112 protein-coding genes, 2 tRNA genes, 1 other RNA gene and 1 pseudogene (2 of these 116 only partly in view) are annotated in these 113684 nt (G+C 68.1%); 68 read left to right on the top strand and 48 right to left on the bottom strand.

Annotated features, from left to right (window positions below; translation table 11 throughout):
• On the top strand, positions 1-595 hold the final stretch of the coding sequence (locus KL788_RS04745; protein WP_293168984.1) for an L-lactate permease. 962 nt of this gene lie to the left of the window's left edge; only the last 595 of its 1557 coding nucleotides appear in the window; its start codon lies off the left edge, out of view; it ends in the stop codon at positions 593-595.
• A gap of 71 nt (positions 596-666) precedes the next feature.
• On the opposite strand, the gene KL788_RS04740 is transcribed toward KL788_RS04745, so the two are convergent.
• Complete coding sequence (locus KL788_RS04740; RefSeq protein WP_293168982.1) at positions 667-1596, bottom strand: hypothetical protein; 930 nt, start codon at positions 1594-1596, stop codon at positions 667-669.
• 454 nt (positions 1597-2050) lie between these two features.
• Here KL788_RS04740 and KL788_RS04735 point away from each other — a divergent pair, with 454 nt between their 5' ends.
• Both KL788_RS04735 and KL788_RS04730 read left to right on the top strand, forming a co-directional pair.
• On the top strand, positions 2051-2797 hold the full coding sequence (locus KL788_RS04735) for a DUF5677 domain-containing protein (RefSeq protein ID WP_293168980.1): 747 nt from the start codon (positions 2051-2053) through the stop codon (positions 2795-2797).
• Positions 2798-3011: 214 nt separating this feature from the next.
• Positions 3012-4184, top strand: a complete 1173-nt coding sequence (locus tag KL788_RS04730; protein ID WP_293168978.1) for a hypothetical protein — start codon at positions 3012-3014, stop codon at positions 4182-4184.
• 228 nt (positions 4185-4412) lie between these two features.
• On the opposite strand, the gene KL788_RS04725 is transcribed toward KL788_RS04730, so the two are convergent.
• From KL788_RS04725 to KL788_RS04715, 3 genes are all read right to left on the bottom strand, one after another.
• The gene (locus KL788_RS04725; RefSeq protein ID WP_293168976.1) at positions 4413-5786 is read right to left on the bottom strand and encodes a hypothetical protein; all 1374 of its coding nucleotides are present in this window, start codon (positions 5784-5786) and stop codon (positions 4413-4415) included.
• 413 nt (positions 5787-6199) lie between these two features.
• Positions 6200-6281, bottom strand: a tRNA-Leu gene (locus KL788_RS04720).
• Between the two features lie 27 nt (positions 6282-6308).
• Complete coding sequence (locus KL788_RS04715) at positions 6309-7460, bottom strand: PucR family transcriptional regulator (RefSeq protein WP_293168974.1); 1152 nt, start codon at positions 7458-7460, stop codon at positions 6309-6311.
• 114 nt (positions 7461-7574) lie between these two features.
• Here KL788_RS04715 and gabT point away from each other — a divergent pair, with 114 nt between their 5' ends.
• Together gabT and KL788_RS04705 are read left to right on the top strand one after the other, a co-directional pair.
• Positions 7575-8927, top strand: coding sequence for a 4-aminobutyrate--2-oxoglutarate transaminase (gene gabT, locus KL788_RS04710; RefSeq protein ID WP_293168973.1), 1353 nt, complete (start codon positions 7575-7577; stop codon positions 8925-8927).
• 23 nt (positions 8928-8950) lie between these two features.
• Positions 8951-10411 carry an NAD-dependent succinate-semialdehyde dehydrogenase gene (locus KL788_RS04705; RefSeq protein WP_293168971.1) on the top strand — a complete coding sequence of 487 codons (1461 nt, stop codon included), beginning with the start codon at positions 8951-8953 and terminating at the stop codon, positions 10409-10411.
• Positions 10412-10537: 126 nt separating this feature from the next.
• Here KL788_RS04705 and KL788_RS04700 read toward each other — a convergent pair whose 3' ends face one another.
• The gene (locus tag KL788_RS04700) at positions 10538-11431 is read right to left on the bottom strand and encodes an alpha/beta fold hydrolase (protein ID WP_293168969.1); all 894 of its coding nucleotides are present in this window, start codon (positions 11429-11431) and stop codon (positions 10538-10540) included.
• Between the two features lie 97 nt (positions 11432-11528).
• Here KL788_RS04700 and KL788_RS04695 point away from each other — a divergent pair, with 97 nt between their 5' ends.
• Positions 11529-12461, top strand: coding sequence for a TIGR03619 family F420-dependent LLM class oxidoreductase (locus KL788_RS04695; protein ID WP_293168967.1), 933 nt, complete (start codon positions 11529-11531; stop codon positions 12459-12461).
• Between the two features lie 254 nt (positions 12462-12715).
• Positions 12716-13417, top strand: a complete 702-nt coding sequence (locus tag KL788_RS04690; protein ID WP_293168965.1) for a DUF4240 domain-containing protein — start codon at positions 12716-12718, stop codon at positions 13415-13417.
• Between the two features lie 4 nt (positions 13418-13421).
• On the opposite strand, the gene KL788_RS04685 is transcribed toward KL788_RS04690, so the two are convergent.
• Positions 13422-14201 carry a ZIP family metal transporter gene (locus KL788_RS04685; protein ID WP_293168963.1) on the bottom strand — a complete coding sequence of 260 codons (780 nt, stop codon included), beginning with the start codon at positions 14199-14201 and terminating at the stop codon, positions 13422-13424.
• A 146-nt stretch (positions 14202-14347) separates the two neighbouring features.
• On the opposite strand from KL788_RS04685, the gene KL788_RS04680 reads away from it, so the two are divergent.
• The 3 genes from KL788_RS04680 to KL788_RS04670 are packed head-to-tail and all read left to right on the top strand — an operon-like array spanning position 14348 to position 17444.
• On the top strand, positions 14348-15649 hold the full coding sequence (locus KL788_RS04680; RefSeq protein WP_293168961.1) for a CpaF family protein: 1302 nt from the start codon (positions 14348-14350) through the stop codon (positions 15647-15649).
• Positions 15646-16509, top strand: a complete 864-nt coding sequence (locus tag KL788_RS04675) for a type II secretion system F family protein (protein ID WP_293168959.1) — start codon at positions 15646-15648, stop codon at positions 16507-16509. Before KL788_RS04680 ends, KL788_RS04675 begins: the two co-directional genes overlap by 4 nt.
• Entirely contained in the window at positions 16506-17444 is a 939-nt protein-coding gene (locus KL788_RS04670) for a type II secretion system F family protein (RefSeq protein WP_293173162.1), read from the top strand. Before KL788_RS04675 ends, KL788_RS04670 begins: the two co-directional genes overlap by 4 nt.
• A 229-nt stretch (positions 17445-17673) precedes the next feature.
• On the opposite strand, the gene KL788_RS04665 is transcribed toward KL788_RS04670, so the two are convergent.
• Positions 17674-17883 (bottom strand): hypothetical protein, encoded by a 210-nt coding sequence (locus KL788_RS04665; protein ID WP_293168957.1) that lies wholly within the window; start codon positions 17881-17883, stop codon positions 17674-17676.
• A 141-nt stretch (positions 17884-18024) separates the two neighbouring features.
• Between KL788_RS04665 and KL788_RS04660 the strand changes: the two genes are divergently transcribed.
• From KL788_RS04660 to KL788_RS04645, 4 genes are read left to right on the top strand one after another with little or no spacing between them, the layout of a single operon-like run.
• Positions 18025-18945: a CPBP family intramembrane glutamic endopeptidase gene (locus KL788_RS04660; RefSeq protein WP_293168955.1), complete on the top strand. Its 921-nt coding sequence runs from the start codon at positions 18025-18027 to the stop codon at positions 18943-18945.
• A 58-nt stretch (positions 18946-19003) separates the two neighbouring features.
• Entirely contained in the window at positions 19004-19399 is a 396-nt protein-coding gene (locus KL788_RS04655; RefSeq protein WP_293168954.1) for a transcriptional repressor, read from the top strand.
• A gap of 11 nt (positions 19400-19410) precedes the next feature.
• The gene (locus KL788_RS04650; protein WP_293168952.1) at positions 19411-19647 is read left to right on the top strand and encodes a YgaP-like transmembrane domain; all 237 of its coding nucleotides are present in this window, start codon (positions 19411-19413) and stop codon (positions 19645-19647) included.
• Between the two features lie 51 nt (positions 19648-19698).
• A complete protein-coding gene (locus tag KL788_RS04645) occupies positions 19699-20241 on the top strand; it encodes a hypothetical protein (protein ID WP_293168950.1) in 543 nt (180 codons plus the stop codon).
• A gap of 141 nt (positions 20242-20382) precedes the next feature.
• On the opposite strand, the gene KL788_RS04640 is transcribed toward KL788_RS04645, so the two are convergent.
• A complete protein-coding gene (locus tag KL788_RS04640) occupies positions 20383-21999 on the bottom strand; it encodes a GTPase family protein (RefSeq protein ID WP_293168948.1) in 1617 nt (538 codons plus the stop codon).
• Positions 22000-22027: 28 nt separating this feature from the next.
• Positions 22028-23785: a dynamin family protein gene (locus tag KL788_RS04635; RefSeq protein WP_293168946.1), complete on the bottom strand. Its 1758-nt coding sequence runs from the start codon at positions 23783-23785 to the stop codon at positions 22028-22030.
• Between the two features lie 214 nt (positions 23786-23999).
• Between KL788_RS04635 and KL788_RS04630 the strand changes: the two genes are divergently transcribed.
• From KL788_RS04630 to KL788_RS04615, 4 genes are read left to right on the top strand one after another with little or no spacing between them, the layout of a single operon-like run.
• Positions 24000-24173 carry a hypothetical protein gene (locus KL788_RS04630; protein WP_293168944.1) on the top strand — a complete coding sequence of 58 codons (174 nt, stop codon included), beginning with the start codon at positions 24000-24002 and terminating at the stop codon, positions 24171-24173.
• Between the two features lie 13 nt (positions 24174-24186).
• Entirely contained in the window at positions 24187-24615 is a 429-nt protein-coding gene (locus KL788_RS04625) for a TadE/TadG family type IV pilus assembly protein (RefSeq protein WP_293168942.1), read from the top strand.
• Positions 24590-25066: a hypothetical protein gene (locus tag KL788_RS04620; RefSeq protein WP_293168940.1), complete on the top strand. Its 477-nt coding sequence runs from the start codon at positions 24590-24592 to the stop codon at positions 25064-25066. Before KL788_RS04625 ends, KL788_RS04620 begins: the two co-directional genes overlap by 26 nt.
• Before the next feature lie 32 nt (positions 25067-25098).
• Positions 25099-25542, top strand: a complete 444-nt coding sequence (locus KL788_RS04615; RefSeq protein ID WP_293168933.1) for a pilus assembly protein TadG-related protein — start codon at positions 25099-25101, stop codon at positions 25540-25542.
• Between the two features lie 15 nt (positions 25543-25557).
• On the opposite strand, the gene KL788_RS04610 is transcribed toward KL788_RS04615, so the two are convergent.
• The gene (locus KL788_RS04610; RefSeq protein ID WP_293168931.1) at positions 25558-26646 is read right to left on the bottom strand and encodes a hypothetical protein; all 1089 of its coding nucleotides are present in this window, start codon (positions 26644-26646) and stop codon (positions 25558-25560) included.
• A 56-nt stretch (positions 26647-26702) separates the two neighbouring features.
• Here KL788_RS04610 and KL788_RS04605 point away from each other — a divergent pair, with 56 nt between their 5' ends.
• The 3 genes from KL788_RS04605 (at position 26703) to KL788_RS04595 (ending at position 29474) form a co-directional block, all read left to right on the top strand.
• Positions 26703-27284: a 3'-5' exonuclease gene (locus KL788_RS04605; RefSeq protein WP_293168929.1), complete on the top strand. Its 582-nt coding sequence runs from the start codon at positions 26703-26705 to the stop codon at positions 27282-27284.
• A gap of 37 nt (positions 27285-27321) precedes the next feature.
• Positions 27322-28659, top strand: a complete 1338-nt coding sequence (locus KL788_RS04600) for a hypothetical protein (protein ID WP_293168927.1) — start codon at positions 27322-27324, stop codon at positions 28657-28659.
• 95 nt (positions 28660-28754) lie between these two features.
• Entirely contained in the window at positions 28755-29474 is a 720-nt protein-coding gene (locus KL788_RS04595) for an SDR family NAD(P)-dependent oxidoreductase (RefSeq protein ID WP_293168925.1), read from the top strand.
• A gap of 7 nt (positions 29475-29481) precedes the next feature.
• Here KL788_RS04595 and KL788_RS04590 read toward each other — a convergent pair whose 3' ends face one another.
• Positions 29482-30702: an MFS transporter gene (locus tag KL788_RS04590; RefSeq protein ID WP_367120440.1), complete on the bottom strand. Its 1221-nt coding sequence runs from the start codon at positions 30700-30702 to the stop codon at positions 29482-29484.
• Positions 30703-30753: 51 nt separating this feature from the next.
• Here KL788_RS04590 and prfB point away from each other — a divergent pair, with 51 nt between their 5' ends.
• The 6 genes and pseudogenes from prfB to KL788_RS04560 all read left to right on the top strand — a co-directional run bounded on the left by prfB (position 30754) and on the right by KL788_RS04560 (position 36135).
• Positions 30754-31863: a peptide chain release factor 2 gene (gene prfB / locus KL788_RS04585; protein ID WP_293168922.1), complete on the top strand. Its 1110-nt coding sequence runs from the start codon at positions 30754-30756 to the stop codon at positions 31861-31863.
• A 25-nt stretch (positions 31864-31888) separates the two neighbouring features.
• Positions 31889-32257 (top strand): VOC family protein, encoded by a 369-nt coding sequence (locus KL788_RS04580; protein WP_293168921.1) that lies wholly within the window; start codon positions 31889-31891, stop codon positions 32255-32257.
• Between the two features lie 75 nt (positions 32258-32332).
• Positions 32333-33022: pseudogene (ftsE, locus tag KL788_RS04575) on the top strand (cell division ATP-binding protein FtsE); the annotation flags it as partial.
• Positions 33023-33102: 80 nt separating this feature from the next.
• The gene (gene ftsX, locus KL788_RS04570) at positions 33103-34017 is read left to right on the top strand and encodes a permease-like cell division protein FtsX (RefSeq protein ID WP_293168920.1); all 915 of its coding nucleotides are present in this window, start codon (positions 33103-33105) and stop codon (positions 34015-34017) included.
• Between the two features lie 102 nt (positions 34018-34119).
• Positions 34120-34596 carry an SsrA-binding protein SmpB gene (gene smpB / locus KL788_RS04565; RefSeq protein ID WP_293168918.1) on the top strand — a complete coding sequence of 159 codons (477 nt, stop codon included), beginning with the start codon at positions 34120-34122 and terminating at the stop codon, positions 34594-34596.
• Between the two features lie 75 nt (positions 34597-34671).
• Positions 34672-36135: an MFS transporter gene (locus KL788_RS04560; protein ID WP_367120415.1), complete on the top strand. Its 1464-nt coding sequence runs from the start codon at positions 34672-34674 to the stop codon at positions 36133-36135.
• A 43-nt stretch (positions 36136-36178) separates the two neighbouring features.
• On the opposite strand, the gene KL788_RS04555 is transcribed toward KL788_RS04560, so the two are convergent.
• A complete protein-coding gene (locus KL788_RS04555; RefSeq protein WP_293168916.1) occupies positions 36179-36850 on the bottom strand; it encodes an SIMPL domain-containing protein in 672 nt (223 codons plus the stop codon).
• A gap of 190 nt (positions 36851-37040) precedes the next feature.
• Between KL788_RS04555 and ssrA the strand changes: the two genes are divergently transcribed.
• The 6 genes from ssrA to KL788_RS04525 all read left to right on the top strand — a co-directional run bounded on the left by ssrA (position 37041) and on the right by KL788_RS04525 (position 40533).
• Positions 37041-37410: a transfer-messenger RNA gene (gene ssrA / locus KL788_RS04550) on the top strand.
• A 78-nt stretch (positions 37411-37488) separates the two neighbouring features.
• Complete coding sequence (locus KL788_RS04545; RefSeq protein ID WP_293168914.1) at positions 37489-37863, top strand: YccF domain-containing protein; 375 nt, start codon at positions 37489-37491, stop codon at positions 37861-37863.
• A 28-nt stretch (positions 37864-37891) separates the two neighbouring features.
• Positions 37892-38794 (top strand): EamA family transporter, encoded by a 903-nt coding sequence (locus KL788_RS04540; RefSeq protein WP_293168912.1) that lies wholly within the window; start codon positions 37892-37894, stop codon positions 38792-38794.
• A gap of 64 nt (positions 38795-38858) precedes the next feature.
• Positions 38859-39302 carry a hypothetical protein gene (locus KL788_RS04535; protein ID WP_293168910.1) on the top strand — a complete coding sequence of 148 codons (444 nt, stop codon included), beginning with the start codon at positions 38859-38861 and terminating at the stop codon, positions 39300-39302.
• On the top strand, positions 39296-39520 hold the full coding sequence (locus KL788_RS04530; protein ID WP_293168908.1) for a helix-turn-helix transcriptional regulator: 225 nt from the start codon (positions 39296-39298) through the stop codon (positions 39518-39520). Before KL788_RS04535 ends, KL788_RS04530 begins: the two co-directional genes overlap by 7 nt.
• Before the next feature lie 11 nt (positions 39521-39531).
• Positions 39532-40533, top strand: a complete 1002-nt coding sequence (locus KL788_RS04525; protein ID WP_293168906.1) for an NAD(P)-dependent alcohol dehydrogenase — start codon at positions 39532-39534, stop codon at positions 40531-40533.
• 21 nt (positions 40534-40554) lie between these two features.
• Here the strand turns inward: KL788_RS04525 and KL788_RS04520 are convergent, their stop codons facing one another.
• From KL788_RS04520 to aroA, 5 genes are all read right to left on the bottom strand, one after another.
• Positions 40555-41013: a septum formation family protein gene (locus KL788_RS04520; RefSeq protein WP_293168904.1), complete on the bottom strand. Its 459-nt coding sequence runs from the start codon at positions 41011-41013 to the stop codon at positions 40555-40557.
• A gap of 26 nt (positions 41014-41039) precedes the next feature.
• On the bottom strand, positions 41040-41558 hold the full coding sequence (locus KL788_RS04515) for a septum formation family protein (protein ID WP_293168902.1): 519 nt from the start codon (positions 41556-41558) through the stop codon (positions 41040-41042).
• A gap of 69 nt (positions 41559-41627) precedes the next feature.
• Complete coding sequence (locus KL788_RS04510; protein ID WP_293168900.1) at positions 41628-42452, bottom strand: inositol monophosphatase family protein; 825 nt, start codon at positions 42450-42452, stop codon at positions 41628-41630.
• Positions 42449-43516, bottom strand: a complete 1068-nt coding sequence (gene rsgA / locus KL788_RS04505) for a ribosome small subunit-dependent GTPase A (protein ID WP_293168898.1) — start codon at positions 43514-43516, stop codon at positions 42449-42451. The genes KL788_RS04510 and rsgA overlap by 4 nt, the downstream gene beginning before the upstream one ends.
• Positions 43513-44916 (bottom strand): 3-phosphoshikimate 1-carboxyvinyltransferase, encoded by a 1404-nt coding sequence (gene aroA / locus KL788_RS04500; RefSeq protein ID WP_293168896.1) that lies wholly within the window; start codon positions 44914-44916, stop codon positions 43513-43515. Before aroA ends, rsgA begins: the two co-directional genes overlap by 4 nt.
• Positions 44917-45081: 165 nt before the next feature.
• Here aroA and KL788_RS04495 point away from each other — a divergent pair, with 165 nt between their 5' ends.
• Positions 45082-45723: a sigma-70 family RNA polymerase sigma factor gene (locus tag KL788_RS04495; RefSeq protein WP_293168895.1), complete on the top strand. Its 642-nt coding sequence runs from the start codon at positions 45082-45084 to the stop codon at positions 45721-45723.
• A complete protein-coding gene (locus KL788_RS04490; protein ID WP_293168893.1) occupies positions 45720-45962 on the top strand; it encodes a zf-HC2 domain-containing protein in 243 nt (80 codons plus the stop codon). The genes KL788_RS04495 and KL788_RS04490 overlap by 4 nt, the downstream gene beginning before the upstream one ends.
• On the opposite strand, the gene KL788_RS04485 is transcribed toward KL788_RS04490, so the two are convergent.
• On the bottom strand, positions 45957-46160 hold the full coding sequence (locus tag KL788_RS04485) for a hypothetical protein (protein ID WP_293168891.1): 204 nt from the start codon (positions 46158-46160) through the stop codon (positions 45957-45959). The genes KL788_RS04490 and KL788_RS04485 overlap by 6 nt on opposite strands.
• A 15-nt stretch (positions 46161-46175) precedes the next feature.
• Positions 46176-49955 (bottom strand): multifunctional oxoglutarate decarboxylase/oxoglutarate dehydrogenase thiamine pyrophosphate-binding subunit/dihydrolipoyllysine-residue succinyltransferase subunit, encoded by a 3780-nt coding sequence (locus KL788_RS04480; protein WP_293168889.1) that lies wholly within the window; start codon positions 49953-49955, stop codon positions 46176-46178.
• A gap of 132 nt (positions 49956-50087) precedes the next feature.
• Between KL788_RS04480 and KL788_RS04475 the strand changes: the two genes are divergently transcribed.
• The 4 genes from KL788_RS04475 (at position 50088) to KL788_RS04460 (ending at position 55166) form a co-directional block, all read left to right on the top strand.
• Positions 50088-51527, top strand: a complete 1440-nt coding sequence (locus KL788_RS04475) for a GuaB1 family IMP dehydrogenase-related protein (RefSeq protein ID WP_293168887.1) — start codon at positions 50088-50090, stop codon at positions 51525-51527.
• 153 nt (positions 51528-51680) lie between these two features.
• Complete coding sequence (locus KL788_RS04470; protein ID WP_293168885.1) at positions 51681-53021, top strand: hemolysin family protein; 1341 nt, start codon at positions 51681-51683, stop codon at positions 53019-53021.
• A complete protein-coding gene (locus KL788_RS04465) occupies positions 53018-54067 on the top strand; it encodes a hemolysin family protein (RefSeq protein ID WP_293168883.1) in 1050 nt (349 codons plus the stop codon). Before KL788_RS04470 ends, KL788_RS04465 begins: the two co-directional genes overlap by 4 nt.
• 136 nt (positions 54068-54203) lie before the next feature.
• A complete protein-coding gene (locus KL788_RS04460) occupies positions 54204-55166 on the top strand; it encodes a hypothetical protein (RefSeq protein ID WP_293168881.1) in 963 nt (320 codons plus the stop codon).
• Here KL788_RS04460 and KL788_RS04455 read toward each other — a convergent pair.
• The gene (locus KL788_RS04455; RefSeq protein ID WP_293168879.1) at positions 55151-55420 is read right to left on the bottom strand and encodes a Txe/YoeB family addiction module toxin; all 270 of its coding nucleotides are present in this window, start codon (positions 55418-55420) and stop codon (positions 55151-55153) included. The two genes, KL788_RS04460 and KL788_RS04455, sit on opposite strands and share 16 nt — an antisense overlap.
• 12 nt (positions 55421-55432) lie before the next feature.
• A complete protein-coding gene (locus KL788_RS04450; protein WP_293168877.1) occupies positions 55433-55684 on the bottom strand; it encodes a type II toxin-antitoxin system Phd/YefM family antitoxin in 252 nt (83 codons plus the stop codon).
• Positions 55685-55866: 182 nt separating this feature from the next.
• Between KL788_RS04450 and KL788_RS04445 the strand changes: the two genes are divergently transcribed.
• Complete coding sequence (locus KL788_RS04445) at positions 55867-56277, top strand: hypothetical protein (RefSeq protein WP_293168876.1); 411 nt, start codon at positions 55867-55869, stop codon at positions 56275-56277.
• Positions 56278-56293: 16 nt separating this feature from the next.
• Here KL788_RS04445 and KL788_RS04440 read toward each other — a convergent pair whose 3' ends face one another.
• Positions 56294-57433, bottom strand: a complete 1140-nt coding sequence (locus KL788_RS04440; protein ID WP_293168874.1) for an NADH:flavin oxidoreductase/NADH oxidase — start codon at positions 57431-57433, stop codon at positions 56294-56296.
• Positions 57434-57495: 62 nt separating this feature from the next.
• On the opposite strand from KL788_RS04440, the gene KL788_RS04435 reads away from it, so the two are divergent.
• The 7 genes from KL788_RS04435 (at position 57496) to KL788_RS04410 (ending at position 63925) form a co-directional block, all read left to right on the top strand.
• Positions 57496-58347, top strand: coding sequence for an ADP-dependent NAD(P)H-hydrate dehydratase (locus KL788_RS04435; RefSeq protein WP_293168872.1), 852 nt, complete (start codon positions 57496-57498; stop codon positions 58345-58347).
• Complete coding sequence (locus tag KL788_RS04430) at positions 58344-59603, top strand: hypothetical protein (RefSeq protein ID WP_293168870.1); 1260 nt, start codon at positions 58344-58346, stop codon at positions 59601-59603. The genes KL788_RS04435 and KL788_RS04430 overlap by 4 nt, the downstream gene beginning before the upstream one ends.
• Complete coding sequence (locus KL788_RS04425; RefSeq protein ID WP_293168868.1) at positions 59600-59917, top strand: thiamine-binding protein; 318 nt, start codon at positions 59600-59602, stop codon at positions 59915-59917. Before KL788_RS04430 ends, KL788_RS04425 begins: the two co-directional genes overlap by 4 nt.
• Positions 59918-59989: 72 nt before the next feature.
• Entirely contained in the window at positions 59990-61303 is a 1314-nt protein-coding gene (locus tag KL788_RS04420) for an HNH endonuclease signature motif containing protein (RefSeq protein ID WP_293168866.1), read from the top strand.
• 217 nt (positions 61304-61520) lie between these two features.
• The gene (locus KL788_RS04415; RefSeq protein WP_293168864.1) at positions 61521-61988 is read left to right on the top strand and encodes a hypothetical protein; all 468 of its coding nucleotides are present in this window, start codon (positions 61521-61523) and stop codon (positions 61986-61988) included.
• On the top strand, positions 61967-62491 hold the full coding sequence (locus KL788_RS14095) for an RNA polymerase sigma factor (RefSeq protein ID WP_367120413.1): 525 nt from the start codon (positions 61967-61969) through the stop codon (positions 62489-62491). The genes KL788_RS04415 and KL788_RS14095 overlap by 22 nt, the downstream gene beginning before the upstream one ends.
• 231 nt (positions 62492-62722) lie before the next feature.
• Positions 62723-63925, top strand: a complete 1203-nt coding sequence (locus tag KL788_RS04410; protein ID WP_293173156.1) for an MFS transporter — start codon at positions 62723-62725, stop codon at positions 63923-63925.
• Between the two features lie 58 nt (positions 63926-63983).
• Here the strand turns inward: KL788_RS04410 and KL788_RS04405 are convergent, their stop codons facing one another.
• Positions 63984-66434, bottom strand: coding sequence for a cell wall-binding repeat-containing protein (locus KL788_RS04405; RefSeq protein WP_293168862.1), 2451 nt, complete (start codon positions 66432-66434; stop codon positions 63984-63986).
• 289 nt (positions 66435-66723) lie between these two features.
• On the opposite strand from KL788_RS04405, the gene KL788_RS04400 reads away from it, so the two are divergent.
• Positions 66724-67347: a hypothetical protein gene (locus KL788_RS04400; protein WP_293168860.1), complete on the top strand. Its 624-nt coding sequence runs from the start codon at positions 66724-66726 to the stop codon at positions 67345-67347.
• 50 nt (positions 67348-67397) lie between these two features.
• Here the strand turns inward: KL788_RS04400 and KL788_RS04395 are convergent, their stop codons facing one another.
• The 7 genes from KL788_RS04395 to KL788_RS04365 form a co-directional block, all read right to left on the bottom strand.
• Complete coding sequence (locus tag KL788_RS04395) at positions 67398-68066, bottom strand: response regulator (RefSeq protein WP_293168858.1); 669 nt, start codon at positions 68064-68066, stop codon at positions 67398-67400.
• A 45-nt stretch (positions 68067-68111) separates the two neighbouring features.
• Complete coding sequence (locus KL788_RS04390; protein ID WP_293168856.1) at positions 68112-69368, bottom strand: hypothetical protein; 1257 nt, start codon at positions 69366-69368, stop codon at positions 68112-68114.
• Positions 69365-70522 carry a sensor histidine kinase gene (locus KL788_RS04385; protein WP_293168855.1) on the bottom strand — a complete coding sequence of 386 codons (1158 nt, stop codon included), beginning with the start codon at positions 70520-70522 and terminating at the stop codon, positions 69365-69367. The genes KL788_RS04390 and KL788_RS04385 overlap by 4 nt, the downstream gene beginning before the upstream one ends.
• 75 nt (positions 70523-70597) lie before the next feature.
• Positions 70598-71482, bottom strand: a complete 885-nt coding sequence (locus KL788_RS04380) for a hypothetical protein (protein WP_293168853.1) — start codon at positions 71480-71482, stop codon at positions 70598-70600.
• Positions 71483-71494: 12 nt separating this feature from the next.
• The gene (gene metX, locus KL788_RS04375; RefSeq protein ID WP_293168851.1) at positions 71495-72694 is read right to left on the bottom strand and encodes a homoserine O-acetyltransferase MetX; all 1200 of its coding nucleotides are present in this window, start codon (positions 72692-72694) and stop codon (positions 71495-71497) included.
• 122 nt (positions 72695-72816) lie between these two features.
• Positions 72817-74133 (bottom strand): bifunctional o-acetylhomoserine/o-acetylserine sulfhydrylase, encoded by a 1317-nt coding sequence (locus KL788_RS04370; protein WP_293168849.1) that lies wholly within the window; start codon positions 74131-74133, stop codon positions 72817-72819.
• A 115-nt stretch (positions 74134-74248) separates the two neighbouring features.
• Positions 74249-75376, bottom strand: coding sequence for an acyltransferase family protein (locus KL788_RS04365; RefSeq protein ID WP_293168847.1), 1128 nt, complete (start codon positions 75374-75376; stop codon positions 74249-74251).
• Positions 75377-75421: 45 nt separating this feature from the next.
• Here KL788_RS04365 and KL788_RS04360 point away from each other — a divergent pair, with 45 nt between their 5' ends.
• Positions 75422-76216: an SDR family oxidoreductase gene (locus KL788_RS04360; protein ID WP_293168845.1), complete on the top strand. Its 795-nt coding sequence runs from the start codon at positions 75422-75424 to the stop codon at positions 76214-76216.
• Here the strand turns inward: KL788_RS04360 and KL788_RS04355 are convergent.
• A complete protein-coding gene (locus KL788_RS04355) occupies positions 76213-77697 on the bottom strand; it encodes an MFS transporter (protein WP_293168843.1) in 1485 nt (494 codons plus the stop codon). The two genes, KL788_RS04360 and KL788_RS04355, sit on opposite strands and share 4 nt — an antisense overlap.
• A gap of 51 nt (positions 77698-77748) precedes the next feature.
• Between KL788_RS04355 and KL788_RS04350 the strand changes: the two genes are divergently transcribed.
• On the top strand, positions 77749-78432 hold the full coding sequence (locus KL788_RS04350) for a uracil-DNA glycosylase (protein WP_293168841.1): 684 nt from the start codon (positions 77749-77751) through the stop codon (positions 78430-78432).
• A gap of 36 nt (positions 78433-78468) precedes the next feature.
• Positions 78469-79056 carry a GNAT family N-acetyltransferase gene (locus KL788_RS04345; protein ID WP_293168839.1) on the top strand — a complete coding sequence of 196 codons (588 nt, stop codon included), beginning with the start codon at positions 78469-78471 and terminating at the stop codon, positions 79054-79056.
• Positions 79057-79068: 12 nt separating this feature from the next.
• On the opposite strand, the gene KL788_RS04340 is transcribed toward KL788_RS04345, so the two are convergent.
• A complete protein-coding gene (locus KL788_RS04340; RefSeq protein WP_293168837.1) occupies positions 79069-79683 on the bottom strand; it encodes a hypothetical protein in 615 nt (204 codons plus the stop codon).
• Positions 79684-79852: 169 nt separating this feature from the next.
• On the opposite strand from KL788_RS04340, the gene KL788_RS04335 reads away from it, so the two are divergent.
• A complete protein-coding gene (locus KL788_RS04335) occupies positions 79853-81316 on the top strand; it encodes an amidase (protein ID WP_293168835.1) in 1464 nt (487 codons plus the stop codon).
• A gap of 4 nt (positions 81317-81320) precedes the next feature.
• Here KL788_RS04335 and KL788_RS04330 read toward each other — a convergent pair whose 3' ends face one another.
• The 10 genes from KL788_RS04330 to KL788_RS04285 all read right to left on the bottom strand — a co-directional run bounded on the left by KL788_RS04330 (position 81321) and on the right by KL788_RS04285 (position 90794).
• Entirely contained in the window at positions 81321-81911 is a 591-nt protein-coding gene (locus KL788_RS04330) for a hypothetical protein (protein WP_293168834.1), read from the bottom strand.
• A 35-nt stretch (positions 81912-81946) separates the two neighbouring features.
• On the bottom strand, positions 81947-82375 hold the full coding sequence (locus KL788_RS04325; protein WP_293168833.1) for a hypothetical protein: 429 nt from the start codon (positions 82373-82375) through the stop codon (positions 81947-81949).
• Complete coding sequence (locus KL788_RS04320; RefSeq protein WP_293168831.1) at positions 82372-83829, bottom strand: dihydrolipoyl dehydrogenase family protein; 1458 nt, start codon at positions 83827-83829, stop codon at positions 82372-82374. The genes KL788_RS04325 and KL788_RS04320 overlap by 4 nt, the downstream gene beginning before the upstream one ends.
• A 4-nt stretch (positions 83830-83833) precedes the next feature.
• A complete protein-coding gene (locus KL788_RS04315) occupies positions 83834-84631 on the bottom strand; it encodes a crotonase/enoyl-CoA hydratase family protein (protein WP_293168829.1) in 798 nt (265 codons plus the stop codon).
• 49 nt (positions 84632-84680) lie between these two features.
• On the bottom strand, positions 84681-85526 hold the full coding sequence (locus KL788_RS04310) for an arginase family protein (RefSeq protein ID WP_293168827.1): 846 nt from the start codon (positions 85524-85526) through the stop codon (positions 84681-84683).
• Complete coding sequence (locus tag KL788_RS04305) at positions 85523-86584, bottom strand: heparan-alpha-glucosaminide N-acetyltransferase domain-containing protein (RefSeq protein ID WP_293168825.1); 1062 nt, start codon at positions 86582-86584, stop codon at positions 85523-85525. The genes KL788_RS04310 and KL788_RS04305 overlap by 4 nt, the downstream gene beginning before the upstream one ends.
• Before the next feature lie 9 nt (positions 86585-86593).
• Positions 86594-87328 (bottom strand): PspA/IM30 family protein, encoded by a 735-nt coding sequence (locus KL788_RS04300; protein WP_293168823.1) that lies wholly within the window; start codon positions 87326-87328, stop codon positions 86594-86596.
• Positions 87329-87388: 60 nt separating this feature from the next.
• A complete protein-coding gene (locus KL788_RS04295; protein ID WP_293168821.1) occupies positions 87389-89464 on the bottom strand; it encodes a TPM domain-containing protein in 2076 nt (691 codons plus the stop codon).
• An 81-nt stretch (positions 89465-89545) separates the two neighbouring features.
• Positions 89546-90280: a hypothetical protein gene (locus KL788_RS04290; RefSeq protein WP_293168819.1), complete on the bottom strand. Its 735-nt coding sequence runs from the start codon at positions 90278-90280 to the stop codon at positions 89546-89548.
• On the bottom strand, positions 90264-90794 hold the full coding sequence (locus KL788_RS04285) for a sigma-70 family RNA polymerase sigma factor (protein WP_293168817.1): 531 nt from the start codon (positions 90792-90794) through the stop codon (positions 90264-90266). The genes KL788_RS04290 and KL788_RS04285 overlap by 17 nt, the downstream gene beginning before the upstream one ends.
• Before the next feature lie 186 nt (positions 90795-90980).
• On the opposite strand from KL788_RS04285, the gene KL788_RS04280 reads away from it, so the two are divergent.
• The gene (locus KL788_RS04280) at positions 90981-91535 is read left to right on the top strand and encodes a hypothetical protein (protein ID WP_293168815.1); all 555 of its coding nucleotides are present in this window, start codon (positions 90981-90983) and stop codon (positions 91533-91535) included.
• A 13-nt stretch (positions 91536-91548) separates the two neighbouring features.
• Here the strand turns inward: KL788_RS04280 and KL788_RS04275 are convergent, their stop codons facing one another.
• Positions 91549-93423: a phosphoenolpyruvate carboxykinase (GTP) gene (locus tag KL788_RS04275; RefSeq protein WP_293168813.1), complete on the bottom strand. Its 1875-nt coding sequence runs from the start codon at positions 93421-93423 to the stop codon at positions 91549-91551.
• A gap of 148 nt (positions 93424-93571) precedes the next feature.
• On the opposite strand from KL788_RS04275, the gene KL788_RS04270 reads away from it, so the two are divergent.
• On the top strand, positions 93572-95017 hold the full coding sequence (locus KL788_RS04270) for a helix-turn-helix domain-containing protein (protein WP_293168811.1): 1446 nt from the start codon (positions 93572-93574) through the stop codon (positions 95015-95017).
• Between the two features lie 27 nt (positions 95018-95044).
• Here KL788_RS04270 and KL788_RS04265 read toward each other — a convergent pair whose 3' ends face one another.
• Positions 95045-96235, bottom strand: a complete 1191-nt coding sequence (locus KL788_RS04265) for a RimK family alpha-L-glutamate ligase (protein ID WP_293173152.1) — start codon at positions 96233-96235, stop codon at positions 95045-95047.
• 24 nt (positions 96236-96259) lie between these two features.
• On the opposite strand from KL788_RS04265, the gene KL788_RS04260 reads away from it, so the two are divergent.
• Entirely contained in the window at positions 96260-96736 is a 477-nt protein-coding gene (locus KL788_RS04260) for an ATP-dependent zinc protease family protein (protein WP_293168810.1), read from the top strand.
• Between the two features lie 129 nt (positions 96737-96865).
• Here KL788_RS04260 and KL788_RS04255 read toward each other — a convergent pair.
• Positions 96866-96938 (bottom strand) — tRNA-Arg (locus tag KL788_RS04255).
• An 82-nt stretch (positions 96939-97020) separates the two neighbouring features.
• On the opposite strand from KL788_RS04255, the gene KL788_RS04250 reads away from it, so the two are divergent.
• The 3 genes from KL788_RS04250 to KL788_RS04240 are packed head-to-tail and all read left to right on the top strand — an operon-like array spanning position 97021 to position 100353.
• Positions 97021-97842 (top strand): transglutaminase-like domain-containing protein, encoded by an 822-nt coding sequence (locus KL788_RS04250; RefSeq protein WP_293168808.1) that lies wholly within the window; start codon positions 97021-97023, stop codon positions 97840-97842.
• A gap of 43 nt (positions 97843-97885) precedes the next feature.
• Positions 97886-99544: an arginine--tRNA ligase gene (gene argS / locus KL788_RS04245; RefSeq protein WP_293168806.1), complete on the top strand. Its 1659-nt coding sequence runs from the start codon at positions 97886-97888 to the stop codon at positions 99542-99544.
• Positions 99545-99546: 2 nt separating this feature from the next.
• On the top strand, positions 99547-100353 hold the full coding sequence (locus KL788_RS04240) for an LmeA family phospholipid-binding protein (RefSeq protein WP_293168804.1): 807 nt from the start codon (positions 99547-99549) through the stop codon (positions 100351-100353).
• A gap of 22 nt (positions 100354-100375) precedes the next feature.
• Here KL788_RS04240 and KL788_RS04235 read toward each other — a convergent pair whose 3' ends face one another.
• On the bottom strand, positions 100376-101758 hold the full coding sequence (locus tag KL788_RS04235; protein ID WP_293168802.1) for an MBL fold metallo-hydrolase: 1383 nt from the start codon (positions 101756-101758) through the stop codon (positions 100376-100378).
• Positions 101759-101931: 173 nt separating this feature from the next.
• Between KL788_RS04235 and lysA the strand changes: the two genes are divergently transcribed.
• From lysA to KL788_RS04185, 10 genes are all read left to right on the top strand, one after another.
• On the top strand, positions 101932-103359 hold the full coding sequence (lysA, locus tag KL788_RS04230) for a diaminopimelate decarboxylase (protein WP_293168800.1): 1428 nt from the start codon (positions 101932-101934) through the stop codon (positions 103357-103359).
• On the top strand, positions 103356-104687 hold the full coding sequence (locus tag KL788_RS04225; protein ID WP_293168798.1) for a homoserine dehydrogenase: 1332 nt from the start codon (positions 103356-103358) through the stop codon (positions 104685-104687). The genes lysA and KL788_RS04225 overlap by 4 nt, the downstream gene beginning before the upstream one ends.
• Positions 104688-105770, top strand: a complete 1083-nt coding sequence (gene thrC, locus KL788_RS04220) for a threonine synthase (RefSeq protein WP_293168796.1) — start codon at positions 104688-104690, stop codon at positions 105768-105770.
• Complete coding sequence (gene thrB, locus KL788_RS04215; RefSeq protein ID WP_293168794.1) at positions 105767-106735, top strand: homoserine kinase; 969 nt, start codon at positions 105767-105769, stop codon at positions 106733-106735. Before thrC ends, thrB begins: the two co-directional genes overlap by 4 nt.
• 171 nt (positions 106736-106906) lie before the next feature.
• The gene (rho, locus tag KL788_RS04210) at positions 106907-108916 is read left to right on the top strand and encodes a transcription termination factor Rho (protein ID WP_293168792.1); all 2010 of its coding nucleotides are present in this window, start codon (positions 106907-106909) and stop codon (positions 108914-108916) included.
• A 45-nt stretch (positions 108917-108961) separates the two neighbouring features.
• Positions 108962-110044, top strand: a complete 1083-nt coding sequence (gene prfA, locus KL788_RS04205; protein ID WP_293168790.1) for a peptide chain release factor 1 — start codon at positions 108962-108964, stop codon at positions 110042-110044.
• A 16-nt stretch (positions 110045-110060) separates the two neighbouring features.
• Positions 110061-110924 (top strand): peptide chain release factor N(5)-glutamine methyltransferase, encoded by an 864-nt coding sequence (prmC, locus tag KL788_RS04200; protein WP_293168788.1) that lies wholly within the window; start codon positions 110061-110063, stop codon positions 110922-110924.
• A 47-nt stretch (positions 110925-110971) separates the two neighbouring features.
• Positions 110972-111442 (top strand): helix-turn-helix domain-containing protein, encoded by a 471-nt coding sequence (locus tag KL788_RS04195; protein ID WP_293168786.1) that lies wholly within the window; start codon positions 110972-110974, stop codon positions 111440-111442.
• Between the two features lie 182 nt (positions 111443-111624).
• Positions 111625-111837 carry a hypothetical protein gene (locus KL788_RS04190; RefSeq protein WP_293168784.1) on the top strand — a complete coding sequence of 71 codons (213 nt, stop codon included), beginning with the start codon at positions 111625-111627 and terminating at the stop codon, positions 111835-111837.
• Positions 111834-112121 carry a hypothetical protein gene (locus tag KL788_RS04185; protein ID WP_293168782.1) on the top strand — a complete coding sequence of 96 codons (288 nt, stop codon included), beginning with the start codon at positions 111834-111836 and terminating at the stop codon, positions 112119-112121. Before KL788_RS04190 ends, KL788_RS04185 begins: the two co-directional genes overlap by 4 nt.
• A 17-nt stretch (positions 112122-112138) precedes the next feature.
• Here KL788_RS04185 and KL788_RS04180 read toward each other — a convergent pair whose 3' ends face one another.
• Together KL788_RS04180 and KL788_RS04175 are read right to left on the bottom strand one after the other, a co-directional pair.
• Positions 112139-113302: a N(5)-(carboxyethyl)ornithine synthase gene (locus KL788_RS04180; protein ID WP_293168780.1), complete on the bottom strand. Its 1164-nt coding sequence runs from the start codon at positions 113300-113302 to the stop codon at positions 112139-112141.
• Between the two features lie 42 nt (positions 113303-113344).
• On the bottom strand, positions 113345-113684 hold the 3' portion of the coding sequence (locus tag KL788_RS04175) for an HAD family hydrolase (protein ID WP_293168778.1). Its footprint extends 284 nt past the window's final position; only the last 340 of its 624 coding nucleotides appear in the window; its start codon lies beyond the right edge, outside the window; the stop codon is at positions 113345-113347.

Genomic DNA, 113684 nt, shown 5'->3' with positions numbered 1-113684 from the left:
ACTGCTGCAGGGCATCGTGCTGGCGTGGGAACTGCCCGCGGGCTTCTCGGGCTCAGTGCAGCCCTTCTACCACCCGACGATGCTGCTCACGGTGGCGTTCGTCGTGGGCGCGATCATCCAGCGCGCGTCATGGCGGCGAGTGCGCGTAGCCTTCGTCACGGCGACGCTGCAGCTCGGGCCCGTCATCGTCGCGCTCATCGCGATGATCACGATCGCCCGCACGATGTCGTCGTCGGGAATGACCGCCGAGCTCGCGCTCTCCGCCGCCTCGATCGGGCTCGCGTGGCCCCTGCTCACGGTGCTCGTCGGAGCCTTCGGCACGTTCATCACCGGGTCGGCCACAGCCTCGAACCTGCTGTTCACCGACCTGCAGGCCTCAACGGCGCGTGCTCTGGCGCTGCCCGAACTACCGCTTCTCGGCGCACAGACCTTCGGCGCTGCGGTCGGCAACATCATCGCCCCGCACAACATCGTCGCCGCGGTCGCGACCGTGAGCCTCACGGGTCAAGAGGGGCGTGTGCTGCGCAGCACCGTGCCCACGGCACTCGTCGTCATCGTGCTCGGCGGCGTGCTCGCGCTGCTGCTTGTGCTCTAGCTGACGACGAATCTTTGGTCCGAGCGCCAGATAGAACGGGAGCGCTTCCTCGCCCAAGTCGCGAGCGTTCCTCAATCGATTCGAGTGCTTTGCAGACGTCTGGCGTCAGCGAGAAAGTGGAGCCACCGGGACTTCCTCAGATCCTCATCTTGTCGGAAGTAATCGGAGAAGGTCTGAGCAGTGCCGATCAACTCAAGGCCCGGTATCGGCAGGGAGGCGACTATGCCCTTCAGGAAACTCCTAACGGGTCTCGGCTTATGGGTGGAAACGAAGTCAGCAACTGCGTCCCACAGGTGGTCTTGAACGTGGGAGCGCTCATCTCGCGGCAGGCCCTCGATGAAGAGCCGAAACTCGTAGATTCCTTGGCTCTTTCGTAGCTGAAGGATTTCTCTCCAACTAAATGAACCAAAGTCAACCATTCCCATCGATCCGAGTACTTCGCTCGGCCCAAACGGGCTTCGCTGTTCAACCTCAGCGCGTTGCAACACTTCCACGTGCGTAGGGCCTATTAGCCCCACCGGATTCGTCAACCAGCGATCGAGGTGGGCGGGCATCTGCAGCGTCGCGGAGATCTCGACTGCGAGTTTCATCCAGTCCTTCGCAGTGGTGCCTCGGCCAGCCGGTCCAAGGCCAGTGCTGAACTGAGGGTCCGACTCCGCCCGCTTTCGAATCTCGTCGAAGGCGATGTCGCCAAATCCCCCCAACGGAGCCTCGAACATTTCCTTCTCGGTGTTCGATCCATAATCCTCCGGCAGGAGGAGCAGACTTCTGAAGTCGGGGTCGTCCATGAGATCGTGGCTCTCCTTGTCCCCGCCGAACGCACTCTGAACGAAGAACCGGTACCAGTCACCGTTCGGGGGGCCAAGACCAACCGTATGTAGGAAGATCCTCTCGCCGAGAATCGCCGCTCGTTTGAGGGATGGAACCGGATCAGTTCTGTCGAGTTGCTTCATGGCCGCGATGCCCGCGGGAGACACAACAGGCGTGATGGTTGCACTCATTGACGAATCATCCCAGACCTGATTCAGCCTCGAGTCGCGGCACACAAGACTTCTCTCGCAACATGAACTCGAGCGTGGAAACGGGCATCAGGGGCATCAGGAGATTTCAGGCCGACGCGAGCCGAGGACTTCGAGCCCGGGACCCTTCGACGTCTGCGCATGCTATCTGGCCACTTCGGTCGACGTTGTCGCGAGTACGCGAAGTCTGATACGGACCTTGTCTGGGCTCATCATGAGGAACCTCGAGGAGGGCTCCAGAGCGGAAGGAGGGATCTGAACTCTCCCCAGCGCCGCTCAGCAGTGGCGGAAAAGGCTTAGAACCCTGCATTTGTGCAGGTTGTCGATGGCAGATGATCGTGCGGGAACGCACAGAGTTGTGGGTGCGTTGTGGTGTTTTTGTGAGAGCGCTCGCAACCTCGTGCTCTGTCTCGCCTACTTCGTGCATCCTGAGGGTGTGCCGAAAGAGGATCTGCCGCCGGCAAAGCTATTGCTCGGTTTCGTTGTGCGCTATGTGCAGCACGGGAAGCGCGACTCCTTCACTGTGCCAGAGCGCCTTCATCAAGACTTCGTGGTCGTCTACTCCATGACACAGCGAGTGCGCCGGTATGCGAAGGCCTATGTGCGTCTGGGGCACCACGACATGGCCACAGCTGGGCACCCGATGGTTCGCGCGGCCCTCGAGCATGCCGTGACGGCGCAGTGGGTGTTCTACACGACCGGTGGGCTGAATAGGTACATGGTCGAAGTCGGCCGCGACCGAGTCGCGCTCGCTCGAGAGGTGGCCGGACTCTCCGAGGACGACGAACTGATGCTCAGGCTCATCGCCGAGGTGCCCGAGGGGAAGGGCCTCCAGAAGTGGACGCAGATCCGGCAGGCGCTCGACCGGAACGACGACTTCCTCGGTCACGCGTACCGCATGCTCTCTCAGAGCGTTCATGTGACCCACGGCGCGATTTCGGACGTCGTTGAGCTCAACGACGATGGGCGCCTATTTCTGCGTGACTGGCCAGAGGACAAGCTGCGACACCAAGTGCTCTACGTGTTGGCGGCGAGCTGCCTGCTCTCCTGGTGGCTCGAGGCCGTCTGTCACGTTGACTCTCGCCTGATGCAGCGCCTACGCGAGAATGGCGCTGAACTGAAGCTGCCCTGGAGTCTTGCGGAGCGGATTGCAGAAGAAGATCGACGCACAGACGTGGACTAGGCCATCCCGCGAACCGCGAGTTGGCCAACGTTGGCGAGTGCAGCCGGCATCGATGGCCGTCGATGCGTGAAGCGCGATCCGTCGCATGCTCGCAACCGTGGACCTAGCCTCAATCGGGATGGCTGTCGCCGCGCCTTTAGGAGCGCCGATTGCGATGAACTAGAGCCTCCGTGATACTGAGGGTCTGTCACGCACAATAAGGGAGATCGACCCCATGGCTTCTGCCGCCAAAGGCTGGTACTCGACCACGGACCCGAAGTGGCTTAGATGGTGGGACGGCAAGGCGTGGAGCGATGCCTACTGGCCGACCAGGCCGGCCAAAGACGACTACCTGCCAACTGCTGAGCGCGTCGACATCTCCTCTGCCTGGGCGAGCGTCGACATTGTGGGCGAGAACTATCGAGAGGCTGCGATTGCGCGTGCGATCGGTGGCCAACCTCCGCGCGACGTCGAAGTTACACGCAACGTCACGGCCGAGCTCGTGCCCGAACCTGACAACCCCCACTCGCGAAACGGCAAGGCAATCTCGGTGCGCATCAACGGCGACGTCGTCGGCTACCTGCCTGATGAGTCGGCTGCAGACTACTGGGACGTAATCTGCCGCTTCATCGGGTCGTGGCAGGTGCCAACGGTTCGCGCCGACGTGTGGGCCGTCGCCCGGTGGGTGGCGTCTCGCTCGCGCGACGAGCTGAAGGCATCCATCCGGCTAGCGCTGCCCGCGCCGGACCAGATCTTGCCTGAGAACGAGATCCCCTCCGCACCACATCGCGTGCTTCCGATCGGTCGCGCCGTGCAGGTCACAGGCGAAGAGCAGCACCTCGAGCGGATCACGCCGTACTGCCGCGATGGCGAAGCCTCGCAGGTCGTCGTGACCCTTCACCCGCTGACAGTCGCGAAAGCGAAGTCTGAGGTCAAAGTCGTTGAGGTCCATTTAGACGGCGAGCGGATCGGCCAGCTGACGCCGGCGACGTCGGTGCCGATCCTCAAGCTCATCGAGGAAGTAGAGCGCGAAGGCCTGGTGACTGTTGCCTGGGCGCGCGTGAAGGGCTCACGGTTCGCTGCCGAGGTCTCTGTTTTCCTGCAGAAGCCAGAGGACATCCCGAGCAGCTGGCCATCCCCGTCCGACGTGCTGCCGAAGGTTGGTCAGTTCTACCGGCCGCCGGCCGCGTGGCGAGACGAGGCACCGCTGCCCGAGCCTCCCGCGGGAATGGGGCTCCCGTGGTGGGGATGGACGCTTGTGATCGTTGGCGCACTCCTTCTCGCGCAGATCCCCGCCGTCGGTCCGGTCCTGCTTTTCCTCGCGGTAGGTGCTGGCGTTTGGTGGCATATCGCCTGGAGGCGGAAGCCCTCCCCGAAGGCGAAGAGAGGCGTCACTTTGTCGACCTAGCCTCGATCGGCGATAGTTGGTCCTCGACTTCACGCCGAATCCACGTTGCAAATGGCGGCCGTCGATGGAATTCGCCATCGGCGCCAGCCCGTGCGAGCGATGCAGAATGCCAACTCGACAAGTCCTTGGCAAGGAAAAAGCCCCCGGCCAACAGCCGGGGGCAATCAAGAACTAAAGGTCGGGGGTGCTCATGAGCGGTCCTTTCCCGTTCGGACAACAACAGCATAGTTAGTCTTGCTCAGTAGGGGCAATAGTGTCAGGTTCCGTTCTGCTTGCGGCGAAATCGCGCACTCCTGTGAGTAGAGGCCAGGTGAAGAGGAACTCGGGCCGTAGCTCGCTGTCTCGAATCATTTGCTCGGTCAGCTCATGAGCTTCCTCAACTCGGTCAAGCAGGGCAAGCTTTGCCAACCTGAACTCACGGCTTCGAGCCCTCGTATCCAGTGACTCGATCTCGGGACGGACCTCAGAGAATCTCCCAATTCTCTTCATCGCGATCCAGTAGTTGACCTTGACAACAAAGGCAGTCATCTCATTGAGTCGTTCCAAGGGGGCGCTAGACACGATGTCAATAACAAGTTGATGGCGCCCTTGCTGGAGCAAGAAGTAGATGCGGTTGGCAAGCAACGAGCCGAAGTTGTTCCTCTCCTCGTCCGTTTGTGCAAGCTTGAAAGCGACGGCCCAACACAAGGAGTAGGCCACGAGGTAGAGCGCATCTGCAGCACGTCGAAGGTACTGAGCGTCGACGTCGAGGCTTGATCCGAGCTCCGCGCTATGTCCGTATGCCTGAAGGCGCTCGATGTACGGCTGCGACGCCATGCCTGCGTTGTGGACAATGCAGTGTCTCCGCTGAACCGGCTCTTGTGCTTCAAGGGTGTCGACAGAGGCGATCTTGGCGATCTTGAACCGCTTCACGAAGTAGTCGCACCAGTCAGTGAGGGAACCACGCAGCACGTCATCGATAACTCGATCCACGAGCGAATCGCGGACATCATCGAGTGACTCGTGCTCGATCAGTTCCGCCCACGAGAACGTCTTTCCCTCGTCATTCAATGCGGCCGGTTGCCGCTCGAAGCTGGCTCTCGCGAGCGACTTGACGACCATCTCCAACTCGCCCACCAATGTCACAAGGAGCGGAGGGTGGAGGAACCGACTTCCGGGCGGAGTTTCCAGCGCCTCGATCACTGCTTCGATGTACGTAGAGAGCAAACCTTCAGGCAGGGAGTCCCCAACTTCAGTCAATGCTGATGTGAACGCGTCGAAGCGCTCATCTTCGCTGAGCTCTTCGTCCTCATCGTCTTCGAAAGGCTCGGACTTGAATACCTCAAGCAATTGATGAATTACTGAATCGTGATCAAGAGATCCAGCCGGCGCGGAACCAATCTTCTGGCGGATGCGGTCTCGAGCACGCGCAGCGGCGCTGTCTACCTCAGCCGTTCGTTCATCGATGTAGGTCGCAAGGCGAAGTATTTCCGCTTGGCGGAGCGAGAAAGTGTTGAGTAGCCCTTGGACTCGAAGGTAGAAGAGGTCGGCGGGCGAGAGGTCAGGTTCGGATGTCTGCTCGGCCGACGTGGGGTCTTCACTTTGTGCCGAATCATGGGCCATGCTCACAACTGTATTGCCAAGTAAACGGTGCAACACGAACGAACGTGATTGAAGTCCCGGCCGTTGGCTTCTAATCCCTGTTGAGGAACGTCTTGGAAGTAGCGGCAACCGACTTGGGCGCAGAGTAGTGCGCGCTCGACGAGTGGATGATTGGCAATCCAAGTAGGTAGCGCAAGACACGTTGCATGCCTTCGAAGTCGGCGGCGAGCGCGGCTTTAGGGCTGTCATGCGGACGAAGCGACTAGAGGGTCGTTGACTGATCGGCCGCCGAGGATCACCGATGGCAGCTTCACTCGGGGAGTGGCGACTGCCTCGTAATGATTGAAGTGAAAGAACCAGCGGCCGAACCCCTACAGGGCCCGCGACGAGACCACCTACTTCCCATCATCGAGGCCACTCCCCAAAGTAACCAGTGCGGAAGGAGGGACTTGAACCCTCACGCCCGAAGGCACAGGAACCTAAATCCTGCGTGTCTGCCAATTTCACCACTCCCGCTGGTGTCGCCAGTCTAGAACCGCACCGCTACAGTCGCCCGACGGCCTGCAACGCGGCCCACACCTCGGCGCGTGCGGGGAACGCGTCGAGGTCGCGGTCGAGCAGCTCGGCGGCGCGCCGTAGGCGCGCGCGAACCGTATGACGGTGGATGCCCAACCGCAGAGCTGCTGCCTCAGCAACCGCATCGCACCGCAGCCACGTGCCGAGCGTCTCGACGAGCTCGTCGCCGGTCGCGGCGTCGTGCTCGAGCAGCGGCTGCACGAGCGCGGCCGGGTCGCTGGGGTCGGGCTGCTCGGCGACCAGTAAGGGGGATGGCTCGCTCGCGACGAGTGCCTCGCGCACGGCTGACTGCAGGGCCGCGAGGCGCGCGGCGGTGTCGGCGGCTGACGCTGCGTGGGCATCCCGATCGGCGATGCCCGCGAGACCGGCGAGCGCGACGACGCTCGTGATGACGGCGCGCTCGGCATCGTCGTGCACGGACCCCGGCCCGACTGCGAGCACGCCCGTGAGGGCGGTCGCGGCGCCGACGGTCTGCAGGCTCCAGCCGTCGACGGTGCGCGCGGCGCGGCGGCCTGCCCGCAACATGCCGTAGGCCTCATCAAGCACGGCGGCGGGCGGCTCGTCACCCAGCACGCTGGTCGGCCCGCCACTGCCCACCTCAGACCGCACGATGCCCGCGGCAGCGCCGATGCGCCGCCCGAGTTCCGCGACGACTGCGCCGAGGCCCCCGGGCTTGAGCGCGGCGACGGCGATGGCGCGCTGCGTCTCGAGCGTCCAGCGCACGCGGGCATACCGTTCTTCGGCGTCGAGGTCTGCGACCGCGCGGGCCACGGCGATGAACGGCGTGCGGTAAGGCACTTCGAGCAGGGCGATGCCGTGCGCGGCGCAAGCCTCGGCGAGAGCATCCGGTGTGCCGTCTCGGATCACCTCGGTGCCGAAGCCGACGGCCGGCACCCCCGCCACGGCGAGACGCGCAACCCACGGCGCGATGTCGTCGTCACTCGCCCACTGCGTGCCGGTCGTCAACAGTGCATCGCCGGGGGAGAGGAACGGCGCGGGGTCGACGAGGTCGCTCGAATGCACCCAGCCCCAGGGTCGAGCGCGCGCGGCACCGTCACCCCAGACGAGCCGCAACTGCAGCTCGGGGCGAGCGAGAACGGCGTCGAGCGTGACGGGCATCCGACTTCCTTGAATTCACGAGTCAACGAGAGATATACAAAGTGTACAGCGCACCGTGCCGCAATATACGTCTCGTACACATCGAGAAGACACCAGCGCCCCTACCCTGACTGCATGAGCATGACGATCGACACTCCGACGACCCTCGGCGGCCCGAGCCTGCCGCAAGAGCGCCGACTCGTGACGAGCATCCCGGGCCCGAAGAGCGAGGCCCTCATGGCCCGCAAGCAGGCGGCCGTTTCAGCGGGTGTCGGCACGATGATGCCGGTCTACGCCGCAGCGGCCGGCGGCGGCGTCATCGTCGACGTCGACGGCAACTCGCTCATCGACCTCGGCTCGGGCATCGCTGTGACCAACGTCGGCAACGCCGACCCGCACGTCACCGCGGCTGTCATCGAGCAGGTGCAGCGCTTCACGCACACGTGCTTCACGATCACCCCCTACGACGGCTACGTCGAGGTGGCCGAGGCGCTCAACCGTCTCACCCCGGGCGACCACGCCAAGCGCACCGCACTCTTCAACTCGGGCGCCGAGGCGGTCGAGAATGCCATCAAGATCGCGCGCTACTACACCGGCAAGTCAGCCGTCGTCGCCTTCGACCACGGCTACCACGGCCGCACCAACCTCACGATGGCGCTCACCGCGAAGGCCATGCCCTACAAGGCCGGCTTCGGGCCGTTCGCGCCCGACGTCTACCGCGCGCCCATGTCGTACCCCTACCGCGACGGCCTCAGCGGCGCCGAAACGGCGGCCCGTGCCATCCACACGATGGAGAAGCAGATCGGCGCCGACCGCCTCGCCGCCATCATCATCGAGCCCATTCAGGGCGAGGGCGGTTTCGTCGTGCCCGCGCCGGGCTTCCTTCCCGCCCTGCAGAAGTGGGCGAACGAGAACAACGTGGTCTTCATCGCCGACGAGGTGCAGACCGGCTTCGCCCGCACGGGCCAGATGTTCGCGAGCGAGCACGAGGGCATCGTGCCCGACCTCATCACCCTCGCGAAGGGCATCGCGGGCGGCCTTCCGCTCGCGGCCGTCACCGGCAAAGCCGAGATCATGGATGCTCCCCACGCGGGCGGCCTCGGCGGCACCTACGGCGGCAACCCCATCGCGACCGCCGCGGCCCTCGGTGCTCTGAAGGCCTACGACGAGCACGACCTGCTCGGGCGGGCGCTCGAGCTCGAGGCGATCATCCTCGACGAACTCACCTCGCTGCAGGCGCGCGACGGCCGCATCGGCGACATCCGCGGACGCGGCGCCATGATGGCGATCGAGCTCGTCGACGAGAACGGGGCTCCGGATGCTGGGCTCACGAACCGCGTCGCCAAGCACTGCCACGTGAACGGCGTCGTGGTGCTTACGTGCGGCACCGACGGCAACGTCATCAGGCTGTTGCCGCCGCTGTCGATCAGTGACGAGCTGCTACGGGAGGGCATCCGCGTTATCGGCGAAGCCCTCGAAGCCAACTAGAGAACTCAGAGAGAGACGCCACCATGATCACCGAAGCCGAACTGCTCGCCAAGGTTCCCCGCGGCCTCTACATCGACGGCCAGTGGATCGACGCCGAAGGCGGCGCGACGATGACTGTCACCGACCCGTCGAACGGGAACGTTCTCGCCGAGATCGCGAGCGCCTCGGTCGCCGACGGCAAAAAGGCCATGGATGCCGCCGCCAACGCGCAGGCGAGCTGGGCCGCCACGGCCCCCCGCGTACGCGGCGAGCTGCTGCGCAAGGCGTGGGAGCTCGTCATCGAGCGAGCCGACGAGTTTGCCTTGCTCATGACGCTCGAGATGGGCAAGCCGCTCGCCGAATCGCGCGGTGAGGTCACCTACGGCGCCGAGTTCTTGCGCTGGTTCAGCGAAGAAGCCGTGCGCATCACGGGGCGCTTCGGCGAGAACCCCGAGGGCACGGGCCACATCGTGGTCTCGCACGCCCCGGTCGGGCCGTCGTTCTTGATCACGCCCTGGAACTTCCCGCTCGCGATGGCGACCCGCAAGATCGCGCCCGCGATCGCCGCTGGGTGCACGTCGATCATCAAGCCCGCCGCGCTCACGCCGCTCACGACGATGTACTTCGTCAAGACGCTCGAAGACGCAGGCCTGCCTGCTGGTGTCGTGAACGTCGTGACCACGGCGAAGTCGGGCGCTCTCTCGGCCGAGATCATCGCCGACCCGCGACTGCGCAAGCTCAGCTTCACGGGCTCGACCGAGGTCGGCCGCGTGCTCATGAAGCAGGCCGCCGACGGCATTCTGCGCACGTCGATGGAGCTCGGCGGCAACGCCCCCTTCGTCGTCTTCGCCGACGCTGACCTCGACAAGGCCATCGACGGTGTGATGCTCGCCAAGTTCCGCAACATCGGGCAGGCGTGCACCGCTGCGAACCGCATTCTCGTGCAGCGCGACGTCGTCGACGAGTTCAGTCGTCGCGTCACCGAGCGCGTCGCCGCGATGAAGATGGGCCGCGGAACCGAAGAGGGCGTGCAGATCGGCCCGCTCGTCGACGACAACGCGGTCAAGGGCTCGCACGAGCTCGTCGAAGATGCCGTGTCGAAGGGCGCGACGGTCACGACGGGCGGCGCGATTCCCGACGGCGCGGGCCACTTTTACCCGGCGACCGTGCTCACCGGGGTCACCGCGGGCACGCGTCTGCTGACGGAAGAGATCTTCGGTCCGGTGCTCGCGATCGTGCCCTTCGACACCGAAGACGAGGCCGTCGAGCTCGCCAACGCGACCGAGTACGGGCTCATCTCGTACGTCTACACCTCCGACTTGCACCGCGGCATGCGCATGATCGACCGCCTCGAAACGGGAATGATGGGCCTCAACGCGGGCGTCATCTCCAACGCCGCGGCGCCGTTCGGCGGCGTGAAGCAGTCGGGCATCGGCCGCGAAGGCTCGCTCGAGGGCATCGACGAGTACCTCACCACGAAGTACACCTTCGTGCCGAAGGCGTAGTCCTCTCACACTTCCGCTGCCGGGCGCTGTGGTGGCCGCTCGGCAGCGGATCTCTTCTCAGGTCGCGCACACCGTTCACCGTCGAGCGCCGCGACGCTGCACACGCGATCGGTATGTGGCTTTCGCCTACCTCACGTCACACGCAGCAAGGAACTCCTTCACCACGTTCGCGGTCTCCGCAGGGCGCTCGGCGAAGAGAAGGTGGTCGGCGCCCTCCCGTTGCATGACCTGCGCGTGCGGTACCGACTCGGCGAACAGGGCAACTTGCCGACGCTGCCAGGGCACGTATCGCTCACGCGCGAATCGTTCCACCTCGTCTTTCGTCGCGACGTCGACAGAGTCCGGAAGGTTCGAGGGCGGGTCGATCGCATACATCGCCAGAGCTGGCATCGTCACAGCAGTCCAGTCGACGGCGAAGCTGAACAATGCGTCCACGATCTCGTGCGCGACGGTGGCCGGCGTGACCGGCTGCACTCCGCGTTCGGTCGTGGTGAAGCTCTCGCGCAGATCCTTCTCGATCCCGCCACTCCACACGCCGAAAACGGATCGATACCACTCGACCAGGTCGTCGATCGAGCGTCGCGCGGTGGGCGGCGGAATGAGCGCGGGCGTCGGATCATCCTCAAGAAGTCCGAGAAGCTCGCGGCGGTCATACGCAGCATCGAGGAACACCATCGACCCCGCCCTGTCTGGCGCGGTGTGGGCAAGGTACGCAAGCTCTGAACCGGCAGCACTGTGACCCACGACATGAGCCCGCTCGAGAGAGAGCGCGTCGAGGAGGCCGAGGAGGTCACCAGCAAGGTCGGCGATCGTCGTTCCCGGGTTGGGCATGTGCGACCGTCCGTATCCACGACGAGTGACGGCGATGACTCGATGCGCCGTAGAGAGGTGCGCGAAGAAGTCACCCCACACTGCGGCCGTGTTGCCCACGCCGGCGACGAGAATCGCGGGGCTTCCGGACGTCGTCGAATCGACAACGTGCAGACGGTTGCCACCGACTTCAACGAATTTTTCCTCCACGGAAGGCTCCTTCCTCGCACGGGGAGAATACCGTCGCTAGAGTTCGAGGAGGGTCGTTCGTGAGCGAACGACTGTCGAGTGTGCGAGGAGGCATCGCGTGAGCATCCGCTGGGTCATGGTTCTCACCGAGAACGACGCGATCGTCGACCCGCGTGATCTCGGCGGGCTCGTCGAGTTGGCGGTCACGGCCGAGCGCTGCGGAGTCGACGCCGTGATGCTGAGCGACCACATCGCCCTCGGGCCTTCGGCCGGAGCGCACGGCGTGATGGAGAACCTGCGCGACTACGCCGCGCCCGGCAATCAAGACCCGGCGACCGCGTGGCCGAGCTCGATCGTGCTCATGTCGGCCATCGCGCAGGCGACGACGACGCTGCGAGTTGTCGCCGGGGCCATTGTCTTCCCACTCAGGCATCCTTTGCAGCTCGCGAAAGACCTCGGCACGCTCGACCTACTCTCGCAGGGCCGACTGGTCGTGCTGCCGACGGTGAGCTGGCATGAAGACGAGTACGCGGCGCTCGGGGTGCCCTTCCGGCGCCGCGGCGCGATTCTCGACGAGCAGCTCGACGTCGTCACGCGTGCCTGGCGAGAGTCGCCCGTGCGTCACGAGGGCGAGTTCTACCAGTTCGACGACGTGTGGCTCGAGCCGGGCCCGTTCCGGCCCGGTGGCCCGCCTCTCTGGTTCGGTGGCCAAGGCATGCATCCGCCGCTCGTGCGGCGCATCGTGCAGTACGGCTCTGGCCTCAACCCTTTTGGCACGCTCACGGCCGACGACCTGGCGGTGCTCGAGGCGGCCATGACCGAGGCCGGGCGCTCGATGAGCGAGCTCGAGCTTGTAGGGGGCATCCGGGGCCGCTTCGACGGGCCGGATGCTGTCGCCGACATCGACGAGGCCCTCGCCGCCCTGCCCCGACAGCTGGAGCAGGGCTACACGAGCATCTGCGTCAAACCGGCGATGTTCTGCCGCACGGTCGACGAGGTGCCCGAGCTGATCGCTCGGCTGATCGCGCGGGGCGACGAGCTCACCGCTTGACAAAGGCTGCCGCCAATCGGACCCTCGTTGAATTTCCGATCGGCGATGAGCGGTGAGCCCAAGCCGAGGCCTGGTACAACTCGCCTGCGGCTAGGCGTTTCTCCGCCTCGCACCAAAAGGCATCACGGCATGTAGACCTGACCATCCCGGAAATCCTTGTGGAGAACACTCGGCGTGTTTCCCTCGCCTCAACCAGCGCGCGCCGCGCTGGCCGCGAGGCGGCGGAATTGTTCGTCGTTGTACGCTCGGACTTCATGAGGAAGCATCGCGCTGCAGCCCTAACGCCGGCTCTCTTCTTGGCGTGTGCAGTGCTCATGTTGGCTGGGTGTATGCCGTTCGTGCCCATTTTCACCGACGACGTGGAAGCGGATCTCGGGCCGGGCCCCCCAGGCAACCTGCTTTTGCCCGGCGAAGCCATCATCTGCTCGACTCCGGCACCAGACGCGACGCCAGACTCAGCCGTTGCGATCGTCGAGGCGAACGCGATGCCCAGTGATGAGTTCTGGCAGTACATCGAGGTGCTTGACGGTACAAACTCGCCTGCCGGATTCACGCGGCTTGAGACGGAGCTCGCGAAGGCCGACCTCGACACCATCATCGCATTCGACGCGCGATTGACGCTTGCCCTTCACGCACTCGACTCGGATTGTCGCGCTGAGTGGTACCGACTCAACGAGCCCGCACAATTCGGATTCGTGAGCGACGACGTCTTCCTCTATGCACGAGCTGACACGATCTCGGCGGGGAAGGCGACGTGGGAGGAAGCCGTAAACACCCAAACACTGCCATGGGGCGGAGCAGACCCCCTTGCCGGAACAGGTGAGTTCTTGCTCTACGTGGGTGTCGGAGCAGCAGAGCGGCAGGGGATCACGTTCGACGAGTACTTCGCGCAGCTCTTGGAGCGAGTGCCGCTGAGCTATGAGACGGGCAGTAACCCTCTTGGCTGGGGCGGCTAGCCGCTCAGCCCAGCTGGTAGAGCGCGAACGCGAGCGCGAACCCGAGGGCGGCCCACAGCCCGGTGAACGATCGGTCGGCCGCGAACGCCTCGGGAATCATCGTGTTGGCCACCATCGCCAGAATGCCGCCCGCCGCGATCGTCGTGACGACCGCCACGACCTCGGGCCCGGCCTGGGCGAGCAGCGCGAAGCCGAGCATTGCGGCGAGCCCCGAGACGAGGGCGATGCCGCCCCACACTCCGAAGACGTAACGCGCGCTGCGCCCTTCGTGCTTCATGCCCGCCGCGCTCGAGAGCCCTTCTGGAATGTTCGACACGGCGACCGCGACTAGAATCGGGATGCTCACCGCTCCGCCCTGCGCGATCGACAACCCCAGCACGAGGCTTTCGGGCACCCCGTCGAGCAGCGCACCGATCGCGACAGCCAACCCGGCCCCTGTGCTCGCGGTCGCGGTCGCCGGTGCCGCATGCACGCCCGGCTCGCTCTGCACGGCGATAGATCTCTTGCGGGCCCGGGCGCCTCGTTGCGCGAGCGCGAGGTCGGCGAGCACGTAGACCACGGCGCCCGCGAGGAAGCCGCCCAGAGTCGGCAGCAGCCCACCCACCGCGTGCGCCTCGCCGACGAGTTCGAACGCGAGAGTCGAGATGAGCGCGCCTGCGCCGAACGCCATGACGCCGGCGACGGCTCCGGTCGGAACCCGCACGAACCAGCCGATCGCGGCGCCGATGACGAGAAAGCTCGCGGCACCGAGCCCCACGGCTCCGGCGGCGAGGGCGTCAAGCATGCGGGCCTCCAGGTCGTAGGGTGCTGCCCGAGAGGCAGTCGCCGCCCAGCCTAGAGCGGTGTGGGTTGCACTGCGGGCGCATCCGTCGCCCACTGCTTGTGGAGAGTCGCGCAAGCCCAGAGCTTGCGCTCAGCAGAATGGCGCGCATGCCGAGTGCCGTCAGCGTGATCACCGACCGCGTGCGCGAGCGGGTGCGCGCCGAGCGGCTCGACCTCAGCGCCGACCCGACCGCGGCCGAGCGTCTCGTGCGCGACGAGCTGCGGTCCTACGCCGAGCGCTCGCTCGCCGGCAGCCTGCCGAGCCTCGGCGACGAGCAGGCCGCGCTTGGCCGCGTGCTCGCCGACCTCACCGGCTACGGTCCGTTGCAGCCCTACTTCGACGATGCGGAGGTCGAGGAAATTTGGATCAACGCTCCCGACGCCATCTTCATTGCCCGGGCGGGCGTGACCGAGCGGGTGGATGCTCGCCTCACCGACGACCAGGTGCGCACGCTCGTCGAGCGCATGCTGCAGAGTACGGGCCGCCGCGTCGACTTGAGCAGCCCTTTCGTCGACGCGAGTCTGCCGGATGGTTCGCGGCTGCACGTGGTCATTCCCGATGTGACGCGGCGGCACTGGGCCGTCAACGTGCGCAAGTTCTCGCAGCGCATCGGCAGCCTCGAGCGTCTGGTCGAGCTCGGGTCGATGCCGACCCTCGCCGCGGAGTTTCTGCGCATGAGCGTGCTCGCCGGCTGCAACATACTCGTGAGCGGCGCGACGCACTCTGGCAAGACGACCCTGCTCGGCGCGATGCTCGCGAGCGCGCGCCCCGCCGACCGCATCGTCACGGTGGAAGAGACCTTCGAGCTCGATCTCTCGGCAGGCGACGTCGTCGCGATGCAGTGCCGCACGCCCAACCTCGAGGGCACGGGCGAGATCACTCTGCGGCGTCTGATCAAAGAGGCCCTGCGCATGCGCCCCGACCGCCTCGTGGTCGGCGAGGTGCGCGAAGCCGAGTCGCTCGACCTGCTGATCGCGCTCAACTCGGGGCTGCCGGGCATGTGCTCGATCCACGCGAACAGCGCGCGCGATGCCCTGGTCAAGCTCTCAACATTGCCCCTGCTGGCGGGCCGCAACATCGACTCGGGGTTTGTCGTGCCGACGGTCGCGAGCGCGATCGACCTCGTCGTTCACTGCGAGCTCGTGAAGGGCGGCCAGCGCCGGGTCGCCGAGATCGTCGCGCCGACCGGCGCAGTCACCGACGGCGTGATCGAGGCCGACACGCTGTTCAGGATGCTCGAGGGCGGTCTCACCCCGACCGGAGTCTTGCCGGCGCGCGCCGAGCGGTTCACCGGCGCCGGCTTTGACCCGGCGATGCTGCTGCGCCCCGAAACGCCCAGTGAGTCGGCGGCACCTCCTCGCGTGCCCCCAACAACCTCGGCTTCCGCTCACGAAGGTGCGCGCGCATGACCCTCGTCGCCGCCCTGCTGCTCGCCGCTGGTGTGCTGCTCGTCGCCTCGCCCTGGCTGTGGCCGCGTCGGGAGCGGCCCGCCCACACCCGCCGCGACCCCCTGGCCCCGCTCGCCGAGCTGCTCGCGCGAGCGGGAGTCAGCAGTGTCTCGCCCGTGGTGCTCGTCGCGATCATCCTCATGGCGGGTCTCGCTGGAGGAGCAGTGACGCTCATCCTCGTCCCCGTCGTGGCGCTCGCCCCGATCACGGCGGTCGTCGCGGCGGCGGTTCCGGTGCTGATCCTGCGCAGTCGCGCCGCCACGCGTCGCCGAGCCCTTCGCGCGGTCTGGCCCGACGTCGTCGACCACCTGCTCTCGGGCGTGCGCGCCGGGCTGAGCCTGCCGCAGGCGGTCGCTGCGCTCGCCGATTCCGCGCCCGAGGCGGTGCGGGGGCCGTTCCGCGAGTTCCGCCGCGACTACCTGCGCTCTGCGCAGTTCACCGAGAGCCTCGACGCGCTCAAGGCGAGCCTCGCCGACCCGGTCGCCGATCGCATCGTCGAGACGGTGCGCATGGCGCGCGAGGTCGGCGGCACCGAGCTGCCGAGCGTGCTGCGGTCGCTCTCGCACTATCTGCGGGCCGACGCGGCGGTGCGGTCAGAGGTCGACGCCCGTCAGTCGTGGGTTCGCACCGCGGCTCGACTCGGCGTCGTGGCCCCGTGGATCGTGCTGCTACTTCTGAGCACCCGCCCCGAAGCCGCGGCCGCCTACAACACCCCTGGTGGCGCCGCGCTCGTGGCGGGCGGACTCGCCGCGACCCTCGTCGCCTACCGCCTCATGATCGCGCTCGGGCGGTTGCCCGAAGAGGGCCGGTGGTTTCGATGACGCCCCTGCTCGCGGCCGGAACGCTCGCCGGCCTCACGCTCGGCGTCGGGCTCTGGCTGCTCGTCTCGACCATGCCCCGGCTCGGCCGCCCGCGCCTCGTCAACCGCCTCGCCCCCTACCTTGTCGACGTCTCGGCCGAGGCGCGCGCGATGACCGAAGCGCGGCGCATCGACCCGCTGCCGGTGCTCGGTGCCCTCGTGGCCCCCGCCGTCGAGTGGGCGCAGCGCGTGCTCGACACGGTCGTCGGCGGTGAAGAGGTCGTTCGTGTGCGACTGCGCCAGTCGGGTTCGGCGCTCACCGTCGCCGGCCATCGCACGCGGCAGCTGTTCGCCGCCCTGATCGGATCCGCGCTCGGAATCGTTGCCGCGATCGCCGCAGCTCGCAACGACGCCCCCTTCGTTCCAGTCGCGGTCGTCGCCATCGCTGCGGGTGCCGTGGGCGGCATCGCGGCGGCGGATGCCCTGCTCGCCCACTCCGCCCGCCGGCGCGCGGCGCGCATCGCCGAAGAGTTTCCGACGGTGGTCGAGTTTCTCGCCCTGAGCGTCGCGGCGGGGGAGAGCGTCCTGGATGCCCTGCGGCGCGTCGCCCGCACCGGTTCAGGCGAGCTGGCCGGAGAGATCGAGCGCGTCGTGCGTCGAGCCGCCGCCGGTCATCCTTTCGCGGCGGCACTCGCCGAGCTACGCGATGGCCTCGAGATTGCGGCCGTCGGCCGACTTGTTGATCAGATTCTCGCCGCCCTCGACCGCGGAACCCCGCTCGCGGAGGTGCTGCGCGCCCACGCCCTCGACGCGCGCGACGAGTCGAAGCGGCGGCTGCTCGAGGCTGCCGGTACGCGCGAGGTCGCGATGCTCGTGCCGCTGGTGTTCCTCATCCTGCCGGTGACGGTGCTCTTCGCCATCTGGCCAGGCCTGATGGTGCTACAGCTCGGCTTCTAGCGCCCATCGTCGCGATCAGGGTGGGGCGGGCGGAGTGTTCGTCTCGCCGTGCGCTGTCGACTCGTCGGCACCTTCGTTCGTTTCATCCTCGGTGTCTCGATCGTCGCTCAAGGGCAAGAAGTCTCCGGGCGTCTTCGGTTCTGGTGTGTCTTTCATCCCTCTACTGTGCCGAGAGCTCGAGCAGACCACGAGGCCTTGCGAAGTGGCGCCTGTTGCCCTAACGCGCCGATCAGTGAGGCCCGGGCGGCAGCTTCGCGACGCCGTGCCGGGCAGGCTTTTCGGGCTCGGCCGCTGTCGCATCCGTGACTGACGGGTGGTCGGCGCCATTGCTGTCGTCCCCCGGGTACGACTGCTCGGTCGTGCGCTCGTCGTCGGGCTCACGCTCGTCGCGCGGCGGCAGATGATCGGTCGGCTGCTTGCGTTCTGGTGTGTCGTTCATGACTTCACTCTCCTCTTGCATCACCCGATGCGCGAGGGGTTGCAGGCTCGGGCCCTTAGACCTATAGGCCCGGGAGCATCGCCGTGCGACTATGGCGCCACGCCGGAGGTGATCGCGGTCACCCGGCGTCGGGAGCAGGCCATGACCGTCGATTCGGCGAACGAGCTTCGAGTGGGGCGCACGGCGATCGCCCTCGCGTGGGCGGTGCTGCTGCTCGTCTCGCTACTGCCGCGGGTGTTTTTGCACGAGATACTCGGGTTCGAGGTTCCGTCGGCCACCTTCTCGATCGTCTCGGCGGCACTGCTCGCGCTCGCCCTCGCGGTCTCGGTCGTATGGCGGCCGTTGCGGCCGCTCGTGCCGTTCGTCATCCTGTTACTGGTGCTCGTCGCCGCCGAGTGGCTGGCCTTCACCGTCGTCGACCAGATGCCGGCCTACCGCGAGTGGCTCACCGACCCGTCGTTCGCCGTGTACATGCCCGCCGAGCAGTCGCTGCGCCTCATGGTGACGGCCATCATGATCGGGGCGCTGCTCGTGCTGCGCGGTCGGCCGTCCCGCTTCTTCCTCGTGCCGGGCGAGCTCGCAGCGCCGATGCGCCGCATCCGCTGGCTCGGGGTGAACGAGGGCACGCGATGGAGCCGCTTCGGCCCTCTCGCCGCCGTGGCGATCAGCGGCGGCACTCTCGTCTTCCTGCTGATCGCCGGTGCGCCCCCGGTCGATCTCGTGGTGCAGGCGGCGCCCTTCCTGCCGATCGTGCTGCTCTGCGCGGCGCTCAACGCGTTCAACGAAGAGGTCACCTACAAGGCCTCGTTCCTCTCGGTGCTCGAAGGCCCCGTCGGGCGCGGTCACGCCCTGTTCATGGTGGCCGCCTACTTCGGCATCGGCCACTACTACGGCGTGCCCTACGGTCTGGTCGGGGTAGTCATGGCGTTCGCCCTCGGATGGCTGCTCGGTCGCTCGATGCTCGAGACGCGCGGACTCTTCTGGGCGTGGTTCGTCCACTTCTGGCAAGACGTGCTGATCTTCGCGTTCCTCGCGATCGGCTCGATTCGGCCTGGAGGATGACGTGAAGAACTGGTGTTAATGATTAACTTAGATTAATAATTAACACTATAGTGATGGCATGCCCACCACCATCCAGACCGACACGGTTCTCACCGCGCTGCACCGGCTCGGGCACGCGACCAACCTCGAGTTGCATGAGGCGACCGCCGACCAGTTGCCGCAGCTCGGGCTGACCTCGCTGCACCGCATCACGGCCCGCATGGTCGAACGCGGAGAAATCCGCCTTGCGCCTTCAGACGGCCGCCAGGTCGTTCTCGATGCTCGCCCCGACGCGCACGACCACTTCGTGTGCACCGTGTGCGGCGGCATTCTCGACATCACCCTGCCCGACTCGACGATCGCCATGATCCAAGGGCAGTTGGGGCGCAACCTCGTGCGCGACGGCATCGTCGTGCGCGGCCGCTGCGAACGCTGCGGCCCACTCGGCGCGGGCAACTCCGCGCCATCGCAGTAAAGGAGACGCTCATGGCGTTCGCTCGTTTCATGTCTGGTCCACTCGGCCGCGGTCTGCGCATCGTCGCGGGCACGGCCCTCATCGTGCTGGGCATCGTGCTCGCCCTCGCAGGCGACACCGGGTCGCTCATCGGCGGCATCGCTCTCGTGGTGGTCGGCGGCGTGTTCTTCTACGCCGGCGCCGCCAACGTCTGCTTCATCGCCCCGCTGATCCGGGCACCGTTCCACGGGCGCGACGCGCGCGCCTAATCGACACAGACCGGGCGGGGTATCAGACGCCTCGCCCGGTAGCTTCTGTTTATGGCCGACTCCGCTCCTGCTATTCGTCGTGATCCGACGTGGCTAGCCACGGGAGTGCTGTGGACTCTCGGCGCCAGCATGGTCATGTGGCTCATGGCCATGGTCGCGGTGCCCCCAGGGCCGGCGTTTCTGATCCCGCTCGTGTTCGCCGGAACCGTCTTCGCCGCCATCGCTGGCGTGTGGTTCTCTCCGCAGCCCATCACGGCGCGCACGGCGACTCTGCCCGCAATCATGGGAGTGTTCGCCGGGCTCGCGCCCGTCGCCCTGGTCCTCTTCTTCCGGCTGTCAGTGGAGATGTGCACGGTCGTCAACGTCTTCGGTCTTCCGTGGTCGGAACCATGGCGCGACGTGGCGCATATCGGGTCTGGCATCGTCTGGTTCTTCTCGTGCCTGCTTATCGTTCTGGGGTTCGCACTCGATCGTGGCCTCCGTAGACCTGCGATTGCCATGATGGCGTGGAGCGCGATGGCGATCGTGCCTGCCTTCCTCCTGTTTTTCATCACCGTGTACGGTGACCCGGCGCCTGGTTGCGTCGTCACCTGATCACGGACACGACGTCTGCCGCACGAGCGCTCAATCGCAGCCACATGGCGCGGGGACCCGGCGGATCCGCTAGTTTCGCCCAGGTCATCGCTCTGTCAAAGCGGGCCGCCGGCTCGCGCAGGGAACCGTGGATCCTGCGTCTCAGCGCCGCGCTACCGCAAGCGCGGCGGTCACTGCCCGTGCGCGGTCGAGCTCGGCTGCGACGGGCGCGACGACATCGCGCTGCACGACCTCGTCGACGGATGCGAGCAACCGCCTGCGCGTGCGACGCCGGCGCGCGCCAGCGTTCAGGGCGCTGAGCGCGGCCGAAATGAGCCCGAGCAGCACCCCGACGAGCACGGCCGCGATGATCAGCAGCGTGGGGATCGCCCAGCCCTCGAGCGGCCCATCCTCAACGCGCGGAATGAGCAGAGCGGGCATCCCGAACGTCGGCAGCAGGGAGGCGCCGACGAGCCAGAGCGCACCGCCCACGCCGATCACGATCGCGAACCACTGCACGATGCCGACGATCACCCACCACCACGAGCCCTTCGCCGGCAGGGGAGTGCGCGCGATCGCCAGATCGAGGTCGGCGGGCAGCCGGTTGAGGGCGCCCTCGGCGGCGGTGCGCACCGCGGCCTTCCACGGGCCGGCAAGCCCCGAGGCGGCAATGTCGGCGAACGAGCGCACGGCGAGCGACAGCGTGGCCTGCGCCCCGGCACTCAGCAGCGGCATGCTCGTGCGGTGCACGTCGGGGTCGCTGTTCTTGTCAGAGCCGCGGCGCCGAGGCCCGAGCCCCAGGCGCGTCAGAGGGTCGGCCCGCAGTCGCCCGATCCACGAGACGAGCGGCCACCCGGTGACCTGTCCGGCACGCTTGCGGTACGAGCTGGCGACAGCGGTCGCAACGACGTCGACCCCGGCGGCGGTCCCCACCTCGTCACGAACGCGCACCGATGCACGAGCATCAAGGCGAGGCGCCGAGCCCGGGTCGTCGATGCGCGCGGCGAGGGTCTGCACGTCGGCGGTGAGGCGGGCATCCCGAGCCTTGCGCGCCGCAGCCAGATCGCCGATCGCCGCCCGCAGCGCGTCGATACCCTCGAGCGTGCGCGCACTCACGGAGAGCACGCGGGCGCGGGGCAGTCCGTCGCGCGACACGATCGACTGCAGCGATGCGACGACGGATGCTCGGTCAGAAGCCGCGAGCAGATCCACTTGGTTGAGCACGACGAGCGTGACCGCTGCGTGCTTGGCGTGCGGCGCGATGAACTGGGCGTGCAGCACGTCGTCGGCGTACTTCTGCGGGTCGACGACCCACAGCAGGGCATCCACTTGTCCGGCCAGCCGTTCGGCGATCGCGCGATTGCCCGCCTCGATCGAGTCGACGTCGGGCAGGTCGACGAGCACGAGCTTGCCCGCACGCGGGTCGACCGGCTCGGTGCGCTCGACGCGCTCGCGAATCTGCAGCCAGTCGAGCAGGTCGGCGGCTCCGGTGGCATCCCACGTGACGGCGAGGGCCTGCGAGGTCGTCGGGCGTCGCACGTGCGCCTTCGCCACCTCGTCGCCCACGAGCGCGTTGACGAGGCTCGACTTGCCCGACCCGGTCGCGCCGAAGACACCCACGACAGTGTGCTCGGGCGAGCGCGAGCGTCGCGCTTCGGCTTGCTGTAGCAGCGTCTTCGCCTCGTCGGCGATCGCGCTCGGGATGCGCCCGGCCCCCGCCTCGGTCACCTCGCGCAGAGCGGCGATGCGCTCGTCGAGGGTCGCCTTGGACGCGCTCATGGCGCGTCCCATCGGCTCAGCCTGGCGCTCACGCTTCCTCCGCCGCTCGCGCCACATCGCCGAGCAGCGCTTGCGACGCTCGCCGCAGCGCCTCGGGTGACGAGCCGAAACGCAGGGGCTCGATCGCCGTGCCGAGCCGGTCGGCCTCAGCGTCGAAAAGAGCCTCGAGCCGCCGTTGTAGGTCGAGCCGAGCCTCGGCAGCGAGCCGCCTCACGGCGTCTTCGCCGAAAATCGTCTCGAGCAGCTTCTGCCCGACCACGGCCGAGCCGCCCGCGATCGCAATCTCGCCGCCGGTGAGGCCACCGGTCGACGCAAACACCACGATCATGAGGGCTACGGTGACGACGTTGAGCCCGAGCGACAGCACGCGGGCGCGCACGCGCTTGTTGCGCGCGTTGTCGTGAATCAGCTGCATGAGCGCGCCCTGCCACTCGCGAATCATCGCGGATGCCTTCTCGCGCAACTCGGGGCTCTCGGCCGCGAGGTGAGGGTTGAGCTCGGCGACCATGCGGCCGGGAGCACTGCGCTCGAGGTCGGCCCACGCTGCCGCCGCGGCACGCCCGGCCTGGTCGATGATGACGGCCTGCAGCCCGGTCTCGATCTGCGTCTCGACCGCCACCACGGGGCTCGGCTTGCCGGTCACCCAGGCGGTGACGCTGTCGCGCGCGCGCGAGAACCACGATTCGACCTTGCGAAACAGGTCGGATGTTCCCACGAAGTCTTGCCACCGCGCGAGCACTTCGCCGCGCAACAGTGCGCCGTCGCTCGTCGCGGCATCGACGGCATCGATCGCGGCTTGGTAGTGCGCGTCGGCGGCGGCTTCGGCACCGTCGAGCCAGTCGAGTTGCTGCTGGCGAGCATCCGCGATGCGGGCCACGCGCCGATCGAGGTCCACGATCGCGCCGCTGAGGGTGCGCGCGGCGATGCGGGCTCGCGCCGCGCGGTCGCCGGCAATGCCCTCGAGCCATGCGCGCGGGCCGTCGACCGCGGTGGCGGGCAGCATGCCGAGCTCGTCGAGCGGCTGCTCGTCGATCGTGAAGACGGGGGCGTCTGCGAGGCCGCGGTCGGCGAGCATGGTGCGCAGGTCGGGCAGCACCTCGTCGGCGGCGCCCGGCGGCACTCGGTTGAGCACCACACCGACAGTGATCTGCCGGGCGGCGGCGCCCTCGAGGAGGCGCCAGGGCACGGCGTCGGCGTAGCGGTTGGCGGTCGTGACGAAGAGCCACAGGTCGGCGGCGGCGAGCAGTTGCGCCGCGAGGGCGCGGTTCTCGTCAGCAACCGAGTCGATGTCGGGCGCGTCGATGATCGCGAGCGAGCGCGGCACGGCTTCGTGCTCGAGCAGCATGAGCTCGCTGATGCGCGCGGCCTCGGGGGTGTCGCCTGCAGCGCTCGCGGCCGTGCCGGGGGCGCTCACTCGGCCGCGCACGCGCGCGAGCCCGGGCAGAATGCGGTCGCTCGCGAACCAGCCGGCATCGACGGGGGAGTGCACGAGAATCGGCTGCCGTGTCGTCGGGCGGATCACCCCCACGCGGGTCGTCGCGACCCCGAGCAGCGCGTTGACGATCGTCGACTTGCCTGAGCCCGTCGAGCCGCCCACGACCGCGAGCAGTGGAGCGTCGAGGTCGGCGAGCCTGGGGCGGATGTAGTCGTCGATCTGCCGCACGGCGGCGGCCGCGGCTTCGCGCTGCTCGACGATGCCGTCGAGGTGCAGGCTCAGTCCGACGTCGGCGAGCGAAGCCCGCAAGCGCTCGAGCGTCACAGTCGCGGGCGCTCGGGTGTCGGTCACGACTCAAGCATGCCCGCCGCGGCCCGGGTTGGCGAACCCTTGACGCGGCGGCGGATGCGTGTCGCTTCGCCCCGGTGGCCGATCCCGCGCGCGGCGTGTCGCGCCCCTCGGTCGGCGTGTCGCAGGAATCTCCGGGGCGAGCGGACACGCCCCACACGCGCACGCTGTGGAAAGCCCGCGACGCACGACGCCTGCCCGCGCCAGAATCGCGCGCATGCGCAGATTCCTCGACTTCCTCAGCCGAGCCGACGACGACCGCGGCGATGTGCCTGGGTGGGTGCTCATCACTTTGATGACAGCCGGCCTGGTGATCCTGATCTGGGCACTCGCGGGCCCCGCGCTACAGGGCGTGTTCCAGCAGGCGATCGATCGCGTCACCGGCTTCTAGGCGGAATCGCCCCATGCGCCGCAGGATGCTCGCGCGCAGCACCCCGCACCCGCTCGTCGCGCGGCTCACCGACGACCGCGGCGCGGCCCCCGTCGAGTTCGTGCTCGTCGGCGTGCTGCTCACGCTCGTGACGCTGAGCGTGCTGCAGGTCGCGTTCGCCCTCCACATCCGCACGACCCTCATCGATGCGGCCGCGGAGGGTGCGCGGTTCGCGGCACTCGCCGATAGCTCACTGCAGGCCGGCATCGAGCGGAGTCGTGAGCTCATCACCGCGGCCCTGGACGAGAGCTACGCGCAGAGTATCTCGGCGGGTACGGGGGCGTTCGGCGGGCATCCGGTCGTCATCATCACCGTGCGATCGCCGCTGCCCCTCATCGGCATGATCGGCATCGACGACACGCTGGAGGTGAGCGGACGTGCAGCCCTCGAACCGCTCCGCTGAAAACGGCGCCGTCGACGGATGCTCCGACCGCGGTTCGGCCTCCCTCGAGTTCATCACGGCAGGGCTGCTGATGCTCGTGCCGCTCGTCTATCTGATTCTCACGCTCGGCACCATCCAGTCGGCGGCTCTCGCGACCGAGGGGGCCGCGCGGCAGGGCGCGCGCGTGTTCGTGCAGGCCGAGTCGACCGCCGCCGGCACCGCGGCCGCCCGGCGTGCGCTTGACCTCGCACTCGCCGACCACGGGCTCGACCCGAGCGACGTTGCCCTCAGCATCAGCTGCACCCCCAACCCCGGGCAGTGCCACACCCGCCGAGGCTGGGTCACCGTCGACATCGCCGTGCGCGTGCCGCTGCCGCTCGTGCCGCCGATCTTCGACTTGCGCGTGCCGCTCGCGGTGCCCGTCGAGGCGAGCGCGACGCAGCAGGTCTCGCGATTCTGGGGCGCGCGATGAGCGGCCTCCACCAGAACCGACTGCGGAGACGGATGCTCCGCCTCGACCCGCGCGACGACCGAGGCTCGATCCTGCCTCTGATCGCGGGCTTCGGGGCTCTCGCGCTCGCGGTCGTGCTGCTCGGCAGTGCTGCCACCTCGCTCTACCTCGAGCGCACGCGCCTTTTCACCCTCGCCGACGGTGCGGCGCTCGCCGCAGCAGAGTCGTTCGACCTCTCGACTGTGCGGCCCACGCCCGAAGGCGTGCTGCGTCCGCGCCTCACGAAGCCCGAGGTCACGGCGGCTGCGGCCGACTACCTCACGCAGGCGCCGGGATCCCGACTCGAGGGGCTGAGGCTCGTCTCAGCGACAACGCCCGACGGCCTCAGCGCACGGGTGACCCTCGCTTCGGTGTGGGCTCCACCCGTGGTAAGCATCTTCGTGCCCGAGGGCATCCCGCTACAGGTCACCGCGACGAGCCGCAGCGTCTTCGATTGACAGTCACGACTGCCCTCAGGTGCCTGGCGGAACGTCAGCGTACTGCTCCATGACCGCGCCGATGGCGGCTTGCGCCTGCTCGATCGTCACGTCGAGATCGCCCCAGTACACGACGAGCTCGACAAGACTGCCGCCCATAGCGGCCCGACCTCGAACGGCCTGGCCCGAGGGGCTCAGCCACCACTGCGCGTTCGAGGTCGTGGTGCGCGGCTCGTACAGGTCACCCAGGTGTGGCCCTTCGGTCTGCTCGACCCCCGCGGCCCACGCGGCACCATCGACGACCCACGCGCCGATGCTCAAGACGTCGGTCGCACCGAAGAAGTACTGGCAGGAGCTGAGTTCGGCGAGGTCGTCGTTGGATACCGGACCGCCGAACGGCGTGTCGAGCTCGAGCGCTGCCAACAGGTCTGCGCCGACGGAATCGCAGAACGCGGCGTCAGCGTCGAGAGAGTCGGAGGGCGCTACCCACTCTTGTGATCGCGGGCCGGCAGCGGATGTGCGCTCGATGACGAGCTCGAGAATGTCGACAGCGACCTCGCCGATGGCGGCTTCACTCGAGTACGCGCCGAAGCTATCGATGAAGCGGAGTTCCATGGCCGACGTGCCCACGAGTGCAGTGATGATGCACCCTCCGGGAGCCAGGCCGTCAACAGGATCGCTGCCGAAGTAGCACGACCCCACCGCCGCTTCTGCACCGGTGACAGAGAAATCTTGCGTGAAAGGGTCGGTTGCTCTCTCTGCGACGACGTCTGGTGCATCGGGCATGAGTAGCACCTCGACGTCATCCTGCCAGGTGCCCTCGGTGCCCCAGACGCAATTCAGTCCACCTCGCTGCAGCAGAGGTATCTGTGAGACTTCACCTGGAACATTCGACTCGTCCCGCTTGACCGCGATCCGGGCGGTCACTCGTTCTTGCACTTCTGCGAGGCTCAGCATTTCTGCGCAGTCGATCGCGAAGACAGGGTTGGGGCGAAGGGCAGGCTCGACGCTTGGCTCCGGCGCTGGCTCGGCAGTCGGGGTGGCGACGGGCTCGGCCTCTGGCGTGCACCCGCTCAGCACGAGCGCAAGAGCCACGACGGCAGCCGTCACTGTGAAGCGAGTCATGCTCGCACGTTACTCGAGCAACAATGCATCGTCGATAACCCGGCCAGAATGGTGTCATGCCTCACGCTCGCGACACCCGCCCCTCCACCCTCATCAGCGTCGACATCGAGGCAGCGGGTCCGAGCCCGAGCAACTACGCGATGCTGTCGATCGGGGCGTGCCTGATCGATCGTCTCGAGACCGCGGCACCCGACCACTTCTACGCCGAGCTCAAGCCCGACCGCGAGGGGGTTCTCGACTCAGCGATGAGCGTCGGCGGGTTCACGCTCGACGGTTTGCGAGCATCCGCAACCGACCCGAGGTCGGCGATGCAAGCATTCGCCGACTGGATCGACTCGGTGACACCCGAAGGCAGTCGCGCCGTGATGGTCGGATTCAACGCCCCCTTCGACTGGATGTTCGTCGCCGACTACTTCGACCGCTACCTCGGCCGCAACCCGTTCGGGCACTCGGCGCTCGACATCAAGGCCTTCTACATGGGTGTCACGGGGCTGCCGTGGGCCGAGACGAGCATGGTGCACGTAGCCGAGCACTATCGAGTGACCGTCGACCTGACGCATAATGCACTGGACGACGCTCGCGACCAGGCGGCGCTGTTCCGATCTGTACGAGCGGAGCGCGCTGCGCGACCCGACTGACCGAGGCGGGCATCGCACCCACCCGAGAGGCACGCCGATGACGCCCCCCACTCAGACTCCCGCCGACGACCTCGAGCGCATTCGCGAGTCGGCCGCGCGACTCGGCGTGCAGCTCGATGAAGAGGGCGCGCTGCAGTGGCTTGCCGCGATCGCTGCCGACGCCGAGAGCGACGACCACATCGTCGAGCACGAGAGCGGAGTCTTCGGGCATCGCGTGAGCATGCTCGACTTCACGCCGCGCGATCTCGAGCGGTTCCGGCGCATTGGCGAGGTTGTCGAGGTGACGGGGCCCAAAGGCATGGTCGAGGGTGCTCTGGCGCTGAGCGGCTCGGCGGCGCAGTCGAAGATCCAGTCGTTTCCCGGTGACTGCGACTACTTTCAGCGGCTCAACATCAAGGCCGAGACGCGCGACGAGGCCTGCCGCATCATGGCCGACTGCATGCGCGCGGCCGCTCGCCGCACGGCGACGGGCGACCCGTTCCAGTTTCTCGAGGGCAAGCTCGGCAGCTACCCCGCCGACTGCTTGCACGGTGGCGCAGCGCGCAAGAAGGGCAGCCCGATCACCTGGACCGCAGAAGAAATCGAAGCCGAGCGCATCGAACTGACGCTTGCCGACGGCACCGTGCAGACGCTGACGTGGCAGGAGGCCGCGCTCGACCCGGGCTGGTGCAAGCTCGATTGGGTCGTCGCCGACCCCGCACGCAAGGCGCTCTCGAACGCGAGCAACGTGATCGATGTGACGTGGGAGGCCCCCGACGGCGAAATCGTGCCGCTCGACGGCTATCTCGACGCCTACTTCCAAGAGGTCTACCTCGACGCTGACGCGATGCCGACGTTCGCCAAGGTGGCCAAGTTCGTCAACGACGATGCGCTCGACGAGTATGTCGACCGGCTCGAAGAGGAGGTGCGCAAGTACCTCACCAAGCAGCTGAATTACGGCAAGGCAGCCAAGCGCATGTACAACATCTTCCGGCTTTCGGGCAGGCATCTGGATGCGGCCTATGTGCGCGAGCTCTTCGACGAGCCCGCAACGATCCTGTACCAGGTCTGGTCGCTCATCTCGACACTCGACAACGCCACTCAACCGGGCTCGACGATTCCGATCGATTCGGTGCGCGACCAGACCGACACGCTCATGCTGCAGGTGATCGACATGCTCGAGGGCGATGAAGAAGCCGAGATCGTCGCCGCGCTGCTGACGCTGCGGCGCACCCTTGAAGACCAGAACGCGGGCGAGCGGCGCACGAGCGATGTCGAGGCTGCCCAGAACCGCGTGATGAACCTCGTCAACACCTTCTTCCGCGAGAAGCTCGAGGGCGTTCCTACCATTCGGGAGTACATCGTCACGATGCAGTCGGCTGCCGACGCCTCGTGAGTCGCGAGCACTACGCCGCTCACTCCTGAGCGGCAGCACGACGGGCCCTGGGCGCGCTCTGCATGTTCCCAGAGTGCGGCCATACGGTGGTCGACATGACAGATCTGGCTGGCGCTTCCGTTCTCGTTCTCGGCGCGACGGGTGGTCTCGGTCGCGAGTTCGCGCGGCAGCTGGCCGCTGACGGCGCGCTACTGACACTCACGGGCCGCTCGATGCTCGCGCTCGACGACCTCGACATTGCCGGCGCGGCACTCATTCCCGCCGATCTCGATGACCCCGGTGCCGCGCGCAACCTCGTCGCCGCCGCGCACACCGCCCACGGCCGCCTCGACGGCATCATCAACGCGGCCGGCGTCGTCGCGTTCGGCGCCCTCGCCGACACCACCGATGAGACGTTCGAGACCCTGTGGCGCATCAACGTCATGGCTCCGCTGCGGGTGCTGCGGGCCGCGGCCCCGTCACTCGCCGAGTCGGCCACCGCGGGCGGCTCGCCGTTCGTCGTCTCGCTCAGCGGCGTGGTGAGCGAGACCCCGACTGCGGGTATCGGCGCCTACAGCGCGGTCAAAGCTGCCGTGGCCGCGGCGCATCAGGTCGCCGCCCGCGAGCTGCGGCGCTCGGGCATCCGCGTCATCGATGCCCGACCCGGGCACACCGAGACCGAGCTCTCGCACCACCCAGTGGCGGGCGAGCGGCCGACGTTCCCGGTCGGCTACGAGCCCGCCGCGGTCGTCACGCGCATTCTGGATGCTGTGCGCAACGACGAGAAAGACCTGCCGTCGAGCGCGTTCCAGGGCCTGCCGACCGCCGCGAGCTGACCGCGGCCTAGGGCACTTCGGTGTCGCGCGGCAGGTGTCGCGGAATCATGTAGCCGAGCATGCCTGCGCCCACGAGACCGAGCACGCCCAGCACGCCGGCTCCGACGGCGAGTGAGAAGGCCGCCGTCAGCGCTGCCAGCACGAGCGGAGCGGCCGCGCCGCCCGCGTCGAGAATCAGACGCCACGCACCGAGGAACATCGCGGGGTCGGTGCGACCAGCCAGGTCGCTGCCCATGGTCATGAGAATCCCCGCGCCGATGCCGTTGGCGAGGGCGAGCCAGATGGCAACGCCGATGAACCACGCGATGGGGTTGTCGATACCTGCGGTCACCGCAAGCACAATGAATCCGAGCCCCAGGCCGACCGTCGACGGCACGGCGGTATAGAGGCGGCCGAAGCGATCCATGAGCCAGCCACCGAGATAGAACAACGCGAAGTCGACGGCTGCCGTGGCGCCGATGATGGTCGCTGTCTGCGCATCGCCCAGGCCGATGCTCACCGCCCACAGGGGCAAGAGAACCTGACGGCTCGCGCGCAGGGCCGAGACGGTGAGCGCTGCCAGACCCAGCCGTGCGAGCACATCGCGTCGACGCCCGATCGTGCGCAGCACATCGAGCGGAGCCACGGGCGCTCGATCGCTGACAATCTCGCGGCGCAGCAGTTGCTCGGGGTCAGGTAGTAGCAGCAGGCTCGCCGCGACGCCCACGAGGGCGCCGATCGCAAGCCAGTAGACCGCGCCCGTCTCGCCCGTGAGCGTGATGATGGCGGCGCCCAAGAACGGGCCGATCATGAGACCGAGCCGGTAGACCCCGCCCAGGGTCGAGAGCGCCCGCGCTCGATACGCGGCGGGCACAGCGGTCGTGAGCAGGGCGTGGCGTGCGAGTGCGAACACTGCCGCCGACGCACCGAGCACCAGCATGCCAACGCCGAGCAGGGCCGCCGTGGGTGCGAGTGCAGAGATCGCGATGCCGAAACCTGACGTCGCGAGTGCCCCCAGCATCGCCGCCCGCTCGCCGACGCGAGCCACGATCCAGCCTGCTGGCAGGTCGCCCATGAGCTGCCCCACCAGGAGCATCGCCGCCACGAGCCCCGCCGTCGCGAGGTCGGCCCCGACCTGTGCCGCGAGAGACGGGATGAGCGGAATGATGGCGCCTTCACCGATCGTGAACAGCAAAGTCGGCAACAGCGCGGGAGCGACGATCGAGCGCCAGCGGAACGGCGGGGGCATCGAGGTCACCCCGCCGACTATGCCACGCCCCGCCGGTAGGCTGGGCTCGACATGATCGATCTGGACTTCGCTGAGCGCATCGCCGCCGCCCGCAGCACCTTCGCCGACATTCGCGCGGTGATCGATGTCGAGAGGCTCGAGAGCGACATTCGCGAGCTCAGCGAGCAGGCGGGTGCGCCCGACCTGTGGGACGACACGACCCACGCGCAGAAGGTGACGAGCGCGCTGAGCCACCGCCAGAGTGAGCTCAAGCGCATCACCGAACTGCAGGCGAAGCTCGACGACCTCGACGTGCTCATCGAGATGGCGCGCGAGGCCGATGACGCCGAGGCTGCGGACGAAGCAGCCTCCGAGCTCGACGCGATCGAGAAGACGCTCGCCGAGATGGAGGTGCAGACGCTGCTCGACGGCGAGTACGACGCGCGCCCCGCTGTCGTCACCATCCGTGCGGGCGCCGGAGGCGTCGATGCCGCCGACTTCGCCGAGATGCTCATGCGCATGTACCTGCGCTGGGCCGAGCAGCACGGCTACGGCACAACGGTCATGGATGTCTCGTACGCCGAAGAGGCGGGCATCAAGAGCGCGACTTTCGAAGTGGATGCGCCCCACGCTTTCGGCACGCTCAGCGTCGAGGCGGGCACGCACCGCCTCGTGCGCATGTCGCCCTTCGGCGCCGCGGGCAAGCGGCAGACCAGCTTCGCCGCGGTTGAAGTGATCCCACTTCTCGAAGAGAGTGCGGCGATCGAGGTGCCCGAATCGGACATCCGTGTTGATGTGTTCCGCTCATCGGGGCCCGGCGGGCAGTCGGTCAATACGACCGACTCGGCCGTGCGCATCACGCACCTGCCGACCGGCCTCGTCGTGTCGATGCAGAACGAGAAGAGCCAGATTCAGAACCGCGCGGCGGCTATGCGCGTGCTGCAGTCGCGCTTGCTCATCATGCAGAAAGAGCAGGAGGCGGCGACGAAGAAAGAACTCGCCGGCACCATCACGGCCAGCTGGGGCGACCAGATGCGCTCGTACGTGCTCGCGCCGTACCAGATGGTGAAAGACCTGCGCACCGAGTACGAGGTGAACAACCCCTCGGCGGTGTTCGATGGCGACCTCGACGGCTTCATCGCCGCGGGTATCAAGTGGCGCAAGCGCCCTCTCGACGAGTAAAGCGCGCCACCGTAGAGTGCTCGCCATGGTGAGCATCAACATTGTCGAGATTCCGTCGCGCAACCTCGAGCGCGCCCTCGCGTTCTACTCCCGTGTCTTCGCGCTCGAGCTCGAGATCTCTGAGATCGACGACCAGCGCATGGTTTTCTTTCCGCAAGTCGACCCCGAGGGTCCGGCCATCGCCCTCACCGAGGGCGACGACTACGCGCCGAGCGGCGAAGGGCTGCGGCTTTACCTCACGGTCGACGATCTCGAATCGATCCTCGCTCGTGTGGTCGACGCCGGGGGCGAGATCGCCGCCGAAATCGATGTCGTCGAGGGCTGGGGGCGCTACGCGGCATTTCGCGACCTCGAGGGCTCGGTCATCGGCATCACGCAGCCGCCCGTCGACTAAGCGAGCGCTGAGAACCGCACCCCGGCGGGTGTCGCACCGCGCTGCGACGCGCGGCGCCGCTTACGCTGGCGCACGATGATTCGATTCGATGAGGTCACCAAGGTCTACCGCGGAACCGCGCGGCCGGCGCTCAACAGCGTCAGCCTCGAGATTCTCAGCGGTGAGTTCGTGTTTCTCGTCGGCGCTTCCGGCTCGGGCAAGTCGACTTTTCTGCGGCTCGTGCTCAAGGAAGAGAAGCCGTCGAGCGGTTCGATTCACGTGCTGGGCCAAGACCTCGGCAGCATCTCGAGCCGCAAGGTTCCCTACTTCAGGCGCAACCTCGGCGTCGTCTTCCAAGACTTTCGCCTGCTGCCCAACAAGACCGTCTTCGACAACGTCGCCTTCACCCTGCAGGTCATCGGCAAGAGCAAGGGGTTCATTCACGAGGCGGTGCCTGATGCCCTGCAGACGGTCGGTCTCGACGGCAAGGGTCAACGGTTTCCGCACGAGCTCTCGGGCGGCGAGCAGCAGCGCGTCGCGATCGCCCGGGCCGTCGTCAACAAGCCCGCGATCATGCTTGCCGACGAGCCCACGGGCAACCTTGACCCCGAGACGAGCGCGGGCATCATGGCGCTGCTCGAGCGCATCAACGCCAACGGCACCACCGTCATCATGGCGACGCACGACGCCGGCATCGTCGACCGGCTGCAGCGCCGCGTCATCGAGGTGATCGGCGGTCGCATCGTGCGTGACGAGCGCGGCGGCGGCTACAAGACCCAGGCGAACCCGATCGCGACGCAGGGCTTCGGCATGGGTGCGCCCGCCGCGCCCCCGAGCACGCAGACCATCACGTCGGGAGACCACCGATGAGACTCGGGCTCGTGCTCAGTGAGGTCGGCCAGGGCCTGCGCCGCAACCTCAGCATGGTCATCTCGGTCGTGCTCGTGACGTTCATCTCACTGACCTTCGTCGGCGCGGCGATTCTGCTGCAGATGCAGATCACCCAGATGAAGTCGTACTGGTTCGATCGTGCTCAGGTTGCGGTCTACCTCTGCACCGAGTTCACAACCGTCGGCGGCTGCGATCAGCAGCCCGCCACTCCTGACCAGATCGCGACGGTGCAGGCGCAGCTCGAGTCGCCCACGCTCGCGCCCTTCATCGACACGTTCTACTTCGAGACGCAAGAAGAGGCGTTCGCCAACTTCCAAGAGCAGTTCGAAGGCCAGGCCGTCGCCGATCTCGTGACGCCCGACCTTCTGCCGTCGGCATTCTGGGTGAACCTCGTCGACCCGACGCAGAGCGCCGTGCTGCAAGACTCGCTGCGCGGCCTCGCCGGAGTCGAGAGCGTGGTCGATCAACGCAGCCTGCTCGACCAGATCTTCGACATTCTCAACGCGGCGAGCTTCACAGCGGTCGGGGTGGCCGCCCTCATGCTCGTCGCCGCGGCACTGCTCATCGCCACGACCATCAGGCTCAGCGCGTTCTCACGGCGCCGTGAGATCGGCATCATGCGTTTGGTCGGCGCATCCAACCGGTTCATCCAGACGCCGTTCATCATTGAGGGTGTCGCGGCCGCCCTTATCGGCTCGGTGCTCGCCGGGCTCGCGATCGTCGCGATCGTCGAGTTCTTCGTGCAGGGCTATCTCGCGCAGACCCTGCCGCTCACGTCGTTCGTCGGGCTGTCAGAAGCGCTGATCGTCGTGCCGATTCTGCTCGCCGCCGGAGCCGTGCTCGCCGCGCTCTCGGCCAACGTCGCCATCACCCGCTACCTGCGCGTCTAGCGCCCGTCGGCCGGCCGTGCCGCGTTCGGCCCGCGACCGATATGCTGGAGGGCTGCGCGCGGGGTGCGCGCGGCATCCGTCGGCCGCAACAGGAGGTGAATCGTGCCGAAAGAGACAGGCGAGAAGGTCGTGGCGACCAACCGCAAGGCGCGGCACGACTACGCCATCGAAGACACCTACGAGGCCGGCCTCGTGCTGAGCGGTACCGAGGTCAAGTCGTTGCGCATGGGCCGCGCGAGCCTGGTCGACGGCTACGGCTTCATCGACGGTGGTGAGGCGTGGCTCGACGCCGTGCACATTCCGGAGTACACGCAGGGCACGTGGACCAACCACCCGCCCCGCCGCAAGCGCAAGATGTTGCTGCACAAGGCGCAAATCATCAAGATCAGTCAGAAGGTCAAAGAGGGTGGCTACACGCTCGTGCCGCTGCGCATCTACTTCCTCGACGGGCGGGCAAAGGTCGAGCTCGCTGTCGCAAAGGGCAAGAAGGAGTACGACAAGCGGCACGCCCTGCGCGAGCGGCAAGACAAGCGCGAGGCCGATCGCGCCATGCGCACGCGCAATCGCATGAACGAGTGATGCACGGCATCACTCGCACGTCACTCTCGACACCATGACCAGCCGCCCAGCGAGCCGGGCGTAGGCTCGAGCATCGTGACTGACTCTCCGCCGGCCATGAGCGACCGCACCCGATGGCAGGCCTTCGCGATCGCCGTGTCGGTCGCGGCCCTCACGATTCTCGACCTTTCGAAGGTCAACGTGGGCATTCCCGCCATCGAGCAGGCGCTCGAGGCGAGCCCTACCGAGATTCAGATCATCGTCGCGGGTTACGTGCTCGCGTTCGGTGTCGTACTCGTGCCTGCGGGCCGCTGGGGCGACCTGCACTCGCGCCGCCGCATGTTCCTCATCGGTCTGGTCGTGTTCCTCGTCGCGAGCCTGCTGTGCGCGATCGCCCCGACGGTCGAGGTGCTCGCGGCCTCGCGCGTGCTGCAGGGCGTCGCCGCCGGTTTGCTCATGCCGCAAGTGCTGGGGCTGACGCAACAGTTGTTCACTGGCCCGGCGCGCGGGCGCGCGTTCGGCATCTTCGGGGCCGTGATCGGTCTGGCGACGGCGTTCGGCCCGACACTGGGTGGCCTCTTCGTAGGGCTGGGCGATGCCGACTTCGGGTGGCGGCTGATCTTCTGGATGAACGTGCCGCTCGTGGTGGCACTCTTCCCTTTCGCCTACAAACTGCTGCCCCGCACGCAACCCGACTCGGGTGCGGCGAAAGACCTCGATCTCGTGGGCACCGGGCTGCTGGCGCTCACGGTGCTCGCGGTGATGCTGCCGTTCGTGCTGACGACCGGCGGCACCGACGACGACCCGGCGCGCTGGTTCTCGCTCGTGGCCGCCGCGGCCACCGCGACCCTGTTCGTGTTGTGGGAGCGCCGCTACACGCGGGCCGGCCGGTCGGCGGTCGTCGACTTCACGCTCTTCCGTATCCTGAGCTACCGCAACGGCACGCTCATCGGCATGTTCTACTTCGCCGCCCTGCCCGCCACGTTCCTGACCCTCACGCTCTTCCTGCAGCTCGGCATCGAGCTCGCGCCGGTGTTCGCGGGCATGGTCACGATTCCGTTCGCGCTCGCCTCGGCGGTCACCTCGTTCCTGTCGGGTCGCGTCGTGCACCTCTACGGGCGGCGCATCGTCGCAGGCGGTCTCGCACTCGTGATCGGCGGGCTGGGTTCGACGGTGCTCGCGGCATTCGTCGTGCCGGTGGATGCTCTTCCGTGGGTCGTCGCGGTCACGATGGGCATCGCGGGCGCCGGTGGAGGAGCAGTCATCGCTCCCAACCAGACGCTGGCCCTGGCCGAGGTGCCCGTCACCTCGGGCGGGGTCGCCGGATCGATCCAGCAGGTCGCCCAGCGCGTGGGCACGGCCGTCGGCATCGCGGCCGGAACCGCGGCGTTCTACGCCACGATCTACGCCGAGCGGGGCGAGTTCGCCGAACTAGTGGTCTTTCAAGACGCGTTCCGCAACGCGAGTGCCGTCGCGCTCGTACTTCTATCGCTCGCGATGATCACAGCACTCGTCGACCTGCGTGCGCGGCAGGACGGGCGCATCACCGTCACGACCTAGCGTGCTGCGCGGCTGCCCGTGCGTGGGAGCACTCACCGCATGTTCAGCGCGCGCTGAAGCGCGCATCGACCGCCACATTGATCACGATCGGCTCGGGGCGCAACGAGAATCCCACGTCGCCGTGCGGCATCGAGGCCATCGCCATCGCGCGCTCCACGCGCGGCATGGGCATGCCGCCACCACCCGAGCCGTCGAGCATGCCGGGGTCGGCGAGGGCGAGGGGGGTCACCGACCCGAGGCCGACCGACTCGGCCAAGACCTCTGCTTTGGCCCGGGCATCGGCGACCGCGCGGGCGCGCACGTCGCGCTGCTCGCGCGCGAGGCGGGCATCCGTCAACGACCACTCGAGGCTGTCGATGGCGACCAGGTCGTGGCTCGCGAGGTCGTCGATGAGCTCGGCCACAGCATCGATTCGGCTGATCGTCGCGCGGCCCGATGCGGTGGCCTGATGCACGAGAGCCGCGGGAACGCCGTCGTTGGTCCACGGCCGGTGCGAGGTGACCGCCACACGGTCGGCAGACCACTGAGAGACGGGGCCGTCGTTGGCATGCTGTGCAGAGAGGACGCTCGAGACGTCGTTCAGGGCCGCCGTCACCGCGGCGACGACGGGCACGCGCTCGGGGCCGTCGGCGGTGACTGTGAAGCGCAGCACGGCCTGCTCGGGCGGCATCTCGCTGCGCGCCGATCCTTGCACGGTGATGACGGTCTCGCTCATGGTTCTCCTCGGTGACTCGGTGAGTCGGCAACGCGGTGACGGTGTCGCTCGGCGCTGGGCTGTCTGTCAGCGGTGACGTATACTGTAGGGCTACGCCGAGAACGGCGTCTGATCGTCGGCCTTGTGCGCCGGCCCCCATAACTCCACAGTGCGTGACAGTGACCCGCCCGGGCAGCACCCGGGTGACCGAGGGGATGATCGGTTTCGACATCGCCTGCGAAACGGTGAGAAGCGGGTCGAGGATGCAGGGTTATCTCGTAAACGATCTCTGCAAACAACAGGTGCCAATGCTAAGCGCACCGACTTCGCTCTCGCCGCCTAGGCAGAGTAGATAGTCCGTCAGTCCGGGTGCGTCTCCGACCCGATCACTGGCGTCATTAAGGAGACTTGCTGCGTGCCTGCGTCTCAGGTGCACGCGGGACTTTCACTGAGGCTGGGCTCGTCGACCTAGGGGTCTGCAACAAAGGTCGGAGCCGAGCAGAACGATTCAGCAGACTACGCCCGTAGAAGGCTCCGGCTCACAGCGATGGACGGGGGTTCAATTCCCCCCATCTCCACCACTGGTCGCTGTCACGCACTGAGGATCTTGTCACGCGATGCGAAACCCTGTGCATGCCGTGCTCTGTCATGCTTATGCCATGCGCACCCTTCTCAACATCATCTGGCTCGTGCTCTCGGGCTTCTGGATGTTTCTGGGCTACGCCCTCGCGGCCGTGATCATGTTCATCTTCATCATCACGATTCCGTGGGGCATCGCCGCGTGGCGCATCGGGGTCTACTCGCTGTGGCCGTTCGGTAAGACGGTGATCGACAAGCCGCGTGCTGGCGTCTTCTCGATCATCGGCAACATCATCTGGGTGGTGCTCGCCGGCTGGTGGCTCGCGATCGGTCACATCGTCTCGGCCGTGGGCCTCGCGATCACGATCATCGGTATTCCCTTCGCGATCGCGAACATCAAGATGGTGCCCGTCGCTCTGCTGCCGCTCGGCAAGCAGATCGTCGACCTGCCGTGACAGCCAGCCCTGCCGGGCTCGTGCTGAGGTGAGCCTCAAGCACTCTCTGCTCGCCCTGCTTGTCGTGGTGATCTGGGGCGCGAATTTCGTCGTCATCGATGTCGGCCAGGCGGATGTTCCGCCTCTGCTCTTCCTCGCCCTGCGGTTTCTCGTGGTGTGCCTTCCGGCGATCTTCCTCCTGAAGCCCCCGCCCATCGGGTGGCGCAACATCGTCGCGATCGGAGCGACGCTGAGCCTCGCGCAGTTCGCCCTGCTCTACGTGGCGCTCATGCTCGGCATGCCTCCGGGGCTCGCCTCGCTGCTGCTACAGACGCAGGTCATCTTCTCGATCTTGGTCGCCGCGGTGGCGCTGGGGGAGCGCCCGACGCGACGCCAGCTGGTCGGTGCCCTCATCGGCATGGCGGGTCTGGCGATCGTTATCGTCGGGCACAGCCAGGTCGCGCCGTGGCTGCCGCTCGCGGTTACGCTGCTCTCGGCTCTCGCGTGGACCGTCGGCAACGTGCTTACCCGCCGATCGAAGGCACGCTCGGGTCTTTCGCTCGTCGTCTGGTCGGGCGCCGTGGTGCCCCTGCCGGCACTCGCGCTCTCGCTCGTGATCGACTCGCCCCCGGTCGTGTGGCAGGCGCTGACCTCCCTGTCGTGGATCGCGATCGCGAGCACGGTCTACACCGCGGTGTTCGCCAGCCTCATCGGCTACGGCATCTGGAACTCTCTGCTCGCGCGCTACCCGACGAGCGCGGTGGTGCCGTTCACGCTGCTCGTGCCCGTCGTCGGCATTCTGACCGCGTGGCTCGTGCAGGGCGAGGTGCCGACGACTGCTGAGTTCATCGGGGGCGCGATCATGCTCGGGGGTCTCGCCGCAGCGGTGATTCAGCCGAAGCGCCGCGCCGCCCGCAACTCTCATGAAGCAAGTCAAGAAAACTTGACATGATGTAACGGATGCTTTACCTTCGAGCATGTCAAGCATTCTTGACACTGACCGAAGGGAGGCCCCCGTGGCCAAGCACGACATGGGCTACGAAGAGAAGATCGCATGGGCCGGCGTGATCGTCTCGATCGTGCACTTCACGATCTACCTGGGCGTGCTGCTGACGCGCGCGACGACAACCCCGATGCCCCATACGCCCTACGTCGACGCGATGCTGTGGAGCATCGGCGCAGCGATCGTGGTGATGATCGTGGTGTCGATCATCGTGGCCGTCACGACGGGCAAGGACGGGCGTGAGACCGACGTGCGCGACAAGCAGATCACGGCGCGCGCCGAGTTCACCTCGCGCGGCCTCCTCATCGCTGCCGCGCTCGCTGCGCTCATCTTCGCGATGCTCGAGCTCGATGCGTTCTGGATCGCGAACGTGATCTATCTGGGCTTCTTCTTCTCGGCGATGCTCGAGGCCATCACCAAGATCGCCCTGTATCGCGGGGGCATGCCCGCATGGTGAAGCCCACCCGCGTGACCAACAGCATCCGCGCTCTGCGGTTCGCCGCCGGCGAGCTCACGCAGGCCGAGCTCGCCGAACGGGTCGGCGTCACCCGCCAGACCATCATCGCGATCGAGCAGGGCAAGTACTCGCCGTCGCTCGAAGTCGCCTTTCAGATCGCGCACGCGCTCGGCGTGCGCCTCGACGAGGTGTTCGGCTACCCGAGCGCCGAGAACTGAACGGAATCATGATGACCTCATCGACCATGCGCGCCCTGCTGCAGCGCGGTTACGGCGGCACCGAGGTGCTGAGCATCGGCGAACACCCCGTGCCCGTGGCTGGGCCCAAGCAGCTGCTTGTGCAGGTGCACGCCGTGAGCCCAGATTCGGGCACGGTGCATCTCATGACCGGCCGCCCTTCGATACTGCGTCCCTTCGTCGGATGGCGTACGCCTCGGCAGCCTGTCGTCGGTCTCGCGTTCGCGGGCATCGTGCGGGCCGTCGGCGAGCAGGTCGAGGGCTTCGCGGTGGGTGACCGAGTAGCAGGTTCTGCTCCTGCGGCGTTCGCCGACGTCGTCGTCGCGAACCCTGCCAAGGTCGCCCGGGTGCCCGACGGTGTGTCGATGGCCGATGCCGCGACCCTGCCAATCTCGGCCGGCACGGCGTTGCAGGCCGTGCGCGACACGGCGAAGGTGCGGCCCGGTCAACGGGTGGCGGTCATCGGCGCGGGCGGCGGGGTGGGGTCGTTCCTCACCCAGCTCGCCGTGCTGGAGGGTGCCCGAGTGACCGGCATCGCCAGCGCGGCGAAAGCGGCCTTCGTGCGGTCGCTCGGCGCCGAGAAGGTGATCGACTACCGTGCGGTCTCCGACCCCCGAGAGTGGGGCGTCTTTGATGTCGTCATCGACACGGCAGACGGCCGCTCGGTGAGTGTTCTCAGACGCGCGCTCGCCGAGAGAGGCACCCTCGTGATCGTGGGTGCCGACGGGGCGGGCGGTCCGGTGCTCGACGGTCTCGACCGTCAACTCTCTGCCGGGCTGCTCAACCCCTGGGTGCGGCATCGACTGACATCGACAATTCAGGTCGAGCGGGCATCCGATTTGCAGATTCTGCTCGACCACCTCGGTGCCGGCCGTCTGCGCGCCCCCGTAGCTGAGATCGTGCCGCTCGATGCGGCCCGCGAGGCGATCGACCAGCTGCGGCACCAGCGGGTGCCCGGCAAGATCGTGATCGAGTTGCGCGCAGAACGCCCGTAAGTGAGGCGAGGGCGCGTCGCCTCAGCCGAGCGGAGCGTTGAGCGGCCCCGCTGGGTCGTAGGCGACGCAGAGCACCTCGCGATCGCCCTCGGCCCAACTCGACTCCGTCGGTGCGTAGTAGCTGACGTCGTAGGGCGTCTCGAGGTACGACTGCTGCACGAGTCGTTCGAGGGCGGCGATGCACACTGGATCGGCCTCGGCGCTGATCGCCTCGGCCCCGGGGTAGCTGGTGCCCGTGAGGGTGATCGACGCGATGACCTCGCTGTCGTGCGGCCCGTCGCAGGGTACGGTCGGCAGAGACTGCACCTCGGTGCCGGCATCATCGGCCACGAGGGCGTCATCGAGGCAGTCGCCGACAAGAAGGGCGAAGGGGTCGGTCGAGGGGTTCGGCTCGATGATCACACCCTCGTCATCGCGGATCGGCTGATCGGCAGGCACGATCGGCCCGCATGCCGACAGTGCGGCGATGCTCAGCAGCATCGCCGCACTGGCGAGAGGGCGAATGCTCAGTTGCCGATGTTCTGCAGCGATCCGGTGACCTGGCCCGCCTCGTCGTAGACGGTGCAGAGAATCTCGCGGTCGCCGTTCGACCAGCTGCCTTCGGTCGGGAAGTAGTAGCTGTAGTAGTACGCCGACTCGGCATACGAGGTGCCGATGAAGCCCGCGAAGGCGTCGAGGCAGGCAGCATCGGCTTCGGCGATGACCGCGTCCTGGCCGGGGTACGTGTCGCCGCTCATGATGATCGACGCGTAGATCTCGCTGTCGTGCGGTTCTGAGCAGGGCACCGTCGGCACGGTGTCGACAGTGTCAGAAGCGGTCGCATCGTTGAGGCAGTCGCCGACCTGCAGCGTGAACACGTCGGTGTTGTCGTTGCCTTCGACGACCTCGCCGCTGTCGTCGCGGGTCGCCTGGCCGCCGCCAGTGAGCGAGTTGAGAATGCTGCAGCCGCTGAGAGCGACGGTCGCTGCGCCGACGGCGAGCAGGGCGGTCGCGCGGGTCCAGCGCGAAGAGGTGATGAGGGTCACGACAACTCTTTTCGTTCGGGAGGAGTGGATGCCCGGCTCGTCGAGCTCGCTGTGCCGGTTATGGCGAGCCTACCGAGCACGAACGCGCCGCAACACCTCTTCGTGCAGTATGCCGTTCGTGGCGAGTGCGCTGCCGTGCCAGGGGCCGGGTTCTCCATCGACCGAGCTGAAGCTTCCGCCGGCCTCCTCGATGATCGGCTGCAGCGCAGCCATGTCGTAGGGCTGCAGGTCGAATTCGCCGGCGATGTCGATCGCGCCCTCCGCCACGAGCATGTACGACCACATGTCGCCGATCGCCCGCGCGCGCCAGACCGCTCTCGTCAGGTCGATGACCTGCTCGAGCCGACCCGCGTCGTCCCACCCCGGCAAGCTGTTGTAGCTGAGCACGGCATCGCTGAGCTCGCTGACGCCGCTGACTCGCAGGGGCCGCGCGGCACCGCCCTGCTGCGACGTGTAGGCGCCGAGACCAGTGGCGCCCCACCAGCGCTGACCGAGCGCCGGAGCGCTCACGACACCGAGCACCGGCACCGTGTCGATGGCCAGCGCGATGAGCGTGCCCCAGATCGGAACACCCCGCAGAAAGTTCGCAGTGCCGTCGATGGGATCGATGATCCACTGTCGATGAGTGCCGCTGCCGGCGCCCGCCGACGTGCCGAACTCCTCACCGAGTATGCCGTCGGCAGAGCGCTCGGCCGCCAGGCGGTCTCTGATGGCCTCTTCGACAGCGCGATCCGCATCCGTCACCGGAGTGCGATCGGGCTTGCTCGTGACGAGCAGATCGAGGGCTCGAAAACGGTCGATCGAGATCGCGTCGGCCGCATCGGCGAGCGCGAGGGCGAGGGCGAGGTCGGCAGCGAGAGGGGGATGCTCGGCTGCGTGAAGAGCGTCGGTCACGGCTTCAGGCTATCGGCGCCCGTGCGCCCGCTCGGCGTGACGAGGGTCGTGAGCAGGCGCTGCAGCGAGTCGAGGCGTTCAGCACCGAACTCACCGAGCTCACCCGCTCGTGCCCGGTCGACGAGCTCGCAGTCGGGCGAGTCGGGCAAGTGGGTGCAGCCGCGCGGGCATCGTTCGGCGATGGCCGCGAGGTCGCCGAACGAGCGCAGGATGTTGTCGGGGTCGACATGGCCGAGGCCGAATGACCGCACCCCAGGGGTGTCGATGATCCAGCCGCCGCCGGCGAGCCGCAGCGAGACGGTCGACGACGAGGTGTGTCTGCCGCGACCCGTCACGACGTTGACGACGCCGACAGCACGGTCGGCGCTCGGCACGAGCGCGTTGACGAGCGTGGATTTGCCAACGCCCGAATGGCCGACGGCCACAGTCGTGCGCCCGTTCAGCAGCGCGAACAGCTCGTCGAGGGGCACATCGTCTGAACGGCTCGTGACGATGCGCAGATCGAGGCCGCGGAACTGCGCCAGAAACGCGGTCGGGTCGGCGAGGTCGGTCTTCGTGATGACGAGCAGCGGTTCGACTCCCGCGTCGAAGGCCGCGACGAGATAGCGGTCGACCAGCCGGGGGCGGGGCTCGGGGTTGGCGGCGGCGACGACGATGAGTAGCTGGTCGGCATTGGCCACGATGATGCGCTCGACCGCGTCGGTGTCGTCGGCGCTGCGTCTCAGCAGGGTGCGCCGCTCGTGCACGCGCACGATGCGGGCGAGCGACCCTTCGTCGCCGCTCGTGTCGCCCACCAGGTCGACGCGGTCGCCTGTCACGACGGGTGTCGAGCGCAATTCGCGGGCGCGTGTCGTGATGACCTCGTGCTCGGTGGCGGCGTCTTCATCGACGATGCAGAGGTACCGCCCGCGGTCGACCGTGATCACCCGACCGATGACGGCGTCGTCGTGGGCGGGCCGCTGCTTCGAACGGGGTCGGTTCGCCTTGGGGTTCGGCCGCTGCCGCACGGCCGATTCGTCGTACTCGTCGTACGGCTCGTCGTCGTCGGGCGGCAGCCAGCTCACGGCGAGGGCGCCGTCTGGTCGAGCAGCGCGTGCCACAGCGTGGGGAACTGCGGCAGGGTCTTCGACGTCGAGCCGATGTCGTCGACGAGCACGCCGTCCACGGCGAGGCCGATGATCGCCCCCGCGGTCGCCATGCGGTGGTCGTCATAGGCCTTCCACATGCCGCCGTGCAACGGGCGCGGGTCGATCGCGAGACCGTCGTCGAGCTCGGTCACCGCACCGCCGAGGTTGTTGATCTCGGTCGCGAGCGCCGCGAGACGGTCGGTCTCGTGCCCCCGCAGGTGGCCGATGCCGGTGATCTCGCTCGGACCGTCGGCGAGCGCGGCGAGCGCGACGAGCGCCGGAGCCAGCTCGCCTCCCGTCGAGAGATCGAGCTGGATGCCCGGAACGCGCAGCCCGCCGAGCAGCCCCGCGCCGCCGTCGACGACCAGCCGTGTGCCGTCGCGGCGCACGCTCGCGCCGAAGCGCGGCAGCAGAGTCGCGAGGTCGGCTCCGACCTGGGTCGTGGCCTCGGGCCAGCCCTCGACGGCCACGGTGCCGCCCGCGATCACCGCGCCCACCAGAAACGGCGCGGCGTTCGAGAGGTCGGGCTCGATATCGACAGAGCTGCCTGCAATGGGTGTCGGCGCGACCACCCAGACGCCCGGCTCGGGGCTCTCGACCCGCACGCCGCGGGCCGCGAGCGTGGCGATGGTCATCTCGATGTGGGGCATCGAGGGCAGATGAGCACCGGTGTGGCGCAGCACAAGACCCTCGTCGAACCGGGCGGCCGCGAGCAGCAGTCCCGAGACGAACTGGCTCGACGCCGAGGCGTCGATGGCGATCTCGCCTCCGCGCACCGTGCCGGTGCCCCACAGGCTGAAGGGCAGTGCGCCGCGACCATCGTCATTGACCTCGACGCCGAGGGCGCGCAGCGAATCGATGGTGGTGCGCATCGGGCGCCGCCGGGCACCCTCGTCGCCATCGAAAGCCACGGGGCCGAGCGCAAGCGCGGCGACGGGCGGCAAAAACCGCATGACGGTGCCCGCGAGTCCGCAGTCGATCGACGTGCTGCCCGAGAGCTCGGCGGGGGGAGTGATGCGCAGGTCGTGACCATAGGTGCCGTCGCCGTCGACCTCGTCGATCACGACGCCGAGCGAGCGCAACGCCTCGATCATGAGCATCGAGTCGCGCGAGTGCAGGGGGCGCCGGAGCAGCGACGGTCCATCGGCGAGTGCGGAGAGCACGAGCTCGCGGTTGGTAAGGCTCTTCGACCCAGGCAGCGCGACGCGAGCGTCGAGCCGGGTAGTCGCTCGCGGGGCAGGCCAGTTGCCGGCCTCATCGAGACCCTCGGCGGTGCCGGGACGCTCTTCATCGCCGTACGGCGAGAACCGGGCTCCGGAATACGTGAATAGCTGCATCGGTTATCAGAGTATCGGCACCGAACGGGGTGGCCCGATCGCGACGGAAGGATGGTCATGACGACGGCCACGCTCGATCGTGCGTTCTCTCGCACGGCAGTACCCTCGCCGCGCGCGCGAACCCGACGACAGCCCGCGCAGACTCGATCGCTAGACTCGCGCGTGATGACCGACACGACGCCGAACGAGGCTCAGCAGACCGAGGCCGATGAACTGGCCGAGCGCCGACGGCTCTTCCAAGAGCAGGCGCTGCCGTTCATGGACCAGCTCTACGGCGCCGCCATGCGCATGACGCGCAACCCGGCCGACGCCTCCGACCTCGTGCAAGAGACCTTCGTGAAGGCCTTCGCCGCTTTCGCGCAGTTCGAGCAGGGCACCAATCTGAAGGCCTGGCTCTACCGCATTCTCACCAACACCTTCATCAACGTCTACCGCAAGAAGCAGCGAGACCCGTACCAGGGCACGATCGACGAGATGGAAGACTGGCAGCTCGGCGGCGCCGAGTCGGCCACGTCGAGTTCGAGCCGTTCGGCCGAGGCCGAGGCGATCGACCGCATGCCGGCGAGCGCGGTCAAAGACGCGCTGCAGGCGATTCCCGAAGACTTCAGGCTCGCGGTCTACTTCGCCGACGTCGAGGGCTTCGCGTACCAAGAGATCGCCGACATCATGAAGACCCCGGTGGGCACGGTCATGAGCCGGCTGCACCGCGGCCGCCGCCTGCTGCGCGAGCTGCTGGCCGACTACGCGCGCGAGCGCGGCATGACCGCTGCTGTGGCAGCCACCACCACGAAAGAGAGCTCGCGATGACCGACTGCGGCTGCACCAAAGCGCAAGAAGAACTCGAAGAGTTTCTGCACAACGAGCTCAGCGCTGAGCAGTGCCAAGACATTCGCGATCACCTCGCGAATTGCGACGACTGCTCGGCCGAGCACCTTGTCGGCGTGACGCTCACCACCAAGGTCAAAGAGGCGTGCCAAGAGAAGGCGCCCGATGAGCTGCGAGACATGATCCTCGGGTCGATCGAAAGGCTCGACAGCCGGTCATGACGACCGCCGCTCGTTTCCTCGTTTGTAGTTTCCGGTGAGGCGAGCGAGCAACTGCTGCTCGTCGCGCCCCGCGGCGATATCGTCCCGAAACCTGGCTGCGGCTCGCCCGCGCAAGGCCGCTGCAGGTCGGCCATGGTGCCAGACCATGACATCGCCCGAGGACCTCACCTCGTAGGCGAAGCCTTCAGGCGTCGCCATGATCGATGTTCTCGTCTACTCGGAGAGCGCGGCATCCATGATCTCGGCGTGCTCCTGAGCGCTGCGCTTGCTCGAGCCGGTCGCCGGTGAGGCTGCCGCGGGTCGCGAGATGACGCGCAACGGAGCCATGCCGCGCTTCTGCGCCTCGAGTGCCAAGAACGGCCACGCGCCCTGGTTCTCGGGCTCGTCCTGCACCCACACCACCTCGGCGTTCGGATACTGCGCGAGCACCTCGCGAAGCCGGTCTTCGGGCAACGGGTAGTACTGCTCGAGACGCACGAGGGCGACGCCCTTCGTCTCCCGCTTCTCGATCTCGCTCACAAGGTCGTAGTGGATCTTGCCCGCGTGCAGCAGCACCCGCCGCACCGCGGCGGCATCCGTCACCGTCGCATCGTCGATGACGGGCTCGAACCGGCCGCTCGTGAAGTCGGCGACCTCGCTCGTCGCTCCGCGCAGGCGCAGCATTGACTTCGGGGTGAAGACGATGAGCGGGCGGCGCGGGCGGGCGTAGGCCTGACGGCGCAACAGGTGGAAGTACGACGCAGGAGTCGAGGGCCGCGCGATCGTCATGTTGTCTTCGGCCGCGAGCTGCAAGAAGCGTTCGATGCGCGCCGACGAGTGATCAGGACCCTGGCCCTCGTAGCCGTGCGGCAGTAGCAGCACGACGCTCGACCGCTGGCCCCACTTCTGCTCAGCAGCGGCGATGAATGAGTCGATGATGATCTGGGCGCCATTGGCGAAGTCACCGAACTGGGCCTCCCACAGCACGAGCGCGTCAGGCCGCTCAACCGAGTAGCCGTACTCGAAGCCCATGGCCGCGTACTCGCTCAGCAACGAGTCGTAGATCCAGAAGCGGGCCTGGGTCTCGCTGAGGTTCGCGAGCGGCAGCCACTCTTGACCGTTCATGCGGTCGTGCAGCACGGCATGCCGCTGCACGAACGTGCCGCGGCGCGAGTCTTGACCCGACATGCGCACGGGGGTGCCCTCCATGAGCAGAGAGCCGAGCGCCAGCAACTCGCCAAAGCCCCAGTCGATCTGGCCGTTGCGGCTCATCTCGACGCGCTTCTTCAGCATGGCCTGCAGCTTGGTGTGCACGGTGAAGCCTGCGGGCGGATTGTCGTGTGCGTCGCCGATGTGCTGAATCACCGCGACGTCGACCCCCGTCGACTCGGGTTCTCCAGCAAGGTCGTCCGTGTCGAGCGTCGGCCCGCCATCGACGACAGGTATCGCGCCGGTCTGCGCCGCGTGCGTCTCGGCGAACGCGACCTCGAGGCGGTCTTGGAAGTCGCGGTGCGCGGCCTCGAACTCTTCTTCGGTGATGTCGCCACGACCGACGAGCGCCTCGGTGTAGAGCGTGCGCACGCTGCGCTTCGCCTCGATGAGGTTGTACATGAGCGGCTGCGTCATCGACGGGTCGTCGCCCTCGTTGTGACCGCGGCGGCGGTAGCAGACGAGGTCGACGACGATGTCGCGCTTGAACTCTTGCCGGTAGGCGAACGCAAGCTCGGCCACCCGGGCCACGGCCTCGGGGTCGTCGCCGTTGACGTGCAAGATCGGCGCCTGAATCGCCTTGGCGATGTCGGTCGAGTAGATCGACGAGCGGCCCTCGCCTGGAGGGGTCGTGAAGCCGACCTGGTTGTTGACGACGATGTGAATCGTGCCGCCGGTGCGGTAGCCGCGCAGCTGGCTCAGCTGCAACGTCTCGAAGACGACGCCCTGGCCGGCCATCGCGGCGTCGCCGTGAATGAGCACGGGCAGCGTCGTGAAGGTTCCGACATTCTTGCGGTCTTGCTTGGCGCGCACGATGCCCTCGAGCACGCCATTGACCGCCTCGAGGTGAGAGGGGTTGGCGGCGAGCGAGACCTCGATCTGCTGGCCGTTCATGGCAGTGAAGGTGCCCTGGGTGCCGAGGTGGTACTTGACGTCGCCCGAGCCCTGCACCGAGCGGGGGTCTTGCGTGCCCTCGAACTCGCGGAAGATCTGGCCGTAGGTCTTGCCGCCGATGTTGGCGAGCACGTTGAGGCGGCCGCGGTGGGCCATGCCGATGGCGACTTCGTCCATGCCCTGCTCGGCCGCGCCCTGCAGAATCTCGTCGAGCAGCGGAATCACGCTCTCGCTGCCTTCGAGGCTGAAGCGCTTCTGCCCGACGTACTTGGTCTGCAGGAAGGTCTCGAAAGCCTCGGCCTGGTTGAGCTTGCCGAGAATGCGCATCTGCTCGTCGTGCGTGGGCTTCTGGTACGGCTTCTCGAGCCGCTCTTGGAACCAGCGGCGCTGCTCGGGCTCTTGAATGTGCATGTACTCGATGCCCACCGTGCGGCAGTAGGTGTCACGCAGCACACCGAGCACTTCGCGCAGCAGCATCGAGCGCCGGCCCCCGAAGCCGCCGGTGACAAACTCACGATCGAGATCCCAGAACGTCAGGCCGTGGCTCGAGATGTCGAGGTCAGGATGCGACCGCTGCTTGTATTGCAGCGGGTCGACGTCGGCCATGAGGTGGCCGCGCACGCGGTACGAGTTGATGAGCTCTTGCACGCGCGCCGTCTTGTTGACGTCATCGGCGAGGTCGACGTGAATGTCTTGCGCCCAGTGAATCGGGTCGTAGGGAATGCGCAGGTCGGCGAAGATGTCTTCGTAGAAGTGACGCTCGCCGATGACGAGCTCGTGAATCTTCTTGAGGAACTCGCCCGAGCCGGCGCCCTGGATGACGCGGTGGTCGTAGGTGCTCGTGAGCGTGATCGTCTTGCCCACGCCCAGGTCGGCAAGCGTCGCCTGCGACATGCCCTGGAACTCAGCGGGGTACTCGAGGGCGCCCGCGCCGATGATGGCGCCCTGGCCCCGCATGAGCCGCGGCACGGAGTGCACCGTACCGATGCCGCCGGGGTTGGTGAGCGAGATGGTGTTGCCCTGGAAGTCGTCGGCGATGAGCTTGTTCTCACGAGCGCGCTTGACGACGTCTTCGTAGGCCGTGAGGAACTCGTTGAAGTTCATCGAGCCGCACTTCTTGATTCCGGGCACCATGAGCGCACGCGTGCCGTCGGGCTTCGGCAGGTCGATCGCGATGCCGAGGTTGATCTGCGCGGGCGTCACGACGACCGGCTTGCCGTCGATCTCGTCGTAGAAGACGTTCTGGCTCGGGAACTCTTGAATGGCCTTGACCATGGCCCACGCGATGAGGTGTGTGAAGCTGACTTTGCCGCCGCGAGCGCGCTTGAGGTGGTTGTTGATGACGATGCGGTTGTCGATCATCAGCTTCGCCGGGAGGGTGCGCACACTCGTCGCGGTCGGCACCGTGAGGCTCGCATCCATATTCGATGCCAGCGTTTTCGCCATGCCGCGCAGGGGCGTTACGACGTCGTCGGGCTCGCCGTCTTCGTCGGCGTCGACGACCGCGACGCTCGAGGTGTCGGGGGCCTGTGCCGGAATCGGTGCGGGCTGCGGGGCGATGGAGGTGGTCTTGGCCACGGGCTGGCTGCCGGTGACGGGCACGGAGGCAATCGGCACAGACCCCGTGGTGGCCGGCACCTCGGGCGCGGCGGCCGGAGTCGGGGGCACTTCAAGCGGTGTGCTCGCGGCCGCTTCGGCGGCGGCGGCGCTCGGCGTCTCAGCCGGAGCGGCGGCCGTATCGCCCGAGGTGGAGCTCTTGTGGTAGCTGTCGAGAATCGGCCACCAGGAGGGGTCGACCGAGTTGCGATCGACTTTGTACTGCTCGTACAGCTCTTCGACGAGCCATTCGTTGGCACCGAATTCGCCCGCGGCACCGCCGTCGGGTCCGACTCCGGTCACTTGGCTTGACACAGCCGACCGCCCACTTTCGCTTGACATCGAGGGGTTCGCTCCGCATGCCCCGCCCATGGCGCATGCGGTGACAAGCTTAACGGCTCTCAGGCACGGTGTTGGCCGTCTGCGAGGCGCAGTAGCGTTAAATCTGTGCAGTTCTTATCAGAGCGTCCCAGCCATGATCTGACCTACTCCGACGTGTTCCTCGTGCCGCAGCACTCTGAGGTCGGCAGTCGGCTCGGTGTCGACCTCGCCGCCGACGACCCGACCGGGCTGCGTATCCCGCTCGTCGCGGCCAACATGACCTCTGTCACCGGGCCTCGTCTCGCGGCCGCGATGGCGCGCCGCGGCGGTCTCGGCGTGCTGCCACAAGACGCGGGCCTCTCTGAGCTCGATGCGAGCATTCGCTCGGTGAAGCAGGCGTCGACGCTGCTCGACGTGCTCGTGGTCGTGAGCCGATCGACGACCGTGGCCGAGGCGCGGTCGCTCGTTCCTGATGTGCCGGGGGCGCTCCTGACGATTGCCGACGCCGATGGAGCGCCTGAGCGGTGCATTCCCGCCGCCGCCCTGCGCCACGCGCTGCCCGATTCGATCGTGGGTGACCTGGTGGCCGACGACGTGCCGTCGATCGACGACGACGATGTGACCGAGCCGCGTGCGGCCTTCGATCTCATCGATGCGGCCGGCGTCGAGGCAATGGCCGTGCGCCACCACGGGCGCATCATCGGCTCGCTCAGCGCCCGCAGTGCTGTGCGGGCCACGCTGTACGCCCCGGCGGTGGATGCTCACGGTCGCTTGCGCGTCGCCGCCGCGGTCGGCATCAACGGTGATGCGGCTGCTCGGGCCGCAGCCCTCGTGCAGGCTGGCGTCGACGTCATCGTCATCGACACCGCGCACGGTCACCAGCAACAGGCTGCTGACGCGGTGCGCGCTGTCGCGCAGGCGAACCTCGGCGTGCCGATCGTCGCGGGCAATGTCGTGACGCCCGAGGCCGTGCGCGACCTCGTCGCCGCGGGTGCGCACGTGCTGAAGGTCGGAGTGGGGCCCGGTGCGATGTGCACCACGCGCATGATGACGGCCGTCGGCCGCCCGCAGTTCTCGGCCGTGTTGGAGACCGCGGAGGCTGCGCGCTCACTCGGCGCCCACGTCTGGGCAGACGGGGGAGTGCGGTACCCGCGCGACGTCGCTCTCGCGCTCGCCGCGGGCGCCTCGGCCGTCATGATCGGCTCGTGGTTCGCGGGCACGCTCGAGGCTCCCGGCGCGATCGAGACCGACGAGCATGGGCGCTGGTTCAAGAGCAGTTGGGGAATGGCCTCCACGAAAGCGGTCGAGCAACGGTTCCGCCGGCTCGATGCATTCGAGCGCGCGCGCAAGACGCTGTTCGCCGAAGGCATCTCGAGCTCGCGCATCTATCTCGACCCCGAACGGCCCTCGCTCGACGACCTGCTCGACATGATCACGTCGGGGCTGCGGTCGTCGATGACCTATGCGGGAGCATCCACGGTGCCCGAATTCCACGAGCGCGCGGTCGTCGGCACGCAGTCGGCGGCCGGCTACGACGAGGGCAAGGCGCTGCCGGTCTCATGGTGATCGGTGACGCTCTCACAGGCGCGAAGGCCTGAGCGGGCCGTATACTCCTGAGCGTTATGGAGCCTCCTAGTCCGGGCGATACGCCCGCCCCTGACGAACAGTCGTCGTCGGAAGAACCCGGCCATAGACCTTCGCCGATGATCGGCGGTCGCCGTGAGCGCTGAGTGGATCGGCGTGCTCGCTGGCCTGCTGCTGACCATCGGCACCGGCTTCTTCGTCGCGAGCGAGTTCTCGCTCATCAACCTCGACCGCTCAGAGCTCGAAGCGCGGCAATCTCGCGGTGAGAAGCGGCTCGGCCCGACGATCGCGGCCCTCAAGATCACCTCGACTCACCTGTCGAGCGCGCAGCTGGGCATCACGCTCACGACACTGCTGACAGGGTTCTTGATGGAGCCGGCGATCTCGGCCATGCTCGCTGATCCTCTGCGGGCGATCGGCCTGCCCGAGGGCGCCGTGCCCGTCGTGGGGTCGATCACGGCCATCGTCATCGCCACCCTGCTGTCGATGATCGTCGGCGAGCTCGTGCCCAAGAACTTCGCACTGAGCCTGCCGCGGCAGACCGCCAAAGTCGTCGTGCCCTTTCAGTGGGCGTTTACGACAGTGTTCCGCCCCGCCATCCTGTTCTTGAACGGTTCGGCGAACGCCATTCTGCGGGGCATGGGCGTTGAGCCGAAAGAAGAGCTCAGCGGTGCCCGCACGGCCGAAGAGCTCGCCTCGCTCGTGCGTCGCTCGGCGAGCCAGGGCAGCCTCGACCACGGCACGGCCACTCTGCTCTCGCGCACGCTCGCGTTTTCGCAGCACACGGCGCAAGACGTCATGACCCCGCGCCCGCGGGTCGCGGCGGTCGAGCGCGGCGACAGTGCTCAAGCGGTCATCGACTTGGCTCGCACGACCGGTCACTCGCGTTTTCCGGTGATCGACGATTCGATCGACGACATCGTCGGCATCGTGCACGTCAAGCAAGCCGTCGCCGTGCCGCGTGACCGGCGCGCCGATGTTCCCGCCTCCGCCCTGCAGACCGAACCGCTGCGCGTGCCCGAGACGATGAAGCTCGACACGCTGCTCGGCGAGCTACGGGGTCGCGGATACCAGATGGCGATCGTCGTCGACGAGTACGGCGGCACAGCGGGCGTCACGACTCTCGAAGACCTCGTCGAAGAGCTTGTCGGCGAGGTGAGCGACGAGCATGACCGCGCACGGGTCGACGTCGTGCGCTCGCGCAACTGGCTGACCTTCCCCGGCATTCTCCGCCCTGATGAGCTGAAAGACCGCGCGGGCGTCACGGTGCCCGAAGACGGCCCATGGGAGACCGTGGGCGGGTTCTTGATGGCCGAACTCGGCCGCCTGCCCGAAGTGGGAGACACCATCGAGATCGCGACCGGCACCTTCCGCATCGAGCGCCTCGACGGCCGCCGCATTGACCGTGTGCGGTTCACGCCGCTCACGACCGAAGAGATCGCGATCGTCACGGCCGAGGCGGGTGAGCGTCGATGACCGAAGCAGACTGGTGGGGCATTGCCTGGCTGTTCGTGCTGCTCGCGGCGAACGCCTTCTTCGTCGGCGCCGAGTTCGCCGTCATCGCTGCGAAGCGTTCGCAGATCGAGCCTCGCGCAGACGCGGGGTCTCGTGCGGCCAAGACCGCACTGTGGGCCATGGAGCACGCGACCCTCATGCTCGCGACCTGCCAGCTCGGCATCACGATCTGCTCGCTGCTGATCCTGAACGTCTCCGAACCCGCGATCAAGCACCTGCTCGAGATTCCGTTCGGCCTCACGGGCCTGACCCCCGAGTGGATCGCCGGTCTGTCGTTCACCATCGCCCTCATCCTCGTGACCTACCTGCACGTGGTGTTCGGCGAGATGGTGCCGAAGAACCTGTCGTTCACGCTGCCGACGCGCGCCGTGCTCTTGCTCGCGCCGCCGCTCGTGATCGTCTCGCGCATCTTCTCGCCCGTCATCCGCAGTCTGAATGCGATCGCGAACGGCGTGCTGCGTGCGTTCCGCGTCGAGCCGAAAGACGAGGCCGCGAGCGCCTTTACGCTCGAAGAGGTCGAGACGATCGTGCGGCAGTCGAAGCGCGAGGGCGTGTTGCTCGACGCCACCGGTGCCCTGACCGCCGCGTTTGAGTTCACGAACAAAATCGTGAGCGATATCGCCCTGCCGATGGATGCCCTCACCGCGCTGCCCGACGACGCGAGCGCCCTCGACCTCGAGCGCGCAGTCGCCCAGCGCGGGTTCAGCCGTTACGTGCTCGTCGACGAGCACGGCGAGCCCTCGGGCTACCTGCACCTCAAAGACGTCATCGACCTGCCCGACGACGAGCTCGACGATCCCGTGCCGCCGAAGCGCATCCGTCGCCTCGTGTCGATTCTCGCCTCGGCTGACCTCGAAGATGCGCTCGCGGTCATGCGTCGCTCAGGTGCGCACCTCGCGCGGGCGGTCGACGCTGAGGGCAACACCACCGGCGTGCTCTTCTTGGAAGACATCATCGAAGAGCTCGTCGGCGAGGTGCACGACGCGACGCAGCGCGGGTGGCGATAGCGGGCACGACCTGCTGGTAAGTCACCGTCCCTTTGCGCACTCCCCCGAACGGGGAGATGTCGGCCTCCGCCGCCCGACGGTAATGTTCCGCACACGTCTATGACGTCGCCGGGGGTTCGGTCGAGCGGGGGATGAAATGTCTATCGGGGAAGACGAGTCGCGAACAACTCGTTGGTGGAGTAATCGCACAAAGCTGACGATCGGTATCGCGGTCGCCGCCGCACTGGTGTTGGGGGGCGGAGCAGCGAGCGCTACCGTCGTGTCGATGCAGATCGCGGCCGAAGAGACGGAGGCAGGGCAGGTCGCCGCGGCGCTGGAGTACGAGGCGGCCCTCAAGGAATACAAGGAGCTCGTCACCTCAGGTAACGCGCCCGTCAGCGACATGCGGTCTTCACTCATTGTCGCAACGGGCCTGGTCGATCAAGCAGCGATCGACGAGGCATCCCGTGTGGTGGAGTACCTCTCCCTCACCATTGCCGCGACGACCACATCCGAATCCACGACAGAGCTCAAAGACCAGAGCGACGCGATTGCCCCGGCGATCGTCGATGCGCAAGCCGCTCTCGAGAACGTCAGCACCCTTGCCGAATCAGCAGGCGCGGCTCGGTTGGCCGCGGCAAGCCTCGCGGGCGAGCAGATTCGCGACAAAGTCGCCGCCGCGCTGGCCGCGCTCACTGCTGCCGGAGAGAGCAGAAAGGGCACCGCCGACGCGCTGGCAGCCCTCGTCGCCGCGCTGACCTGTGCTGAAGCGTCCCACCAAGCCGCCATCCTCGCTCTAGAGGCCGAGAACAAGCCCGAATCCGAGGCCAAACCGCCCGCGAAGCCTCAGCCCGACTCCGAGGCGAAGCCTCCCGTGAAGCCTGAGCCAGACAAGACAGGTTGGTACTCGCACGAAGAGGCGTCACAGGCTGTCGTGAGCGCGTGGGGCGCTATGCCCTGGTACGAGGGTTGCGTGAAGGTTGGCGACGGGTACTGGTACCGCAGTGGCGGTTCGCCGTCATCGCCGCCGGCGCCACCAGCTGTCGCCAACGTGCTGGGCTTCAAGGTCGAGATCATCAACGCCGAGAAGGCCTGGGTCTACTACTACGACTGCCCGTAGTGCTGGCGGGCCTGCAGAACCACGATGTGGTCGTCGGTCACGTAGTACACGAGCCGGTTGACGTCGTCGATGCGTCGTGACCACGCGCCCGACAGGATGTGCCTGAGCGGCTCGGGCTTGCCGATTCCTGCGAACGGGTCGCGGAGCGCGTCGGTGATGAGCTGGTTGATGCGCTTGAGCGTCTTGCGGTCTTGCGTCTGCCAGTAGACGTAGTCCTCCCACCCGTTCGGATCGAAGGAGACGGTTCGACTCATGGTCGACCCGTTCTAGTCGTCGGTGAGGTCGTGCTGCTCGAACTCTCCACGGCGGGCGCGCTCGATCGAGGCGAGTAGGCGTTCGGCGCTCGCCGGGTTGCGCAGCAGGTAGGCGGTCTCGGTCATTGCGTCGTAGTCGGCCTTCGAGAGAATGACCGCATTGCCGTGCTTGGAGACGACCTCGACGGCCGTGTGGTCGTCGTTGACCTGCTGGATGAGACCGAAGAGCGTCTTTCGCGCTTCGGTGGCGCTAATCGCGGTCATGGTGTCCTCCTGAGTGGTACCACATAGTGTACCAGTCAGGCTCGATCGTTGACTGCGAGCCTTCTGCACCTCCGTTCCCAGCTCCGCAAGCCATGGGTCAGTCGTGGAACCCCGGAGCCGGGCATCCGGATAGATTGGACGCCGCCGAGGATCAAGGCCCGGCGGGACACAGGAGACAGTGCATGACCCTGTACAGGCGGGTAATCGTAACCGCGACGCTTGGCGGAGCTGTCGTGGGGTCGCTGTCGGGCTTGACCGTTGTCGCGCCTTCGGTTGCGACTCCCGTCGCTGGGATCGTTGGCCTAGTCGTGGGACTGGCGTTCGGCTTACTGGCCGGAGTTCTCGCCGCTCTCATCTGGGCCACGACTCGAAGCCTGGAGAGCTTCTTGTTGCGTATCGCAGCGATCGGCGCAAGTGCGGCCCTTCTCGCGTGGCCCTTGGTTACCCTGTTGCTCCAGACGGCCGAACTCGAAATGAACCCGCTCGTCATCAACCTCTTCTCGATGCTGTGCGGTCTCGGCGCTGTGGTCGCAGTGCTCGTGGCAACCCGACCCGTCCCCAGCGCTTCTGAATCGCCGCGCTCGGTGGCCTGACGGCCGCCGAGCGAGCCTAGCGATAGGCGCGGGTGTACTGCGGCGGGGTGCCGACCGGCACGCCGTCGACCTCGACGCCGAGCTCTCGCGCGAAGCGCAGGGGAGCGTGCGGGTCGCGCATGAACTCGCGGCCCATCATGACGGCGTCGGCCTGGCCGGTCGCGACGATCTTCTCGGCCTGCGCGGCCTCGGTGATGAGCCCAACAGCATTGACGGGCACGTTGCCTTCGCGACGCACGGTCTCGGCGAACGGCACCTGGTAGCCGGGGCCGACCGTGATGCGCGCGCGCACGAGACCGCCCGACGAGATGTCGAACAGGTCGGCGCCAGCCTCGAGGGCCCACGCGGCGACCGTCGCGGTGTCGTGCTCGTTCCAGCCCAGCACGCCTGAATCGGCGAGGCCGTGCGACTCGAGCCAGTCGTCGTCGACCCAGTCGCTCGCCGAAAAGCGCACGAGAATCGGCACGTCGACGACCGCGCGCACGGCGCGCACGATGTCGAGCACGATGCGCGCGCGGTTCTCGAGGCTGCCGCCCCACTGGTCGTCGCGCGTGTTCGACAGCGGCGAGAGGAACTGGTGCAGCAAGTAGCCATGCGCTGCATGGATCTCGACGAGATCGAAGCCCGCGGCGACACTGCGGCGAGCCGATTCGGCGAACGCGACCACCACATCCCGAATGCCCGCCTCATCGAGCGCGACGGGCTCGGCGTAGCCCTCGAAGGCGATCGGCGAGGCGGATACGGCCTGCCAGCCGCCGAGCTCGGCCGGCACCGTGCCGCTGCCGGACGCGCCGTTCGCCATCGCACCCCACTCGGGGTAGACCGAGGCCTTGCGGCCGGCATGGGCGAGCTGGATGCCCGCCGCGGCTCCCTGCGAGTGGATGAAGTCGACCACGCGCGACCACGCGGTGGCCTGCGCGTCGTTCCAGATGCCGGTGTCGTGCGGGCTGATGCGACCCTCGGGCACGACGGCCGTCGCCTCGGCCATGACCATGCCGGCCCCGCCCCGGGCGAACGAGCCCAGGTGCACGAGGTGCCAGTCGGTGGGCACGCCGTCGGCGGCGGTCACCGAGTACTGGCAGAGCGGCGACACCCACAGCCGGTTGCGAACGGTGAGCGAGCGGAGGGTGAGGGGGCTGAAGAGCGAAGAGGTCACAAGAGCAGTCAACCTCACGCGCGCCCGAGTGATTCCCGCACGCCGGTCGATAGGGTTCTCGCGTGACCGATGCGCCCCCGATGACCCCCGCCGAGGCGGGCGCGCTCATCAAGGTGCCGAGGGTCGACGACGACAAGTACTCGCGCGGCGTCGTGGGCTTCGTCACGGGATCGACGCAGTACCCGGGCGCGGCCGTTCTGGGTGTCGAGGCGGCGCTGCGCACGGGCGTCGGCATGGCACGCTACCTCGGGCCGCCGCGGGCGACCGAGCTCGTACTGCAGCGCCGGCCCGAGGCCGTCACGGCCGAGGGGCGCGTGCAGGCGTGGGTCGTCGGCTCGGGAATCGCGAGCGTGGGCGACCTCGAGGCCGAGCCGCAGCGCTGGGCGCTGACGGCGCTCGCGAGCGGGCATCCGACGGTCACGGATGCCGGCGCGATCGAGCGCGACGCCGTGGTGCGTGCGACCGCCGCAGGGGCGCCCGTCGTCATCACGCCGCACGCGGGCGAACTCGCGCGGTTGCTCGACCGCGACCGCGAGGCAGTGCACGCCGACCCGGTCGGCTCAGCCCGCGACGCTGCCCACCGCTTCGGCGTCGTCGTGCTGCTCAAGGGCAGCACCACGCGAGCCGTCTCACCGTCGGGGCACGTCATCGAGGCGCGGTCGGCTCCGGCGTGGCTCGCGACGGCCGGGGCGGGGGATGCTCTCGCCGGCCTGCTCGGAGCCCTCCTCGCCGCGCACGCCGACGCTCTGGCCGCCGACGAAGACCGCTCTCTTCTGACCAGGTTGGCTGCGGCGGCCGCCGTCATCCACGGTCTCGCCGCCGAGCGCGCTTCCGCGGGCGGACCGCTCACGGTGCTCGACCTGTGCGCCGCGATCTCGCCCGTCCTCGCCCAGCTCGTGGCGGACCGTTCGTGAGGCGAGCCGCGGGCAGCGCGGTCTCGCTCTGGCTCGCCTTCGCCGCCGTGCACCTGTGGCTCGGATACCTGAACCTCTATGGCCCCGGCCTGCCGATGGGCGACGTCACCTACGTCTACCTGTTCTGGGTCGAGCGGGGGCTGAACGAGGGCGAGTGGGTGGGGCTCGACACGGCTTGGGTGTACCCGGTGCTCGCGCTCGTGCCGATGCTCGCCGCGTACGCCTTCGGCCCCGACCTCTACGCGACGACGTGGCTCACGATCGTCATGGCACTCAATGCCGTCGCGCTCGTGTCGATCATCGGAGTGCAGGAGCGCGCGCGGCGTGCGCCCGTCGCCTGGTGGTGGATGCTCTTCCTTCTGCTCGTCGGCCCCATCGCGCTCGGCCGCATCGACGCTGTGACGGTGCCCGTCGCGCTCGTCGCCGTGATGCTCATCGCCGATCACCGCAAGTGGGGCGCCGCCCTGCTCGCGATCGGCGCGTGGATCAAGGTCTGGCCCGCCGCGCTCGTCGTCGCCGCGTTCATCGCTCTGCGGGCCCGCTCTGCCGTGGTGATGTCGGTGCTCGTCGTCTCAGTCGGCGTCGTGGCACTCGCCCTGCCCTTCGGCTCGCTGCTCGCGCTCGTGAGCCCGATCACGCAGCAGACCGCGCGCGGGCTGCAGGTCGAGTCGATCATCGCGACGCCCTGGCTCTGGGCAGCCGCGGCGGGGCAGCCGGGCACACGGGTGTACTACGACCAGGGCATCCTGACCTGGCAGGTGCTCGGCGAGGGCACGGCGCTCGCCGCCGACCTCATGACGCCGCTGCTCGCCCTCGCCGTGCTCGTGATCGTCGCGCTCGGCATCCTCGCCGTGCGGCGCGGGGCGACCGAGCTCGAGCTGTTCCCGGTGCTGTCGCTCGCCCTCGTGATGGCGCTGATCGCCGTCAACAAGGTGGGGTCGCCGCAGTTTGCCACCTGGATCGCTGTGCCCGTCGTGCTCGGACTCGCGTGGCACCGCTGGGGCGGACGATCGTTTACGACCCCGGCGGTGCTCGGGCTCATGATCGCGGGGTTCACTCAGATCGTGTACCCCGTGCTCTACACGAACCTGCTGTCGCTCGACGCGGGCATGCTCGTCGTGCTCACGGTGCGCAATCTGCTCTACCTCGTGCTGCTGGGCTGGGCCGTTCAGCAGATCGCGGTACTGTGCTGGCGGCCGCGCGTCGCGGCCCCGCGGCTCGAGCCGGCGGTCGACGAAGAGGGAGCATCCGCATGATCGTGGCATTCTCGGTGGCGCCGTCGGGCGGTTCGTCGTCGGATTCGGTGCACGATGCCGTCGCTGCGGCCGTTCGCGTCGTGCGCGAGTCGGGCCTGCCCAACCGCACCTCGTCGATGTTCACAGAGATCGAGGGGGAGTGGGACGAGGTGATGGAGGTCGTCAAGGCCGCGACCCTCGCGGTGGCCGAGTACGGCACGCGCGTCTCGCTCGTGCTCAAGGCCGACTACCGACCTGGCCACACGGGCGAGCTCGACGGCAAGGTGCAGCGGCTCGAGGCCGCCCTCGTGAAGGGTGCCGACTCCCCGCAGTGACGACTCCCCGCGGCCGTGCGCGGGGCGCAAAGCCGACGGAGAAATGTCGGTGGTCGGTGGTGTGATGGCCTCATGAACGCACCCGGGGTCGCACTGGCTGAAGCGCCGCGCCCCTCGATGCAGTTCGCCGATTCACTGGCCGATCTGCTGCAGGCGGCCGCGACGCTCGACCGAGTCATCGCATCGGCGCAGGCCATTCGGGCCGAGGTCATCGACCGCGCTCGACACCTGGCAGAGCTGACCGCTGTGGCTGAGTCTGCTGAGTGCGATCGAGACGAATCGCCGTCGACGCGGCGGCAGCTCGCCCATCGGGTGCTCGTGAGCGAGGTCGCGTGCGCTCTGCGTGTGCCCGAGCGCACCGCCGAGCGGCTGATCGACGAGAGCGACATGCTCGTCGCCCACCTCGGTGCGACTCATCGTGCGCTCGCCGAGGGGTCGATCAGCTACCGCCATGCGCAGGTGATCATTGACGAGGCACAGTCGTTGCCTGATGCGGCACGCCCCGGCTTTGAGCAGGCCGTGCTGCCAGCGGCCGAGCGGCTCACTGCCGCTCGACTGCGCCCACGGGCGCGCGCCGAACGCGAACGCAGCCACCCCGACAGCATCGAGCAGCGCGTCGAGAAGAGTCGCGCTGATCGTCAGGTGCTTCTCGAACCAGCCCATGACGGCATGGCGTGGCTCAGCGCCTTTCTGCCGGCAGAGCGTGCCAGCGCGATCTACGAGCGAGTGACGAGTGTGGCGCTCGGCATCAAGCGCACGTCACCGGGCGACGACGAGCCGCGCACTCTCACGCAGCTACGAGCCGATATCCTCACCGACCTGCTCGTCGACGGCGTTGTCGATGCGAACGGATGCGGTACCGGGGTTCGCGCGACCGTGCACGTCACCGTTCCGGTCGAACGGCTGGTCGGCGTGGCGACGTCTGGCGAGGCGCCCGCACTCTCTTCCTCAGCATTCATTCCTCCGGCCGAGCTCGAGGGCTACGGCCCGATCGACGACGAGACTGCGCGCGAGATGGCCGCGGGAGCGCCGTCGTTCACGCGCTTGCTCCGGCATCCCGAGTCAGGGGCCGTGCTGTCGGTCGGTCGCGATCGGTACTCGGTGCCCGCCGACCTCGCGACCGCGCTGCGCATTCGCGACCGCACGTGCCGCTTTCCGGGCTGCGGGCGCTCAGCCGCCCGTAGCGACATCGACCACACGGTCGACTGGCAGTTCGGCGGTACGACTTCTATCGACAACCTCGCTCACCTGTGCCCCGCACACCATCAGCTGAAGCATCGCAGCGACTGGCGGGTATCGCAGGAAGGCGGCGGAGTGCTTCGATGGCAATCACCGAGCGGGTTGACCTACGTGACTCACCCCGAGGGCGGCCCCGCCCCGCCGTGAGGGAAGATTGCAACGAAAGCTCGTTCTCTGGCCATGTCTCAGGTAGGGGCAACCAACCAGAGAAAGGTCGATCATGCACGACCACGACGTAGCGTCGCTGTTGAGGCAGTCTGATCCCGCAGCGTCCATAGTGCGGACTGCACGACTTGGCGCGGTGGAGGTCGAAGCTCAAAGCCGGGCCGCAGGCACGCGGATGCGGAGACGGCGACTTGCGTGGATGATTCCCTCCATTGCTCTTGCAGGCGGGCTCACCGTGATGACGGCAGGAACGACCCTCGAGAACTTCGCCCTGTCGAGGCCTCCATTCTTTGGGCTTGCGCCCGATGAGCAGCGACCTGCCGTCGGTGCGCGATTCGTTCCCCAGAGCGGTCAGGACATGGGAGAACGGTGTTTGCTTTTTCCGGATTACGTCGGGCTTGAGGGTAATGAGCTTCGAGTCATCACGGGAGCCATCGAGTCGGGCGCTTGGGAGGCACCGCTCGCCGAGGCGTCCGAGCGAGCGCTGAGGGAAGCGGGTGTCACTCCTCTTTCGACTGCGGCGCGCTCCGACACGGCTCGCGACGCAGAGACTGCAGAAGTCAATGTTGTCCTTCGTGAACTCAGCAAGAGTCTTGTCCCGTCATTGAACGACGACGACAAGTACCTGACCGCGTTCACCATCACGTGCCGGGCGGGTCTGTGGTGAACAGCAGCCGAGTCGCGGAGGTAGACCAACTTGTTCGCCGAGAGTCTGCAGATCTTCTCGCGTACTTTGCTCGTCGAGTCGAACAGCCAGCCGACGCGGCCGACCTCTTGAGCGACACCTTGGTTGTTATCTGGAGGCGATCACGAGATGTGCCCCGTGACCCCCATGAAGCTCGACTGTGGTCGTTCGGAATAGCCCGCAAGGTTATGTCAGGGCACTGGCGATCGCGAAGAAGACGTGCAGACGCGGTCGCAAAGCTTGGAGAAGAGCTGACGACTGTGCTCTCGGAGTCGGACCAGGGTTCTCTACTGGATGTTCGGTCGGCTATTGCGCGTCTGTCAGAACTCGACCGTGAAATCATGCGGCACGTGTACTGGGAGGGCTTCTCTCTGGAGGAGACGAGCCGCCTACTGGCCATGAGTTCAGCGACTGTCCGGAGCCGACATCATCGCGCGAAGGCGAAGCTGGCCGCAGAGCTTTCCGAACAGGGGGCGAACTCGTGACCTGGGACTTCTAGCGAGGCTCCGGGTCTCGAGTCGGTTCGATAAACTCGGGGTGAATCTGCCGGCAACGATGCACGGCTCCACCCACTGCGCATATCGAGAGTTGCCGTGACCGTCTCTACCGCCAGTGTTCCCGTCATCGACGAGGCCACGGCCGCTGCCTATGCGCGTCAGCAGCGCGAGCACGATGAGGCGCACCGTCGTGCGCACGGGGGTGCCGAGCGCCGTCCTCTGAGCCGACGGCGCATCTACGCCGCCCTGCTCGCGCTCGCGCTCGGCGGTTTCGGCATCGGCGCGACCGAGTTCGTGGCCATGGGCCTCCTTCCCGAGATCGCTCGAGACCTGCTCCCGGGGCTCTACGCCGCCGATCAAGAAGCGGCGATCGGGCAGTCGGGCTGGGTCATCACGGCCTATGCCCTCGGGGTTGTGGTGGGCGCCCCCACGATCGCGGCGTTCGCGGGCAGGATGCCGCGCCGCCGTCTGCTGCTCTGGCTCGCCGCGGCGTTCACGCTCGGCACGATCGCGTCGGCGACGCTGCCCACATTCGAGCTCGTCATCGCGGCGCGCTTCATCGCCGGCCTGCCGCACGGTGCCTACTTCGGCGTCGCCGCCCTCGTCGCCGCGAGCCTCATGGGCCCGGGCAAGCGCGGTCAAGGCGTCGCCCTTGTGCTCAGTGGCCTCACGATCGCGACCGTGATCGGGGTGCCCGTCATCACCGCGATCGGCCAAGCCGCCGGCTGGCGAGCGGCGTATCTCGTCGTCGCGGTCCTGTTCGCGGCCACCTTTATCGCGGTGCGAATGCTCGTGCCGTGGCAGCCCGGCGATGCCAACTCGACCGTGCGCCGCGAGCTCGCCGCGTTCGGCAGCCTGCAGGTCTGGGTGGCCGTCGCGGTCGGCGCCATCGGGTTCGGCGGATTCTTCGCGGTCTACAGCTACATCGCGCCCATGGTGACGGAGTCGGCCGGTCTGCCGGGCGGGGCCGTGCCCTGGGTGCTCGCGAGCACGGGCGTCGGCCTGACGATCGGGAACTTCCTCGGCGGACGCCTGGCCGACGCCGGTACCTCGCGCGCGATGTTCGTGGGTTTCGCCGGCCTCATGGTTGCCTTGGTGATCGTCGGGCTGCTCGGCACCACGCCGGTCGGCCTCATCGCGGGCACGTTCTTCGTGGGGTTCACGGCCGCGATCCTCTCGCCCGTCATTCAGACTCGATTGATGGATGTCGCGGGCGAGTCGCAGACACTCGCCGCGGCCCTCAACCACTCGGCTCTCAACGTCGGTAACGCGCTCGGCGCCTTCCTCGGCGGCCTGGTCGTCGCGGCAGGCTGGGGCTACCTGACTCCGGCATGGGTCGGCCTGCTGCTCGCCGTCGGAGGAGTCACGCTCGCGCTCGTGAGCGTGGCCCTCGAGCGCCGCTCTGCGCCGCTCGTCGTTTGACCGCACGCACAGCGCGTCCCGACGAGGAGTCTCGCCGGGACGCGCTCGGTGCCGGGTGCTAGTAGCTGTACAACTGCTGGCTCACCAGCTCGCTCACCACGCCGGTTCCGCCGAGGATCACGATCTTCGCCGGGGCGAGTCGCGTGAGCTCGGCAATCACCTCATCGGGAATGCTGTCGCGTCGGACGAGCAGCACGGGCACCTCTTGCATGCCGGCGACCGCCGCACCCGAGAGGGCGTCGGGGAACCCTTCGCCGCTCGCGATGTAGACCACGGGAACGCCCGGCGCGAAGTTCGCCGCCGAGATTGCCGCCGAGGTCGCGTAGCGGTCAGGCCCGGCAAGGCGCGTTACCGATCCCGAGGTGGAGGACTGAAGGGCGGTGGCGACTTCGTCGCTGACGATTCCACTGCCTCCCAGGATCACGATTGCGCCTGGTGCGAGCCGTGTGAGTTCGGCCTGAACGGTGGCGGGGATGCTGTCGCGGCGCACGAGGAGCACAGGCACCTCGAGCTTGCCCGCGACTGCCGCGCCGGAGAGGGCGTCGGGGAAATCCTCGCCGCTCGCGATGTACACCGACGGAACCCCGGGATCGAAGTTCGCCGCCGAGATAGCGGCCGACGTTCCGTAACGATCGAGTCCTGCGAGTCGCGTGACCGATCCACTGGTGTAACCCTGCAGAGCGGTCTGCACCGCACTGCTCACGACTCCGGTTCCGCCGAGGACCACGATCCGGCTCGGTTGCAGCCGGTTCAACTCGGCCTTGACCACGTCGGGGATGCTCGTCAGACGCACCAGCAGCACCGGGCCTTCCTGCATGCCCGCCACCGGGGCGCCCGACAGTGCGTCGGGGAACTCCGCACCGCTGGCGATGTAGGCGACGGGTGCCTCCGCGGCGTAGTTCGCCGCCGAGATCGCCGCCGACGTCGCGTAGCGGTCAGCTCCCGCCAGCCTCGAGACGCTGAAGGGCTGCACGGTGGTCACGTAGACCCCGGCCCAGCTCTCGGTCGTCGCGGTGTTGAGCATCGAGATGCTCAACGCCAACGTCTGGCCACGGAATCCTTCGCGCTCGAGACCGACCACGCTGACGAGAGACCCCGCCGGCGCCTGCGGATCAATGCTGGGTCCATCGGTGCTGGTGTCGACGATCGTCTCGAACCGTTCGACCGGTCCGGGTCCCTGCCCGACGTAGATGCCGCTGCCGCCCGCGACAGGGCTGCCCTTGAAGGCCACCTGGAAGCCACTCGAGATGCTGGTGACCGCCACGAAAGACGAGGAGCGCCAACGCGGGGGTTCCATCGTCTCGTCCTCACCGCCGCCGACCTCGGGCGGAGCACCCGAGAACACCCAGTAGAGGAAGCTACCGAAGGTCGCCCCGGTCGCGGCCGCCCGGCTCAACTCGCTAGTCACCGTGTCGTACACGAAGATGCCCTGGTTGACAGGGACCTCTGTCGTGAAGCCCGAGGGGTAGGTCTCGTTGCAGTACGCGATCAGATCAGCGTTGCCGTCGGCCGGGCACGTCAGGGTGATCGTCGTTGTCTCAGTGCCCCACGAGCCTGCGAACGCGACGTAGCGTCCGTCGAACGAGAGGGCCTCACCGATCTTGGTGAACACGTCCTCCACCGCTGCGCCCGGCACCTGGTCGCCGATGGCGACGAGCGTGGTCAGGGTCGGCGACGGCTCCAGGGGGGCCAGGTAGATGCCGCCGAGGGTCGGGGCCTCTTCGTTGTCGAGACCGAGAAAGACGACGCGGCCGTCGGCCGCGCTCGGTGGCGCCGTGGAGCCGAACTGCACGCTGCCGCTCGACTGGCCGGGAATCACGGTGTCAGAGCTGGCGATGACCTGCGTCGCCGCGGTCGGTTGGGCGACGTCGCGGAAAAAGATTCCCGTCTTGCCGTCTCCGTCGGTGTAGTTGCCCTTGAAGGCGACGGTGGTGCCGTCGACGGCGGGCGCACCCGGAAACTGGTCGAACCTCGTACCCGAAGGGGCACCCGGCACCGAGTAGATCTCTTGCCCGGGCACCGCGCCCAGCAGGCTGGCGCCGGTCGTGAGCGCTCCGTTCAGCGTCGCGTACACGCCGCTCGTGCCCACACTCGTTGTGGTTGTGTCAGGCAGCGCGTACTCCCACACGGGCGTCGATTGCCCACGGGTGCCGACGGTAGAACCGGTCATGTCGATTCTCGGGAATGACGGGAATTCGGTGAACGTACCATCGAGGTTGTTCGGCTGAGGGACGGTGTCGCCCACCTCGGCGATGGTGACGACGCTTGAGGATCCTGACGCGGAATTGCGGGTGTATACCCCTCGGATCGGTGACGGGCCCTGCGTGCGCGCGCGAAAGGCCACGAGCCCGGCTTCGTTCACCGACGGCTGGTTGAAGCTGTTGAACGTCGCGGACGTTCCGGGCGCTACCGTGCTGCTGTTGGCCACCGTGGTCCAGTCGTAGTCATCGACAGCAGCGTTCGCGGGTACTGCGATGAGTGATCCGGCCAGGCCGATCGTGACGGCCATCGCGGCAAGACGCGCCGGGGGAAGGGAGCGCGGGCGGGTTGATTCACGACGATGTGACATGACGTCCTCTCGGGTTCGGCGCGGGGAGCGCTCGAAGGTGCTCACACTGTAGGGGCGACAACGGTCGTGCACACCGGGGCTAAAGTCCTCAATCTCTGTTCCCGGGTCGAGGGACTTTCGGCCCTGGGCGGGAGGGCCTCGCGACCATATCGTCGGTGCACGAGGTGTCGTCGCACTCGACGTCCTGCCGTGCACGACCGTGGCACCTCGCGCTCAGGAGGAGCTCGCTATGACTGCCCACCGCTCCGAAACGGGTCGTAGAAGGCTCGTGCTGGCAGTGTTGGCTACTGCCCTCATCACGGCCCTCACGGCCGGCGCACTCGCCGCTGTATTTGCCGGAGTCGGCAGGGCCGACGACCCGTCCGGCGGCCTCGACGACGGTGCCACGATCGTTCCGTCGTGCACCGTGCCCGACCTTCCGGGCACGGTGGTGACGGTGTTCCTCAGCGATATGGGTGTCGACGCAGATGGTCAACATGGACGCATGACCTCAGGAACCGCCATGTTCCTGAGCGCTGACCCGGCGGCCGTCCCCAACGGCAACGTCTCCTTCCTCGCCATCAATGGAGGCCGGCTGACCCACCAGCTGATCGTCATGCCGCTGGCCCCGGGCGAGAACGCCGGTGAACGAGTGATCGTCGAAGGATCGACAGTTGCCGAAACAGGGCTGCTCGGCGAGGCCTCTGCGACCTGCGGCAGCGGCGAGGGGCAGGGCATCCTGCCAGACTCCTCAAGCTGGGTGACCCTCACACTCCCGCCTGGACGCTACGAACTGCTCTGCAACTTTCCGGGCCACTACGCCGCTGGCATGCACGCCGAGTTCACGGTCGGCCAAGTCGAGGCTGAGAACTAGGTCGAGACTGTGTGCGACCCGATTGGCGCGTCGCACTCAGCCTGAATGACTCAGAGCCCGCCGCCGCCGGAGGGAGCATCCACGAGGATGCCGTCGCTGATGGCCTGCTTGCGCAAGGCGACCTTCGTGCCGACGTCGATGCCCGCGATGCGGTACTTCTCGCGAATGCGCTTGAGGTAGCTCTTCGCCGTCTCTTCAGAGATGCCGAGCTGGTAGGCGACGGTCTTGACGGGCTCACCGGCGCCGTAGAGGGCCATGACGCGGCGCTCTTGCGCGCTCAAGCGAGGGGAGCCACCGACGTCGGCGGCGTTGAGCGCGAGGTCGAGCTCGGCTGAGATGAACGATTCGCCGTTGCGCGCTGCGCGGATCGCCTCGACGATCATGCCAGCGTCTTCGCTCTTGACGAGATAGCCGAGGGCACCGGCGCTGAGGGCCTCGCGCACGACGTTGGGCTCGCTGTAGGTGCTCATGAGCACGACGCGCACGCCCATCGACTTGAGGGTCTGAATCTTGAGCGAGACGGGGATGTTGTCTTTGAGGTCGAGGTCGAGCAGTACGACATCGACGGGGAACGCCGGGTGCGACAGCAGGTCGGGCCACGTGGCCACGGCGGCCACCATGTCGATGTCGTCGGCGGCCTGGCGAATCCACTCGGTGAGGGCGCCGAGCAGCATGCGGTGATCGTCGACCAGTGCCAGTCGAATCGTGGTCTCGGCCATCTGGTCCTCCGTGGTTCTCTGCTCGGGGTGTGCTGGTTCAGGTGCTCAGCTCGGCCGAGCCGCGTCGACCGGGTTATCGACCGTGCAGTCGAGCTCGATGCGCACTGCGCCACCGGCCGTGCTGTCACTGTATCGCCCGGCCCGGTCGAGGGCCTCCCACACACCGGGGTCGACGCGATTGCGCCGCAGACCCGTAGCCTCGATCGCGACAGAAACGGTGAGGTGCCGACCTGTGGGCGACCGCTGCGGATCGAGCGGCCCGAGGGTCACCGAGACCGCTCGGGCCGGGGCAACACCCTGCGGGTCGGCGGCCAGTAGCCAGAGGGCGGCGAGCAGCGAGTCGCGCTGCACGTCGTCGAGCAGCCCGGCGAGGGTCGCCGAGTCGCTCACCGTGACGCGACGACCCAGATGCTCAGACTCGCTCACGGCGTGAAACAGCCAGGTCTCGCGCCGGCCCTCAATGAGATGCAGCCGCAGTTCGGTCGCGAGCGTCGACGCGCGCGAGGCAAGGGGTGCCGGCAGGGGCAAGGGGGCGTCGCCGTTCGCCACCGCGTCGAGCAGCTCTTCGGCGTCAAGATCGAGCCGGGCGAGTTCTTCGCTGGCGAGCATGCCGACCGCGAGACGCGGCGCGGTGACGGTCGACTGCACGAGCACGCGGTCGAGTTCGCGTTTGAGCATCCGCTCGAAGCCGCTCACCAGAAGCACGCCGGTGATGCCGGGGCCGATCGCGAGCGCAACGGTCACGAGTTGCGAGGGGATCGTCACGGGCGTGAGCGGGGTCGTGGCGATGATGGCGACAACGAAAGCGATGCCGAGCAGGCCCGTGGCGACGAGCACCTCCCACCGCGAGCGCAGGGTCACGATGATGAGCAGCACGAAGCCTGCCGAGACCGAGGCCGTGGCGTAGCGACCGACATCGCCGAGCGGAGCGATCGCGACGAAGTCGAGCCACACCACAGCTGCGAGAGACGAGAGAAAGACGCCGTAGAGCCAGTCGGGCAGACGTTCGCCGCTCGCCGAGATCGTGATCGTGAGGCCAAGGAACGTGACCATGAGCAACAGCCACGCAGCGACCACGGGCAACAGCGACGGGTACTCGGGGGCGCGCACCAGGAAGAGCGCGATGCCGAGCATCGACTGCAGTGCGGCGATGATCGCAACGCCGAGGCCGAGAAAGCCCGACCCGAGGGCCGAGGCGTGGGTCGAGGTTGGGGTGCCGCGCCGTGTCGACGAGCGCGCGCCCGCGGGTCGCACGAGGCCGCCAAGCGTGGTCTCCTCCGGTGGGGTATACCTGCTCGTCATCGCGGTACCTCGAGAAACACGGTGGTGCCCGAGCCCGGCACCGAGAAGACGCGGGCATCGCCGCCGACATCGCGCAGGCGTGCGACGACCGACTCGGTGAAGCCCAGTCTCTCGGCGCTGACCGTGTCGGGGTCGAAGCCGACACCGGCATCGGTCACGACAGCGCGGAGGCGATCGTCGGTCTGCGTGATCGTGACGTCGGCCTCGGCGACCCCGGCGTGGCGCCGCACGTTCTCAAGGCACTCGGCGAGGGCGAGCAGAAAGGCGTCGAGCACGTCGCTCGGCAGCAGCACCTGACCGCTGCCGTGCCAGCGCACCGAGAGTCCCATGCGCAAGAAACGCTGCTTGACCGACTCGAGGGTCGTGCCCAGCGCCGTCTCGCCAACCGGCTCGAGGCTGTAAGTGCCCGAGAACTGGGGCATGGGGGTCGAGCCGAGTCGCAGTTGGCGCAGCAGTCGCGAGTCTTCAGCGGCCTGCTCGCGCAGCGCGGGCTCTGAGACTCCCACGCCCGAGTGGGCCAGCAGCGTCAGCGTCGCGAGCACGGTGTCGTGCAGCAAGCGGGCTCCTTGTCGGCGCTGCGCCTCGGTCTCGCTCGCCTGTCGCTCGAGGTGATGCGCGCGCCCGATGCTCTCGATGCGCTGCAGCGCTCGCTGCACGCCGACGGTCACCCAGAGACCGATAATGAGGGTGATGACCCACCCCGCCAGAGTGGCGACCGCGGGGGTAGAGATGAGGCCGCGGGTGGGGCCCGCCGCTGCGATGAGCAGGCTGCTGCCGAGCGCCCCGCCCGCCCAGATCAGCCAGCGCGGCGTCGTATCGCTGAGCACCATGCCGAGGGCACCGAGTCCGGCGACCCCGAGTGGCGAGAGAGCGGTCGGCAGGGCGATCGAGCCCGACTGTCCCCACGGTAGCTGCGCCAGGGCGAGAGCCCCGCAACCGAGCACAATGGTGAGCACGATCCACCCCACGTGCCCGTTGCGCCCGACCATCACGAGAGCCCCGGCCTGCCCCGCGAGCACGATGAGCACGGAGGGAAGGATGTCGGGATCGACGACGCCAGGAAGAGCCAGGCAGACCGCTGAGAGGATCACGCCGCTCAACCCCAAGGCGCGGGCAGCCGAACGCAGCAGGCGTTGGCGCTCTTTCTCGATCATCACGACGACGCCGATCGCCGTGTGCCGCCCCCGCGCCTCATGGTGACCAGTGTGGCACCTTCGGGCTCGAGAGCCTCAGAAGCCGCACGTCTCGGCAATCGCGTCGTAGAGGGCAGCGCGCGTCTCGTCTGCGGCGATGACGGTCGTCGTTCCGGTCTCGCCGTCGAGGTCGAGGTGCACGGTGAAGAGCGTGCCCTGCTTGTCTTCAGCGACCGCGTGCGGGTCGCACCGAGCCGCGGCCAGCCAGATCGGCACGGTCATCGTCTCGGCGGCAGTCAACACCCGATCGAGAGCGAGCGTCGACACGCGGCCTGAGTCGGTCGGCCCGGTGCGCAACCCGAAGAGCACGGTGTCGGCGATCGCGACGAGTCGCACGCCGCTCACTCGCGCTGTCGCGACGAGTTCAGCACCGATCGTTCCGGCCGCTGGGTCATCGAGCGCTGGCGCGCGACGCACTTCAAGGTCGACCTGCGCGGCCGCCGCCTCGGCGAAGCACGCACGCTCGTGCCAGTCGACCCACTGCCCGATGCGGTCGGTGGTCGGCAGCCGCAGTTCGGCGGTCGCACCCGACGCGAGGGCCACGGTGAGCACCGCCTCGGGCAGCGTCGGCCCGCCGTCGCACCGCGGAGGCGGCAGCAGCAGAGCCAGGTCGCGGGTCGCGCCGGGGGGAATCACGGTGGTGCGATCGCGCTCGATCGCCTCGGCGAGAGCGGGGGAGTCGAGTACGGCGTGCAGCACTGTCAGCGGCGTCGTCCCGGTGTTGCTCACGCTCAGCTGCAAGCCTCCGCGGGCCGGATCACTGCGGGTGCGGTAGACCTCGGCGGTCGCCGACACCTCGTCGAGCGAGCTCGGGGCGTCGATGACCACGGGGGCTGGTTCGGGCTCGACGAGCGGAGAGCATCCGCTCAGCGCCGCCATCACGAGCGCCACTGCGGTGACGATCGCGATCGGCCGGCGCATCGTCGTGCTCGCTCAGCTCGCGAGCAGCCGGGCCAGGGGAGGTCCGACGAGGTCGTCTTCGATGAGGAAGGCGTCGTGACCGAACGGCGACGAGATGACGATCGCCTCGTCGCCGTGCACCGAGTGCGGCAGGTGGGCGGCGATCACCTGCTGCTGTTCGAGCGGGAACAGCCGGTCGCTGTCGATGCCGAGCACAAGGCTGCGGGCGGTCACCCGGCCGAGCGCGTCGGCGAGTGAACCGCGCCCGCGCGCCACATCATGCGAGTTCATGGCCTCGACGAGCGTGATGTAGCTGCCCGCGTCGAAGCGGCGGGTGAACTTGTTGCCATGGAAATCGAGGTAGCTTTCGACCGCGAAGCGGCCGCCGTGACCGAGCGGGTCGAGAATGCCCTGCCACGAACGCTCGAAGCGCTCGTTGAGCTCGCTCGGCGAGCGGTAGTTGAGCAGTGCCATGCGCCGCGCGAGCGCGAGCCCGCGGAACGGGCCCTCGGGCTCGTCGTAGTAGTCGCCGTCGCGAAACAGAGGATCCATGCGGATCGCCTCAATCTGCACCGAGTTGAGGGCGATCTGGTCGGCACTCGAGACGGCGGGGGCGGCGAGCACGGCAAGGCGTTCGACGCGGTCGGGATGCTCGACCGCCCACTCGAGCGCGTGCATGCCGCCCATCGATCCGCCGATGACGGCCGCGAATCGCTCGATGCCGAGCGCGTCGGCGAGCACAACCTGGGCCGCGACCTGGTCGCGGATGGTGAGGTACGGAAAGCGCGAGCCCCACTCGGCGCCGTCGGGCGACACCGAAGAGGGCCCAGTGGAGCCCTGACACCCGCCGAGCATGTTGGGCGCGATAACGAACCAGCGGTCGGTGTCGACGGCGAGCCCGGGGCCGACGATGCCGCCCCACCAGCCTGCGGTCGCGTGGCCGACGCCGGGGCGGCCGACGACGTGGCTGTCGCCGGTGAGCGCGTGCATGATGAGCACGGCGTTGTCGCGTTGCTCGTTGAGCTCGCCCCAGGTCTCGTACGCGAGTCGTGCGTGCGGCAACGACTGGCCCGATTCGAGCGTGAGCGACCCCACGGCCTGGAAACGGCGGTCGCCGGAAGGGTCGCCCTCGCGCCAGGCGCCGCTCGTGGGCGGAGTGCCCAGCAGGGCACGCCGATTCGCCTCGGTGATGAAGGCCGAGGGCACCGTGTCTTCGCTCGTCTGCCAGTCCATGCTCAGGCCATTCTGTCGCAGGATGCGCGCGACCCCCGCCGTGTGACGACGGGGGTCGCGCGTGCTGTGGTGAATGGGGTGGAACCGCCGAGCGCTCGGTCGCGCGGCGGGGTCTTGCAGGGCTAGGCGGCGTTCGCCGCCGTGACGGCCCGCGCTGCCGCGAAGCCGGTCTCGAGGTCGGCGATGATGTCGTCGACGTTCTCGAGCCCGACCGAGAGGCGCACGAGGCCCGGGGTGACGCCCGTGGTGAGCTGCTGCTCAGGAGTGAGTTGCGAGTGCGTCGTCGAGGCGGGGTGGATGATGAGGCTGCGCACATCGCCGATGTTGGCGACGTGGCTGAACAGCTTCACGGAGTCGACGAGCGTGCGACCGGCGTCGACGCCGCCCTTGAGCTCGAACGACAGAACCGCACCGACGCCGCGCGGCGCGTACTTCTGCGCGTGTGCGTGCCACGGGCTCGACGGAAGGCCGCTGTAGCTGACCGAGGCGACGTCGGGGTGCGCCTCGAGCCACTGCGCGACCGTCTGCGCGTTCTGCACGTGGCGCTCGATGCGCAGGCTCAGAGTCTCGATGCCCTGAATGAGCTGCCACGCATTGTCGGGCGAGACCGCCGCGCCGATGTCGCGCAGCAGCTGCACACGCGCCTTGATGATGTAGGCGATGCCGTCGCCGAGCACGCCCGTGTAGCTCGCCCCGTGGTACGAGGGGTCGGGTTCGGTGAGGCCGGGGAACTTCTCGACGTTCTTCGACCACTCGAACTTTCCGCCATCGACGATGAAGCCGCCCATGACCGTGCCGTGACCGCCGAGAAACTTGGTGGCCGAGTGCACGACGATGTCGGCGCCGTGCTCGAGCGGGCGGATGAGGTACGGCGTGGCGATCGTGTTGTCGACGATGAGCGGCAGGCCGGCGCCGTGCGCGACCCCGGCGACCTTCTCGATGTCGAGAATGTTGATCTTGGGGTTGCCCACAGTCTCGGCGAACAGCAACTTCGTGTTCGGGCGGATCGCAGCCTTCCACTCGTCGGCATTGTCTTGGTCTTCGACGAACGTGACCTCGATGCCGAGCTTCGCGAGCGTGTAGGTGAAGAGGTTGTAGGTGCCGCCGTAGATAGACGACGACGAGACGATGTGGTCACCCGCCTGAGCGATGTTGAGCACCGCGTAGGTCGTCGCCGACTGGCCCGAGGCGAGCAGCAGCGCCGCCGTGCCGCCCTCGAGCGCAGCGATGCGCTGCTCGGCGACGTCTTGCGTCGGGTTCTGAATACGGGTGTAGATGTTGCCGAACTCAGCAAGCGCGAACAGGTTCTTGGCGTGCTCGGCATCGTTGAAGACGTAGGCGGTCGTGCGGTAGATCGGCGTCGCCCGCGCGTTGGTCACCGGGTCGGGCTGCGCTCCGGCGTGAATCTGCAGCGTCTCGAACTTGTAGGGGTCGGCCATGAGGGCTCCTTGCGTCGCGGGTGGGTCGCCTCGACGGTACGTCGCCCCCGTCGGCGGGTCAACGCCGTGCGTCACGCGCCGTAACGCGGACAGATCGTCGATAGAGGATGCCCGCTCAACGGCCCGAGCGGCGCGACCCCGTCGGGTCGGTGCGTGACGGTCGCAGGTCGAGCGGCCCGGTGCGGGCATCCACGTCGGCACGGAAGAGCCAGCGCGGCCGAGGCTCGACGAGCGGGCGGAAGGCACGGCGCACGGGCGCGCTCGCGAGGAAGGCGGCGATGCAGATCGAGATGACAACGAGCCCGAGCAGCCACACCCACTCGGTTCTCGGAGTGGGCTCCAGCACGCCCGACTCGCGCAGGGGGTACAGCACGAACGAGTGCAGCAGATAGACGTACATCGTGCCCTGACCGAGCGCCGTGACGGGAGTGTCGCGGCGCGGAACCAGCACGAGCACGCAGAAGCTCAGCAACACGGCGAGGGCGATGAGAGCGAGTCGCACTCCGCCGGCCCACCATTCGTCGGCTCCCAGTCGGCCATACGCGTCGTCGTAGAAGAACCAGAACCGTAGATCGGCCGCCCGCCACGAGTCGATGTTCACCACGATGAGAGCGAGCCAGCCGAGCAGTACCGTGGCGGCACCTGTTCGGAGGAGTGCTCCCGGCCGCGCAAAGCCGCTCCACCGATCGAGCACACCCCACTCGTGAAGCTTCCAGCCGAGCACGAAGAAAGGCAAGATACCGATCGCTCGCGAGAGCGAGAACGTCGAGTCGACGTTCGTGAAGTAGCCGACCGAGACCGAGGCGACGATTGACCACAGCAGCGGCCAGCGCACGAGGGCGAGGTACGGCAGCAGCACGCGGAAGATGGCGAGAGCGAGCAAGAACCACAGCGTCCATGAGGGCGTCGTGGGGTTGATCGACGTGCGCCCCTCGACAAGAAACTGCACCGCACTCCAGATTGACTCGAAGACGATGTAGGGCAGCACGATGTCGGTGATCACGCGCCGCATCCGTCGCTCATTCGGTGGTGCCGAGCGCGAGAAGTAGCCGCTGATGAGCGCGAACAGCGGCATGTGGAACGCGTAGATGAAGAGGTAGGCCACGAGAGCGGCATCGCTGTCGGCGGTCAGCCGCTGGATCGCGTGCCCGATCACCACGAGCGAGATGGCCACGAATCGTGCGGTATCCCAGAAAGGTACCCGCGCGCGCGACGGCGCGGTCGCTCCCCCCGGTGCGTCCATGAGCAGAGAGGTTAGCGGATTCGATCGGGCGAGTACCGTGAAGGCATGATCTCTTCTGCTCCTTCTCTCACCCTGCGCGCGGTCGTGACCGGGGCCAGTTCAGGCATCGGCGCCGCCACCGTGCGTCTCCTCTGCGCGCGCGGATGGCAGATTGTCGCCGTCGCCCGCCGCGCCGATCGGCTGGCGGCGCTCGCCGCGGAGTGTGGGTGCGAGACCGTCGTCGCCGATCTCACCGACCAGTCGGCGGTGGATGCCCTGCGCGACCGCATCGCCGCGACCGGCCCGATTCACGCCATCGTGACCGTCGCCGGCGGAGCGATCGGCACCGACTCAGTCGAGACCGCCGACGCCCGCGACTGGATGCGCATGTTCGACATCAACGTGCTGAGCGCGCAGCGGGTCATCGGCGCGCTGCTGCCCGCTCTGCGCGACGGTGCCCGAGAGCGCGGCGTCGGCGACATTCTCGCCGTGACGTCGACTGCCGGTCAGGTGGCATACGAGAGCGGGGGAGGCTACAACGCCGCCAAGTTCGCCTTGCGCGGCATGATGGGCGCCTTGCGCCTCGAGCTCGCGGGCGAACCGCTTCGTGTCATGCAGCTCGCGCCGGGCATGGTCAAGACCGACGAATTCGCGCTCAACCGCTTCGGCGGCGACCGCGAGAAGGTCGACGCGCTCTACGCGGGGGTCGAGCACCCGCTGACGGCCGACGACATGGCTGCGCTCATCGTGCACGCCCTCGAGGCGCCCGGCCACGTGAACCTCGACGAGATCACCGTGCGCCCGGTCGCGCAGGCCGCGCAGCACAAAATCGTGCGCGGCCCGCTCGAGCTGCGCGACTAGAGCAGCGTCGGGCTCGACTGCAGGCCCTCCTCGGCCGGGGCGTCGCTGAAGGCGAGCTTCGGCACAAACACGAGCGCGACCGCGGCGACGAGCGCCGCACCGCCGCAGATCGCGAACACGACGAGGTAACCGAGCAGGCTCGAGGCCGTCTCGGTCACCGCCTGCCCAGCGGCGAGCACGAGCACCACGGCGAAGATCGCGCTCGCGAAGGCGCCGCCGATGGTCTTGGTGGTGTTCGTGAGCCCGGTGGCGATTCCCGTCTGTCCGAGGGGAGCGGCTGCGGCGGCTGCTGCCGGTAGCGCCGCGACGAGTGCGCCCGAGCCGATGCCGGCGACGACCATATTGAGCGTGACGCCGACGGCCGTCGTGTTGTTGACGAGGAAAGCGAGATAGCCGACGGCCACGATGAGCGTCGCCCCGATGAGGGTGAGGCGTGGGGTGGTCTTGCGCGAGATGAGCGGGAACAGCAGCGCCCCGATGATCATCGCCACGAGGTAGGCGCCGATAATGTACGAGCGCTCCGCTGCGTCGAGGCCGAGCCCGAAGCCGTTGACGGGGTCGGTTCCGGCGAACGTGCTCAAGGGTGCCTGAGCGCCCAGGATGCTGATGCCGACGAGCCCCGCCGTCAACTGCACCGGCCACATGTTCGGCTGCCGCAGCACGCGCAGGTCGATCGCGGGGTCGGGATGCTTGAGCACCCATTTTCCGAAGGGGTAGAGCAGCGCGATGCCGAGCAGCATGAGCGCGTACACCCACCACGTCTCGGGCCCGTTGATGCGCAAGAAGGTGAGCCCCGACGTGATCGTCAGCAGGGCGAGCGTCAACAACACGAAGCCGATCGTGTCGAGCCGTCGGCCGGTGACGGGCTGCGACTCGGGCACGCCGAAGAGAATCACGAAGAACGCGACGGTCACGGCGATGGCCGGAATCGTCAGGGTGAGCGCGATGTCGCCGTTGAACGCCGAGAAGATGCGCGCGCCGCCGAGGGCGCCGGCGATGGCCCCCGCTTCGAGCCCGACGACGAGCAGGCCGGCGGCTTTGCGCGTCTGCGAGGCGCCGACGCCGGTGTGGCGGCCGCGATCGAAGATGAGCGCGACTTCGAGCGGCAGCCACACCACGTAGAAGCCCTGCAGCGCCCACGCCGCCAAGAAGACCCAGAACGAGTCGGCGAAGACGAGCCACCAACTGGCGCCCGCGGTGAGCACGGTCGAGATCAGCAGAATCTTCTTGTGGCCGACCATGTCGCCGAGCTTGGCCAGCACGGGCACGACGAGCGCGCTCAGCAGCAGCTGCGCTGCCTCGAACCAGTTGAAGTCGGCGTCGCGAATGCCGAGGTACTCGACGAGGTCGCTGATGAGCGGCACGTAGTAGCCCTGCAGCACACCGCTGACGAACTCGACGAAGAACAGGTAGCCGACCAGTGAGACGGTGATGGCGCCGGAGGCGCCGCGCAGCCGAGAGGCCGCCGTGGGCTCAGTCATTCCGCGATGCTAGCGCGCCGGGGGCCTGTCGGTGGCCGGTAGCGTGCTGGCATGACCGCCCGTCGTCCGCTCGCCGACCTCGTCGCGCCCGACTGGGCCGAGGCCCTCGCGCCCGTGCAGCCGCGCATCGAGCAGCTCGGCGACTGGCTACGTGCCGAGGTCGCCGCAGGGCGTCCTTATCTGCCGTCGGGCCCGAACGTGCTGCGAGCGTTCACCACTCCGCTCGCCGACGTGCGCGTGCTCGTGCTCGGGCAAGACCCCTACCCGACTCCCGGGCACGCGATCGGCCTGAGTTTCGCCGTCGAGCGCACGGTGCGTCCGATTCCGCGCAGTCTCGCGAACATCTACCGCGAGCTTCGCGATGATCTCGCCATCGAGACTCCCGCTCACGGCGACCTCAGCGCGTGGACCGCTCAAGGGGTGCTGCTGCTCAACCGCGTGCTGACCGTGCAGGCCGGCGTCGCCGGCTCGCATCGCGGCCGGGGGTGGGAAGAGGTGACGACGCGCGCGGTCGAGGCGCTGGCCGCGCGCGGCGGGCCGCTCGTGGCGCTGCTCTGGGGCCGAGACGCGCAGTCGGCGGCCCCGCTGCTGCAGGGTGTTCCGGTCATTGCGAGTGCGCATCCGAGCCCGCTGTCGGCCCGCACCGGGTTCTTCGGCTCGCGCCCTTTCAGCCGCGCCAACTCCCTGCTCGTCGAACAAGGTGCGCCCCCGATCGACTGGAGCTTGCCGACATAGACTGGCGGTCGATCGCGAGGCGCAGAAGGAGGCGGGATGCTCGAAGACGAGTACCTCGAGCGGCGCCGCCCGCCCCGCCACCTGCAGCGCAGGCCTGAGCCCGAGACCCCCTTCGCCTTCCGCGTGCGTGAAGCCGAAGCCCGCGATCTTCCCCACATTCGCGAGATCTACAACCACTATGTGGCGAACTCGACCGTCACCTTCGACGAGTCGCCCTGGAGTCTTCGCGGGCTGCGCGCGAAGTACGCGAAAGTGCGCGAGCTCGGGTATCCGTTTCTGGTCGCCGTCTCGCCCAACGACGTCATTCTGGGGTTCGCCTACGTGTATCCGTGGAAGGAGAAGGCGGCGTACCGGTTCACGGTCGAGAACTCGATCTACCTCGGTCCGGCCTCGACGGGCAAGGGCATCGGGCGTGAGCTCATGCGCGAGCTGCTCGATCGATCGCGCGATGCGGGGGTCAAAGAGGTGATCGCGGTCATCGCCGACAGGGGCGCCGAGGCCTCGATCGCGCTGCACGAGCGCTTCGGCTTTCGACAGACCGGCACGATGGGCCGCGTCGGCTTCAAGTTCGGTCGCTGGCTCGGCGTCGTGATGATGCAGAAGTCACTCAAGAAACAGCGCTGAGCCGCGCTACTGCTACTGGTAGACCTCGCCGGCGACCTCGTCGGCGATCATGACAGCCTCGTCGTAGAACACCTGGCCGCCGAAGGCGCTGATCACCGAGATCCAGCTGTCGTCGCGGATGATGTTGTAGATCGCCGGCGCCGCAGCCTCGTCGCCGAACTGGCTGTAGGTGACGGCGCCCTCGTCGGTCGTGTTTTCGTTGAGACCCTGGTTGGCCAGGTCGTTGACGACGCCGGCGCGCGTGGCGGCAGTGATCGGCGCGACACTCACGAGCAGGCTCGAGAGATCGGTGCCGTCTTCGGCATAGACGCAGCTGATGCCGCCGACGAATTGCTCGGGCGTCGGGTCGAAGAAGTAGTCGTCGCCGTAGAGGCTGCCCGGGCCTCCCAGCAGCTCGAGGTTCTGCTCGGCGAACGAGTCGAGTCGCTCTTGCGGCAGGATCGTCGTGCAGTCGGAGGGCATGACGAACGCGAGCGGGGTCGGCTCGGGGGTTTCTGACTCGACGACGGTGGGCACCGGCTCAGGCGTCTCGGGCTCGGCCATGGGCTCTTCTTCGGCTGCGCAGGCTGACAGCGCGATGACGAGCGCGACGACGGCAGAGCCGGTGAGCAGGCGGTGCGCGAACATGGTGCTCCTCTGGTGGTGAATGCCGCGAATCTAGCAGTCGAAGGTCACGGAATCGTCGTGTTTTGGGCCCCGCAGGCGGGCACGGGGGCGTTCGTTGTGCAATCGATACGCGGGTGCCGTGCGCGACTCGGCAGCGGCCCCGGCATCGAGGTGCGCCTAGGCTCGAAAGGTGTTCGAATTGCACCACCTCACCGCCCTCGAGCAAGGGGAGTGGCTGCACAGCGGCCGCATCACACCTCGAGAACTCGTCGAGCACTATCTGCGGCGCATCGAGCGCCTCAACCCGAGCATCGGGGCCCTGACCGTCGTCGACGGTGATCGCGCGCTCGACCGGGCCGACGCGCTGCCGAGACTCGCGGCGATGACGGCTCCCCTGTGGGGCATCCCGATCGCCGATAAAGAGCTCGTGCGTCGCGCAGGGCAGCGCACGACCTTCGGCTCGCGCCTCTTCGCCGACCACGTGCCGACCGACGACGACGATCTCGTGCGCCACCTCGATAGCGCGGGCGCCATCAGCCTCGGCGCCACCGCGGCGCCCGAGTTCGGCCTGCCCTCGTATACCGAGAGCCTCGTGGCACCGGCCGCGCGAACCCCCTACGACCTGACGCGCGGCGCGGGAGGCTCGAGCGGGGGAGCAGCCGCGGCCGTCGCGGCGGGCCTTCTGGCAGTCGCGCCCGGCAGCGATGGCGGCGGCAGCATTCGTATTCCCGCCGCGGCATGCGGGCTCGTCGGGCTCAAGCCCTCGCGCGGTCGTGTGCCGGCGGGCAGCGGGCTTGAGCATCTCGCGGGCCTCGTCGTCGCCGGACCCCTCGCTCGCACAGTCGCCGACGCCGCCCTCATGCTCGACGCGCTGACGACGGCGGTGACCTGGCCATTCGCCACGCGTGCGCCGATCGACCCTCCCGTGGCCTCGGGTGCGCCGCACCCGCACAGCGGGCCGCTGCTCGGCGCAGCGGTGCGCGGTGAGGGTCGTTTTCAGCTCGGCGTCACCACGAGCTCGCCCTGGGAAGCCTCGGTCGACCTCGCGCTCGACCCCGAAGCTCAGTGGGCGCTCGACGAAGCGGTCGCGGGGTTCGGTGCCCTCGGGCACGGCCTTGAGCCCGTGGTGCTCGACCCCGAACCCGACTACGCGCAGCACTTCAGGGCGGTGTGGATGGCGGGAGCATCCCGCATTCCTGCCCGCACCCCTGACGAGCTCGCCCTGCTCGAACCGCTCACCGCCTGGCTCGTCGGCCAGGGCCGCGCACTGTCGGCCGAGACGCTCGCCGAGGCGCTCGTCTGGCTCGCGGGCTTCGAGCGCCGCATCATCGCGCAACTCTCGCGGTTCGACGCCGTGCTGACACCCGCGGTCGCCATGACACCTCGGCCCGTCGGCTGGTACGACGCCACGGATGCTGAACGCAACTTCACGCAGCAGGTGCAGTACACCCCCTTCACGAGCTTCGTGAACGTGGCAGGGCTGCCCGCTCTCACTCTGCCGGTCGGGCTCACGCCCGAAGGATCAAAGCAGCCGGGGCTGCCCATGGGCGTGCAGCTCATCGGCCGGCCCGGCGGCGAAGCCACGCTGCTGGCGCTCGGCGCTCAGTGGGAGCGGTCGCGGGAAACGGCGCGCATCCATCCGCCTCAGTGGTGAGTCGTTACGGCAGCAGCTCGGCTGCTGCGTCGAGGGTCAGCACCGTGGCGTCACCGAAGCTATAGGCGCTTCCGAACCACAGGTCTGAGGTGAGTAGGTGAGCCTCGGTGTAAGTGATGAACTCTTCTTCGACCGCGAGCGTGTAGAGATCGCCGCTGGGAGTGGTCGACGCCGTGAATCCGGCGCCCGCGAGGGCCGCGATGAGAGCGGTGCGTGAGACACCGTCGAGCACGGCAATCGACGTCGTCGAGCCGCTCTCGCTGGCGGGGAGAATCCAGGTGCAACTCACGCGAGCGTCGATCGCGGCGAGGATCGTCTCAATGCCGACGTCAAAGGTTCCCCACCCGCCGCCTCCCGGTGTGCTCACGTCGCCTTCCGAGGTGCGGCCTTCACCCTCAAGTGCTGCTACCAGGGCAGGCGAGTAGATGTCATCGCAGCCAGGCAGCACGATGGGCTCGGGGGCGGGCTCGCTCGACGCGGAGGGTTCGATCGCACTTGGTTCCGCACTGGGCTCCGCGTCGGGCTCGGTCTCGGGCGCGCACCCGGAGAGCGCGAGAAGTATGACCACGGCAGGTACGAGCATCCATCGGCGCATGCCCGCAGGGTAGCGCTTCGCGAGGGCTTTGCGCACTAGCGATAGCCGCCCTTGTCGAGTCCGGCCTCCACTTCGAAGCGGTTGCGTTTCGCGTCGCGCCCGGCGGCGAGGTAGAGCGGAATGAAGGCGAGGCCGTATCTCTTCCACTGCGCACGATGCACGGCCTCGTGCTCGAGCACGGTGTCGGCGGTGTTGTCGCGCGTCAGGTAGGCCGCGCCGATGGTGGTGCCTCCTCGCCCGAAGGCCCAGCGCGGCAGACCTGCGCAGACGATCACTCCACCGCGCTTCGACACCCTGAAACCGCCGAGCAGGGCCCCCCACGAGACGCCCGCCGCGGTCGCGAACCAATAGCCGGGGCGCGCGACCACCGGGTGCAGGCCGACGGCACGCACGACGCGGTTGCGCGCCAGGCGGTCGACAGCACGTGCCGCCCTACTCTTCCGCGGCGCAGAGGCAGCGGTCACGGCCGCCCGTAGCCCTCGAGCAGCCGCAACCAGATCTCGCTGAGCGTCGGGTACGAGGGCACGGCGTGCCACAGTCGCGAGATCGGAACCTCGCCGACGATGGCGATCGTGGCGGCGTGCAGCAGCTCGCCGACGTCGTCGCCGACGAGGGTGAACCCGACGATGACGCCGCGGTCTTCGTCGACCACCATGCGGGCCGTGCCGCGGTAGTCGTCGCCGTGCACGGTCGCCCCGGCGAGCCAGCCGAGCTCGTAGTCGACCACTCGCGTGCGCACGCCCTTCGCCTCGGCCTGCTGCGCCGTGAGCCCGACGCTCGCCACCTCGGGGCTCGTGAAGGTCACTTGCGGCACCGCGTCGTGGTCCGCCGTTGCCACGTGCGCACCCCACGGTGCGTCGTCGACGGATGCTCCGCTCGCGCGCGCCGCGATCACGTCTCCCGCCGCTCGGGCCTGGTACTTGCCCTGGTGGGTGAGCAGTGCCCGGTGGTTGACGTCGCCGACGGCATAGAGCCAGTCGTAGCCACGCACCTGCAGGGTGTCATCGACGTCGAGCCACGTGCCGGGCTCGAGCCCGATGGTCTCGAGCCCGAGGTCACCCGTCACGGGCGCGCGACCCGTCGCGACGACGACCTCGTCGACCTCGAGCGCGCGGCCGCCCGGCAGAGTCAGGGCGACGGTGCCGTCGGCCCTGCGCTCGACGTGCTCGGGGCTCGTGCTGAGCAGCACCTCGGCTCCGTCGGCGCGCAGCCGCTCGGCGACGGCCTCGCCCGCGAACTCCTCCACGCCCGCCAGCAGCCCGCTGCGGGCCAGCAGGGTGACGGCGCTGCCGAGACTCGTGAAGGCGGTCGCCATCTCGCACCCGACGACGCCGCCACCGATGATGGCGAGGCGCGCGGGAATTGCCTCGGTGCTCGTGATCTCGCGCGAGGTCCACGGGCGAGCGGCCTCGAGCCCGTCGATGGGCGGCATGGCCGCCGTGCTGCCGGTGCAGATCGCGACGGCGTGGGTCGCCGTCACCGTACGAGTGGCACCGTCGGAAGCGGTGATGATGACGCGGCGCTCGCGGTCGAGCCGCGCATGGCCGCGGGCCAGCGCGATGCCCGCCTTCTGCAGCCAGCGCACCTGGCCGGCGTCGTTCCAGTGGCTCGCGACGTCGTCCCGGCTCGCGAGCACAGCCTCGGCGTCGATGCCGCCTGTGATCGCGGCGCGCACGCCCGGCACCGCGTGAGCGGCGCGCAGCACGCTGCCGGCACGCAGCAGCGCCTTCGACGGCATGCAGGCCCAGTACGAGCACTCGCCGCCGACGAGCTCGCTCTCGACGATGAGCACACTCAGCCCGCCCTGCACCGCACGGTCGGCGACGTTCTCGCCGACCGCCCCGGCCCCGATCACGACGAGGTCGTACTCATCTCGCGGCGCGTGTTCGGTGTGGGCGGTGGTCGTAAGCGGGCGCATGCGCCTACCGTCCCACGAACTCCGGGTCGGTGCGAGTGAGAAAAGCCTGCATGCCGATGCGCGCATCCTCAGTCTGCATGAGGCGCACGAGCTCGCCCGGCAGCTGAGCCTCGGCGGCCGCCTCGCCGTCTCGCACCGCGAGTCGCGCGTTCGCGAGCGTCGCCTGCACGGCCAGGGGAGCCTGCGCCGCGATCCGACCGGCCAGCTCGCGAGCGCGCGAGAGCTGCTCTCCCGGCGCCACGACCTCCTGCACGAGGCCCATGCGGTGCGCCTCAACGGCGTCGAACCTGTCGCCCGTGAGCATCCACTTCATGGCGTTGCCCCACCCAGCCGCAGCGGCGAAGCGCGTCGTCGCCCCGCCGAACGGAAGAATCGCACGCGCTACTTCGAGCTGCGCGAACACGGTGTCGCTCGCGGCGACGACGATGTCGCTCGCGAGAGCCAGTTCGACGCCGAGCGTCAGGCACGTGCCCTGCACCGCGAGCACGACGGGCTTGCGCACGCGCGTGCCGTCCATGCCCCAGGGGTGAATGCCGCCATCGGGCACCATGGCGAGGCCCTTCGGGCCGATGCGCGGAACAACGTCGGCGAGGTCGAGCCCGCCCGTGAAGTGATCGCCGTGCGCGAAGACCACGCCGACGCGCAGGTCGGGGTCGCGGTCGAGCTCGCCATAGGCCAGGGCCAGCTGCTCGAGCATGGCGACGTCGGCGGCGTTGCGCTTGTCGGCACGGTCGAGGCCGATGAGCAGCACGTGCCCGTCGCGCTCGACGGAGATGCGAGCAGGTGTCTCGGTGTCGGTCATGCCCGACAGCGTAGCGACGCGACCATGGGCCATGCGGCGGGTTTGTGACTCAGCGACTGAGCGCGGCGACGATGCGCAGAATCGCTGAGAGGTCGTCGCTAGAGGCGAACTCCCCGTCGTCATCGTCGTCGATGTCGCTGTCGCCGTCGTCGACGAGGGCCGGCGCATATTCGGTGAGACCAGCGCCCGCGAGCGCGAGAGCAGCACGGGCATCGGTGACGGCCTGGGTCAGCGAGGCGAGGTCAATGCCGAACGGCGCCGGAAAGCCCACGCCCGCAAAGACGGCGGGGTCGAGCACGTCGAGGTCGACATGCACGTAGAGCACCGGTTCGTGGCCGCTTTCTCGAGCGGCGGCGGCGCGGTCAGCGACAGCAGCGCCGACCTCCTGTGCCTTCACGCGCCGCATCGCACGAGAGTCGATGAACTCGGCCTCGGCATCGTCGAGGTCGCGCACGCCCAGCAGCAGCACGTCGGCGGCATCGACGATGCCCTCGTCGATGAGAGCGCGCAGCACCATGCCGTGAAAAGCCCCGCTCGGCGACGACTCGGGCGTGTTCAGGTCGGCATGCGCATCAGCCCAGAGCAGCACGACGCGCCCCGACCTGGCAGCGTGCTCGATCGCACCGTATTCGACCCCGCAGTCGCCGCCGACGACGATGGGGGTGCCGTCGAGCTCTGACAGCTGGCGCTGCAGGCGCTCGCGCACGAGTCTGATCGAGCTGTACCGCAGAATGCCGGTGCCCTCCGCATCGCCCGCTTCGAGAGGCGCATCGACGAGGTGCGTCGCCGCCTTCGGAAGCTGCCGACGGATGCTCTCCGCGCCGTCGACGAGACGCATCGCGCGCGACGACCCCGAGCCCTGCCACTGCGGAACGACGACGAAGCTGCTGGTCATGCGCCCATTGTGGCACCGCGACGACCGGCCAGCCCTGCAAGCCCGGAGACCGCCGCCTCAAGGGGGCCTCGCAAGCGCAGCGCTTGGAACGCCCCGGCAATGAGCACAGCAGCAATGGTCAAGCCCATGAACAGCGGAATGCCCACCTCGGGCTCGAAGAGACCCGCGGGCCCCAGCGAGGCGAAGCCCGCGATCACGAGCACGTGCCCGGTGTAGATCGTGAGCGGCATGCGCCCGATGCTGACGAGGGGGAGCGCGGCGATCGAGAGGGCCCGTGAGGTGCCCGGTCGATCGAGCAGCACAAGCGAGAGGGCGATGACCGCGACCGCGAGACCGCCTGAGCCGAGCAGCTCGGCGACCGTAGAACTGTGGGCCTCGGCGCTCACCTCGGGAAGCACCAGGGCTGCTCCATAGCCCGCGACGCTCGCCAGTGCGCCGAGCGTGAGCATCAGCAGCCGCGTGCGCGTTGCCGCGAGGTCTGACCGCGCGCACAGCAGACCTGTGATGAGTAGCGGCAACCAGAGCAGCACCGGGTAGTACCCCGTCAACAGGTACTCGCTTGCGGTCGCCCAGGGCTCGTCGAGAGCCGCTCCGTCGGCAATGACGGCATCGCGCAGCAACGGTGCTGAGACGAGCAGCGCCGCGCCGACGCCGATGAGCGCGAGTCGAGGCAGGAAGAGCAGGGGGAGCATCAGCGCAAACATGAGCCCGTAGTAGTCGAGGATGATAGCGATGCCGCTGGGGAGCATCCAGAGCAGCAGCCCCAGCGTGAAGAGCAGTGCGGCGCGAATGACCAGGCGCCACCGAGCCGTCGTGCGCGGCACCGCCCCACAGTCGGCACCGCCGGCCACGATGCCGAGCGCGACTCCCGCGACGACGGCGAAGAGCATCGACGGGCGGCCGTCGACCAGAAGCTCACCCTGGGTATCGTCACGCGGCCAGACGTGGGCCGCCATCATGCCGATGACGGCGAGCCCCCGAGCGGCATCGATGCCGCTGAAGCGCACCGACGCGGTCGGGGCGAGCGCGCCGGTGGGCGCCTGCCCCGACCTCGTCACGGGCATTGACTACTGACCGAGCGCCTGCTGCGACGCCCCTGACTTCAGCGCAGCGAGGCGCGCTTCGACCTCGATCTCAACGCCGACGTTCTCGAGCGACTCGAACTGCGCGTCGAGCGTCGACGCGGCGAGCTCTTGACGGCCCATGACTTTGGCTTCTTCGCGCCGGATCTTCTCCTCGAACCGGCCGAGCTCGCTCGTCGGGTCCATGATGTCGATGCTGCCGACGGCGTCGATGACCTGAGCCTGCGCATCAGCGATCTTGGCGCGGGCGATCAGCTGGTCGCGCTGCGACCGCAACTGGTCGAGCTTGCCCTTCATGGCCTCGAGGCCGCTCTTGAGCTGGTCGACGATCGCGTTTTGGTTGATGATCGTCGGCTCGACGGTCTTCGCCTCGGTCTCGGCCTGCAGCTGCTTGCCGAGGGCCACCTTGGCGAGGTTGTCGAACTTGTCGGCGTCGGCCGTGTTGCCGGCCGTGCGCAGTTCGTCGGCCTTGGCGCTCGCGGCGAGAGCCTTGCGGCCCCAGTCTTGCGCGGCGGCGACGTCTTCGGCGTGGTCCTGCTCGAGCAGGCGCAGGTTGCCGATGGTCTGGGCGATGGCGGCCTCGGCCTCTTGAATGCTCGAGGTGTAGTCGCGCACCATCTGGTCGAGCATCTTCTCGGGGTCTTCAGCCGAGTCGAGCAGGGCGTGGATGTTGGCCTTCGCGAGCTGGGCGATGCGGCCGAAGATGGACTGCTTGGACATCGGTGGTGCCTTTCTCTCAGTGGACTCAGGAAGAGGAACGTTGGGGGTCTCTGCAGCGGGTCAGAACCGGCCGCCGCCGCCGCGACGGCCCGACGAACGCGACGACGACGAACGGCGCGTGCTGCCGCCGCTGGAGGGGCGACGGCTGCTCGATCCGCCGCTGGATCCGAAGCGCGGGCGGCTCGATCCGCCGCCGAATCCTCCGCCGCCACTCAGCAAGCCGCCGATGAGGCCGCCGATGATCGCGTCACTGACGCCGCCTCCGCGGCCGCCGCCGCCGTAGCCGCCGACGAGACCGCTCGGGGCCATGGCGCCCCGCACATCATTCTCGGCAGAGCTCAGGGCGAGACCCGCAAGGTCGAGAGCACGCTGGGCAGCCGCGAGCGCGCCTACGGGGTCACTCGCTCGAGTGCTCGCGGCCACCTGCTCTTGCGCCTGGGCTTCGGCGAGTCTCGAGCGCGCGTCGGCTCCGACTGCTCCGCGGTGCGAGGTCACGTACTCCGTGGCGCTGAGAATGCGACTGCGCGCCGAGGCAAGGGTGCGGTCGAGCGCCGCCTCAGCCTTCTCCCGCCGCTCACTCTCTTCGCGTGCGCCTGCCAACTGCGCATCGAGCTCGCGGTCGACGGCGATCAGTCGTTCGAGGGCAGCGATCGGGTCACCCGTGTCGATGCTCGACAAGGCCGACTCTGCAGCGGCGACCGCTCCCGCGAGCGTCGCGCTCTCGGGCAGGGCGGCAGCGCTGGCGATGCCCTGGCGAAGGTCGTCGCTCTGCGCGGCCACCGCGGTGCGCGCCTCACCGAGGTCGGCGGCAAGACGCTCGACGGCGGCCGTGGCGCTCGTGAGCTGCGCGAGCGCGAGTTGCGCTGACCGCACGTCGACCGCTGCCTCGCTCGACTCGCCCGCCTGCTGCCGCGCCGTCGCCTCGGCGAGTTCGGTGTCGGCGAGCTCGAGCAGCCGCTTCGCCTGCGCGGGGGTCTCGACCACGCTCGCGATCGCGGCGGCGCTGTACTCGGCCGTGAGCCGCCGCACGGTTGCTTCGGCCGCGGTGAGAGCGGCGGGCGCCGCATCGCGGGCGCTCGTCGCTGCGGCCAGCGCCGCCGGCAAGTCTTTCTCGACGTCGCGCAGGGCGTCGAAGGCGTCTTCTTGCGCTTCGATCAGGTCGTCGGCCTCGTCGCACGCCGCGACGATGCGCAGCAGCGCTTCGCGCTTCTGCTCGTCAGTCTCGGGGTTCTCATCGTCGAGTTCGCGGCGCACGCGGAAGGCATCGGCGACGAGCGCCTTCGCTTGCGTCAGAGCGGAACGGAAGCCTTCGGTCGGCGCAGTACCGAACTGCGCCTCGGCGAAACCGAGCTCCTGCTCGCTCGTCGTGAGCGCGTCGTCAACCTGCACGAGTCGGCGCGACGCTGTCTGGTCGAGCTCGGCGGTCGACTGCGCGTCGACGGCCGCCGTCACCGGGTTCTTCTTGCGCCGTGCGCGAGCGATGAAGAACCAGGCCGCGCCGATGCCGCCCGCGCCCAGCACGATCGGCACGATCGGAATGCCGCCGGTGCTACTGCTGTCATCGCCGCCGGAGGAGCCATCGCCCGTCGCTGCCGTCAAGCTGTCGGCGTAGGCGATGATGCCCGCCGCCCAGTTGTCGTTGCGCAGCTCGGGAATCAGAGCATCCGTCTCGGCAGTCTCGAGCTGTGCGTCACTCGCCGGAAACGTGACACCGACGCTCGTGGCGTACTCACGATCGTCGACGGCAATCGCGAGCAGAGCATCCCGATCTCCGAGTCCTGAGATCGCGGCCGACGCGTCTGCCCAGGCGAGCGCGTCGGCCGATCCCTCGAAACGATCGACGACGATGATGTACAGGCCCGCTCCCGAGGCCTCAAAGAGCCGATCGATCGCTGATTCGACGCGCGAGAGATCGCTGCCGAGCACTCCGGCCTCGTCGACCACATAGGCGCCCGCCAGATCGACCGGCGGCGCGGCGAGGGCGGGAGTCGCGGCGCCGAGTAGCAGGGCGCTCGAGAGGGCGAGGATCGCGCCACTGCGCTGCACGCGCGACGCCGTGGAAGTCGAACGGTGCCAGCGTGCCGCCATCGAGGTGCCCTTCGTCGATCGGGTCGACCGCGCAGAGCCGAGTGTCACTCCGCCGCGCGTCGTGCCGCGATTCTAGCCAGCAGAAGTGGCGGCGGGTCGACTGTTTCTCGACTCGTGAGCACGGTGAGCTCAGTCGAGCCGGATCTCGACGGGTTCCGCGACGACGAGCGCAGTCGGTCCTGACACCATCTCGAGCACCGCGACGACACCGTAGGCGCCCGGGGCAAGCGACTCAGACGCGGAGCCTCGGCAGGCGAGCGTCGAGATCACCATCGGCAGTTCGTACGACTCGCCCGGCGCGAGGTCGAGTTCGAGGGCAGCGCCGTCTCGGGGCAGCTCGACTCCGACGACCGCGCCGTTCTGTGTGAGCACGGCGACGGCCGTCGCGGCCGTCAGCAGGGTCATCGCGTCGTCGCCCCGATTCACCAGCACGGCGATCGCGTCGATCGGCCCGGCATCGGCCGCGACCGTCGTGGCGATGCGCAGCTCGAGGGCCAGGGCTGAGTCGTCGATCTCGAGCGGCAGCGGTGCCGCGCCGCAGGCCACGATGTCAGCAAGGTCGGGGCCCGTCGTCCGCTCGTCCGCGCCGTCGGCGAGAGGGGCCGCTCCGCCCTCGGCCATGCCCGCCTCGAGGTCGGCCGACTCGCTCGCGGCAATGAGCACCGGCGGGGCCACGGCGGCGACCGCGAGGCCGCCGACGCCCAGCACGGCGACGACCGAGAGCGTGCCGACCGCCCACTGGCGCGGTCGACGTCGGGCGCGGGCGGCGCGCGTCACAGCATCCACGTCGATGGCGGATGCTCGGGGTGCGTTGGCGGCGGCGTCGTCGCGCAATGCCTGCCCCAGGTCATCGAAGCTGGCCATGGTGCTCCCTTCCGGGTTCGGTGAGAGCCGTGGCAAGTTTGGAGAGACCGTCGCTCAGATAGCGCTTGACCGCCCCCGAGCTGATGCCCAGTTCGGCCGCGATGTCGTCGACCTTCTGATCGCCGTAGTACCGCAGTACGACGCACGCGCGCTCGCGCGGGCTCAGCCCTGCGAGTTGCTTCTTGAGATCGATGCGGCGTTCGGCGCTGGCATCGGGCGACTCGATCGCGTCTCTCGCGACATGCAAGTGCGCCGTCGCCCGCCAGCGCGACGCGCGGCGGCCGCGGTCGATGTAGGCGCTCGCGATCGCCGTACGCACGTAGGCCTCAGCGCGGTCGATCGCGAAGCCGTTGCGCAGGCGCCCGAATGTCGCGACGAGTCCGGCTTGCACGAGATCGGCAGCATCATCGGGGTCTCCGCACAGCACGTAGGCGTAGCGCGTGAGGGCGTCTCCGCGCTCGGCGACGAGTGTCGCGAGCACGTTTTGCCATCCCGCACCGGCGGTCTGCGCCACGTGGTGGATCCTCTCTCGTCATCCGCGCGGGGCGCGGAATCCTGCACTGCTCTCACTGTCTCAGACGACGAGCGCTCTCGGAACGTTGGGGTGGCGCGGTTTCTTTCTCGGCCGAATCCTGCAACGCTGTGGCCGGACGCCGCGGCAGTGACGTCGGCGCCACCACCCCCATTAAAGGAGATACTCATGGCTGGACGAGTGAACGAACGCACTGCAAACTGGCGACTCTTCGGCGGAGGAGGCCTCATTCTGGGCGGCGTGCTCTGGCTCATCGTGGCGCTCGCCGGGGTCGGCGGAGCCCTCGGCACGTGGATGACGATCATCGCCTACCTCGCCCTGGCAGTCGCCGGCTTCATGCTGGCGTTCGGTCAGACCGGCTCGAACGGCGTCGTCGGTGGCTCGGTGCTCGGCAAGCTCGGGTTCGTCGCCTTCGGCGTCGGCTTCCTGCTGCTTGCGCTCGCACCCCTGTTGGGCTTCGCGGGCGTCACCCTGCCGTCTGTTCTCGCGACGGTAGCGATCGTGCTGATCGCGCTCGGAGCGATCGTCGGTGCCATCGTGGCCTACCAGAAGGGCGTCGCCCGAGGCATTGCACGCTGGATCTTCTTCGTGCCTGCCGTGCTCGCCGTGGTCTGGCTCTTCGTCACCCTGGGCTGGGTCGCGATCGGCGGCAACATCCTGGTGATCCTGCTGTCTCTCGCCCTCGCGGTCGCGGGCGTCGCCTACCTGCTCAACCGCAAGTAGCGCTCAGCTCACCTCAGCCCAGCTCGGCCTGCAGGCGCGTGCGCAGCAGGTCGAGCTGGCGGCTGAGCTCGCTCGGCATGCGGTCGCCGAACGTCGCGAAGAACGACTCGATGTCGTCGACCTCGTGCAAGAACGCCTCGGGGTCAACCCGGAAGAGCTCGGTCAGCGCGTCGGCGTCGAGGTCGAGACCGTCGACGTTGAGCGCGCCCTGAGCAGGCAGCGACCCTATCGGGGAGTCGACTGCCGTGCGGGTGCCGTCGAGGCGCCCGACCATCCACTCGAGAACGCGCGCGTTGTCGCCGAACCCAGGCCACAAGAACGAGCCGTCGGCACCCTTGCGGAACCAGTTGACCTGGAACACACGCGGCACCCGCGCCGAGCGGCGAAGACGCCGCCCGAAGTCGAGCCAGTGGCCGAAGTAGTCGGCCATGTTGTACCCGGCGAACGGCAGCATCGCGAACGGGTCGCGGCGCAGTTCGCCCACAGTGCCCTCGGCGGCCGCCGTCTGCTCAGAAGCGATCGTGGCGCCCATGAAGACACCGTGATCCCAGTCGCGCGCCTCTACCACCAAGGGCACGTTGCTGGCTCGGCGGCCGCCGAAGATGATGGCGTCGATGACGACGCCTGCCGGGTCATCCCAGTCGTCCGCGATGCTCGGGCACTGACGGGCTGACACGGTGAATCGAGCGTTCGGGTGCGCGGCAGGGGTTCCGCTGCCGGGAGTCCACGACTCGCCGCGCCAGTCGGTGAGGTGCGCCGGAGCGTCGTCACTCAGGCCCTCCCACCACACGTCGCCATCATCGGTGCGGGCGACGTTCGTGAAGATCGTGTTGCCCCAGAGGGCGTCGACGGCGGTCGGGTTGGTGCGCACGCCGGTTCCCGGCGCGACGCCGAAGAATCCGGCCTCGGGGTTGATGGCGCGCAGCCGGCCGTCGCTGCCGATCCACAGCCAGGCGATGTCGTCGCCGATGGTCTCGACCTTCCAGCCGGGCAGGTTCGGGGTCATCATGGCCATGTTGGTCTTGCCGCACGCGCTCGGGAAGGCGGCAGCGAGGTGGTACGCGCGGCCCGAAGGGGGAGTCACCTTGATGAGCAGCATGTGCTCGGCGAGCCACCCCTCGTCGCGGGCCATGACCGAGGCGATGCGCAGGGCGTAGGCCTTCTTGGCGAGAATCGCGTTGCCGCCGTAGGCCGAGCCGTACGACCAGATCTCACGAGTAGCCGGAAACTGCACGATGTACTTCGTGTCGTTGCAGGGCCAGGGCACGTCGGCCTCACCGGGAGCCAACGGTGCGCCGACGCTGTGCACGGCCGGAACCCAGGATGCTCCGCGCGCGATCGCCGCGAGTGCAGCATCCCCCATGCGGGTCATTGTCCCGATGCTCACGACGACGTAAGGCGAATCGGTGACCTGCACTCCGAAGCGGGCCATCGGCGAGCCGATCGGGCCCATGGCGAACGGCACGACGTACATCGTGCGGCCGCGCATGGCGCCGCGGAAGACGCCCTCGAGCTCGGCGCGCATCTCGGCCGGCTCGCGCCAGTTGTTGGTGGGGCCCGCATCGGCCGGATCGTCAGTACAGATGAAGGTGCGGCTCTCGAGCCGGGCGACATCGCTCTCGGCCGACCTGGCGAGGAACGAGTAGGGGCGCAGGTCAGGATTGAGCTGCTCGATCGTGCCGTTGGTCACGAGCAGTTGCAGCAGGTCGTGGCGCTCGCGGGTCGAACCGTCGACCCAGTGCACGGCGGCGGGCTGCAGGTGCTCAACGAGGCCGTCGACCCAGGTCGACACCTCGGCGGGGTACGAGCGCTCTGCACGAGAGGCAGCCGCGTCGGCGGTCTCCGAGTCGGTCGTGGTGGCCAGGGCGGGTCGATCGATCAGCGTCATGCTCGTCTCCCAGTACATCGGTTCGTGTGGTCGTGCAGTGCCGCAGTCAGTGAAGAAAACTGCTGTGTCTTCATCATGAGCGTGCGAGAGGAGTGGTTATCGCGAGTTCGACTGGAAAGAAAACGTGTTCTTTCGCTATCGTCAAGGCATGAGCGATCTCGTCACCCTCGGTCAGCGCATTCGCCACTACCGTTCGGCCGCCGGGCTCACGCTCGACCAGCTCGGCGAAAGGGTCGGCGTGGCCGGAAGTCAGCTGTCGCTCATGGAGAACGGCCGTCGTGAACCGCGCGTCACCCTGCTGACATCGATCGCCGATGCTCTCGACGTCGCGCTCGGCGATCTGCTCGACTCTGCCCCGCCGTCACCCCGTGCGGCGCTCGAGATCGAGCTCGAGAAGGCGCAGCGCGCGGCGCACTATGCGGCGCTCGGCCTGCCCGTGGTGCGAGCGGGCCGTTCGATGCCCGACGACGTGCTCGAGTCGATCGTCGGCCTGCACCGTGCTCTGCTCGACCGCGAGCGCCAGGCGATCGCGACGCCTGAAGAGGCTCGCCGCGCGAACACGGCGCAGCGCCTGCAGATGCGCACGCTCGACAATTACTTGCCCGAGATTGAAGAGCTCGCGCAGCAGGTCGTTGCCGAATCGGGTCACGTCAGCGGTGCCCTCACCCATCGCGAGGTCGGCCTCATGGCGCAGACCCTCGGCTTCGAGCTCGTCTACGTCAACGACCTGCCGCATTCGGCTCGATCGGTGACCGACCTCGACAACGGCCGCATCTACTTGCCGCCGGCGTCGATTCCGGGCGGGCACGGTCTGCGCTCGATGGCGCTGCAGGCCATCGCCCACCGTCTGCTGAACCACGAGGTTCCCCGCAGCTATGCCGAGTTCTTGCGGCAGCGCCTCGAGATCAACTACTTCGCGGCGGCCTGCCTCATGCCTCGCGACCAGTCAGTGGCCTTCCTCACCCAGGCGAAGGCCGAGCGAAACATCGCGGTCGAAGACTTCCGCGACGCCTTTGGGGTCACCCACGAGGCGGCGGCACTGCGGTTCACCAACCTCGCGTCGCGTCACCTCGATCTCACCGTGCACTTCATGCGCGTCGGCGGCGACGGCGCCGTCTACAAGGCTTATGAGAACGACGGTCTACGGCTGCCCGTCGACGTGACGGGGTCGACCGAGGGTCAGTTGGTCTGCCGCCGCTGGAGCGCCCGGGCGGCCTTCGCGCGCACCAACCGCACGACCGAGTACTACCAATACACCGACACCCCGGAGGGCACGTTCTGGGAGTCGACGCAGATCGGCTCCGGCACCGCCGACGAGTTCTCGATCACGGTCGGCGTGCCCTTCGCCGACTCGAAGTGGTTTCGTGGGCGCGACACGGTCAACCGTCATCGCTCGACGTGCCCCGACCCGTCATGCTGCCGCCGCCCCGACGGAGAGCTCGCCGATCGCTGGCAGGGCAAAGTCTGGACGAGCGCGAAGCTGCACGCGCACATCCTGTCTCCGTTGCCGAGCGGCACGTTTCCGGGCGTCGACGATCAAGAGCTCTATCGATTCCTGGATGCCCACGCGCAGTCGCCATCTGACCGCGACTGACCCTGCCCTGGCCGCGGAGGTCGCGCGTCAGTCCGCGGTCGTGGGCGTCGCCTTTGGCAGTCGGCGCACGCGCGCCCTGCGGCGACGACTGGGAATGAGCGACCGCATCTCTTCCATGTTGCCGAAGCAGAGAAGCCGGTCTTCAGCCTGCAGAACCTGACTCGTGCGCGGGTTGGGAATCACCGTGGTGCCGCGGTTGAGTGTGAGCACCGTGATGTCGCGGTCGAGGATGCCCGACTCGCCCAGCGTGCCCCCAACGATGTCAGCCCCCGCGTGTACGAAGAGCTCGGCGACGCCGTAGCCCGTCGACACGGCGAGACGCTGGCGAACGTCGATGTCCGGAAACGCCACCTCGTTCGAGATGTAGTCGATGATCGCGCCGGCCACGTCGAGCTTGGTGGCCGTCTCTATGCCCTGCAGGCCGGGGGAGGAGTTGACCTCCATGACGAGCGGCCCGTCGTCGCTTTCGAGCATGTCGACACCGGCGACCCGCAACCCCATGATCTGGGCCGATCGCACGGCGACCCGCGCGTAGTCGGCGGGCAGGTCGACCGATTCGACCGAGCCGCCGCGGTGCACGTTCGAGCGGAACTCGTCGCCGAGCGCGGTGCGACGCATCGCGGCCACGACCCGGTCGCCGACGACGAGCGCCCGAATGTCGCGACCCCGGCTCTCGGAAATGAAGCGCTGGATGAGCACGTTCTGGTTGGTCGAGTGCAGTGTCTCGATGATGGCCTCGGCGACTTTGACCTGCGGGGCGAGAATCACGCCGATGCCCTGGGTGCCCTCGAGCAGCTTGATGACGACCGGCGCACCACCGACGCGCTCGATCGCGGGCCGCACGTCGGCGCGGTTGCGTACGAAGGCGGTGGCAGGCATGGCGATGTTGTGCCGCGAGAGAATCTGCGTGGCCCGCAGCTTGTCGCGTGCGTTGCTGATGCCGTTGGCGGTGTTCGGAGTGAAGACATCCATCTGCTCGAACTGCCGCACGACGGCCGTGCCGAAGTAGGTGATCGAGCTACCGATGCGCGGCAGGATCGCGTCGTAGGTCGAGAGCGGTCGGCCGCGGAAGTTGAGGTCGGGCTCGGGCCCCGTGAGGTCGATCGCGAAGCGCAGGGTGTTGAGCACCTTGACCTCGTGGCCGCGGTCGACGGCGGCCGCACGCAGCCGCTGCGTCGAGTAGGCGCGCGGTGCACGAGAGAGAATGGCGATTTTCATGAGCGGCCCTGAGATGATGGCGAGGTGAGAGAGCCTGCCCATCTAAGCACCATCGCGGGGTGGCGCGAGTGGGTCGGTATTCCCAGCGCGAACGTGCCGTGGGTCAAGGCCAAACTCGACACGGGAGCGCGCACCTCGTCACTGCACGCCTTCGACATCGAGGTGGTCGACGAGGGCGGCGCGGAGCGTGTGCGGTTCTGGGTGAGGCCGTGGCAAGAATCGTCTGATGACGCGGTGCAAGTCGAATGCCCCATCCACGATCGGCGCACCGTGCGCAGCTCGTCAGGCCACACCGAAGAGCGCATCGTGGTGATGCTCGACATCACCATGCTCGGGCAACGGTTCGCGGCCGAGGTCACGTTGACCAATCGCGATGCGATGGGCTTCCGGATGCTCATCGGCCGTCAAGCGCTGCGCCGACGATTCATCGTCGACCCGTCGCGGTCGTTCCTCGGCGGGCGTGCCCCCAAAGAGGTGCGCCGCACCAACCGCGGCAAATGATGGCGACGCGGCGCTGCGCCGCAGGAGCGGTTCGGGCAACAAATGTCGAATGCGCGAAGCGCGACGACCGCGCTCGTCGCGCGGAAGCGGCGCTGCGCCGCAGGAGCGGCGGCGCAGCAATAGGCACAGCGCCCCCGACAGGATTCGAACCTGCGACCCTCAGTACCGGAAACTGATGCTCTATCCCCTGAGCTACGGAGGCTCGCTCAGCCTAGCGGTTCTCGTCGGGCAGATCGTGCCAGCACGGTCTCGCCTGCTGGGCAGCCTCGTGCCAGGCTGACTCCATGTCCTCCACCCGTCGCCGTGTCGCGTGCGAGATCGACGCCTCGCTCGGCGAGCCGACGGGCATCGTGCTCGCCGTGGCGGTCGCTGACGACGTGGGCCTGTCGATCGACGAGCGGCTCGAGGTGCGTGTCAACGATGAGCCTGTCGCCCTCGACGAGGTGCGCGGCCCTGGCGGCACTCGGTGGCACACCGCGCAGCTCGATGCGGGCATCCTGAGCGTGCGCTACGCGGCTACGGTCGAGGGTCGCGCGAGCGATCACACGGTGGCGCCGCTCGACCGCGTGCTCTACGTGCGGCCGAGCCGCTACGTGCAGAGCGACGAGTTGGCGGGGCCGCTGATCGACACCGAGATCATCGAGCGGCTGACCGAGCTGCCCGATGCCGAGCGCGTGATCGCCGCGCGCGACTGGGTCGCCGAGAACCTCGACTACGTCATCGGCTCGACGCAGCCGACCGACGGGCTGCCCGAGGTGCTCGCCACGGGCCAGGGCGTCTGCCGCGACTTCGCCCACGTGCTCGCGGGAGTGCTGCGGGCCACCGACCTGCCCGCGCGCATCGTCTCCGTTTATGCGCCGCAACTCGAGCCGATGGACTTTCACGCGGTCGTCGAAGCGGTGGTCGACGACGAGTGGGTCGTGCTCGATGCCACCGGGCTCGCCCCGCGCGAAAACATGCTGCGCATCGCGACCGGCCGAGATGCCGCTGACACCGCGTTTCTCGCCAACGACGGCTCGGCGCTCGAGCTCATCCGCATCACCGTCACGGCTGATGCAGACGAGCTCGTGGTCGAAGACCCGGGCGTGCGCGTGCATCTCGGTTGAGCAGCGCGAGGCTCGCAGTGCTGCGCGGGTAGGCTCGATCATCGTGAATCCCGACCAGCTCGCCGCCGCTCTGCTCACCGTCGTCGTCAGCGCGGTCGAGCGACGAGACGCGGCTGCCGCCGGTGGGTTGACGGTCGCCGACATCGCGCTCGAGCGTCCGCGCAATCGTGACCACGGCGACTGGGCGACGTCGGTCGCGCTCAAGACGGCGAAGACGATCGGGATGCCCCCGCGTGCTTTCGCGGACGAGCTCGTGCCCGGCATCCTGGCCATTGACGGTGTGGCTGCCGTCGACGTCGCCGGGCCGGGTTTTGTGAACATCCGTCTCGAAGCCGGTGCGGCGGGCGAACTCGCTCGCACGATCGTCGAGGCGGGCGACGCATACGGCCACACCGAGGCGCTCGCCGGGCAGACCATCAATCTCGAGTTCGTCTCCGCGAACCCGACCGGCCCGCTGCACATCGGTCACACCCGCTGGGCTGCGCTGGGCGACTCGCTCGCTCGCGTGCTGAAGGCCAGCGGTGCTGAAGTGGCGAGCGAGTTCTACATCAACGACGCCGGCGTGCAGATGGACCTCTTCGGCGAATCGGTGCTCGCCGCGGCGCTCGGCGAGCCCGCGCCCGAGAACGGCTACCCGGGCCAGTACATCGCCGACCTGGGGGCGCGAGCCCTGACCGAGCATCCCGATCTCGAGACGATGCCGCGCGAGCAGGCCGTCGAGCTCGTGCGCGAACTGGCGTACGGCTGGCAACTCGCCGAGATTCGCGATTCGCTCGCCGCGTTTAACGTGAGCTTCGACGTGTGGTTCAGCGAGCGCCAGCTGCACGAACCGGCGGGTTCCAGTCCGATCGATCAGGCGGTCGACCGGTTGCGTGCGCAAGGCCATGTCTTCGACCTCGATGATGCGATCTGGGTGCGCACGACCGACTTCGGCGACGACAAAGACCGCGTCATCAAGCGGGGCAACGGGGTCTACACCTACTTCGCGGCCGACGCGGCCTACTACCTGTCGAAGCGCGATCGCGGCTTCGGCCACACGATCTACTTGCTGGGCGCCGACCACCACGGCTACGTGCACCGCCTCAAGGCGCTCGCCGGAGCCGCGGGAGACGACCCCGACCGCGACATCGAGGTGCTCATCGGGCAGCTCGTGAGCATCAACGGTGCTCGACTCAGCAAGCGAGCGGGCAACATCATCGAGCTCAACGACCTGCGCGCGTGGCTCGGCACCGACGCTCTGCGGTTCTCGCTCGCGCGCTACCCGGCCGACTCTCCGCTCACCCTCGACCCCGAGCTGCTGCAGAAGCGCACCAACGACAACCCGGTGTTCTATGTGCAGTACGCCCACGCCCGCACCCATCAGGTCGCGCGCAATGCGGCGGCTGCGGGTGTCACCCGTGAGCAGTTCGACGCATCGCAGCTCATCGACGAGACCGAGAGCGTGCTGCTCGGCGCTCTCGCTGAGTTTCCGCGCATCGTGGCACAGGCCGCGACTTTGCGCGAGCCCCACCGCGTCGCGCGCTATCTCGAAGAGCTCGCCGCGTCGTACCACCGCTGGTACGACACCTGCAGGGTCGCACCACAGGGCGACGAGCCCGTGCAGCCCGTGCACAGTGCGCGACTGTGGCTCAGCGATGCCGCCGGGCAAGTGCTGCGCAACGGCCTGACGCTCATCGGCGTCTCGGCACCCGAAAGGATGTAGTCATGCCCGACGAGCAGCAGGAAGCCGTCTACGTCGAAACGCCCGCCCCGAAGCGTCGTCGCACCGGCCTCGTCGTCGGGCTTGTGCTGCTGGGCGTCGTCATTGTGCTCGCGATCGTTGCCGTGATCGCCGAGTCGCTCGCCCGCCAGCAGGCCTCGGCACTCATCGCCGATCAGGTGCGGCAGGCGCTCGCACTCGAGCCCGAGCATCCCGTCGATGTTGTGATCGAAGGCCCGCCCGTGCTCTGGCAGGCCGCAGGCGGTGAGCTCGAAGCAGTGCAGATCGAGGTCGAGCGCGTGGCGTTCGGCGAACTCGTCGGCGACCTGTCGTTGCGCGCGACGGGCACCCCGCTCGACCCGCAGCAGCCGACTGACTCGCTCAGCGCCGTCTACCGCGTGGCCGAGGTCGACGTGGCGGCGCTGGCAGGGTTCTTCTCCGGCGTCGTCGTGACCGACGTGCAGCTCGATGATCGCGAGGTGCGGTTCGAGACCGGCTTCGAGATCTTCGGCGTGCAGTTCTCGATCGGCATCGGCGTTACTCCGACCGTCGAGAACGGGCAGCTGGCCTTCAGCCCCTCGAGCATCGTCATCAACGACCAGGTGATCGACGCCGCCGATCTGCAGAGCCAGTTCGGGGGGCTCGTCGAGCCGCTGCTCGCCACGCAGCGCGTCTGCGTCGCGCAGTATCTTCCCGAAGCTCTCGAGCTCACCGCGGTGCAGGTCGGCGACGACCAGTTGCTCGTCGTGTTCACCGCCGACGACGTCGCCCTAGGCGGCGAGAGCTTCTCGACCCGCGGAATCTGCCCCTAGCAGAGACGACTCTCGAGCGAGGTCACACCTCGATCTGCTGGCCTTGCTCGGGCGTGATCACCGTGAGGTCGAGCTCACGCTCGATGCGCAGTCTCAAGGCATCGACCGACCCTGGTTCACCGTGGTTCAGCGCGACGCGGGTGCCGGGCGATGCTCCTGATGCCAACCAGCGCAGAACGCCATCGGCGTCAGCGTGCGCCGACATGCTCTGTAGCTGCACGACTTCTGCCCGAATCGGCACGTCGCGCCCGAAGATGCGCAGTTCGTCGGCCCCGCCAGCGAGCGCACCGCCGCGGGTGCCCGGAGCCTGGTACCCCGTGAGCAGAATCGCGTTGCGCGGGTCGTCGCCGTAGGCAGCGATGTGGTGCAGCACGCGACCACCCGTGAGCATGCCGCTCGCCGAGATGATGATCATCGGTCCGCCTCGCAGGTTGAGCAGTTTCGAGTCATCGACCGAGCTCACCATGGTGGCCAGCTCGTACATCTCGGCGTAGTCGCGATCGTCGATGCGGTGCTCTTCGGGGTGGGCGCGATACAGCGCTGTGGCGTCGACAGCCATCGGGCTGTTGAGGTAGATCGGCACCGCGCCGATCGCGCCCCGTCGGCGCAGGCGCGCCAAGTGCAGCAGCAGAGCCTGTGCGCGGCCGACCGCGAACGCCGGAATGATCACGACGCCGCCCCGTTTTGCGACCCGCGCCACTACTTCGCCGAGCTCGTCTTCGGGGTTCGCATCGGGGTGCTGCCGGTCGCCGTAGGTCGACTCGGCCACCACCAGCTGGGCAGGTTCGAGAGCGGCAGGCGCACGCATGAGCGCGTCGTCGTCGCGTCCGAGGTCTCCCGAGAAGTGCACCGTGCGCCCGCGACTGGTCAGGCGCGCCTGCGCTGCGCCAAGAATGTGACCCGCCGCGACGAATCGTGCCGTCAGGTCGGCGCTGCCGTGGCCGGAGGCGAGGTCGATCTCAGTGTCGAAGGGGCGCGGCACGAGCGACTCGAGTGCTCGTTCGGCATCGGCGACCGTGTACAGCGGTGTCGGTTTCTCGTGCCTCGAGTACTTCTTGCGCTGCGCGAAGCGCGCTTCTTCTTCGAGCAGATAGCCCGAGTCGGGCAGCAGCAGTCCCAGCAGTTCTGCCGTTCCAGGTGTGCAGAACACCGGACCGTGAAAGCCATCGCGCACGAGCGCGGGTAGGTAGCCGGTGTGATCGAGGTGCGCATGGGTGAGCACGACAGCATCGATGCTCTCGGGCGGCACCGGAAAAGGTGCGCGGTTGCGCAGGCGCAACTGCTTGTAGCCCTGAAAGAGCCCGCAGTCGACCAGCACGCGACGATCGTCGACCTCGACAATCGTTCTCGACCCGGTCACGGTGCCCACGGCGCCCCAGAACTGCACGTTCATCGGCTCAGACATGTCGCCTCTTTTCGGCGGCCTCGTCGACGAATCCGCCACCGTCAGTGTCGCGCGACGATGGTGGCGCCACCAGGGTCGAGAGTCCCGATTCTGCGTCGGTACACTGGAATCGGCTTCAGGGACCAATCCGGGTTCGCTCGCCTCACTCTGCTGCAGACCCCCGTGAGGTGCTCGTGTCCGTCAACCCGCTCGCTCCGTCGTGGCTCGGCGACCCCGCCGACGCGCACGACCTCGCGCCGCAGTTGTGGCCGGTGACGGCGCAACGCGACGACTCGGGGGCGCTCAGCATCGGGAGAGTCTCGGCCCTCGACCTCGCGGCCCGCTACGGCACACCGCTGTACGTCGTCGATGAGCGGGATGCTCGCGAGCGAGCATCCCGAACCCTCAACGCGTTTCGGGCGGCGGCCGAGCGCCACGGCACCACAGCGACCGTCTATTACGCGGGCAAGGCGTTCTTGAGTGCAGAGGTGGCCCGCTGGATGACGGCGGCGGGCCTCAACATCGACGTGGCCAGCGGCGGAGAGCTCGCGGTCGCCCTTGCCGCGGGCACCGACCCCGCCCGCCTCGGACTGCACGGCAACAACAAGTCGCTCGCCGAGATCGATCGGGCCGTTTCGGCAGGCGTCGGCGCGATCGTCATCGACTCGCTGCTCGAGATCGAGCGCGTGGCGACGGCGGCCCGCGCGCACGGCCGAGTGCAGCCAGTGCGGCTGCGCATCAACTCGGGCGTGCACGCGCACACGCACGAGTACCTCGCGACAGCGCGCGAAGACCAGAAGTTCGGCATTCCGCTGGCCGAGGCGCCCGCCGCGGTGGCGCAGATCCGCGCCCACGATTCGCTGAGCTTCCTCGGACTCCACTCGCACATCGGCTCGCAGATTCTCGTCGTCGACGGCTTTCTCGAGGCCGCGCGCCGACTGCTTGCCCTGCACGCCGAGCTGCTCGCCGGGGGAGACGTGCCCGAGCTCAACCTCGGCGGCGGATTCGGCATCGCCTACGTCGACAGCGATGAGGCGCCTCCGATCGAGCAGGTTGCCGACGCGCTCGTCGCGGCTGTCGACGAGGTGCGGCGCGAGCTCGGCATCCCGATGCCGCACCTGGCGGTCGAGCCGGGCCGGTCGATCATCGGGCCCGCGGGCGTCACGCTCTACACGGTCGGCACCACGAAAGATGTCGTCGTGAGCCTCGACGAGAGCGGCGAGCAGTCGGCCGTGCGGCGCTACGTGAGCGTCGACGGCGGCATGAGCGACAACGCGCGGCCGGCGCTCTACGGCGCCGACTACAGCGTGCGCCTCGCGGGCCGAGTCTCGAGCGCCGAGCCCGTGCTCGTGCGCCTCGCCGGCAAGCACTGCGAGAGCGGCGACATCGTCGTGCAGGCCGACTACCTGCCGAGCGATGTCGCGCCTGATGACCTCGTGGCCGTGCCCGCGACGGGCGCTTACTGTTTCTCGCTCGCCAGCAACTACAACTACCTCACCCGCCCCGCGGTCGTCGCCGTTCGCGACGGCGAGCACCGCGTCATCGTGCACGGCGAGACGGTCGACGACCTGCTGCGCAGAGATGCCGTGCTGCATCCTCACCCCCAAGGAGACACCCCGTGATCGAGTACCGCAACCTCCGCGTCGCCCTGCTCGGTGCCGGTAGCGTCGGCGCCCAGGTGGCCGATCAGCTGCTCACGCACCGCGACGAGCTCGCCGCCCGCATCGGCGCCGGCATCGAACTGGTCGGCGTCGCGGTGCGCGATGTGGATGCTCCGCGCGACACCGTCTTCCCGCGCGAGCTGCTCACCACCGACGCCGAGTCGCTCATTCTGGGCTCCGACATCGTCGTCGAGCTCATGGGCGGGCTCGAGCCAGCGCGCACCCTGATTCTGCAGGCCCTGAACTCGGGCGCCGATGTCATCACCGCCAACAAGGCGCTGCTCGCCACCCATGGTCCTGAACTCTTCGAGGCGGCCGAGCAGGTCGGCGCACAGCTGTACTACGAGGCCGCCGTCGGCGGGGCGATCCCCATCATCCGCCCGCTGCGCGATTCGCTCGCCGGCGACCGAGTCGAGCGCATCCTGGGCATCGTCAACGGCACGACCAACTTCATCCTCGACCTCATGGATACGCGCGGCGAGACCATGGAGAACGCGCTCGCGATCGCGACCGAGCTCGGCTATGCCGAGGCCGACCCGACGGCCGATATCGGCGGCTACGACGCGGCGCAGAAGGCAGGCATTCTCGCAAGCCTCGCGTTCCACACTCTTGTGCCCGCCGACGCCGTCTACCGCGAGGGCATCACCGAGGTCACGCTCGAGCAGGTCGTCGCGGCACGCAAGGCGGGCTACGTCGTCAAGCTGCTCGCGATCTGCGAGCGGCTCACCGACCCCGCGACGGGTATCGAGGGCGTGAGCGCCCGCGTGCACCCCGCCCTGATTCCTGACACGCACCCTCTCGCCGCGGTGCACGGTGCCAACAACGCGGTCTTCGTCGAAGCCGAGGCCGCCGGCCCGCTCATGTTCTACGGCGCAGGCGCTGGGGGCATCCAGACCGCTTCGGCCGTGCTCGGCGACGTCGTCTCGGCAGCGCGTCGGCACGTCGTCGGCGGCCCGGGCGTCGCGGAGAGCACGCACGCTGATCTGCCCGTGCTGCCCATGAGCGCCGTGACCACGCGTTACCAGATCACGCTCGTCGTCGTCGACGAGCCGGGCGTGCTCGCGGGCATTGCGGCGCTCTTCCAGAACCACGGTGTCTCGGTCGAGACCGTGCAGCAGTCGGTGGCGAGCCGTGACGCGGCCGGACACCCTGAAGCCTCAGACGCGGCTACCCTGGTGATCGGCACTCACGCAGCGTCGGAGGCCGACCTCGCCGCAACGGTCGCGGCACTGACCACCAGCAGCGTCGTCCACTCGGTGACGAGCGTGCTGCGAGTAGAAGGACTCTGAATGGCCACGCAATGGCGGGGACTCCTGCACGAATACGCCGATCGCCTCGATGTCTCCGACGCGACGCCGATCATCACGCTCGGCGAGGGCGGCACGCCGCTCATTCCGGCCCCCTACCTCTCTGAGCGCACGGGCGCGAAGGTCTTCGTCAAGTTCGAGGGCATGAACCCTACGGGCTCGTTCAAAGACCGCGGCATGACGATGGCCATCTCGAAAGCCGTCGAGCACGGTGCGAAGGCCGTCATCTGCGCCTCGACCGGCAACACCTCGGCCTCGGCCGCCGCCTACGCGACGCACGCAGGCATCACCGCGGCCGTGCTCGTGCCCGAGGGCAAGATCGCGCTCGGCAAGCTGAGCCAGGCCATCGCCCACAAGGCCGAGCTCATTCAGATCGAAGGCAACTTCGACGACTGCCTTGACATCGCGCGCGACCTCTCGTCGAACTACCCCGTGCACCTCGTCAACTCGGTCAACCCCGACCGCATCGAGGGGCAGAAGACGGCGGCCTTCGAGATCGTCGAGGTGCTGCACGACGCCCCCGACTTCCACATCGTGCCCGTGGGCAACGCGGGCAACTACACCGCGTACCACCGCGGCTACCGCGAAGAGCTCGACCGCGGTGCCACGACGCGCATGCCGCGCATGCTGGGCTTCCAGGCCGCCGGCAGTGCGCCGATCGTGCTCGGCGAGCCGGTCAAGAAGCCCGAGACGATCGCGAGCGCGATCCGCATCGGCAACCCCGCGTCGTGGGAGCTCGCGCTCGTCGCGCGCGACGACAGCAACGGCTACTTCGGCGCCATCTCCGACGAGCACATCCTCGTCGCCCACCGCTTGCTCTCGCAGGAGGTCGGCATCTTCGTCGAGCCCGCTTCGGCGATCTCGGTGGCGGGCCTGCTCGAGCGGTCAGAGGCCGGGATGATCCCCGCGGGCTCCACGGTCGTGCTCACGGTCACCGGCCACGGGCTGAAAGACCCGCAGTGGGCTCTCAAGGGCGCTGACGGCGTCGACGTGTCGCCGACAGTCGTACCGGTCGATACCGCCGAGGTCGCCTCGGTGCTGGGGCTGAAGAAGGTCAGCGCGTGAGCGGCGCCGCTTCGACCACGATCGACCCGCGCCTCGCTGGTCGCCGCGTGCTCGTGAAGGTTCCGGCGACCACCGCCAACCTCGGCCCCGGCTTCGACACACTCGGGCTTGCCCTGTCGGTCTACGACGAGCTCGAGGTGAGTGTGCGCGACGAACCGGGCGCTCTCGTCGAGGTGCACGGCGTGGGCGAGGGCGAAGTGCCCACCGACGCGTCGAACCTCGTGGTGCGCTCGATTCTGCACACCTTCGAGAAGCACGGCGTCACGGCTCCCGGTCTGCACCTTGTCGCCCGCAACGTCATTCCGCACGGTCGCGGCATGGGCTCGTCGGGCGCGGCCATCGTCGCCGGGGTCATGGCGGCCAAAGGCTTGCTCGACGGAATCGTCGAACTCGGGCCGGATGACCTGCTCGCACGAGCAACCGAGCTCGAAGGGCACCCTGACAATGTTGCTCCCGCGTTGTTCGGCGGCCTCACGATCGCCTGGGTCACGACTGAAGGCCCGCAGCACAAGCGGCTGACCGTGCACCGCGGCGTCTCGTTGCTCGTCGCTGTGCCGGTCGAGAGCACGATGTCGACGGCGCTCGCGCGCTCGCTGCAGCCCGAGTCGGTGCCGCACCAGGATGCGATCTTCAACGTTTCGCGGTCGGCGCTGCTCATCGCCGCGCTCATCCAAAGCCCCGAACTGCTGCACGCCGCCACCGAAGACAAGCTGCACCAGAGCTACCGCGCCAGCGCCATGCCTGAGACCAACGCCCTCATCCAGGTGCTGCGCGAGCACGGCCTCGCGGCGGTCGTCTCCGGGGCCGGACCCTCGGTGCTCGTGCTCTGCAGCGACCCCTCGCAGCGGCTGCTCGCGGCCGAGCTCATCGAGAAGCACGCCACCACGCCGTGGGAATCGCACATGCTGGCCGTCGATTTCAAGGGTGCTACAGTGGTCACGCATCCGGCCGAGGCCGCGGCATAGCCCGCAGACTCCCCGAGCATCACCAGCAGCTCCGCTGCTTCCACCCGCATCTCGCTGCAACTGTGCTCACGACACCGACACCGGTCTCTCGCACGACATCGGCAGATCGATTCAGAAGCACCGGGCATACTCCGTGGCGCATCTCGCCCGGAGCCGAAAGGAAAACATCCCGTGACTGATCCCATCATCCGTGCTTCGAGCCCGGAGATTCCCGCCAACCTGAGCGCCCTCAAGCTCGCGCAGCTGCAGCAGCTCGCCCTCGAGCTCGGCGTGCCCGGCGCATCGAAACTTCGCAAGGGAGAGCTTGTGGCAGCGATCACCGACAACCAGAGCCCCGCGAGCGCCGAGCCCGCGAGCGAGACTGCGGCCGACGAGCCTGCGAGCGCCGAGGTCCCCGCCGCATCGGCGGCGCCGTCGGCAGACGCCGGCGAGTCCGCCGCTGACACCGGCGCGCGCCGACGCGGTTCGCGCCGCGTCTCGAGCGACACGCTCACCCCGAAAGCCGCGGCCGAAGCGACCAACGCTGCCCCGACCTCGACGGGCGACGACGCAGCCGAGGCGTCGGACGCGTCGAAGTCGTCCAGCGCATCCACCGACAGCGGCGATGCTGACGGCACCGAATCGGCCGAGAAGCAGAATGCCGACTCGACCGACGGTGACAGCGCCAGCGGCTCGGGCCGCAACCGCAGCCGCAGCCGCAATCGCCGTGGCGGCGACCGTGCCGAGAACGGTGACGGCAACGGCCAGCAGGGCAATCAGCAGAACGCCCAGCAGGGCAATCAGCGCGGCGGCCAGCAGGGCGTCGCAGGGGGTCGTGGCGGCAACCGCAACGACAACCGCGCCGACAACCGCGCCGACGACAATGGCAACGACACCCAGTCGAACGACTCGCGCCAGGGCGGCAACCGCGGCCCGCAGAGCGAGCGCGCCGATCAAGATGCCGATGGCCGCAACCGCAACCGCGGCCGTGGTCGTGATCGCAAGCGCGGCCCCGGCGGCGACGAGATCGAGCCCGAGATCAGCGACGATGACGTGCTGATTCCCGTTGCGGGCATCCTCGATGTGCTCGACAACTACGCCTTCGTGCGCACGACCGGCTACCTGCCGGGCCCGAGCGACGTCTACGTCTCGCTCGGCCAGGTTAAGAAGTACGCGCTGCGCAAGGGCGACGCCGTCGTCGGCGCGATCCGCCAGCCGCGCGAAGGCGAGAACCAGGGCCGCCAGAAGTACAACGCCCTCGTTCGCGTCGACTCGATCAACGGCCAGACGCTCGAAGAAGCCGGCGCCCGCGTCGAGTTCAGCGCGCTCACGCCGCTCTACCCGACTGAGCGTCTGCGTCTCGAGACCGACGCCAGCACGCTGTCGACGCGCATCATCGACCTCGCCGCACCGATCGGCAAGGGCCAGCGCGGCCTCATCGTCTCGCCCCCCAAGGCGGGCAAGACCCTCGTACTGCAGGCCATCGCCGACTCGATTGCGAAGAACAACCCTGAGGTGCACCTCATGGTCGTGCTCGTCGACGAGCGACCCGAAGAAGTCACCGACATGCAGCGCTCGGTCAAGGGCGAGGTCATCGCCTCGACCTTCGATCGCCCGGCAGAAGACCACACGACGGTCGCTGAGCTCGCCATCGAGCGCGCGAAGCGTCTCGTCGAGCTCGGACACGACGTCGTCGTGCTGCTCGACTCGATTACCCGCCTGGGCCGCGCGTACAACGTGACCGCGCCGACGAGCGGGCGCATCCTCTCGGGTGGCGTCGACTCGGCCGCGCTCTACCCGCCGAAGCGCTTCTTCGGGGCGGCGCGCAACATCGAAGATGGCGGCTCGCTGACAATTCTCGCCACGGCGCTCGTTGAGACCGGCTCGAAGATGGACGAGGTGATCTTCGAAGAGTTCAAGGGCACCGGCAACATGGAGCTTCGCCTTTCGCGCCAGCTCGCCGACAAGCGCATCTTCCCGGCCGTCGACATCTCTGCCTCGGGCACTCGTCGCGAGGAGATGCTGCTCGGCGCCGACGAGGTGCGCGTCACCTGGCAGTTGCGTCGTGCGCTCGCCAGCCTCGACACCCAGCAGGCGCTCGAGCTCGTGCTCGGCAAGCTGAAAGAGACCGGCTCGAACGTCGAGTTCTTGGTCGCGGTGCAGAAGTCGCTGCCGCAGGCGAGCGCCGCGCACACCGACTGATGCCGTCATGCGCGCTCCGGCGCGTGTGACCCGAGGGAGTACTCCATGTTCGAGTCGGTCGACTCACTCATCGCCGAGCACGAAGCACTGCAAGAGCAGCTCGGCGACCCCGCCGTGCACGCCGATGCCGCGCGCGCCAAGAAGCTCAACCGGCGCTATGCCGAGCTGAGCCAGATCGTCGCGGCCTACGAGAACTGGCGGCAGGCCGACGAAGACCTCATCGCCGCGCGCGAGCTGGCGAAAGACGACGAGGCCTTCGCTGACGAGGTGCCCTCGCTCGAGCAGGCGCTCACCGAGCGCGCCGAGAAGCTGCGGCGCCTGCTGATTCCGCGCGACCCCGACGACGGGCGCGACGTGATCATGGAGATCAAGGGCGGCGAGGGCGGCGAAGAGTCGGCGCTGTTCGCGGCGGACCTGCTGCGCATGTACAGCTACTACGCCGAGTCGAAGGGCTGGAAGGTCGAGCTGCTCGACGCGACGCGCAGCGACATGGGCGGCTACAAAGACGTGCAGGTCGCTATCAAGGGCACCTCGAGCGACCCTGCTCAGGGCCCGTGGGCGAACCTGAAGTACGAGGGCGGCGTGCACCGCGTGCAGCGCGTGCCGGCGACAGAGTCGCAGGGGCGCATCCACACCTCCACGACCGGCGTGCTCGTCTTTCCCGAGGTCGACGAGCCCGAAGAGGTCGACATCAACCAGAACGACCTCAAGATCGATGTCTACCGCTCGAGCGGCCCCGGCGGGCAGTCGGTCAACACGACCGACTCGGCCGTGCGCATCACCCACCTGCCGACCGGCATCGTCGTGTCGATGCAGAACGAGAAGAGCCAGCTTCAGAACCGCGAGGCAGCCATGCGCGTGCTGCGGGCCCGTATTCTCGCGCGTCAGCAGGAGGAACGGGATGCTGTCGCCAGCGATGCCCGCAAGAGCCAGATTCGCGGCATGGACCGTTCGGAGCGCATCCGCACCTACAACTTTCCCGAGAACCGCATCGCTGACCACCGCACGGGCTACAAGGCCTACAACCTCGACACCGTCATGAACGGGGCGCTTGGTCCGGTCGTCGAGTCGTGCATCCAGGCCGACGAAGAGGCGCGTCTCGACGCCCTCGGCGACACCGAAGCCTGACCCGCTCCGCCCTCCCGTGAGCATCCCCGACCTCGCCGCTCTGCGCGACCACGCCATCCGGGTGCTCGGCGAGGCTGGCGTGCCGACCCCCGAGGCCGACGCCGACCTGCTCATCGGGCACGTGCTCGGCATGAGCCGCGGGCAGGTGCAGGCCAAGGCTCTCGTCGGCGCGCCCGTCGACGCCGAGCAGGTCATGACTGTCACCGAGTTCATCGAGCGGCGTGCCCTGCGCGAGCCCGTGCAGCACATCACCGGCGTCGCGCCGTTCCGCACCCTCGAGCTCGCCGTCGGCCCGGGCGTCTTCGTGCCGAGGCCCGAGACCGAGCTCGTCGTGCAGTTCGCGATCGACGCCCTCGCCGCCGTCGCGAGCTCGCAGCCCCTCGCGGTCGACCTCGGCAGCGGCAGCGGAGCGATCGCCCTCGCTATGGCAGTCGAGGTGCCGCATGCCCAGGTCGTCGCCGTCGAGAACTCTCCGCAGGCCTTCGTCTGGACCACCCGCAACGTGCGCCGCTACGGCGACGACAGGGTGCGGCTCGTCTTCGCCGATCTCGCGGATGCTCTCCCCGAGCTCGACGGCACCGTCGACGTCGTCGCCTCCAACCCGCCCTACATCCCCGTGGGTGCGGTTCCTCGCGACCCCGAGGTGCGCCTCTTCGACCCCGAGCACGCTCTCTACTCGGGTGCCGACGGCCTGGACGCCGTGCGCGCGCTCGTCGTCACAGCGCACCGCCTGCTGCGACCCGGCGGCACCCTCGTGATCGAGCACGGCGAGCTGCAGGCCGAACCCATCGCGGCCCTTGTGCGCGCGGGCGGCTTCACTGCGGTGGCCTCGCACCGTGACCTGCTCGGCCGCGACCGCGCGACCACCGCCACCCGGTAACGCCGCATCCCCTTCTCTGGAATATAGCGCGGTGATATATTGACTGCATGGCTCGCTTCTCGACGACGCAGCCCGGCGACCTCATCCGCCGGGCGCGACTCGACGCCGGGCTCACTCAGAGCGAGCTCGCACGACGGGCGGGCATCAGCCAGCCGAGCCTCGCGCAGATGGAGAAGGGCACGCGCAGTGCCTCAGACGAGATGCTCGAGCGAGTGCTGCGTGCGGCCGACTATCGCCCGTCGCTGCCGCTTGCCGATTTCGCCGATCAGATCACCGCGCTGGCGGCACATCGGGGGATCGAGCGGGTTCGGGTGTTCGGCTCGACCGTCCGGGGCGAAGACCACTTCGACAGCGACATTGATCTCATCGTGTCGGCCGGCCCGCGGGTCGACCTCTTCGACCTGGCGCTGTTTGCGGAGGAGGTGCGCGCCTTGACCGGGTTCCCGGTCGACGTGGTCACGGACACCGCCGACTCTCCGCAGGCCGCACAGGCAGCACTCGAGGCGGTCGCGCTGTGACCGAGTCGGGCGACACACGCCGTTTCGAGCCGCGGCCACGAAGCGATAGCGATCGACGTGCGTACACGGACGCCGAGAACATCCGGAACGAGCTGCAGCGCATCGTTCAACGATGCGATTCCGTCATCGAGACGGGTCGCGAGTCTTTCGCGGAGGGAGCGCCCCACTACGACGTGGCGAGCATGGTCGTCATCCGTCTCGCGGCGCTGCTCGAGCGGTCAGAGTTTGCTGGACTCGCCGAGAACCTGTCGGCTGACGAGATCACCGCGATCAAGGCCACGCGAAACATCGCCGCGCACGCCGGCTACGTCGGCATGAACGACGACCTCTTCTGGGCCGCAGTGACCATCCGCATCCCGGCGATGGTTGCCCGGCTCCTGGCAGAAGACTCGTGATCGCGGCCGCGGCGCAGACGCTCGACGTCCGAGATTGGGCCGTGGCCCTTCCCTTGCTACTTGTCTTGGTCGGCTTCTGTGCTGTCGGTGTGTGGGTGATCACGTTTCCCGACGATGCTCGACGCTACATGGACCGTAGCCAGATGAAACACGACATGTGGTTCAACCGACGAGGCTCCGGGCCGACGCCATCGTCGCTTCCGCGCGTTCTCGGCTCGGTGCTCGTGGTTTTCACCGTTGGCCTTGGAGTGCTGATTGTCGCCGTAGCTGCAGGCTCCGGCTGACACCGGCGACTACATGCTTACGCGACTTCGTACGGGTACTCCGCAGTCCGCCCCTGGAACGTCAGGATCGCCTCGTTGCGCACCCGGCCATCCTCGATCTCGATCGCACGCGTGATCGTGTCGGAGTCGGCCCACGACGCCGGGCCCTCCATGACCGCGCGCAAGAAGGGCATGAGCGCTTCGCTGATCTCCCACGTCGTCGAGTTCCAGAGCAGGGAGGGGCTGTGGTCGACGGCGTAGTAGTTCGTCGAGTCGCCGACCGTGAACATCGGATCGGCGAACGAGGTGGGCCGTGCCCAGCTGAACCCCATGCCTTCGTCGATCGACACGTCGATGATGAGGCTGCCCGGCCGGAAGGCGTCGAGGTCGTCGAGCTCCAGATAGGTCAGGGGAGCGTTCGGGTCTTGCAGCGTGCAGTTGACGACGATGTCGTTCTCGGCGAGATAGGCCGCGAGTGCGACCGGCCCGTCGTCGGTGTTGACCGTGCTGCCGATAGCGGGGTCGTCGTCGTGCTCGAATTGCACGATGTCGACGGAGGGGATGGGTGCGCTGACCGCGGCGATGTCGCGATTCGTGAGCACGCGCACATCGTGGATGCCGTGCGCATTGAGCGCCGTCACCGCACCGCGCGCGGTCGCGCCGAACCCGATCACGACCGCGGTCAGGCGGCGGCCGTAGTCGCCCGTCGAGCCGCACAGCTCGAGGCCGTGAATCACGGAGCAGTAGCCGGCGAGCTCGTTGTTCTTGTGAAAGACGTGCAGCCCGAAGCTGCCGTCATCCCGCCAGTGGTTCATGGCCTCCCACGCGATGAGCGTCAGGCCCTTGTCGATCGCGAGCTGGGTGATCGCACGGTCTTGCACGCAGTGCGGCCAGCCCCACAGCACCTGGCCGTCGCGCAGGTCAGCCAGATCGGAAGCCTGTGGCTTCGGCAGCAGCACGACGTCAGAACGGGCGATCACCTCAGCACGGTCGGCTATCCCGGCGACGAGGGGCTCGAGCTCAGCATCCGCGATGCCGAACCGCGCACCGTAACCGCGCTCGAGAGTCATGTGCGCGCGCAGATCGGGGTAGATGCGTTCGAGGTGGCCGGGGTGGATCGGCAGGCGCCGCTCGTCGGGTTTGCGCGAGTTCGCCATCACGCCGAGGTGCAGCAGGGCGGGTGCAGGGTCGGGTGAGGTCATACCCCACAGTAGAGCGAGCCGTCGTGGCGCCCGCTCGCAGGGCTACGCGGCGCGGGCCTCGGCGGCGAAGGCCTCGATCGCCGCGAGCAGCGAGGCCTCGTCCACGTAGAGGTGGCCGGTGATGCCGATCGACGCGGCGCCGGCGACATTCTCGACGAGATCGTCGGCGAAGAACGTGTCAGTAGCCGCGGCCCCGTAGTGGGCGAGCACGCGCTCGAAGACGACCGGGTCGGGCTTCCGTGCACCGAAGAACGCCGAGGCATGCAGGTTCTCGCGCCCCATGATGGGTACGAGCTCAGCCGCCACCTCGTGAAGGTGATGGTGGATGAGGATGCCGTTGTTCGTGAGAAGAGCGACTTGCCCGAGCTCGGCTGCGCGGCGC

The sequence above is a fragment of the Microcella sp. genome (assembly GCF_019739195.1).
In the GTDB taxonomy this organism is placed as follows: Bacteria; Actinomycetota; Actinomycetes; order Actinomycetales; family Microbacteriaceae; genus Microcella.
Note: the sequence above shows the minus strand (reverse complement) of the source record. Positions and strands in the feature narration are given on the sequence as shown.

Bases quoted from the DNA above. Each gene is read 5' to 3' on its own strand.
- KL788_RS04195 (WP_293168786.1), top strand. From the start codon at position 110,972: ATGGCTCGCTTCTCGACGACGCAGCCCGGCGACCTCATCCGCCGGGCG.
- KL788_RS04315 (WP_293168829.1), bottom strand. From the start codon at position 84,631: ATGACCGACACCGAGACACCTGCTCGCATCTCCGTCGAGCGCGACGGG.
- KL788_RS04275 (WP_293168813.1), bottom strand. From the start codon at position 93,423: ATGACGCTGATCGATCGACCCGCCCTGGCCACCACGACCGACTCGGAG.
- KL788_RS04605 (WP_293168929.1), top strand. From the start codon at position 26,703: ATGCCTCACGCTCGCGACACCCGCCCCTCCACCCTCATCAGCGTCGAC.
- KL788_RS04310 (WP_293168827.1), bottom strand. From the start codon at position 85,526: ATGACCAGCAGCTTCGTCGTCGTTCCGCAGTGGCAGGGCTCGGGGTCG.
- KL788_RS04265 (WP_293173152.1), bottom strand. From the start codon at position 96,235: ATGAAAATCGCCATTCTCTCTCGTGCACCGCGCGCCTACTCGACGCAG.
- KL788_RS04705 (WP_293168971.1), top strand. From the start codon at position 8,951: ATGATCACCGAAGCCGAACTGCTCGCCAAGGTTCCCCGCGGCCTCTAC.
- prfA (WP_293168790.1), top strand. From the start codon at position 108,962: ATGTTCGAGTCGGTCGACTCACTCATCGCCGAGCACGAAGCACTGCAA.
- KL788_RS04490 (WP_293168893.1), top strand. From the start codon at position 45,720: ATGACCGACTGCGGCTGCACCAAAGCGCAAGAAGAACTCGAAGAGTTT.
- KL788_RS04390 (WP_293168856.1), bottom strand. From the start codon at position 69,368: ATGACGAGCAGGTATACCCCACCGGAGGAGACCACGCTTGGCGGCCTC.
- KL788_RS04290 (WP_293168819.1), bottom strand. From the start codon at position 90,280: ATGGCCAGCTTCGATGACCTGGGGCAGGCATTGCGCGACGACGCCGCC.
- KL788_RS04645 (WP_293168950.1), top strand. From the start codon at position 19,699: ATGGCCGACTCCGCTCCTGCTATTCGTCGTGATCCGACGTGGCTAGCC.
- metX (WP_293168851.1), bottom strand. From the start codon at position 72,694: ATGGACTGGCAGACGAGCGAAGACACGGTGCCCTCGGCCTTCATCACC.
- KL788_RS04250 (WP_293168808.1), top strand. From the start codon at position 97,021: ATGTCCTCCACCCGTCGCCGTGTCGCGTGCGAGATCGACGCCTCGCTC.
- KL788_RS04670 (WP_293173162.1), top strand. From the start codon at position 16,506: ATGACGCCCCTGCTCGCGGCCGGAACGCTCGCCGGCCTCACGCTCGGC.
- KL788_RS04740 (WP_293168982.1), bottom strand. From the start codon at position 1,596: ATGAGTGCAACCATCACGCCTGTTGTGTCTCCCGCGGGCATCGCGGCC.
- KL788_RS04235 (WP_293168802.1), bottom strand. From the start codon at position 101,758: ATGTCTGAGCCGATGAACGTGCAGTTCTGGGGCGCCGTGGGCACCGTG.
- KL788_RS04425 (WP_293168868.1), top strand. From the start codon at position 59,600: ATGATCGTGGCATTCTCGGTGGCGCCGTCGGGCGGTTCGTCGTCGGAT.
- KL788_RS04460 (WP_293168881.1), top strand. From the start codon at position 54,204: ATGTCTATCGGGGAAGACGAGTCGCGAACAACTCGTTGGTGGAGTAAT.
- KL788_RS04300 (WP_293168823.1), bottom strand. From the start codon at position 87,328: ATGTCCAAGCAGTCCATCTTCGGCCGCATCGCCCAGCTCGCGAAGGCC.
- KL788_RS04650 (WP_293168952.1), top strand. From the start codon at position 19,411: ATGGCGTTCGCTCGTTTCATGTCTGGTCCACTCGGCCGCGGTCTGCGC.
- KL788_RS04270 (WP_293168811.1), top strand. From the start codon at position 93,572: ATGAGCGATCTCGTCACCCTCGGTCAGCGCATTCGCCACTACCGTTCG.
- KL788_RS04690 (WP_293168965.1), top strand. From the start codon at position 12,716: ATGAGGAAGCATCGCGCTGCAGCCCTAACGCCGGCTCTCTTCTTGGCG.
- KL788_RS04715 (WP_293168974.1), bottom strand. From the start codon at position 7,460: ATGCCCGTCACGCTCGACGCCGTTCTCGCTCGCCCCGAGCTGCAGTTG.
- KL788_RS04400 (WP_293168860.1), top strand. From the start codon at position 66,724: ATGACTGCCCACCGCTCCGAAACGGGTCGTAGAAGGCTCGTGCTGGCA.
- KL788_RS04350 (WP_293168841.1), top strand. From the start codon at position 77,749: ATGACCGCCCGTCGTCCGCTCGCCGACCTCGTCGCGCCCGACTGGGCC.
- KL788_RS04415 (WP_293168864.1), top strand. From the start codon at position 61,521: ATGATTCCCTCCATTGCTCTTGCAGGCGGGCTCACCGTGATGACGGCA.
- KL788_RS04630 (WP_293168944.1), top strand. From the start codon at position 24,000: ATGCGCAGATTCCTCGACTTCCTCAGCCGAGCCGACGACGACCGCGGC.
- KL788_RS04380 (WP_293168853.1), bottom strand. From the start codon at position 71,482: ATGCGCCGGCCGATCGCGATCGTCACCGCAGTGGCGCTCGTGATGGCG.
- KL788_RS04525 (WP_293168906.1), top strand. From the start codon at position 39,532: ATGACCTCATCGACCATGCGCGCCCTGCTGCAGCGCGGTTACGGCGGC.
- KL788_RS04330 (WP_293168834.1), bottom strand. From the start codon at position 81,911: ATGCGCCGATGGATGCTCGTACCTGCCGTGGTCATACTTCTCGCGCTC.
- KL788_RS04280 (WP_293168815.1), top strand. From the start codon at position 90,981: ATGGCTGGACGAGTGAACGAACGCACTGCAAACTGGCGACTCTTCGGC.
- KL788_RS04725 (WP_293168976.1), bottom strand. From the start codon at position 5,786: ATGGCCCATGATTCGGCACAAAGTGAAGACCCCACGTCGGCCGAGCAG.
- KL788_RS04420 (WP_293168866.1), top strand. From the start codon at position 59,990: ATGAACGCACCCGGGGTCGCACTGGCTGAAGCGCCGCGCCCCTCGATG.
- KL788_RS04530 (WP_293168908.1), top strand. From the start codon at position 39,296: ATGGTGAAGCCCACCCGCGTGACCAACAGCATCCGCGCTCTGCGGTTC.
- KL788_RS04595 (WP_293168925.1), top strand. From the start codon at position 28,755: ATGACAGATCTGGCTGGCGCTTCCGTTCTCGTTCTCGGCGCGACGGGT.
- KL788_RS04625 (WP_293168942.1), top strand. From the start codon at position 24,187: ATGCGCCGCAGGATGCTCGCGCGCAGCACCCCGCACCCGCTCGTCGCG.
- KL788_RS04360 (WP_293168845.1), top strand. From the start codon at position 75,422: ATGATCTCTTCTGCTCCTTCTCTCACCCTGCGCGCGGTCGTGACCGGG.
- aroA (WP_293168896.1), bottom strand. From the start codon at position 44,916: ATGCAGCTATTCACGTATTCCGGAGCCCGGTTCTCGCCGTACGGCGAT.
- KL788_RS04405 (WP_293168862.1), bottom strand. From the start codon at position 66,434: ATGGCCGTCACGATCGGCCTGGCCGGATCACTCATCGCAGTACCCGCG.
- thrC (WP_293168796.1), top strand. From the start codon at position 104,688: ATGGCCACGCAATGGCGGGGACTCCTGCACGAATACGCCGATCGCCTC.
- KL788_RS04370 (WP_293168849.1), bottom strand. From the start codon at position 74,133: ATGGCCGACCCCTACAAGTTCGAGACGCTGCAGATTCACGCCGGAGCG.
- prfB (WP_293168922.1), top strand. From the start codon at position 30,754: ATGATCGATCTGGACTTCGCTGAGCGCATCGCCGCCGCCCGCAGCACC.
- KL788_RS04180 (WP_293168780.1), bottom strand. From the start codon at position 113,302: ATGACCTCACCCGACCCTGCACCCGCCCTGCTGCACCTCGGCGTGATG.
- KL788_RS04385 (WP_293168855.1), bottom strand. From the start codon at position 70,522: ATGATCGAGAAAGAGCGCCAACGCCTGCTGCGTTCGGCTGCCCGCGCC.
- KL788_RS04655 (WP_293168954.1), top strand. From the start codon at position 19,004: ATGCCCACCACCATCCAGACCGACACGGTTCTCACCGCGCTGCACCGG.
- KL788_RS04685 (WP_293168963.1), bottom strand. From the start codon at position 14,201: ATGCTTGACGCCCTCGCCGCCGGAGCCGTGGGGCTCGGTGCCGCGAGC.
- KL788_RS04345 (WP_293168839.1), top strand. From the start codon at position 78,469: ATGCTCGAAGACGAGTACCTCGAGCGGCGCCGCCCGCCCCGCCACCTG.
- KL788_RS04665 (WP_293168957.1), bottom strand. From the start codon at position 17,883: ATGAACGACACACCAGAACGCAAGCAGCCGACCGATCATCTGCCGCCG.
- KL788_RS04640 (WP_293168948.1), bottom strand. From the start codon at position 21,999: ATGAGCGCGTCCAAGGCGACCCTCGACGAGCGCATCGCCGCTCTGCGC.
- KL788_RS04610 (WP_293168931.1), bottom strand. From the start codon at position 26,646: ATGACTCGCTTCACAGTGACGGCTGCCGTCGTGGCTCTTGCGCTCGTG.
- KL788_RS04555 (WP_293168916.1), bottom strand. From the start codon at position 36,850: ATGAGCGAGACCGTCATCACCGTGCAAGGATCGGCGCGCAGCGAGATG.
- KL788_RS04580 (WP_293168921.1), top strand. From the start codon at position 31,889: ATGGTGAGCATCAACATTGTCGAGATTCCGTCGCGCAACCTCGAGCGC.
- KL788_RS04355 (WP_293168843.1), bottom strand. From the start codon at position 77,697: ATGACTGAGCCCACGGCGGCCTCTCGGCTGCGCGGCGCCTCCGGCGCC.
- KL788_RS04465 (WP_293168883.1), top strand. From the start codon at position 53,018: ATGACCGAAGCAGACTGGTGGGGCATTGCCTGGCTGTTCGTGCTGCTC.
- KL788_RS04590 (WP_367120440.1), bottom strand. From the start codon at position 30,702: ATGCCCCCGCCGTTCCGCTGGCGCTCGATCGTCGCTCCCGCGCTGTTG.
- KL788_RS04495 (WP_293168895.1), top strand. From the start codon at position 45,082: ATGACCGACACGACGCCGAACGAGGCTCAGCAGACCGAGGCCGATGAA.
- KL788_RS04445 (WP_293168876.1), top strand. From the start codon at position 55,867: ATGACCCTGTACAGGCGGGTAATCGTAACCGCGACGCTTGGCGGAGCT.
- KL788_RS04660 (WP_293168955.1), top strand. From the start codon at position 18,025: ATGACCGTCGATTCGGCGAACGAGCTTCGAGTGGGGCGCACGGCGATC.
- gabT (WP_293168973.1), top strand. From the start codon at position 7,575: ATGAGCATGACGATCGACACTCCGACGACCCTCGGCGGCCCGAGCCTG.
- KL788_RS04450 (WP_293168877.1), bottom strand. From the start codon at position 55,684: ATGACCGCGATTAGCGCCACCGAAGCGCGAAAGACGCTCTTCGGTCTC.
- KL788_RS04485 (WP_293168891.1), bottom strand. From the start codon at position 46,160: ATGGCGACGCCTGAAGGCTTCGCCTACGAGGTGAGGTCCTCGGGCGAT.
- KL788_RS04340 (WP_293168837.1), bottom strand. From the start codon at position 79,683: ATGTTCGCGCACCGCCTGCTCACCGGCTCTGCCGTCGTCGCGCTCGTC.
- ftsX (WP_293168920.1), top strand. From the start codon at position 33,103: ATGAGACTCGGGCTCGTGCTCAGTGAGGTCGGCCAGGGCCTGCGCCGC.
- KL788_RS04545 (WP_293168914.1), top strand. From the start codon at position 37,489: ATGCGCACCCTTCTCAACATCATCTGGCTCGTGCTCTCGGGCTTCTGG.
- KL788_RS04680 (WP_293168961.1), top strand. From the start codon at position 14,348: ATGCCGAGTGCCGTCAGCGTGATCACCGACCGCGTGCGCGAGCGGGTG.
- KL788_RS04240 (WP_293168804.1), top strand. From the start codon at position 99,547: ATGCCCGACGAGCAGCAGGAAGCCGTCTACGTCGAAACGCCCGCCCCG.
- KL788_RS04600 (WP_293168927.1), top strand. From the start codon at position 27,322: ATGACGCCCCCCACTCAGACTCCCGCCGACGACCTCGAGCGCATTCGC.
- KL788_RS04395 (WP_293168858.1), bottom strand. From the start codon at position 68,066: ATGGCCGAGACCACGATTCGACTGGCACTGGTCGACGATCACCGCATG.
- KL788_RS04730 (WP_293168978.1), top strand. From the start codon at position 3,012: ATGGCTTCTGCCGCCAAAGGCTGGTACTCGACCACGGACCCGAAGTGG.
- KL788_RS04520 (WP_293168904.1), bottom strand. From the start codon at position 41,013: ATGCTGCTGAGCATCGCCGCACTGTCGGCATGCGGGCCGATCGTGCCT.
- KL788_RS04365 (WP_293168847.1), bottom strand. From the start codon at position 75,376: ATGGACGCACCGGGGGGAGCGACCGCGCCGTCGCGCGCGCGGGTACCT.
- KL788_RS04675 (WP_293168959.1), top strand. From the start codon at position 15,646: ATGACCCTCGTCGCCGCCCTGCTGCTCGCCGCTGGTGTGCTGCTCGTC.
- KL788_RS04190 (WP_293168784.1), top strand. From the start codon at position 111,625: ATGGTCGTCATCCGTCTCGCGGCGCTGCTCGAGCGGTCAGAGTTTGCT.
- KL788_RS04615 (WP_293168933.1), top strand. From the start codon at position 25,099: ATGCTCCGCCTCGACCCGCGCGACGACCGAGGCTCGATCCTGCCTCTG.
- KL788_RS04320 (WP_293168831.1), bottom strand. From the start codon at position 83,829: ATGCGCCCGCTTACGACCACCGCCCACACCGAACACGCGCCGCGAGAT.
- KL788_RS04455 (WP_293168879.1), bottom strand. From the start codon at position 55,420: ATGAGTCGAACCGTCTCCTTCGATCCGAACGGGTGGGAGGACTACGTC.